The sequence below is a fragment of the Desertivirga arenae genome (assembly GCF_017355785.1).
GTDB lineage: Bacteria > Bacteroidota > Bacteroidia > Sphingobacteriales > Sphingobacteriaceae > Desertivirga > Desertivirga arenae.
This window is the reverse complement of record NZ_JAFEWE010000015.1, coordinates 57672-173014: the sequence shown is the minus strand read 5'-3', so window position 1 is coordinate 173014 and position 115343 is coordinate 57672. Positions and strand designations below refer to the sequence as shown.

The 115343-nt window shown below is 39.7% G+C and carries 92 protein-coding genes and 1 tRNA gene (2 of these 93 cut by a window edge); 50 read left to right on the top strand and 43 right to left on the bottom strand.

Annotated features, from left to right (window positions below):
• Nucleotides 1–1415 carry the 3' portion of a Y-family DNA polymerase gene (locus J4N24_RS21870; protein ID WP_207535881.1) on the top strand. Its footprint begins 88 nt before the window's first position, so 1415 of the gene's 1503 nt are visible here — the last part of the coding sequence; the start codon falls outside the window, past its left edge; the stop codon is at nt 1413–1415.
• A 14-nt stretch (nt 1416–1429) separates the two neighbouring features.
• Complete coding sequence (locus J4N24_RS21865) at nt 1430–4654, top strand: error-prone DNA polymerase (protein WP_207535880.1); 3225 nt, start codon at nt 1430–1432, stop codon at nt 4652–4654.
• 59 nt (nt 4655–4713) lie between these two features.
• Here J4N24_RS21865 and J4N24_RS21860 read toward each other — a convergent pair whose 3' ends face one another.
• The 3 genes from J4N24_RS21860 to J4N24_RS21850 form a co-directional block, all read right to left on the bottom strand.
• Entirely contained in the window at nt 4714–5445 is a 732-nt protein-coding gene (locus J4N24_RS21860) for an acyl-CoA desaturase (RefSeq protein ID WP_207535879.1), read from the bottom strand.
• Nucleotides 5446–5598: 153 nt separating this feature from the next.
• Nucleotides 5599–8415 (bottom strand): carbamoyl-phosphate synthase large subunit, encoded by a 2817-nt coding sequence (gene carB, locus J4N24_RS21855; RefSeq protein ID WP_207535878.1) that lies wholly within the window; start codon nt 8413–8415, stop codon nt 5599–5601.
• 264 nt (nt 8416–8679) lie between these two features.
• On the bottom strand, nt 8680–8880 hold the full coding sequence (locus J4N24_RS21850; protein ID WP_207535877.1) for an energy transducer TonB: 201 nt from the start codon (nt 8878–8880) through the stop codon (nt 8680–8682).
• 36 nt (nt 8881–8916) lie between these two features.
• Between J4N24_RS21850 and J4N24_RS21845 the strand changes: the two genes are divergently transcribed.
• From J4N24_RS21845 to J4N24_RS21810, 8 genes are all read left to right on the top strand, one after another.
• Nucleotides 8917–9432: a lipoprotein gene (locus J4N24_RS21845; protein ID WP_207535876.1), complete on the top strand. Its 516-nt coding sequence runs from the start codon at nt 8917–8919 to the stop codon at nt 9430–9432.
• Nucleotides 9433–9548: 116 nt separating this feature from the next.
• On the top strand, nt 9549–10157 hold the full coding sequence (pnuC, locus tag J4N24_RS21840) for a nicotinamide riboside transporter PnuC (protein WP_207535875.1): 609 nt from the start codon (nt 9549–9551) through the stop codon (nt 10155–10157).
• Nucleotides 10139–10672 carry an AAA family ATPase gene (locus tag J4N24_RS21835; protein WP_207535874.1) on the top strand — a complete coding sequence of 178 codons (534 nt, stop codon included), beginning with the start codon at nt 10139–10141 and terminating at the stop codon, nt 10670–10672. Before pnuC ends, J4N24_RS21835 begins: the two co-directional genes overlap by 19 nt.
• 390 nt (nt 10673–11062) lie before the next feature.
• Entirely contained in the window at nt 11063–11626 is a 564-nt protein-coding gene (locus tag J4N24_RS21830) for an RNA polymerase sigma factor (RefSeq protein WP_207535873.1), read from the top strand.
• A gap of 7 nt (nt 11627–11633) precedes the next feature.
• Complete coding sequence (locus J4N24_RS21825; RefSeq protein WP_207535872.1) at nt 11634–12197, top strand: hypothetical protein; 564 nt, start codon at nt 11634–11636, stop codon at nt 12195–12197.
• The gene (locus tag J4N24_RS21820; protein ID WP_207535871.1) at nt 12178–13416 is read left to right on the top strand and encodes a DUF4097 family beta strand repeat-containing protein; all 1239 of its coding nucleotides are present in this window, start codon (nt 12178–12180) and stop codon (nt 13414–13416) included. Before J4N24_RS21825 ends, J4N24_RS21820 begins: the two co-directional genes overlap by 20 nt.
• A gap of 108 nt (nt 13417–13524) precedes the next feature.
• Nucleotides 13525–14322 (top strand): TerC family protein, encoded by a 798-nt coding sequence (locus J4N24_RS21815; RefSeq protein WP_207535870.1) that lies wholly within the window; start codon nt 13525–13527, stop codon nt 14320–14322.
• Nucleotides 14306–15979 carry an FAD-dependent oxidoreductase gene (locus tag J4N24_RS21810; RefSeq protein WP_207535869.1) on the top strand — a complete coding sequence of 558 codons (1674 nt, stop codon included), beginning with the start codon at nt 14306–14308 and terminating at the stop codon, nt 15977–15979. The genes J4N24_RS21815 and J4N24_RS21810 overlap by 17 nt, the downstream gene beginning before the upstream one ends.
• Nucleotides 15980–15998: 19 nt before the next feature.
• Here the strand turns inward: J4N24_RS21810 and J4N24_RS21805 are convergent, their stop codons facing one another.
• From J4N24_RS21805 to J4N24_RS21785, 5 genes are all read right to left on the bottom strand, one after another.
• Nucleotides 15999–16238, bottom strand: coding sequence for a hypothetical protein (locus tag J4N24_RS21805; protein ID WP_207535868.1), 240 nt, complete (start codon nt 16236–16238; stop codon nt 15999–16001).
• 78 nt (nt 16239–16316) lie between these two features.
• Nucleotides 16317–16919 carry a MiaE family protein gene (locus J4N24_RS21800; protein WP_369806252.1) on the bottom strand — a complete coding sequence of 201 codons (603 nt, stop codon included), beginning with the start codon at nt 16917–16919 and terminating at the stop codon, nt 16317–16319.
• A gap of 71 nt (nt 16920–16990) precedes the next feature.
• Nucleotides 16991–17563, bottom strand: a complete 573-nt coding sequence (gene nadD, locus J4N24_RS21795; protein WP_207535867.1) for a nicotinate (nicotinamide) nucleotide adenylyltransferase — start codon at nt 17561–17563, stop codon at nt 16991–16993.
• Between the two features lie 59 nt (nt 17564–17622).
• On the bottom strand, nt 17623–18198 hold the full coding sequence (gene gmk, locus J4N24_RS21790) for a guanylate kinase (protein WP_207535866.1): 576 nt from the start codon (nt 18196–18198) through the stop codon (nt 17623–17625).
• Nucleotides 18199–18257: 59 nt separating this feature from the next.
• Entirely contained in the window at nt 18258–19133 is an 876-nt protein-coding gene (locus tag J4N24_RS21785; protein ID WP_242691766.1) for a YicC/YloC family endoribonuclease, read from the bottom strand.
• A gap of 67 nt (nt 19134–19200) precedes the next feature.
• On the opposite strand from J4N24_RS21785, the gene J4N24_RS21780 reads away from it, so the two are divergent.
• Both J4N24_RS21780 and J4N24_RS21775 read left to right on the top strand, forming a co-directional pair.
• Nucleotides 19201–19677, top strand: a complete 477-nt coding sequence (locus tag J4N24_RS21780; protein WP_207535865.1) for a nucleoside deaminase — start codon at nt 19201–19203, stop codon at nt 19675–19677.
• 75 nt (nt 19678–19752) lie between these two features.
• Complete coding sequence (locus J4N24_RS21775) at nt 19753–20361, top strand: superoxide dismutase (RefSeq protein WP_207535864.1); 609 nt, start codon at nt 19753–19755, stop codon at nt 20359–20361.
• Nucleotides 20362–20601: 240 nt separating this feature from the next.
• Here the strand turns inward: J4N24_RS21775 and J4N24_RS21770 are convergent, their stop codons facing one another.
• The 3 genes from J4N24_RS21770 to J4N24_RS21760 all read right to left on the bottom strand — a co-directional run bounded on the left by J4N24_RS21770 (nt 20602) and on the right by J4N24_RS21760 (nt 25282).
• Nucleotides 20602–21540 (bottom strand): hydrogen peroxide-inducible genes activator, encoded by a 939-nt coding sequence (locus J4N24_RS21770; RefSeq protein WP_207535863.1) that lies wholly within the window; start codon nt 21538–21540, stop codon nt 20602–20604.
• A 425-nt stretch (nt 21541–21965) separates the two neighbouring features.
• On the bottom strand, nt 21966–23807 hold the full coding sequence (gene glmS, locus J4N24_RS21765; RefSeq protein WP_207535862.1) for a glutamine--fructose-6-phosphate transaminase (isomerizing): 1842 nt from the start codon (nt 23805–23807) through the stop codon (nt 21966–21968).
• Between the two features lie 47 nt (nt 23808–23854).
• The gene (locus J4N24_RS21760) at nt 23855–25282 is read right to left on the bottom strand and encodes a DUF4270 family protein (RefSeq protein ID WP_207535861.1); all 1428 of its coding nucleotides are present in this window, start codon (nt 25280–25282) and stop codon (nt 23855–23857) included.
• Between the two features lie 315 nt (nt 25283–25597).
• On the opposite strand from J4N24_RS21760, the gene J4N24_RS21755 reads away from it, so the two are divergent.
• Both J4N24_RS21755 and J4N24_RS21750 read left to right on the top strand, forming a co-directional pair.
• Nucleotides 25598–26947, top strand: coding sequence for a DUF4270 family protein (locus tag J4N24_RS21755; RefSeq protein WP_207535860.1), 1350 nt, complete (start codon nt 25598–25600; stop codon nt 26945–26947).
• Between the two features lie 11 nt (nt 26948–26958).
• Nucleotides 26959–27993: a Kelch repeat-containing protein gene (locus tag J4N24_RS21750; protein ID WP_207535859.1), complete on the top strand. Its 1035-nt coding sequence runs from the start codon at nt 26959–26961 to the stop codon at nt 27991–27993.
• A 130-nt stretch (nt 27994–28123) separates the two neighbouring features.
• Here J4N24_RS21750 and J4N24_RS21745 read toward each other — a convergent pair whose 3' ends face one another.
• Nucleotides 28124–28948 carry a glycogen/starch synthase gene (locus J4N24_RS21745; protein WP_207535858.1) on the bottom strand — a complete coding sequence of 275 codons (825 nt, stop codon included), beginning with the start codon at nt 28946–28948 and terminating at the stop codon, nt 28124–28126.
• Between the two features lie 142 nt (nt 28949–29090).
• On the opposite strand from J4N24_RS21745, the gene panC reads away from it, so the two are divergent.
• The 4 genes from panC to J4N24_RS21725 all read left to right on the top strand — a co-directional run bounded on the left by panC (nt 29091) and on the right by J4N24_RS21725 (nt 33061).
• Nucleotides 29091–29930 (top strand): pantoate--beta-alanine ligase, encoded by an 840-nt coding sequence (gene panC / locus J4N24_RS21740; protein ID WP_207535857.1) that lies wholly within the window; start codon nt 29091–29093, stop codon nt 29928–29930.
• Between the two features lie 60 nt (nt 29931–29990).
• Nucleotides 29991–30341, top strand: a complete 351-nt coding sequence (gene panD, locus J4N24_RS21735) for an aspartate 1-decarboxylase (protein ID WP_207535856.1) — start codon at nt 29991–29993, stop codon at nt 30339–30341.
• A 13-nt stretch (nt 30342–30354) separates the two neighbouring features.
• Nucleotides 30355–30846 carry a D-glycero-beta-D-manno-heptose 1-phosphate adenylyltransferase gene (gene rfaE2 / locus J4N24_RS21730; RefSeq protein ID WP_207535855.1) on the top strand — a complete coding sequence of 164 codons (492 nt, stop codon included), beginning with the start codon at nt 30355–30357 and terminating at the stop codon, nt 30844–30846.
• 112 nt (nt 30847–30958) lie between these two features.
• Entirely contained in the window at nt 30959–33061 is a 2103-nt protein-coding gene (locus J4N24_RS21725; RefSeq protein ID WP_207535854.1) for a M1 family metallopeptidase, read from the top strand.
• 16 nt (nt 33062–33077) lie between these two features.
• Here J4N24_RS21725 and J4N24_RS21720 read toward each other — a convergent pair whose 3' ends face one another.
• Nucleotides 33078–33410 (bottom strand): phage holin family protein, encoded by a 333-nt coding sequence (locus J4N24_RS21720; RefSeq protein ID WP_207535853.1) that lies wholly within the window; start codon nt 33408–33410, stop codon nt 33078–33080.
• 455 nt (nt 33411–33865) lie between these two features.
• Here J4N24_RS21720 and rimP point away from each other — a divergent pair, with 455 nt between their 5' ends.
• From rimP to J4N24_RS21695, 5 genes are all read left to right on the top strand, one after another.
• Complete coding sequence (rimP, locus tag J4N24_RS21715; RefSeq protein ID WP_207535852.1) at nt 33866–34330, top strand: ribosome assembly cofactor RimP; 465 nt, start codon at nt 33866–33868, stop codon at nt 34328–34330.
• A 1-nt stretch (nt 34331) separates the two neighbouring features.
• On the top strand, nt 34332–35567 hold the full coding sequence (nusA, locus tag J4N24_RS21710) for a transcription termination factor NusA (protein ID WP_207535851.1): 1236 nt from the start codon (nt 34332–34334) through the stop codon (nt 35565–35567).
• A 90-nt stretch (nt 35568–35657) separates the two neighbouring features.
• The gene (gene infB / locus J4N24_RS21705; RefSeq protein ID WP_207535850.1) at nt 35658–38822 is read left to right on the top strand and encodes a translation initiation factor IF-2; all 3165 of its coding nucleotides are present in this window, start codon (nt 35658–35660) and stop codon (nt 38820–38822) included.
• A gap of 115 nt (nt 38823–38937) precedes the next feature.
• On the top strand, nt 38938–40608 hold the full coding sequence (gene pafA, locus J4N24_RS21700) for an alkaline phosphatase PafA (protein WP_207535849.1): 1671 nt from the start codon (nt 38938–38940) through the stop codon (nt 40606–40608).
• A complete protein-coding gene (locus J4N24_RS21695; RefSeq protein WP_207535848.1) occupies nt 40605–41240 on the top strand; it encodes a thiamine phosphate synthase in 636 nt (211 codons plus the stop codon). The genes pafA and J4N24_RS21695 overlap by 4 nt, the downstream gene beginning before the upstream one ends.
• A gap of 184 nt (nt 41241–41424) precedes the next feature.
• Here J4N24_RS21695 and J4N24_RS21690 read toward each other — a convergent pair.
• Nucleotides 41425–41534, bottom strand: a tRNA-Asp gene (locus J4N24_RS21690).
• A gap of 145 nt (nt 41535–41679) precedes the next feature.
• Between J4N24_RS21690 and J4N24_RS21685 the strand changes: the two genes are divergently transcribed.
• Entirely contained in the window at nt 41680–42156 is a 477-nt protein-coding gene (locus tag J4N24_RS21685) for an Lrp/AsnC ligand binding domain-containing protein (protein ID WP_207535847.1), read from the top strand.
• A gap of 70 nt (nt 42157–42226) precedes the next feature.
• Here J4N24_RS21685 and J4N24_RS21680 read toward each other — a convergent pair whose 3' ends face one another.
• Entirely contained in the window at nt 42227–42835 is a 609-nt protein-coding gene (locus tag J4N24_RS21680) for a porin family protein (protein ID WP_207535846.1), read from the bottom strand.
• A gap of 150 nt (nt 42836–42985) precedes the next feature.
• Here J4N24_RS21680 and J4N24_RS21675 point away from each other — a divergent pair, with 150 nt between their 5' ends.
• Entirely contained in the window at nt 42986–44731 is a 1746-nt protein-coding gene (locus J4N24_RS21675; protein ID WP_207535845.1) for a glycoside hydrolase family 3 protein, read from the top strand.
• Nucleotides 44732–44817: 86 nt separating this feature from the next.
• Here J4N24_RS21675 and J4N24_RS21670 read toward each other — a convergent pair whose 3' ends face one another.
• The 4 genes from J4N24_RS21670 to pepT all read right to left on the bottom strand — a co-directional run bounded on the left by J4N24_RS21670 (nt 44818) and on the right by pepT (nt 50958).
• A complete protein-coding gene (locus J4N24_RS21670; RefSeq protein ID WP_207535844.1) occupies nt 44818–47652 on the bottom strand; it encodes an outer membrane beta-barrel protein in 2835 nt (944 codons plus the stop codon).
• A gap of 136 nt (nt 47653–47788) precedes the next feature.
• Entirely contained in the window at nt 47789–48499 is a 711-nt protein-coding gene (locus tag J4N24_RS21665; RefSeq protein ID WP_207535843.1) for a LytR/AlgR family response regulator transcription factor, read from the bottom strand.
• Nucleotides 48496–49593 (bottom strand): sensor histidine kinase, encoded by a 1098-nt coding sequence (locus J4N24_RS21660; RefSeq protein WP_207535842.1) that lies wholly within the window; start codon nt 49591–49593, stop codon nt 48496–48498. The genes J4N24_RS21665 and J4N24_RS21660 overlap by 4 nt, the downstream gene beginning before the upstream one ends.
• A 72-nt stretch (nt 49594–49665) precedes the next feature.
• Entirely contained in the window at nt 49666–50958 is a 1293-nt protein-coding gene (gene pepT / locus J4N24_RS21655; RefSeq protein WP_207535841.1) for a peptidase T, read from the bottom strand.
• 74 nt (nt 50959–51032) lie between these two features.
• Here pepT and J4N24_RS21650 point away from each other — a divergent pair, with 74 nt between their 5' ends.
• The 4 genes from J4N24_RS21650 (at nt 51033) to J4N24_RS21635 (ending at nt 55864) form a co-directional block, all read left to right on the top strand.
• Nucleotides 51033–51722, top strand: coding sequence for a hypothetical protein (locus J4N24_RS21650; protein WP_207535840.1), 690 nt, complete (start codon nt 51033–51035; stop codon nt 51720–51722).
• A gap of 59 nt (nt 51723–51781) precedes the next feature.
• Entirely contained in the window at nt 51782–52390 is a 609-nt protein-coding gene (locus J4N24_RS21645) for a rhomboid family intramembrane serine protease (protein WP_207535839.1), read from the top strand.
• 113 nt (nt 52391–52503) lie between these two features.
• The gene (locus J4N24_RS21640) at nt 52504–54015 is read left to right on the top strand and encodes a PhoX family protein (protein WP_207535838.1); all 1512 of its coding nucleotides are present in this window, start codon (nt 52504–52506) and stop codon (nt 54013–54015) included.
• A 64-nt stretch (nt 54016–54079) separates the two neighbouring features.
• Nucleotides 54080–55864 carry a cytochrome-c peroxidase gene (locus J4N24_RS21635; protein ID WP_207535837.1) on the top strand — a complete coding sequence of 595 codons (1785 nt, stop codon included), beginning with the start codon at nt 54080–54082 and terminating at the stop codon, nt 55862–55864.
• A gap of 112 nt (nt 55865–55976) precedes the next feature.
• Here the strand turns inward: J4N24_RS21635 and J4N24_RS21630 are convergent, their stop codons facing one another.
• Complete coding sequence (locus J4N24_RS21630; protein ID WP_207535836.1) at nt 55977–56951, bottom strand: hypothetical protein; 975 nt, start codon at nt 56949–56951, stop codon at nt 55977–55979.
• Nucleotides 56952–57053: 102 nt separating this feature from the next.
• Between J4N24_RS21630 and J4N24_RS21625 the strand changes: the two genes are divergently transcribed.
• The 4 genes from J4N24_RS21625 (at nt 57054) to J4N24_RS21610 (ending at nt 65444) form a co-directional block, all read left to right on the top strand.
• Nucleotides 57054–58064, top strand: coding sequence for a dipeptide epimerase (locus J4N24_RS21625; protein ID WP_207535835.1), 1011 nt, complete (start codon nt 57054–57056; stop codon nt 58062–58064).
• Nucleotides 58065–58180: 116 nt separating this feature from the next.
• Nucleotides 58181–61438 (top strand): UvrD-helicase domain-containing protein, encoded by a 3258-nt coding sequence (locus J4N24_RS21620; RefSeq protein WP_207535834.1) that lies wholly within the window; start codon nt 58181–58183, stop codon nt 61436–61438.
• Nucleotides 61439–61480: 42 nt separating this feature from the next.
• Nucleotides 61481–64360 carry a PD-(D/E)XK nuclease family protein gene (locus J4N24_RS21615; RefSeq protein ID WP_207535833.1) on the top strand — a complete coding sequence of 960 codons (2880 nt, stop codon included), beginning with the start codon at nt 61481–61483 and terminating at the stop codon, nt 64358–64360.
• Between the two features lie 97 nt (nt 64361–64457).
• Nucleotides 64458–65444 carry a pyruvate dehydrogenase complex E1 component subunit beta gene (locus J4N24_RS21610; protein ID WP_207535832.1) on the top strand — a complete coding sequence of 329 codons (987 nt, stop codon included), beginning with the start codon at nt 64458–64460 and terminating at the stop codon, nt 65442–65444.
• A 55-nt stretch (nt 65445–65499) separates the two neighbouring features.
• Here the strand turns inward: J4N24_RS21610 and J4N24_RS21605 are convergent, their stop codons facing one another.
• Nucleotides 65500–65925 carry a hypothetical protein gene (locus J4N24_RS21605; protein ID WP_207535831.1) on the bottom strand — a complete coding sequence of 142 codons (426 nt, stop codon included), beginning with the start codon at nt 65923–65925 and terminating at the stop codon, nt 65500–65502.
• A 340-nt stretch (nt 65926–66265) separates the two neighbouring features.
• Between J4N24_RS21605 and J4N24_RS21600 the strand changes: the two genes are divergently transcribed.
• Complete coding sequence (locus J4N24_RS21600; RefSeq protein WP_207535830.1) at nt 66266–66763, top strand: hypothetical protein; 498 nt, start codon at nt 66266–66268, stop codon at nt 66761–66763.
• Between the two features lie 331 nt (nt 66764–67094).
• Here the strand turns inward: J4N24_RS21600 and J4N24_RS21595 are convergent, their stop codons facing one another.
• From J4N24_RS21595 to J4N24_RS21580, 4 genes are all read right to left on the bottom strand, one after another.
• Nucleotides 67095–67340, bottom strand: coding sequence for a hypothetical protein (locus J4N24_RS21595; protein ID WP_207535829.1), 246 nt, complete (start codon nt 67338–67340; stop codon nt 67095–67097).
• 81 nt (nt 67341–67421) lie between these two features.
• Nucleotides 67422–68150: a ribonuclease III gene (rnc, locus tag J4N24_RS21590; protein ID WP_207535828.1), complete on the bottom strand. Its 729-nt coding sequence runs from the start codon at nt 68148–68150 to the stop codon at nt 67422–67424.
• A 90-nt stretch (nt 68151–68240) separates the two neighbouring features.
• Nucleotides 68241–69497: a beta-ketoacyl-ACP synthase II gene (gene fabF, locus J4N24_RS21585; RefSeq protein ID WP_207535827.1), complete on the bottom strand. Its 1257-nt coding sequence runs from the start codon at nt 69495–69497 to the stop codon at nt 68241–68243.
• 20 nt (nt 69498–69517) lie between these two features.
• Nucleotides 69518–69754 (bottom strand): acyl carrier protein, encoded by a 237-nt coding sequence (locus J4N24_RS21580; RefSeq protein WP_008508386.1) that lies wholly within the window; start codon nt 69752–69754, stop codon nt 69518–69520.
• A gap of 32 nt (nt 69755–69786) precedes the next feature.
• On the opposite strand from J4N24_RS21580, the gene J4N24_RS21575 reads away from it, so the two are divergent.
• From J4N24_RS21575 to J4N24_RS21565, 3 genes are all read left to right on the top strand, one after another.
• Entirely contained in the window at nt 69787–70323 is a 537-nt protein-coding gene (locus J4N24_RS21575) for an IPExxxVDY family protein (RefSeq protein ID WP_369806251.1), read from the top strand.
• Between the two features lie 60 nt (nt 70324–70383).
• Nucleotides 70384–71814 carry a pyruvate kinase gene (pyk, locus tag J4N24_RS21570; RefSeq protein WP_207535826.1) on the top strand — a complete coding sequence of 477 codons (1431 nt, stop codon included), beginning with the start codon at nt 70384–70386 and terminating at the stop codon, nt 71812–71814.
• 517 nt (nt 71815–72331) lie between these two features.
• Complete coding sequence (locus J4N24_RS21565) at nt 72332–75634, top strand: vitamin B12-dependent ribonucleotide reductase (protein WP_207535825.1); 3303 nt, start codon at nt 72332–72334, stop codon at nt 75632–75634.
• A gap of 146 nt (nt 75635–75780) precedes the next feature.
• On the opposite strand, the gene kduI is transcribed toward J4N24_RS21565, so the two are convergent.
• Together kduI and J4N24_RS21555 are read right to left on the bottom strand one after the other, a co-directional pair.
• Nucleotides 75781–76614, bottom strand: a complete 834-nt coding sequence (gene kduI, locus J4N24_RS21560) for a 5-dehydro-4-deoxy-D-glucuronate isomerase (protein ID WP_207535824.1) — start codon at nt 76612–76614, stop codon at nt 75781–75783.
• Between the two features lie 29 nt (nt 76615–76643).
• On the bottom strand, nt 76644–77414 hold the full coding sequence (locus J4N24_RS21555; RefSeq protein ID WP_207535823.1) for an SDR family oxidoreductase: 771 nt from the start codon (nt 77412–77414) through the stop codon (nt 76644–76646).
• 173 nt (nt 77415–77587) lie between these two features.
• Between J4N24_RS21555 and J4N24_RS21550 the strand changes: the two genes are divergently transcribed.
• From J4N24_RS21550 to J4N24_RS21540, 3 genes are all read left to right on the top strand, one after another.
• Nucleotides 77588–78376, top strand: coding sequence for a gluconate 5-dehydrogenase (locus tag J4N24_RS21550; RefSeq protein ID WP_207535822.1), 789 nt, complete (start codon nt 77588–77590; stop codon nt 78374–78376).
• A 180-nt stretch (nt 78377–78556) separates the two neighbouring features.
• A complete protein-coding gene (locus tag J4N24_RS21545) occupies nt 78557–79570 on the top strand; it encodes a LacI family DNA-binding transcriptional regulator (protein WP_207535821.1) in 1014 nt (337 codons plus the stop codon).
• A 142-nt stretch (nt 79571–79712) separates the two neighbouring features.
• Nucleotides 79713–79895, top strand: a complete 183-nt coding sequence (locus tag J4N24_RS21540) for a hypothetical protein (RefSeq protein ID WP_207535820.1) — start codon at nt 79713–79715, stop codon at nt 79893–79895.
• 75 nt (nt 79896–79970) lie between these two features.
• Here the strand turns inward: J4N24_RS21540 and aspS are convergent, their stop codons facing one another.
• Both aspS and dapF read right to left on the bottom strand, forming a co-directional pair.
• A complete protein-coding gene (aspS, locus tag J4N24_RS21535) occupies nt 79971–81716 on the bottom strand; it encodes an aspartate--tRNA ligase (protein WP_207535819.1) in 1746 nt (581 codons plus the stop codon).
• A 150-nt stretch (nt 81717–81866) separates the two neighbouring features.
• Nucleotides 81867–82652: a diaminopimelate epimerase gene (dapF, locus tag J4N24_RS21530; protein WP_207535818.1), complete on the bottom strand. Its 786-nt coding sequence runs from the start codon at nt 82650–82652 to the stop codon at nt 81867–81869.
• Between the two features lie 227 nt (nt 82653–82879).
• Between dapF and J4N24_RS21525 the strand changes: the two genes are divergently transcribed.
• The 5 genes from J4N24_RS21525 (at nt 82880) to J4N24_RS21505 (ending at nt 88948) form a co-directional block, all read left to right on the top strand.
• Nucleotides 82880–84418: a Do family serine endopeptidase gene (locus J4N24_RS21525; protein WP_207535817.1), complete on the top strand. Its 1539-nt coding sequence runs from the start codon at nt 82880–82882 to the stop codon at nt 84416–84418.
• 68 nt (nt 84419–84486) lie between these two features.
• The gene (pdeM, locus tag J4N24_RS21520; RefSeq protein WP_207535816.1) at nt 84487–85149 is read left to right on the top strand and encodes a ligase-associated DNA damage response endonuclease PdeM; all 663 of its coding nucleotides are present in this window, start codon (nt 84487–84489) and stop codon (nt 85147–85149) included.
• A gap of 204 nt (nt 85150–85353) precedes the next feature.
• A complete protein-coding gene (locus J4N24_RS21515) occupies nt 85354–86139 on the top strand; it encodes a succinate dehydrogenase cytochrome b subunit (RefSeq protein ID WP_207535815.1) in 786 nt (261 codons plus the stop codon).
• 36 nt (nt 86140–86175) lie between these two features.
• Entirely contained in the window at nt 86176–88110 is a 1935-nt protein-coding gene (locus tag J4N24_RS21510; RefSeq protein WP_207535814.1) for a fumarate reductase/succinate dehydrogenase flavoprotein subunit, read from the top strand.
• A 67-nt stretch (nt 88111–88177) separates the two neighbouring features.
• Nucleotides 88178–88948 carry a succinate dehydrogenase/fumarate reductase iron-sulfur subunit gene (locus tag J4N24_RS21505; protein WP_242691765.1) on the top strand — a complete coding sequence of 257 codons (771 nt, stop codon included), beginning with the start codon at nt 88178–88180 and terminating at the stop codon, nt 88946–88948.
• Between the two features lie 82 nt (nt 88949–89030).
• Here the strand turns inward: J4N24_RS21505 and J4N24_RS21500 are convergent, their stop codons facing one another.
• Both J4N24_RS21500 and J4N24_RS21495 read right to left on the bottom strand, forming a co-directional pair.
• Nucleotides 89031–90590: a TonB family protein gene (locus J4N24_RS21500; RefSeq protein ID WP_207535812.1), complete on the bottom strand. Its 1560-nt coding sequence runs from the start codon at nt 90588–90590 to the stop codon at nt 89031–89033.
• A gap of 2 nt (nt 90591–90592) precedes the next feature.
• Entirely contained in the window at nt 90593–90964 is a 372-nt protein-coding gene (locus J4N24_RS21495; RefSeq protein ID WP_207535811.1) for a BlaI/MecI/CopY family transcriptional regulator, read from the bottom strand.
• Between the two features lie 119 nt (nt 90965–91083).
• Here J4N24_RS21495 and J4N24_RS21490 point away from each other — a divergent pair, with 119 nt between their 5' ends.
• Nucleotides 91084–92484: an MBL fold metallo-hydrolase RNA specificity domain-containing protein gene (locus tag J4N24_RS21490; protein WP_207535810.1), complete on the top strand. Its 1401-nt coding sequence runs from the start codon at nt 91084–91086 to the stop codon at nt 92482–92484.
• 71 nt (nt 92485–92555) lie between these two features.
• Here J4N24_RS21490 and J4N24_RS21485 read toward each other — a convergent pair whose 3' ends face one another.
• From J4N24_RS21485 to J4N24_RS21475, 3 genes are all read right to left on the bottom strand, one after another.
• Nucleotides 92556–94178 carry an NADP-dependent glyceraldehyde-3-phosphate dehydrogenase gene (locus J4N24_RS21485; RefSeq protein WP_207535809.1) on the bottom strand — a complete coding sequence of 541 codons (1623 nt, stop codon included), beginning with the start codon at nt 94176–94178 and terminating at the stop codon, nt 92556–92558.
• A 286-nt stretch (nt 94179–94464) separates the two neighbouring features.
• Nucleotides 94465–96003: an MFS transporter gene (locus J4N24_RS21480; RefSeq protein WP_242691764.1), complete on the bottom strand. Its 1539-nt coding sequence runs from the start codon at nt 96001–96003 to the stop codon at nt 94465–94467.
• Between the two features lie 29 nt (nt 96004–96032).
• On the bottom strand, nt 96033–96692 hold the full coding sequence (locus J4N24_RS21475; RefSeq protein WP_207535808.1) for a beta/alpha barrel domain-containing protein: 660 nt from the start codon (nt 96690–96692) through the stop codon (nt 96033–96035).
• Nucleotides 96693–96933: 241 nt separating this feature from the next.
• On the opposite strand from J4N24_RS21475, the gene J4N24_RS21470 reads away from it, so the two are divergent.
• Together J4N24_RS21470 and J4N24_RS21465 are read left to right on the top strand one after the other, a co-directional pair.
• Nucleotides 96934–97959 carry a sugar kinase gene (locus tag J4N24_RS21470; protein WP_207535807.1) on the top strand — a complete coding sequence of 342 codons (1026 nt, stop codon included), beginning with the start codon at nt 96934–96936 and terminating at the stop codon, nt 97957–97959.
• A 106-nt stretch (nt 97960–98065) separates the two neighbouring features.
• Nucleotides 98066–98509: a NanQ anomerase/TabA/YiaL family protein gene (locus J4N24_RS21465; protein ID WP_207535806.1), complete on the top strand. Its 444-nt coding sequence runs from the start codon at nt 98066–98068 to the stop codon at nt 98507–98509.
• Between the two features lie 128 nt (nt 98510–98637).
• On the opposite strand, the gene J4N24_RS21460 is transcribed toward J4N24_RS21465, so the two are convergent.
• The 8 genes from J4N24_RS21460 to J4N24_RS21425 form a co-directional block, all read right to left on the bottom strand.
• A complete protein-coding gene (locus J4N24_RS21460; RefSeq protein WP_207535805.1) occupies nt 98638–100161 on the bottom strand; it encodes a hypothetical protein in 1524 nt (507 codons plus the stop codon).
• Nucleotides 100162–100186: 25 nt separating this feature from the next.
• Nucleotides 100187–101119, bottom strand: a complete 933-nt coding sequence (locus tag J4N24_RS21455; protein ID WP_207535804.1) for a glycosyltransferase family 2 protein — start codon at nt 101117–101119, stop codon at nt 100187–100189.
• A gap of 173 nt (nt 101120–101292) precedes the next feature.
• Nucleotides 101293–102783: a UxaA family hydrolase gene (locus tag J4N24_RS21450; RefSeq protein WP_207535803.1), complete on the bottom strand. Its 1491-nt coding sequence runs from the start codon at nt 102781–102783 to the stop codon at nt 101293–101295.
• A gap of 91 nt (nt 102784–102874) precedes the next feature.
• Nucleotides 102875–104320, bottom strand: coding sequence for a tagaturonate reductase (locus J4N24_RS21445; RefSeq protein ID WP_207535802.1), 1446 nt, complete (start codon nt 104318–104320; stop codon nt 102875–102877).
• Nucleotides 104321–104458: 138 nt separating this feature from the next.
• Nucleotides 104459–105478: a sugar kinase gene (locus tag J4N24_RS21440; RefSeq protein WP_369806250.1), complete on the bottom strand. Its 1020-nt coding sequence runs from the start codon at nt 105476–105478 to the stop codon at nt 104459–104461.
• Nucleotides 105475–106875, bottom strand: a complete 1401-nt coding sequence (gene uxaC / locus J4N24_RS21435) for a glucuronate isomerase (RefSeq protein ID WP_207535801.1) — start codon at nt 106873–106875, stop codon at nt 105475–105477. The genes J4N24_RS21440 and uxaC overlap by 4 nt, the downstream gene beginning before the upstream one ends.
• A gap of 177 nt (nt 106876–107052) precedes the next feature.
• Nucleotides 107053–108969 carry a glycoside hydrolase family 88 protein gene (locus J4N24_RS21430; RefSeq protein ID WP_207535800.1) on the bottom strand — a complete coding sequence of 639 codons (1917 nt, stop codon included), beginning with the start codon at nt 108967–108969 and terminating at the stop codon, nt 107053–107055.
• 14 nt (nt 108970–108983) lie between these two features.
• Nucleotides 108984–110660, bottom strand: a complete 1677-nt coding sequence (locus J4N24_RS21425) for a glycoside hydrolase family 28 protein (protein WP_207535799.1) — start codon at nt 110658–110660, stop codon at nt 108984–108986.
• Between the two features lie 743 nt (nt 110661–111403).
• Here J4N24_RS21425 and J4N24_RS21420 point away from each other — a divergent pair.
• Both J4N24_RS21420 and J4N24_RS21415 read left to right on the top strand, forming a co-directional pair.
• Nucleotides 111404–112339 (top strand): hypothetical protein, encoded by a 936-nt coding sequence (locus J4N24_RS21420; RefSeq protein ID WP_207535798.1) that lies wholly within the window; start codon nt 111404–111406, stop codon nt 112337–112339.
• A 376-nt stretch (nt 112340–112715) separates the two neighbouring features.
• Complete coding sequence (locus tag J4N24_RS21415) at nt 112716–115163, top strand: TonB-dependent receptor (RefSeq protein WP_207535797.1); 2448 nt, start codon at nt 112716–112718, stop codon at nt 115161–115163.
• Between the two features lie 57 nt (nt 115164–115220).
• Here J4N24_RS21415 and J4N24_RS21410 read toward each other — a convergent pair whose 3' ends face one another.
• Nucleotides 115221–115343, bottom strand: the 3' end of a protein-coding gene (locus J4N24_RS21410; protein ID WP_207535796.1) for a DegT/DnrJ/EryC1/StrS family aminotransferase. The gene runs 975 nt beyond the window's last position; 123 of the gene's 1098 nt are visible here — the last part of the coding sequence; the start codon falls outside the window, past its right edge; the stop codon is at nt 115221–115223.

The following is a 115343-nucleotide window of genomic DNA, read 5'->3' as shown; positions in this document are numbered from 1 at the left end:
TTGTTTTTGCAGCTTCTATTCACAATCGCAAGGTGATTACCGCTGTAAACTCTATTGCTGAAGCAGATGGTATACTTACAGGAATGCCGGTAGCCGATGCCAAGGCAATGGTTCCGCAACTGGAAGTATTTGATGAAAAACAAGACAGGAATACTAAGTTATTGAAAGCCATCGGCGAGTGGTGCATCCGTTATAGCCCAACAGTCGCCCTTGATGCTCCTGATGGATTAGTACTTGATGTTACTGGTTGTACGCATTTGTGGGGAGGAGAGCTGCAATATCTGCAGGAATTAATCCATCGTTTTAAAAGCAAAGGATATTATATTCAAATAGCAATGGCTGATACTGTTGGAGCAGCCTGGGCTTTGGCTCGTTATGGTACAAATGGAAGTGTTGTTGAAAGCGGGAAACAGGCAGAAGCTCTATTATCCTTACCTCCTGCTGCTTTACGCTTAGAGATTGAAGTACTTCAGCGACTTCAAAAATTAGGGCTTTATAACATCCGCAGTTTTATCAGTATGCCCCGTTCTGTACTGCGAAGACGATTTGGGGAAGGTATGTTGCAGCGGTTGTCGCAAGCATTAGGTTCAGAGGAAGAACCTTTAGTTTCTATACATCTAGTAGAACCTTATCAGGAACGTCTTCCATGTTTAGAGCCCATCCGAACTGCATCAGGAATTGAAATCGCTATTCAAAAGCTGTTGGAAAGCTTGTGTCAACGCCTATATAAAGAAAGCAAGGGCATAAGAAAGGTTGTTTTGAAATGCTACCGTGTAGATGGCCGAATAGAGCAGGTTGAGATTGGTACTAATAAAGCTTCTCATCACATTCCTCACTTATTTAAGCTATTTGAATTAAAAATATCTTCTATCGAACCTGCATTAGGAATAGAGTTATTTGTGATAGAAGCAACCAAGGTTGAAGAGATATCGCCATCTCAGGAAGCTTTATGGTTAGAAAATGCGGGTAAGAATATGGAGGAGCTTAGTGAACTTCTAGATCGTCTTTCAGCCAGAATTGGTTCGGAAGCTATTCATAGGTATTTCCCGGATGAACACTTTTGGCCTGAAAGATCTATCCAGCTGGCATCGTCTATTATCGATAAACCTGCAGTTATATGGCCTACAGAAAAAAGCCGTCCCACTCTTTTGCTTAGTAGGCCAGATAAAATTGAAGTTACTGCCCCTATACCTGATTATCCTCCTATGACTTTCAGGTACAAGGGCAAGCTGCATTATGTTAAAAAGTCCGACGGGCCAGAGCGTATAGAAAGGGAATGGTGGTTAGAGGCTGGAGAGCATCGGGACTATTTCCAGGTAGAGGATGAGGAAGGAAAAAGGTATTGGCTGTTCAGGTCAGGTCATTATTCTGATACAGATACCTCTGATTGGTTTATTCATGGATTTTTTGCTTAAGAAAGGTAACTGTTATGCCATATGTAGAATTACAGGTAACCTCCAATTTTAGTTTCTTAAGAGGGGCTTCTCATCCAGAGGAGCTTGTTGAGCAGGCGGAATTGATGGGGTACTCAAAAATAGCAATCACTGATAGAAATACTTTCGCTGGGATTGTAAGAGCGCACTCAGCTTGTAAGGATAAGAAGATAAAACTTATTCCTGCTTGCCGGCTTGATTTATTAGATGGGCCCAGTTTGCTTGCTTATCCAACCTGTAAAAACGCCTATAGTAAGCTATCAGAATTATTGAGCAAAGGAAACCTTCGTACTGAAAAGGGGAAATGTGATCTATATAAGGCTGACGTTTTTAATATTGCCGGAGACATTAAATTTATAGCTATTCCTCCCGATGCTCTAAATTCTGATTTTGACTTTGATAACTCTTTTAAGGAAGGAATTATGGAATATAAAACCTTCTTTGGGAAAGACTTTTACCTTGCTGCCAGCAGATCATACCAGAACAATGATCATAAGAGACTTTATCGTTTAGACCAGTTATCCCGGCAGCTTTACATTCCATTAGTAGCAACTAACGACGTTCACTATCATGAACCTAAAAGAAGAGAGCTACAGGATGTATTAACTTGTGTACGCGAAAAATGTACTATTTACACAGCTGGTTTTAGACTTCATCAGAATGCGGAGCGATACTTGAAAGAACAGGAAGAGATGCATCGTTTGTTTAGCCGCTATCCGGATGCCGTTGCCAGGACTATTGAAATTGCTGAAGCTTGCCAGTTTTCTCTTGATGAACTAAAATATGTATACCCCGATGAGATAACTTCTGAAGGAAGGACACCGCAGGAAGAACTAATTCATCTTACCTGGAAAGGAGCACGGGAGCATTTTGGAGATGAGCTCCCTGAAAAGGTTGAGAAAGCAATTAAGCATGAATTAAATTTCATTGAAGAGAAAAATTACGCTAGTTACTTTCTTACAGTCTATGATATTGTTCGCTATGCGCGTGAGCAAAAGATCTTATGTCAGGGAAGAGGCTCTGCTGCTAATTCCACTGTTTGCTATTGTCTGGGAATTACTTCCGTTAATCCAAACAAGTTTGATCTGCTCTTTGAACGCTTTATTTCTTCAGCCAGGAATGAACCTCCGGATATTGATGTTGATTTTGAACACGAACGCCGCGAGGAAGTGATCCAATACATTTATAACAAATATGGCAGGGATAGAACAGCAATTGTAGCTACTGTTACCCAGCAGCATCAGAAAGGAGCAATGCGGGATGTAGGAAAGGTAATGGGATTGTCGCAGGATACCTTGAACCGGTTGGCTGGTGCTATATGGGAATTTACAACAGAATGGTTCGAGCCAGAGCGATTGATCGAACAAGGTTTAAATCCTGAAGATCCTTTGCTTAAAAAGGTTTTAGAGCTTACAGGACAGATGATGGGTTTCCCTCGGCAGTTAGGTCAGCATACAGGAGGCTTTGTGATTACACAGGGCAAAATTACAGAGCTATGTCCTATTCTAAATGCCCGGATGGAGAACCGCACCAATATTGAATGGAACAAGGACGATATTGATGCATTAGGATTTATGAAAGTGGATGTGCTGGCTTTAGGAATGCTGACTTGTATCCGTAAAGGATTCGACCTGGCAAAGAAGCATTACAATCTGGATTATACTTTAGCCAGTATTAACAAGGAGGAAGATCCCAAAGTTTATGATATGATCTGTGATGCCGATACCATAGGTGTTTTTCAGATTGAAAGTCGGGCTCAGCAAACCATGCTTCCAAGGCTAAAACCGCGATGTTTTTATGATCTTGTAATTGAGGTAGCCATTGTTCGGCCGGGCCCAATTCAAGGAGATATGGTGCATCCTTATTTGAGAAGAAGGAATAAAGAAGAAGATCCTGAGATACCTGTAGGATTGGAAGGTATATTAGGAAAGACTCTAGGTGTTCCTCTTTTTCAGGAACAGGCTATGCAAATTGCTATAGTAGCAGCAGGCTTTACTCCTGCTGAAGCTGATGAATTACGTCGAAGTATGGCTACCTTCAAAATGAAGGGCCTTGTAAGTAAGTTTGAGGAGAAGCTTATAAATGGGATGAAAGCCAATGGCTATGATGAGGAGTTTGCCAAGCGGGTTTTTAAGCAGCTGGAAGGCTTCGGAAGCTATGGTTTCCCTGAAAGCCATGCAGCTAGTTTCGCCTTATTGGTATATGTCTCCTGCTACCTTAAATATCATCATCCTGATGTTTTTGCAACGGCACTTCTAAACTCTATGCCGATGGGCTTTTATCAGCCTGCACAGATTGTAATTGATGCACGAAAGCATGGTGTAGAGGTACGAGAGGCGGATATTAATTATTCATCATGGGATAATCTGCTTGAGGAAAAGTCAGGAGATTATTTTGCCATTCGTATGGGTTTCCGCCAGATCAAAGGAATAAGGGAGGATGATATAGAGGCTTTGCTGAGAGGAAGAGGAGCCGGGTATAACAGTATTCCAGCACTACGCGATGCCGGAGTATCTCATACAGCTTTAGAGAAGTTAGCTGATGCTGATGCTTTCCGTTCGTTGGGGCTTGACAGGCGGCAAGCATTATGGGAAGTATCGGCATTGCATGACCGGCCCCTCGCTCTTTTTGAGGGCCAACCCTCTGCAAGTGTTACAGAAGCGCAGACTGAGCTTCCTTTAATGTCCACAGCAGAGCATGTAGTACAAGACTACGCCACTACTTCTTTATCACTTAAGGCTCATCCTGTTAGCTTCGTTCGAGATCAGCTTCGCCTCCTCCATATTCTATCCTCTAAAGAGATTACCGAAGCCAGAGAAGGAGCTTTAGTTAAGGTTGCCGGATTGGTTCTAGTACGGCAGCGGCCGGGAACGGCAGGAGGTGTTTGTTTTATTACTATTGAAGATGAAACTGGCTTTACTAACCTGGTTGTGTTTCAACAATTATTCGAGAAGTACCGCAAGGAGGTATTAGGAGCGAAATTGCTGATGGTTGAAGGAAAGTTGCAGAGAGAAGGTCAGGTAATACATGTGGTGGTTAGGAGATGCTTCGACCTTTCAAAGTTATTGAGAGGATTAACTAAAAAGGAGACAGATAATTTACCTATATTGACACTATCACGGGCGGATGAAAAAAGTCCTTTTCCTACAACTAATAAACGAACTCAAATTCGTGAAAATGCACAGGAAGAAAACTTTCCGAAAGCAAGGAATTTCAGATAGTCATAATAGCATGTAAATAAAAAAGGAGCCTATCCGGCTCCTTCCATATACTTTGAGTTCTAATCCTTCCTAAGCTTTATCACCCTCATCCAATGCAGAACTTTAATTACAGGGTATGAAGGGTCAATTTCCCACCACTTCTGTGCAAAGTTTACATCATTCGGTTTCTTATGGTGATTATTCTGAAATAATTCTCCTAACATTAAAAAATCAATTGGCAAGGTATTTCTGCTATGATCGTGATTATCAAAGTTCGAATAGCCATATTTATGTCCACACCAGTTAACAATAGCTCCATGTAATGGTCCCATTAGAAAGTGTAATGGAAGTAACAGAAAGAATAACCAGTGAGGTGCAAAAAGGATATAGAAAGCTATATATAGACCTATAAAGCAAATGCGAGTAAACCAAAGATCACCTATTCTGTCAATAATAGGCCATGTAGGATAACGATCACGGAATTGTGGTTCTGGCTCAGTCTTATGCTTTAGATAATTAAAGTATATGTTCTTGGTTTGAATCATCAAACCCCAAACATCTTTAATAAAGTGAGGAGAATGAGGATCTTTCTCTGTATCGCTATACGCATGATGCATACGGTGCATAATAGCATATGCTCTCGGGTTTAAGAAAGACGCTCCTTGAGCGAGAAAAGTGCCCATGTAGAAAAATCTTTCCCAGAAAAAGTTCATTTTAAACATTTTATGAGATGCATAGCGATGTAAAAAGAATGTTTGAAAGAACAACGACAGGAACCAGTGAGCCAGGAAGAAAATAAGAATAATGGTCATTAAAATATGGTAATAGTATATATAATCGTTTAGAAACAGCTTTAATTGTGCGGGCTTAATCCAAACAACTGATTTATTTAAAAGTAAACGGTAACATTAAGCAAACAGTTTATACTTTTAAAAAAAAGGCGGTCCGAGAACCGCCTTCTTGTTTTATTTAGATAAGTACATGGACTTCTCTTTGTAAAGCTTAACGAAGTACGGATCGTGCAGGTCTTTAATAAACCTGATGGCTTCTCCCGTCGACTTCATTTCAGGGCCTAACTGCTTATTTACTTCAGGGAACTTATCGAAAGAGAATACAGGTTCTTTAATGGCATAACCTTCTAGTTTTCTAACAATTGTGAAGTCTTTAAGTTTGTTAACACCTAACATGATCTTAGCGGCAATGTTGATATAAGGAACATCATAAGCTTTTGCAATGAACGGAACTGTACGTGATGCACGAGGATTTGCCTCAATTACGTATACTTTTTCATCTTTAATTGCAAACTGAATGTTCAAAAGACCGCTAACATTAAGTGCTTTTGCCAATTTGATGGTGTACTCTTCCATTTGTCTGATTACGTTTTCAGACAAGTTAAATGGAGGAAGAACTGCACTAGAATCTCCAGAGTGGATACCAGCAGGTTCGATATGCTCCATTAAACCTACAATATGTACATCTTCTCCGTCGCAGATTGAATCTGACTCAGCCTCTTCAGCTCTGTCAAGGAAGTGGTCAATTAGTACACGGTTACCTGGAAGATCTCCTAGTAATTTTACCACTGCATTTTCAAGGTCTGCATCGTTGATCACAATGCTCATACCCTGACCGCCTAAAACGTAGCTTGGACGAACAAGAACCGGGTAACCAACGTGGTGAGCTACTTCTAAAGCTTCTTCAGCAGTTTCTGCAACTCCGTAACGTGGATATGGAATATCTAAATCTCTAAGCAGGTCAGAGAAACGACCTCTGTCTTCAGCGATATCCATATTATCGAAAGATGTTCCGATAATCTTAATCCCTTTTTCATGAAGCTTTTCAGCCATTTTAAGAGCTGTTTGCCCTCCTAACTGAACAATAACTCCTTCAGGTTTTTCAAGATCGATGATCTCACGTACATGTTCCCAGAAAACAGGCTCGAAGTATAACTTATCGGCCATGTTGAAGTCTGTAGATACCGTTTCAGGGTTACAGTTGATCATGATAGACTCAAAGCCACATTCTTTAGCAGCTAAAAGGCCGTGAACACAAGAGTAATCAAACTCGATACCTTGTCCGATACGGTTAGGACCTGACCCTAGTACGATAATTTTCTTTCTGTCGCTTACTACAGATTCGTTTTCATCTTCGAATGTAGAGTAGTAGTAAGGGGTTTGTGCAGGGAATTCGGCAGCGCAAGTATCAACCATCTTGTAAACACGACGGATACCCAACTCTTTTCTGCGCTCATAAACTTCATCTTCTGTAACGTTACCTAATAACCAGGAAATCTGTACATCAGAGAACCCTTTCTGCTTAAGGGTGCAGAAAAAGTCTTTAGGGATATTATATAACGAGTAGCGTTTAAGTTCCTGCTCCAGTTGAACAAGCTCTTGAATCTGTACAAGGAACCACTTGTCGATCTTAGTAGCTTTACGTATAGATTCTAAAGGAACTCCTAAACTGAACGCATCTTTTAATAAGAAGATACGATTCCAGCTTGGATGCTCTAAACCGTACATTATTTCTTCAAGGTTACGGTTTTGTCTGCCGTCGGCACCTAAGCCAGCGCGGCCAATTTCCAATGATTGACAAGCTTTTTGAAGCGCTTCAATGAATGTACGGCCGATACCCATTACCTCTCCTACGGCTTTCATTTGAAGGCCTAGTTCCATATTGGCACCCTTAAATTTGTCGAAGTTCCAACGAGGGATCTTTACAATGACATAATCAAGAGTTGGTTCGAAGTATGCTGAAGTTGTTTTTGTAATTTGATTTTCAATCTCATCAAGGTTGTAACCAATTGCAAGCTTAGCAGCAATTTTAGCGATTGGGTAACCAGTAGCTTTTGATGCAAGAGCTGATGAGCGGGAAACCCGAGGGTTAATCTCGATAGCAATGATAGCTTCAGTAGCTGGATCAACTGAGAACTGAACGTTACAGCCTCCAGCAAAGTTACCAATAGCGCGCATCATCTTGATCGCCTGGTTCCGCATGTCTTGATAACAACGGTCGCTTAAGGTCATAGCAGGAGCAACTGTAATTGAGTCTCCGGTATGGATACCCATCGGGTCAAAGTTCTCAATAGAACAGATGATAATTACATTGTCTTTGCTGTCGCGCAGAAGCTCCAACTCGTATTCTTTCCAACCTAGAACTGCTTTTTCTACAAGTACTTCGTGCGTTGGAGATGCTTGAAGACCGCGACTTAAAGCTGCATCAAAATCTTCTTTCTTATGTACGAAACCGCCTCCGGTTCCTCCAAGTGTATATGAAGGACGAATTACCAGCGGAAAACCAATTTCCTGCGCAGCTTCTTTTCCTTCAAGGAAAGAGTTTGCAATTTTTGAAGGAGCAACCCCTACACCAATGTCTACCATTAACTGGCGGAATTCTTCGCGGTTCTCTGTTTTCTCAATTGCGGCAACGTCAACACCAATAATGCGGACGCCATATTTTTCCCATATGCCGCGTTCTTCTGCTTCTTTACAAAGGTTAAGCGCAGTTTGGCCACCCATTGTAGGAAGAACAGCGTCAATGTGGCGCTCTTGTAAAATCTTCTCGATACTATCGCAGGTTAGCGGCCATAAATAAACATGATCGCCGATGACATTGTCTGTCATGATAGTTGCCGGGTTGGAATTGATAATGGATACTTCAATTCCTTCGTCTTTTAACGATAAAGCAGCTTGCGAACCTGAATAATCGAACTCAACGGCCTGACCGATGATAATTGGTCCTGAACCGATAATCAGGACTGATTTAATAGAGGTGTCTCTTGGCATTAGGGCTAAATTATTTTTATTTCTAAAAGTCGGATGACTTGAGAATCAAGAGGAAATCTTGTCTGTGAAGAAAAAATCCCGACTTGATTGTCGGGATGCAAAGGTATAAAAAAATAGATTTTTACAGAACTGTAAAATGAATCTTATCATTTATTTTATTGAAATTATTCTTTATAAGTAACTTTATAGAGCGGTATGACTTTTAATAGTGATTTTCAAGGTCTCTAAAGCCAAATTCAGAAGGTTCTCAAATAAGTAACAACGTTAATTGAAGTTCATTATAATCGGCAACGTGTAAGACACTCTTACAGGTATTTCCTGTTGTTTCCCGGGTTGCCAACCTTTTAATCGCTTAAGTACCCGCACTGCTTCTTCAGCAGTACCATAACCCGGATTTGATAAAATTTTTATAGCCGTGACAGGTCCATCACTTTCACCAAAAACTAAAACTATTCTTAATAGCAATTGTTAAACATAGATATTTTTCACACGCACACACTCATGAAAAAGATAATAATAGGATTCATTGCTATTGCCGCGCTCGCTGGTTGTAGTACCCTGCAATCCATTGTACGATCTACGTTGCCCTACACTGCCACTTTGATTATTCCTGCATCTACCAGCACCGGAACCGCACGTTCTGCCGTTAGTCAGGCTAGCAGTGTTGATCAACTGTTTGGGACTAAAACTAACTCTCAAATTAAAGAGGTTAGAATTGCTTCGGCTCGTATTGAAGCAAGCAACCCTTCAAGCCAAAACCTTGGAGTTTTCAGTTCTGTAAAATTATATCTTTCCAGAAGTGATGGCTCCGGGGAGGTTCTGGTTGCTCAAAGGTCAGATGTAAGCGCCTCTTCAGGTTCAAGCCTTGTATTAGATATTGATAATTCACGTTTCCTGGATGATATTATTAAAAGTTCATCTGCACGTTTAAGAATGGAATATGTGTTAAGGAATCAGCTAAATACAGATGTTAGCGTAAGAGCAAGTCTTGGCTTCTCTTCCGCCCCTGCCCAGTAGGTACTATTTCTTCATAATAATTGTTTGGTTAATGATGCCTCCCCAAAAGGGAGGCTTTTTTGTGGGCCGTAATTGATTCTAAAATTCCACGGCCCTATTATGTACCTTTACAGCTGATGGAAATAACTGAACTATTCTCACTTGTAGTAAAGCAGTTTGAAGCAACTACTTCCCTGGAGTGGCTTGGTATTGTTACTACCCTGGCCTGTATCTACCTTGCTGCTAAAGAGCATATTTTAAACTGGCCAGTTTCCATTATAGCTTGCGGTGCTTATGCAGCTCTCTATTATCAATATAAGCTCTATGGCGACTCTTACCTTCAGATATACTTTCTTTTAACCGCCATATATGGTTGGATTTATTGGATTAAAAATAAGGAACAGCACGATAAACCAGTGGTCAGCCTTAATTCAAGAGAAGGGCTTTACACCGTATTAGCAATTGCAATTTTCACATTAGCTTTAAGTAAATATCTTGACGAGTTTACCGATACCGACGTTCCTTACGCAGATGGTTTCTGCACCGCAATGAGTTTCGTAGCCCAATTTCTGATGACAAGGAAGGTGCTTCAAAATTGGTTACTTTGGATTATTGTAGATATATGCTATGTGCCATTGCTGTTATATAAGAATCTTGCATTTACTGCCTTATTATATTTGATCCTGGTAGGCCTAGCTACTAAAGGGTATTTTGATTGGAAGAAAACATGGAAGTTAAGCCAGTAAAGAAAATAGCAGTTGTCGGACCTGAATCAACAGGAAAATCTACGCTTTCTGAACAATTAGCTAAGCATTATAATACTGTTTGGGTACCTGAATATGCGCGTGCGTATTGTGAAGCTTTAACGGCACCATGTACCTGGCAGGATGAAATTAATATGTTTCATGGGCAACTTAAACTTGAAAAGGAACTTCTGCCCAAGGCTAAGCAGCTTCTGATTTGTGATACTACGTTTATTACAGTAAAGATTTGGAGCGATTATACTTTTGGTAAAGCCCCACAAGAAGTCTTAGACGAATTACCTAAACATACTTATGACCTTTACCTCTTAATGGACATTGACCTGCCTTGGCAAGAGGATCCACTGCGCGATTTTCCACACCTCCGGGAACATTTTATGCAGGTTTGGTATAAAGAGCTACAGGATTTAAATGCCTCCTTTGTTACCATATCTGGAACTGATCAGGAAAGGCTTTCTAATGCGATTAATGCTATAGATCAATATCTTAACAAATATTAACATTAAAATTCAAGAAGGAATGTTACTTTTGTAGTGTTGGTGAAACATATTTCCTTAAAAGATACCCGTCTTTAAGGATTCCATAAAAGAAATTTTCAACAGGTTCAGTTTAAGGTGAATAGAGGGAAATAGTAATTGTATTAGATTTAACTGTAGCTTGGTAATTTAATTTGGCTTACCTCAATAAGCATACATACGTTCTTTTTAAATTAATGATCGAAAGAAAGCCCTCCACCAGGAGGGTTTTTTGTTTTTATAGCCTCCAACATAATCCATTTTAGTTTGACCCTTCCCTTAAATCACGCTAGTCTGATAATTTTTTGTAAAAAAACCTTCCTTTTATGCAACACTCAAAAATTACCTGCGTCTATTAACCTGAAGCTAAATAATTTGGAAGCTGTATACATTGACCCGCATTTCAGCCTGGTGGTTGAGTGTAAAGAAGGAAATCGGAAAGCGCAATTTGAATTGTACAAGCTTTATTCTAAAGCCATGTATAATGTAGCAATGCGGATTCTTAATAATGCCGATGAAGCAAGTGACATGCTGCAGGAGTCATTCATCGATGCATTCTTAAGGATCAAGGAGTTTCGTCAGGAATCCAGCTTTGGAATGTGGGTCAAGCAGATAGTTGTCAATAAGTGTATATCACAGCTACGTAAAAGGAAATTCGAATTTCTATCGGTAGAAGATGTTGATCTTTCTGAAATTGCCGATGAGGATGAGTTTGATGAAGAAGAACTTCAATTTCAGGTAGAGGAAGTGAAAAAGGCAATCCAGTTGCTGCCCGAAGGTTACCGAATCGTATTGTCGCTCTATCTGCTGGAGGGTTATGATCATGAAGAAATTGCTTTCATTCTCAAGATCACCGAGAATACCTCCAGAACGCAGCTGTTAAGGGCGAAAAGGAAGCTGATGGATTTATTAACAAGAATTAAAGCGAAGGATATCTAAGATATTTATGGAAAAGAGAGAAAGATTAGAACAGTTTATTAGAGATAACCGCAGAGAGTTTGATGAGTTTGAACCTTCTCCAGAACTATGGAAAAGGATTGAAAATGGTTTGGATGAAGCTGAGAAAAAACAGCCAAAGAAGGACAAGGTGGTAAAACTGAAGATAGTATTACGAATAGCCGCTATGTTTTTATTGTTTAGCACTTTTGGTATCCTTTATATCAGGCATCAAATGAAGGCTCCTATTGATATCGCCAGCATTGATCCTGAATTAGCAAAACAGCAATCCCATTATGTCTCAGTAATTGAATTTAAAAGAGAGGAACTTATTCAGATAAGAAACCAGGAGCCCGAATTATATCAGGAGTTTTCTTCAGAGCTCGAGAAACTTCAGACTAATTATAAAAAGCTTCAGAAAGACTTGAAGACGAGTCCGAATCAGGAAGTAACACTAAAAGCAATGATTAAAAACTTGCAGGTGCAGGCACAGGTACTTAATCAGCAGTTGTCGGTCATAGAACAATTAAAGCAGTTGAGAGGAACTCAAAATAATGAAAACAAAGGTATTTAATATAGTGCTTCTTTGTGTTTTGTTTACAAGCCTTGTGCATGGACAAAACCAGATTTTAGGGCCAAAGGAGCTTAGTGAACTAAAGCGCCTTGAGTCGCTTGACCAGGAGATAAATTCAAAAGTAGTAGAAAAGCTGTCGCAGTGTTTGGCCCAATTGAATGGGGAGAAATTAGCGGTGCTCCGTTTAGAGCGACCTAAATTGAATGTACCAGAGGTTCCCCAGGCCCCTGGCGCTCCAGATATTCCGGAGCCACCTGATTTTAATCAATTTGATTTTCAGGATTCCAGGTTCTCTGAAAAAAGTAAAAGCATCGTCAGAGAGTATAAGGTTGATGGTAATGACAAGCTTGCAATTGATAATCAGTTTGGAAATGTGCAGGTAAATAGTTGGAGTAATAATTCGATAAAAGTAGAGATATCTATAAAGGCTTTTGAAAGAGATGATGAAAAAGCCGAAGAGCTATTAAATAATGTATCTATTTCAGAATCGAAAGAGCATAATGTTATTGGATTTGTTACCCATATTGCCAGAGCAAACAGAGGAGGCGATTTCTGGGGCATCAGACGTTTGAACGGAGTAACCGAAAGAAGAGGGGTTGAAGTAAATTATACGATATATATGCCTTCTAAAAATCCTCTTGATGTAACTAATAAGTATGGTAATGTTACTCTTCCTGTTTTAAGCGGAATTGTAAATGCTAATTGTTCTTATGGTAATCTCCGCGCCGATAAGCTTTTAAATTCAGCTAACAGGATTAAAGTTGCCTATGGAAAAGCTAATATTGATGAGTTGAAGGCAGCCAATCTTGATATTGCTTACGGAGGTCTAACTTTAGAGTCGGCAGATAATCTTAATGCAACAGTAAGCTATTCTTCTGCCAAAATTGGGAAACTATCAGGTGATGGGTCTGTGAACGTACGATACTGTGGAGGCTTTAAGATTGCTGAAGTGGATAGGAAAATAAAAACGTTAAATGTAGATGCTGCTTATTCGAATGTTTCTTTAAGCTTTGAACCAGCTGCTAGCTTTGATTTCGATGTCACTGTAAGTTATGGTGGTTTTAACTATGGTGATGATAAAGTGGTGGTTGTAAACAGGTCGCCTGAAACTAATTCGAGAGGACCACATTTTACCAAAAATTACAAGGGGCAAATTGGGAAAGGCTCTGATGCTAAGGTAGTTGTAAATTCCAAATATGGGTCGGTACATTTTAATTAGGCTTAATTAAGCACTATCATAAGTTCTTTTTAAATTAATGATTAAAACCTTCCCCCCATGGGAGGGTTTTTTTGTTTTAAACGCTTACATTCTCTATTGTTTATACTTATGGAAATTTTATCGAATCCTGAAATCTGGATCTCTCTTATCACATTAACGGTATTGGAAATTGTATTAGGTATCGACAACATTATTTTTATTTCGATCTTAGCGGGGAAGCTTCCTGGTCACGAGCAGAAAAAGGCCAGGCAAACAGGCCTTGCTCTGGCAATGTTCACACGCATTTTGCTATTGCTTTCTTTAAGCTGGATTATGAAGTTAACTACCCCTTTGTTTAATATCGGCGAATGGATAGGTGTAAGCAATACTTCTCTGATTGAAAAGATGGCTATTTCAGGGCGGGATCTCATCCTGCTGGTTGGAGGCTTGTTCCTTATTTATAAAAGTACCAGCGAAATTCATGAGAAATTGGAGGGAGCAGAGCATACACAAGAAGGGGGAAAAGTACATTCTTTCACCGGTGTAATTATTCAGATCCTGATTCTTGATATCGTATTTTCCCTCGATTCTGTAATCACTGCAGTTGGAATGGCAGATGAAGTAGCAGTTATGATTGCTGCGGTAATTATAGCAGTTATTATAATGATGTTTGCGGCAGGTAGTATAAGTACATTTGTGAATAATCACCCAACGGTGAAAATGCTTGCCTTGTCGTTTTTACTGCTAATAGGAGTGTCTTTATTGGCAGAGTCATTTGAACAGCACATCCCTAAAGGTTATATTTATTTTGCAATGGCATTCTCTGTATTAGTGGAGATGTTAAATTTGAAGATGAAAGCAAAAGCAGAAAAGCCTTTGCATTTAAGGAATACTCCCGAAGGGAACTCTGATGAGAAGGCATTATAATCTTACCATAACTTCGCTGAATAATTGCACTGTAAGCAAGGATAACTTGCTGCTGGAATATATGACAAAGCTGCCATCTGATATATCTGTGTTAATAGTAGGTGCTGGTCCCTCCGGACTAATGATGGCAGCTCAATTATTGCGAAACGGCATTCACCCGGTAATTATAGATTCTAAAATCAAGGCTACCTCAGAGTCAAGGGCAATTGTAGTTCAAGCACGATCATTAGAGATTTTCAGGCAGTTGGGTTTGGATACATCACTGATCAGGCAAGGTAACATTGTTAAGGAGATTGCGATTCATTCAGATATTGACGAAGTAACAACAATAGATTTTTCTTTACTGGCTGATGATAGTACCGCTTTCCCTTATGTATTGATCCTGGAGCAAAGCAAAACTGAGCGGATATTAATTGATTATCTCACTTCGAATGCTTGTCCCATTTATTGGAATACCGAGTTGCTGAATTTGGATCAAACAGATGATGGAGTATTGGTAAACATATGCCGGAATGGTGAGCAGCAAGTTTTAAGTGCTCGTTGGTTGGTGGGAGCAGATGGAGCTTCAAGTAATGTTCGTACTAAACTTGGAATAGGCTTTAAAGGTGGTGTATACAAAAATCGCTTTTACCTTGCTGATTTGAAGCTTCCACAAGAGATAGGGCAGGAATCCATACGTATACTTCTTAAAAATGAAGGGTTTGTAAGTTATTTTCCTATGGGGGAAGGTAACGTTCGATTTATAGGAGTTCTGCCACAAACACTAGAGCAGAGAACTATGGTAACCTTCCAGGATATAAAGCCTTATTTAACATACACGCTTGGTTTTTCAACACAACAGGAGTACCTCACATGGTTCTCTGTTTACAAGGCCCATCGTCAGATTGCTGAGGTGTTCAGATCCCGGAACTGTTTTCTGATAGGAGATGCCGCCCATGTTCATTCTCCTATCGGGGGACAAGGGATGAACGCAGGTTTACAAGATGCGTATAATTTAGCCTGGAAACTTGCAGGAGTTGTTAGGGGAGATTTTGATCCGAAAATACTCAGAACTTACGAGGAAGAAAGAATGCCTGTTGCAAAGCAATTATTAAGAACTACCGATAGAGTGACTAGTTGGGTAATGTTTCAAAATGGGTTAATTAAGACTTTTAGAAATTGGGTGCTTCCCAAATTAGTTCCATTGTTTTGGTCTACTGAAAGAATGAGAAAGCAGGTTTTTACATTGCTATCTCAAACGGGTATCACTTATAGAGGAAAAAGGTTATCGGTTGATCATAGTAGTAGTAAGAAAGTTAAGGCAGGAGATCGGCTGCCCTACCTTACTATATTTGATGAGAAAACTGGAAAAGAAACAGATCTGCATAGTTGGAGTTTGAAGACAGGTTTTACTCTTCTTGTGGTAGGGAAACTAAATGACCGGGATCTATTCCTTTTAGCTAAATGGATAACTGACACGTACCCTAGGGGACTAAACTTTTATTATTTGCCTCCCTCAGAAAAGAATAAGCATTTCTTCGAGTATTTTGAGGTTAGTGAGAAAAGTAAAAAAGCCTTAATCATAAGGCCTGATATGCACATTGGTTATCTCAATGATGCTGTTGTTATCGAAATGCTTGACATTTATCTGAAGGAAGCCATGGGCTGGAGAAAATAAATAAGCAACTCTCTAAAGCTCAAAATATTCCCAGTTCTTCCTTTTTCTTATCACCGTAAGCCCATTCTTCATTCTCATTCAACTCGCGGCCCTTATACTCTCCGTAACGAATAATAACATAAGCCAGGTAGACAATAATAAGAGGTGAGAAGAAAAACATTATCCATACTGTCCGCTCAAACCCTGTATGGAGAAGAATCAAAAATATCAATAGGTACAGGCTTGCAAAGCTTATAGCAAAATTTGTGTTCTTTAACATAGGTGTTTTTTTATAACAACCTGATCTTAAATGATTTGTTTGCTTGTAAAAGTGTTTGCCGAGCCTTGGTTGGTCTAATTATCCGTGAATGGTTTCTTTTTTTCCGTAGTTCTGAATCACCTCTGCCTCAAAGCTCAGGAATTCTTCCCAACGTTTATCAACATCAATACCTTCTCCATACTTTTTTGCCAGTTTGATAAAAGTAGTGTAGTGGGTAGCTTCGCTTATCATAAGCTCGTGGTAGAAAGCAGAAAGCTTTTCATCATCGATGTTTTCTGAAAGCACTTTGAAACGTTCACAGCTGCGAGCTTCTATCATCGCCGAAAATAACAGACGGTCAATAAGTTGATGTTGTCTTCCGCCGCCCTTAATTATAAACTTAGCTAACTCGTTCACATAATCATCTTTACGTTCACGACCAAGAATATAACCGCGCTCCAGTATTATATCGTGTACCCTTTTGAAGTGATCCATTTCTTCCTGAACCAGCAAGGCCATCTCCTGAACCAAATCAGACAAATTGGGATTCTGTACGATAAGGGTAATGGCATTACTAGCTGCTTTTTGCTCACAAAAGGCATGATCTGTTAGTATCTCTTCAATATTGCTTTCTACAACATTTTTCACCCAGCGAGGGTCTGTAGGAAGCTTTAGTTTAAGGATTGTTTTCTCGGTGCTCACACTGCAAAGTTAAGACTTATTGCTTTGAATGAAGAAAGGTTGATTTTAACCTTATAATAAAAGCTAGTTGTTTATCCGTACAAATTTTTGCTATCGATGAACTTAAATACATTATTAGGAACCATGTATTGTACGCTTTTCCCTTCTTTTATAGCTCTACGAATAAAGGTAGATGAAATTTCCATAACAGGGGTATCTGTTATGCTGATTGAGGGATGAGATGCAAGTTCCTGATTGTCATATCCCGGACGCGGGTAAACCAGAATTTTATAATCCCTTAGTATAATTTCATAATTTTTCCACTTCTTAAGCGAAGTTAGGTTATCTGCCCCCATAATTAGTGTGAACTGATGCTCCGGATACCGCTCCTGTAAATGGATCAGCGTGTCGATGGTATAAGAAGGTTGTGGAAGTTTAAATTCAATATCACTTATTTTGATCCTGTCATTATCTTCTGTTGCAAGCCTTGCCATTTCTAGTCTATCATACATATTAGCCAGGCTGCTTTTAACCTTTAAAGGGTTATGTGGAGAGACAATAAGCCAGACGCTTTGCAAGTCTGAATAATTAGCCATGTAATTAGCTATAATTAAATGACCTACATGTATTGGATTAAAGGAACCAAAAAATAAACCTACTTTCATGCTTTTTTATCCCCTGTGAGGATTCTACAAACAATCAAAGAGCCTAAAGGTTAAAAGTTTTATTTTTCGCCAAAGAGAAATGCTCTTACAATCTTTTCTGCTTCTTCACATGCGGTTTGAAGATCATTGTTAGGAAGAATGATATCAAAGCGCTCCGCATATTGAAGTTCCTTGCCTGCTTTATCGATCCTTTCTTTTAGCTTCTCAGGACTGTCGGTGCCTCTTCCTCCCAATCTTTGTATAAGAACTTCCAGGGATGGCGGTTGAACAAAAATAGCAAGAGCATTGTCTTCGTATTTTTTCTTCAGGCGTAAGCCTCCTTCAACATCTATGTCGAACACTACATGTTTGTCTGCATCCCAGATACGCTGGATCTCCGATTTTAATGTTCCGTAAAAAGTTCCTGAATAAACTTCTTCGAATTCAACAAACTCGTGCTTGGCTACCTTATGAAGGAACTCCTCTTTGGTGATAAAATAATAATCTTTTAAGTTTTCTTCCGTTCCGCGAGACTCGCGGGTAGTTGCAGAAATAGAAAACTCCAATTGAGGGATCTTTGATAAAAGGTAATGAACAATAGTGGTTTTACCTGCACCAGAAGGAGCTGAAAATATTACGAGTTTGCCCTGAGTCATCTTAATTTATTAAAGTTTTAAGTCAGAGTTTCATTGTTATCTTGACTTTATACTTTCTTTTATAGTACGTTTAATAGTTGTTCCTTAATTTTTTCCAGCTCTTCTTTCATGCCAACAACTACTTGCTGAATACCAGCATCATTAGCTTTTGAGCCCATAGTATTGATCTCGCGACCGATCTCCTGAGAAATGAAGCCTAATTTTTTTCCATTTGCATCAGGCGATTTTAAAGCTTTCAGGAAATAATCGCAGTGGCTTTTCAATCGAACTTTTTCCTCGGTTATATCAAGCTTATCAATGTAGAATATCAGCTCCTGCTCAAAGCGGTTATCGTCGATATTCTCCTTACCTACGTATTCGTTAAGAAGCTGGTTAATACGTTCGCGAATTACCGGAATACGTCTTGGTTCAAGTTCTTCTACTTGTTTGAGTGCCGTTAATATATTATTTATGCGAAGGACAAGATCCTTTTCAAGAATTCCTCCCTCATCTTTTCTGAATCTTTGGAAACTTTCAAGGGCATCCGAAAAGGTGCCTTGCAGCTGCAGCCACTCTTCTTCAGATACCAAGTCTTCGTTGAATTGAATAACTTCCGGAAAACCTAATGCAAGTTGTAATAGATTTGATGCATTATCTCCTAGTTCGCTTGCAGTATCCTTCAGTTGATTATAATATATTTTAAGCAGATCAGAATCGATGTGAGCTGCTTTTTTTTCACTTTCAGGATATTCGATAGTAAAGGTGATAGTCACTTTTCCCCGTTCGATATGCTTACTGCATTCATTACGAAGAATAAGTTCTTTGTCTGAAAAGGATTTAGGTAGCTTAAGAGCAAGTTCGAGAAACTTACTGTTAAGTGACTTAATCTCTACGGTGTATTTAGCATTGGCAAAATCCTTAGCAGCAATACCGTAACCTGTCATGGATTTAATCATAAGTCAAAGATAGAATTTATTTCCCTATACTTGTCGTTATAACTAGCATCTATAACCCCATATATACATGAAGTACGTTAGTTTTTCAGATGAACCCTTGGTAACCCCCGATGACTTTTTTATGAATGAGGCATTGAAGGAAGCTAAAAAGGCACTTGCTGAGGACGAGGTGCCAATTGGAGCAGTTATAGTTTCGAATGGCAGGATTATAGGAAGGGGATATAACCTGACAGAAAGGCTCAACGATGTAACCGCTCATGCAGAAATGCAGGCATTTACTGCTGCTGCGAATTTTTTAGGTGGAAAGTATCTGAAAGATTGTACGCTTTATGTTACAGTAGAACCTTGTGTAATGTGTGCAGGTGCTTCTTACTGGACACAGATCAGTAGAATTGTTTATGGAGCACATGATCTTAAATTAGGCTTTCGTCGTATCAATCAGCGCCTTACACACCCTAAAACAGAAGTCATAGGCGGAATCAGGGAGAATGACTGTGCGAGTCTTATGAAAGATTTCTTTTTGAGCAAAAGAAACAAAACCTGACATCTGTCTGAACAATTTTTTTAAGCATAAGTTATCTTTGTGCTGAAATATGTTTAACCCTAATAAAATATAAATATGGCTTTTGAATTACCAGCGTTACCATACGCTTCTGATGCCCTTGAACCGCATATCGACAAGGCTACAATGGAAATACACCACGGCAAACACCACAATGCTTATGTTACTAATTTAAACAATGCAGTTGCTGGTTCTGATGCTGAAAGCAAAAGTTTAGAAGAACTGCAAGCAAACATCTCTTCTTACGCTCCGGCTGTTCGTAACAATGGCGGTGGTCACTTTAATCACTCTTTGTTCTGGACTGTAATTGGCCCTAATGCAGGTGGTGAGCCTACAGGCGAATTAGCTCAGGCTATCAACGAAGCTTTCGGTTCATTCGAAGACTTCAAAAAGAAATTCAGTGAAGCTGCTGCAACTCGCTTTGGTTCTGGATGGGCTTGGTTAAGCGTCGCTGCTGATGGTAAATTACAGGTATCTTCTACTCCTAACCAGGACAACCCGTTAATGGATGTTGCTGATGTTAAGGGAACTCCAATCTTAGGCTTGGATGTATGGGAGCATGCTTATTATTTAAACTATCAAAACCGTCGTCCAGATTATATCGCTGCATTTTGGAATGTAGTTAACTGGAGCGCTGTAGCAGAGCGTTACGCACAAGCAAAATAGTTCATTAGTAGGAAAAAAACATTTTGTCATGAAGTAGTGTATTTAATAGTACACTACTTTTTTATTTTAATTCTATGACAAAAAACATATTTTTCTCTATAGCAATGATGGTAACCATGTTACTGTCTAGTTGCGAATTAGTAGGCGATATATTTAAGACAGGTGTTTATACTGGTGTCATTATCGTTGTTGTTGTAATCGCCTTGATTATCTGGCTGATTCGAAAAGTTTTCAGATAATTTAAAAGGTTTCCATCAGCGCTTTATTGCTGCTATTTAACATATCCTGGGGTATAATTTCCAGGATTTCTTTTTTAAGCGAATTAATAAGGCCTCTTTTAAGGAAGTTTCGATGGGTAACAATACTTATCTCTCTTGCAGGTACTGGTTCTCCAAACCTTCGCACTTTTTTCATCTGCTCAGACGAGAAATCTGAAAGACTTAGTTCGGGAAGAATAGTGATCCCGGCATTCAGATCTACCATTCTTTTCAATGTTTCTACGCTACCTGTATTGTATTCGAAAGATCTGATACCATTAGTTGCTGTCTTCTTTTTACAGATGTTCAATACCTGATTTCGCATACAATGTCCTTCATTTAACAGCCAGGTTTCCTCGATATTAATATCATCTACACAAATGTTCTCTTTGTTGACAATACTGCTGTTGCTGGACGAATACACCACGAAGTCTTCATAAAACAAGGGGATTTCCTGAAGACTTTTATCTTCTAACGGCGTGGATAGAATACCACAATCCAACAAACCTATTTTTAGGTTCTGAATAATCTGCTCGGTAGTATATTCCCATATAGATAATTGAACTTTAGGATACTTAGCAGTAAAGCTCATAATTACTTTAGGCAATAGATACGGCGCAATAGTGGGAATAACACCGACTTTTAATTCGCCCGCCAACTCATTTTTATGAGCAGCAATTAATTCCTGCAATTTCGTGCTTTCTGCAAGAATAAGTCTTGCTTGTTCTATAACTTGTTGACCAATGTCGGTCGGAATTACAGGTTGTTTACTTCGATCGAATAACTTTACTCCCAAGTTCTCCTCCAGTTTTTGTATCTGCATACTTAAGGTAGGTTGGGTAACAAAGCATTTTTCTGCAGCTGTAACGAAACTTCTGTAAGTATCAACTGCTACAATATATTCTAACTGAACAAGTGTCATATAGTGTACATCTATTCAAAGATAAATAATATCAATTTCTTTTATTTCATCTTTTTGTAGAAGTTTGAACTGCTGAAGTAAAAATAGGCTTTGGTTTAAACAAATTCGAAGGAGGATAGAATGAAAATACAAGTAATTATTTTGCCGGTGCTTGGCAAGCTAAGGGCGCTTATGCTGATGTGGTAGTTAGCAAGAAAAAAATAATAAACACGAATTACACGAATTACACGAATTACACGAATTACACGAATTACGTTAATATCTATATAAAAAAAGGAGGCTGTTGTAAAACGCCTCCTTTGATTCTTACATCTACTTATGTAGAAACACTCCCTTAATTCGCCACAATTCGTGTAATTCGTGCTGTTAAATTCGTGCTATTAAATTCGTGAAAATTAGAGCAATTCGTGAAAATTAGTGATCGCTTATTCAACAGTTACCGATTTTGCTAAATTCCTTGGTTGATCCACATTACATCCTCTTAGTACTGCAATATGGTAAGATAATAATTGCAGAGGTATTGTAGCTATCAATGGAAGGAAAGCTTCATTGGCATCAGGAATCTCAATAGTATAATCAGCCATCTTCTTAACCTCCTTATCACCTTCAGTAACAATTGCAATCACCACTCCTTTTCTTGCTTTTACTTCCTGAATATTGCTTATTACCTTTTCGTAGGAAGAGTTCTTTGCAGCAATAACTACTACTGGCATTTCCTCATCGATCAAGGCTATGGGGCCATGTTTCATTTCAGCAGCAGGGTAGCCTTCAGCGTGAATATAAGAGATCTCTTTTAGTTTAAGAGCTCCTTCAAGCGCAACCGGGAATCCACTGCCACGACCTAAGAATAAACAGTTTCTGGAATCAGTAAACTTCTTAGCGATTTGTATGATATGATCGTTTGCTTCCAGGCACTTTTCTACCAGGTCAGGAATGTCTTCTAGTTCAGTAAGCATTTGCACTGTTTGACTTTGTTTGATTGTTCCACGCTTTTCTGCAATGAAGAGAGCAATCAGAGTCAAAACTGTTACCTGTGCTGTAAATGCTTTCGTAGAGGCAACCCCGATCTCTGGTCCTGCGTGAGTATATACACCTGCATGTGTGATGCGGGGAATTGAAGATCCAACCACATTGCAAATACCGAATATCGTTGCACCTTTTTCTTTAGCCAGCTCAATTGCTGCCATTGTATCCGCTGTTTCGCCAGATTGAGAGATCGCGATTACAAGATCCTTTTCGGTAATAATAGGGTTTCTGTAACGGAACTCCGACGCATATTCTACTTCTACAGGTACACGTGCATACTCTTCGATAAGATATTCCCCTACCAGTCCAGCGTGCCATGAAGTACCGCAAGCAATAATAATAATGCGGTCTACATTCTTGAGTTTCTCCGTATATTCACTTAAGCCACCCAATTGAATCTTCCCTTCATTCGGGTAAATACGACCCCTCATGCAATCTTTAATGGAGCGGGGTTGTTCGTAAATTTCCTTAAGCATGAAATGATCAAAACCACCTTTTTCAAGCATTTCGAGTTTTAACTCGAGCTCCTGTATATAAGGTGTCTGAACACGATTATCAATACTTTTAATAACCAGCTCATCTGTTTTTACATAAGCGATCTGGCTATCCTTTAAATAGATAACGTTCTTAGTATATTCTACAATTGGAGAAGCATCAGATGCGATAAAATATTCGTCCTGCCCTACCCCAATCACCATTGGACTTCCTTTTCTGGCTGCCACCAAAACATCCGGTTCATCCACGCTCATTACTACAATAGCGTAAGCTCCCACAACTTCGTTTAGTGCAACCCGTACTGCCTCAAACAGATCAAGACCGTCTGATTTTTGAATTTCTTCAATCAGATGAATAAGTACTTCCGTATCGGTATCACTACGAAACTCGTGTCCTTTAGCCTGAAGTGCCTCCTTGAGGATCGCATAGTTTTCTATTATGCCATTATGAATGATAGAAAGTCTTCTGTCTCCAGAACTGTGTGGATGTGAGTTCCGGTCAGAAGGAGCGCCATGGGTTGCCCAACGTGTATGGCCCATTCCTATACTTCCTGAACGGTCTACCCCCTTAGCAAATGCTTCAAGGTCTGAAACTTTGCCAGCTTTTTTATAAGTTCTGATTCCGTTTTCCTTATTGATCAGGGCTATCCCCGAACTATCGTAACCTCTGTATTCTAATCTTTTAAGCCCTTTTATAATGACATCCCAGGCATCACGATGTCCAATATAGCCTACTATTCCACACATAGATTATTTTTTTGCTAAACTACAATATGTATTTTAATGTAAGATGATTAGTCAGGTTTTGTATAAACAATGCTCAGTCTAACCTTAGAATTTGTGTTAGTCTTACCAGCCAAAACAGCCCTTCTTGCCGTATTTCCAGCTCCGGTAATATTCGCTACTCCGGTGAAATTTGCTCTTATTGGAGCTATGAATGTGTCAAATTCTTTAAGTCTTCCGGTAAGCAGATCCTGAACATATGATGTTACTACAAACCTGTATTCTCTGGTTTTGCTGTTATAAAAGCCGCCGAAAAGTGGCTCTGAAAGATAACGTGGATCCATTTGAACGGCATTGTCTGGCAAGGGTTGACGAACTCCTGCGATGTCGGTACGATAAAGAGTAAGTCGCGGCGCGGGCACTAGATAAGTATTTGCCAGAGGGTTAGATTCGCCCACTTCAGGAACAACCAACTCTGCCCTGTTAATAGTGATGGTTTTATTTTCACCAGCAGTTTTTGATACTAACGCTTTTAAAGCTTCAAGTTCAGTAAACTTGATCTTCGCCCTATAGCCTCCCAATGGCTGTACATATACTTCAGAAACGTTAACATTTCCTTCGTTAGCTTTAACAGCCGTAGGGTGTTTATGAATAACATTAGATGCAGCTAGGCTTGCGTTTGTAGCGAAAAGGGCCATATTGGTGTCTAAAGCGCCTGCGGTTGTTTTGTTCTTATAGTAAACCTCTAAGCCACTAAAATTGCTTGCGGAGGCAAGATCAAAAAAGGTTAATGCTCCTTTGTTTGTGATAGCAGCTTGATCTAAAGTTAGGTACAAGCCTTTGAAATTCTTTTGAAAGCCAAAGTTTGTAACGGAGTCAACTGCCAATGCGCTTTTTAGCTTAGTAAATATAGATGAAGCACTAAGCTGTATTCTCACATGAGGCGCAAACTTCTTCGTTGTATCAGTAGCACCGTCTACTATTTGTTGAACTCTAACAGTATCACCGTAGCTAAATGCCTTAAGTTGTTTAGTAGTTCCTAATACTGCGCTCTGCCAGGTTTTGGTAGAATAATAGGTAGTGGAAGAGCTTGCACTTTTTGGAAAAACCTCAGCTAATTCGGCAACACGAATGTTGTAATTTGAAATAGAGTCACCGTAAAGTTCGTTGCCATACTTAAGTACCAAAACAACTGAATCGATAGTTGCGTCGTTGCCAAATGAAAAAGCGGAAGATGGCAGGTTAAACGCTAGTGCAAGGTTCGCTTCGGTTTCTCCCAAAACCGGATCCTTCAAAAATCCAAAAGGATGTTGGGCTACTCCTGTTGTAACAACACTATCTTCAGGCACGGTAGCAATATCCACAGCAGAAGTGATCGTTTCTGATTTGCCATTTGCGCTTCCATTGTCTAATCCAATCAGATCTGATTTTTGGCAACTAGCAAAAATGATGGTGAAAGTGGCTAGGATCGAGTATATATAATATTTTGTTTGAGGCATTTTACTTGATGTCTTTTCTTAAAAAATAATTGCGCTAAGATAGAGAAAATAAGTTTTCTATAAGTCCTGAGTTTTGAATGTTCGGTTTGTCTATTCAACGATACAGATTCTCTTCTATTGTTACATCTGGAATCGCTTCAGAAAGTAATTTGTAAAAAAATGTAAAATGGAGGGGCGGGTAGGAACAGCATTTTTGTTAATAGTTGTTAAGGAAAACGTTCCCGGAGCCATTGTTTTGTTAAACAAAGTTAAGACTGATTTCCAAAGGCATTCAGCGGTACATATTTGTGCAAACAACACACATATTTTATAGCTATGTTCTTTAGATTTACTCTTCCAGGCTTCAAGTCATTGATCTTTCTATGCTTTTTTTCAGCTTTTTTCTCCTGCAAAAAGGACGGAACAATAAGTATTGGGAATGATACCGGATCCCTGGGTGTGATTGTCTCAGATACATTTACTGTCTCTTCCTCTACGTTGCTCTTAGATTCCCTTCCTACAGCCGGAAATGGGCTATTACTTGTTGGAAATATTCGGGATCCTGAACTAGGACTTGTAAAAGCTTCAACCTTCTTTAAACTTTCAATTCCTGGAAGCGTAAGTATTCCTGATGATGCTCATTTAGACTCTGTTCGAATAGCACTGAATTATTCCGGATATTATTATGGTGATACTTTAGTAAGGCAAGAGCTATCAGTGCATCAACTAAGTGAAAAAATAGCTTATAAAGCTGTTCCGGGTTATATCGATCCGGAAGAGGAAAATGTTTTTTCTTCAGGATCTACCTATTATAATCGAAGTTACTTTAACAGCAATGCAACTCCATTGCTTACTTTTCAAATAAGTCCTAAACCAAGATCTAAGGATACCCTGTTCCTTAAGATACCAGAATCATTGGGTAATACTTTGTTTTCCTTTGTTAGAAATAGCGCCACCCAGGTGTCAACCGAAGAGGAGTTTGAGAATTATTTTAAGGGCCTAACTATAAATTCTGGCGATGCGGGAAATGCAGTTATTGGTTTTAAAGACACTGTATCTCTTAACCTATATTACAGTTATGCAGGCAGTAATGGTTTGAAAGAGAAAGCTGTTGTTTCCTTTCCTCTTTCTGATAAAACCTCTCAATTCAACCGTATTGTTTCAGATCGAAGTAACCTGAAGCTTTCTGCTTTATCCGATAAGAGTAATATAATTAGTTCAGTAGTAAGCGGAAACAAAACGTATGTCCAGGGCGGGGTTGGCCTGGTAACTAAACTTGAATTTCCAGGATTAAATTATCTTACTGCAGATCCTTCTGTAGCTATAAATAAGGCTGAGCTGATTATTCAAAGTCCTTACGGTGCTGACAAACCATTTAAGCTGCCACAACAGTTGATATTGCTCCTGGCCAACAAGAATAATAATCCTCAACAAGTTTATACGGATTCATATAGTAATACTTCCTCAACCACTCTTTCGCAAGCCGCAGACATTGACCAGGTGTCTAGTTATACCTTCCCGGTAACCGAGTACGTCAGTAACTACGCAAAAAAGTACCAAACAACTTCTTTTCTATTGAGCCTTCCTGTTGCTAGTATCCACCAAACCCTCGAGAGAGCAGTGATAGGTTCGATGGATAATTCAAAAGCTAATATCAAACTAAAAATAACATACACTAAAAATTAAAAATTGAGAAGATGAATAGACTATTAACAAGACTAGTTTTTTTATTAACGCTTACCATGGCGGTTGGATGCCAGAAGGATGAAGAGGATGATGTTTTACTCGGCGACTGGACCCGGGAGGCTGATTTCGAGGGTGTGTCACGAAGCGATGCTGCTGCTTTTGTTATCAATGATACTGCTTACGTAGGCACAGGATTCACAAGTAGTACTTCAACCGAAAGTCGATTAAGTGATTTTTGGAAATATAATGCCGATCAGGATAACTGGTATACTATTGCATCATTTCCTGGCAAGGCAAGAAGTAAGGCTGTCGCATTTTCTGTTGGAAATAAAGGTTATGTAGGACTGGGAACTGATGGAACAAATTTATTGACAGATTTTTGGGAATACAGTCCTGCAACAAATTCATGGCGACAGATAGCAAATTTCCCGGTCTCAAAAGGACGTTACGGAGCTGTTGCTTTCGGAATTGGCAATTACGGATATGTTGGTTGCGGAAACGACGGTGATAATGACCAGCAAGACTTCTATCAGTATAATCCTTCTACCAATAGCTGGACACAGGTTGCTAGTATAAAATCTAAACGTGTCTACCCTTTCGTATTTGTAATTGATAACGTTGCCTATGTTGGAGGTGGGTCTAACAATGGTTCTTATGTAGCTTCCTTCTTTGCTTACAATCCGTCCTCAAATAGCTGGACTCAAAAGCACTCCCTGTATCCTGATGGTGATGACGAGGAAACGGATGCCATCAAGGATAATGACGATTATAATTATAATTTGCAAAGGACTTCTCCAGCAGCATTTGCAATTGGAGGTAAGGGTTATCTAACAACTGGAACTTATAGCTCTGTATTAAACAATTCCTGGCAATACAATCCTCTTAGTGATATCTGGGAACAGGTCGACTCGTTTGAAGGAAGTGCCAGAGAGGCTACTGTAGGCTTTACTATCAAGAATCTTGGCTATGTGGTAACCGGACGCTCAGGAACTTCCCGTTTTGACGATCTATGGAAGTTTGATCCTAATGCTTCAGATGATGATTAATTGGGTATTGTTGTTTTAATTTCCAAGAGCTGGCCTAGCCGCCAGCTTTTTTCCTTGCTGATTTTAAATAAAAAAGGGGAAGATTCTTAAAATCTTCCCCTTTTTCAGGATGTCGTTCCTTAATTAAAAATTACGCCAGGGATACCAGATCTTCACTGGAAATCTCTTCGTAAAAATTGTAATAATTTTCGTAGTCAGAAGTATCTTCATAAGCTAATGAAGGCTTTTGGCTTTCTTTAACAAATTTTACAACTTCATCGTTCGCTTCCGCGTCGCCGAACACTACTGCATCAGAGTAAGTGATCGCACCTTTGTGTAAAGCATTGCTGTCAGCATCTTTAAATACTTCCGTGTGCTCTGCCGTCATTCCACCCATAATAGCTTTACGGGAAAAATCTGCATTAAGTGTTTCAGAAAACTCATCGTTGTAAACTGAATAAACCACTTTAGCATTCTTGAAAGTTGGGTCGTCTTTATAGGTAGTTTTAAGATATACAGGGACCAGAGAAGTCATTCTTCCATGGCAATGTACTACTTCAGGAGACCATCCTAATTTCTTAACCGTTTCCAACGCTCCCTTACAGAAGAAAATCGCTCGCTCGTCGTTGTCTGCAAAGAACTTGTTATTACCGTCTCTGAAAACATGCTTCCGCTGAAAGTATTCTTCATTGTCTAAGAAATATACCTGCATTCTAGCTGAAGGTATAGATGCGACTTTGATGATCAGCGGGTTATCATTATCGTCAATGATAATGTTCATTCCTGAAAGTCGGATCACCTCATGAAGGCGATTTCGGCGCTCGTTAATATTTCCAAAACGAGGCATGAGGATTCGGATTTCAAATCCTTTATCTTGCATCGCTTGGGGTAGCTGCCGTGTGATTTCAGAAATTTTACTTAACTCGAGGAAAGGCGACATCTCGTGGGTAATAAACAGTAACTTCGTTTTTGCCATCTCCAATTATAAAGTTTGAAAAATAGAATTTGGGACTGCAAATATAAGCATTATCTTATGATATATCAACGATTTATGCAAATCCCTTTGATATTTTTTCATTAATGCACACCTTTGCCCCAAATACAGAATCAGCGAGGCGTTGAAAATTTTTACATCCAAGCATGAGTTATCAGGGTATCTGGAAACTCTAAAAGAAAAGGGAAGAACCATTGGATTTGTTCCAACAATGGGGGCGCTACACCAGGGACATTTATCTCTTATTGAAATTGCAGCCCGAAATACTGATCATGTAGTCTGCAGTATTTTCGTTAATCCCACTCAATTTAACGATCCCAAAGATCTGGAAAAATACCCTCGTCCTATTGATGCTGATATCGCCAAACTGGAGCAGGTTGATTGCGATATTCTCTTTCTTCCCACTGTTCAAGAAATGTATTCGGGTGATGAAAAGTGGAGCATTGATCTCGGCTACCTTGAACGTATTCTTGAGGGGCGGTTCAGGCCAGGGCACTATCAGGGGGTTACGCAGATCGTTAAGAAATTATTCGATGTCGTACAACCAAATAAAGCATTTTTCGGTCAAAAGGACTATCAGCAAGTAAAAGTGATCATGAAGCTGGTGGAGCTCTATTCGCTACCAGTCGAAATTGTAATGTGTCCAATACTGAGAGAAGAAGATGGCTTAGCAATGAGTTCCAGAAATATTCATTTGTCGCCATCAGAAAGAAATGAGGCTTTAGCGTTGTCGGAATCACTAAGGAGGACCAGAGAAAACTATTCTATGAAACAAATTGCTGAACTCCAAATAGAGGCAGTGAATTTCTTACACAGTTCGGAAGGGGTTGAATTAGAGTATTTTGAAATATGCAATGCAGAAACGTTGCTGCCTGCCGAATCAAAAGAAGAACCTGGGCTGGTTGCATTAGTTGCGGCAAAAGTAGGTCATACAAGGCTGATAGACAATATCATAATTAAGTAATCTCTCTTTAGGGGTCATTGCATCTTAGGTAAGCAGATAAAGTTTTTATAATTTTGTACTATGATCATTCAGGTTTTGAAGTCTAAGATACACCGGGTGAAGGTTACACAGGCGGAGTTGAATTATGTAGGGAGTATCACAATAGATGAAGACTTAATCGAGGCAGCGAATATTATTCCCAATGAAAAAGTGCAGATTGTGAATAATAACAATGGTGCCCGCTTCGAAACATACGTTATAAAAGGGGAAAGAGGCTCTGGGGTTGTTTGTTTAAACGGTTCTTGTGCCCGCCTTGCCGCTGTGGGAGATATTATTATCATAATGTCTTACGGTTCTCTCCCTATGGATGAAGCAAGAAAATACGAACCTATACTTGTTTTTCCCGACGATAATAATCTACTTATAAAATAATCCTATTTAAAACATGACTAAATTACAGACCATCGAGCATAAGGTGGTAGGCCCTGATCAGTTACAGAAGTATTTAAATATGTGGCGATTGAAGGGGCAGAAAATTGTGTTCACTAATGGCTGTTTTGATCTTTTGCATCTCGGGCATGTTGATTACCTATCTAAGGCTGCCGACTTAGGAGACAGGTTAGTGATCGGTCTTAATTCTGATCTTTCAACTTCAAATTTGAAAGGACCGAACAGGCCTATTACAGATGAAAAGTCAAGAGCAAGCCTGCTAGCTGCATTATTTTTCGTTGACGCTGTTGTATTATTTGATGAATCTACTCCTTTCGATCTTATCTCTGCTGTTAAGCCAGATGTATTAGTAAAAGGAGCAGATTATACGCTAGACAAAATTGTTGGTGCTGACGTTGTGTTAGCGAATGGAGGGGAAGTCAAAACAATAGCATTCATTGATGGATACTCTACAACAGCCATCGAAAAGAAAATTAAGAACTCCTAGTTCTTAATGCTATTCTTGGAAATCTTTTTTTCAATCCTGTAGTTATTATAATCTTATTATGTAACATTTGCGGCGACAATCAACTGTGTCTGCAAAAGGATTGAATTATACGATGAGATTATATAAACTCTGCTCTTTTAGCATTTTTCTATTGTTCTTAACAGCCTGTTCCTCCAAAAGAGTAGTTCTTGATCCGATAACGGTTAAAGGAAATGCTCCAGGTGCTAATATTTATAGGGGTAGTTATTCCAAAATTACAGATATTGTTCACACCAAGCTTGATCTGAAGTTTGATTTCGACAGTTGTTTTGTGATAGGTAAAGCCTGGATAAACGCGAAGCCTTATTTTTATCCTATAAATCAGGTTGTCCTTGATGCCCGTGGCTTTCAGATCCATCAAGTCTCTTTAGTTAATAAGGACGATTTGTTACCGCTCAAATATGTATACGACGGAAAGTCGCTCAAAATAGATTTAAATAAAACCTATAGCCCGGAGCAAAAATTTACTCTTTATATTGATTATACTGCGATGCCTTCTAAGGCAAAGGGGGCTGCAGCTGCAGGAGAGCGAGGATTTTATTTTATAAACCCCACTGGTAAGGAAGATGATAAGCCACAGCAGTTCTGGACACAGGGAGAGACGGAATCGAATTCAGCCTGGTTTCCAACTATTAATGGGCCCCAGGAAAAGATGACTCAGGAGATAAATCTTACTGTCCCTAAAAAAATGGTGACCCTCTCTAATGGGGAGCTCGATTTTTCAACCGATAATGGTGATGGTACCCGAACAGATTCCTGGCGCCAGGAACAGCCCCATTCAACATATTTAACAATGGTTGCAGGAGGAAACTTTTCTGTGATCAAAGATAAATGGCAAGATAAAGAGGTCAATTACTACGTAGATCCGCCTTTTGCTAAATATGCTAAACTGGTTTTTGGGAAAACTCCTGAAATGATGACTTTCTTTTCAAAAAAGTTAGGAGTAGAGTATCCATGGGAGAAGTATTCACAGATCGTAGTTCACGATTTTACCGACGGGGCGATGGAGAATACGTCGGCAACTGTCTTTTTTGAGGGAATGAATATGACAGACGCACAATACCAGGATGAGAACTATGAGAGCATAATCTCTCATGAGCTTTTTCATCATTGGTTTGGCGATCTTGTTACCGCCGAATCATGGGCAAACCTTCCATTAAATGAGTCTTTCGCTACTTATGGCGAATATTTATGGAATGAGTTCAAGTACGGCCGCGACTATGCGGATCTGTACGGGTGGAAAGATTTGCAGACCTATCTAACCAGTGATCACAAGGACCGGACTCTTATCCGCTTTGATTATGCAGATAAAGAGCAGATGTTCGACGAAGTTAGCTATCAGAAAGGGGGGCGCGTTTTGCACATGTTGAGAAAAGTAGTAGGCGATGAGGCATTTTTTAAAGCGCTGAACGTTTATCTTAAACGATACTCTTACAAAACAGCTGAAGTGCATGATCTTAGATTGATTTTTGAAGAGGTTACTGGTCAGGATCTAAACTGGTTCTTCAATCAATGGTTCCTTTCTCCCGGACATCCTGTTTTGGCAATAGAGAACTCTTATGATGCAAATACGAAGCAGGTTACCGTAACTATTCGTCAGCAACAGGATTTGAATAAGTATCCGCTTTATCGTTTACCTTTTTCAGTTGATATATATGTAGACGGGAAAGCTGAAAGGAAAGCTATTTTGCTGGAAAGGCAGAATCAAAGCTTCGTTTTTGATGTTGAATCGCAGCCTTCATTGGTTAATGTTGATGCTGAGAAGATTTTGTTGGGAGAGAAGATGGAGAAGAAGAGTCTGTTACAATACGTTTTCCAGTATGAAAACGCGCCCTTATTCCTTGACCGCTTGGAAGCATTTCAGGCTCTGTCGCAAAAATTGCTACAAGAAAAGCAAGCAAGGGAAGTTTTGATTAAAGCATTATCCGATAAAAACTGGCAGATACGTTTAGCTGCTGTAAATGCCATAGATCAGCTGAAAGATGAAGAGAAAGCCCAGGTTTATGAAAGTATAAAGAGCATGGCTGTTTCGGATACGCGTTCTTATGTACGTGCTGCGGCTATTTCTGTATTATCAAAAACTTTCACGAACCGGGATAATCAGGAGACCTTTCAGAAAGCCTTTTCTGATAAAGCTCCCAGCGTACAAAAAGCTCTTGCTGCCGCTGTAAAGTAGTAGCAAGAGCCAGGGATTATTTAAAAATTCCAATAATCATCTTAACTACAGATAGCACCAGCGCAAAAATAAGAGCGGCTATAAAGCCTGAAGTATTAAAGCCAGTCATATAGTGATCTACCAGTAGTACCATCAATACTGTGATGATAAATGACATTAAGCCCAATGTCATCAGGTTGATCGGGAAGGTGAGAAGTCGTAATATGCTGCCAATGGTAGCATTGGCTACGCCTATTAGTATTCCCGCGATGATAGCTGAAAAGAATCCGCTAACCTGCACGCCCGGAATTAAAAATGCTGCTATGGATACAGCAACGCCAATCAATAATATTTCAATTATAAACTTCATGATGTAAAAATAAGAAATACAATTCGCCACAATATTAGTTCTAAAATCTATATAGTAAAACTAAAAGGGCTTGAGCGAAGGTCGAAAGATTTACTTTGAAAAGCTAGTCAGCTTGGCTATCAGATACTCGCATGGCAATCTACTGCATTTAACTTCTGGTATTTATTCCGCGTTCAAAGGGTTACCAAGGCTTTCTTTAGCGCAAGGTGATTGTATATTGAGTCTATGGTGAGTCCATAGAATTTTAATATTACATAGACTCATTATGGACTTATTATAGACTGAGTATGGACTGAAGGAGGCATTGGTGTATCTTAACTTGGTATGATGAACTGTCCCTTTCCATGTTAAAATAACACAATAATTCCATTTCCATCTTTCCAAAAAATATTTATCTTTGCATTTATTCTGAAAAGAGGGGGCAATTTGTCCCCTCTTTTATTTTGCAACAGATTATGACTATTGAGCAAAAGGTAAGTGAATTAGTTGAGCAAAAGATAGCCGATAGGGCAGATCTTTTCCTTGTGGATGTAAAGATGCATGGAACTGGAACGCTGATGATTCTGGTTGATGGAGATAATGGGTTGGATATTTCTGATTGTGTTGCTATAAGTAGACACGTCGGTTTTCAACTGGAAGAAGAAAATACCATAGAACATGCATATAACCTTGAAGTTTCTTCGCCAGGTATCGATACTCCTTTAAAATTGAAAAGGCAGTACGATAAGAATGTCGGTAGAAATTTAGGGATAAAACTTTCAGAAGGTGTAAAACGCGAAGGGAAACTGTTGAGCGTTTCTGATGAAGGAATAACAATTGAAGAAAAAGTTAAAGAAAAAGGAAAGAAAGCTGAGCTGGTAGAAAGCTTTATTTCTTTTGATCAGATAGCAGAAACAAAGGTGTTAATTTCATTTAAATAAAATGAGCAGTATTAATTTGATTGATTCCTTTCAGGAATTCAAAGATTTTAAAAACATCGACCGTCCTACGGTAATTAGTGTGTTGGAAGAGGTGTTTCGCAGTATGATTCGTAAAAAGTACGGTACTGATGAAAATTGTGACGTTATTGTTAACCCGGACAATGGAGACTTAGAGATCTGGAGAACCAGAAGGGTTATGGAAGACGGATTCTCTGAAGATGATGATTTAGAAATCGAACTTGCTGAAGCGCGTCAAATTGATCCTGATCTAGAAGTTGGAGACGATTTTATCGAGCAAATAACCCTGGAAAGCTTTGGTCGCCGTGCTATTCTCGCTGCACGTCAGACCTTGGTTTCTAAGATTTTAGAGCTTGAGAAAGACGAGATCTTCAAAAAATATAAAGACAGGGTTGGTGAAATTGTTACCGGTGAAGTTTATCAGGTGTGGAAAAAGGAAACACTTGTACTGGACGACGAAGGTAATGAGCTGATCCTTCCTAAAACAGAGCAAATTCCTGCAGATTATTTCAAGAAAGGCGATTCTGTAAGAGCGGTTGTGTTAAAAGTAGATATGATGAATGCTAATCCTAAGATCATCATTTCCCGTACAGCTCCTGAATTCTTGCAACGCTTGTTCGAACTGGAAGTTCCGGAAATTTTCGACGGATTGATCACCATCAAGAAAATCGTTCGTGAACCTGGAGAGCGTGCTAAAGTAGCCGTGGAATCATACGATGACCGTATTGATCCTGTTGGAGCTTGTGTTGGTATGAAAGGTTCTCGTATTCATGGTATTGTGCGTGAATTGAAAAATGAGAATATTGACGTAATAAACTACACAAATAACAGTTCTCTGTATATACAACGTGCCTTAAGTCCTGCTAAAATCACTACAATTAAGCTGGATGATGTTGAAAAACGTGCTGCAGTTTATCTAAAACCTGATCAGGTATCATTAGCAATCGGTCGTGGTGGTCACAATATTAAACTTGCTGGTAAACTTACTGGTTATGAGATAGATGTGTATCGTGAAACCGAGGAAGACGATGAGGATGTGGATCTGGAAGAATTCTCAGATGAAATTGATGGCTGGATTATTGATGAGTTTAAACGTATTGGTTTAGATACAGCGAAATCTGTCTTAGAACTTTCTACTGATGAGCTTGTTAGACGTACGGATTTAGAAGAGAGCACAGTTAAAGAGGTTCTGGATATATTAAGAGCAGAATTTGAATAGGTTATTGAAGACTGTTCAGGTTTCGCTATTAATAAACGATATAAAAAACGTACTTTTGTTTAAATATTAGCGAGAGGTAATAAATTTTAAATGTCAGAAGGTAAAAATATAAATTTACTAAAAGCTGCAAAAGAGCTGAATATCGGTATTGGCACCGCGGTAGAATCATTAAACAAGAAAGGCTTCAAAGTTGAAGCTAAACCTACTACGAAGCTTACTGAAGAAATGTATAATGCTCTTTTAAAAGAGTATCAGGGGGATAAGATAGTCCGTGAGGAAGCACGGCAAATTGTAATTGGTAAAATACGTCGTGATGATGCACCTGCCCCAGCTCCTGCACCTGAAAGGCAAGAACCTCGTCGCTCTGATTTTGAACAAAAAGAGATTTTAATAAAGAACGCAAGTACTTTCACCCCTCCTCCTGTTGAAAAGCCAAAAGCTGCACAAGAGGAAGAGTCAGAAGCTCCAAAACAAGCTGTTCAGGAGGAACCGAGTGTTCCTGGAGTTAAAGTAGTTGGAAAAATAGATCTTGATTCTCTTAACAGGAGAGGCCGTAATGAAGCTCCGAAAGAAGTAGAGGCGCCTAAGGTAGAAGCGGCTCAACCAGAGCCGGTTGAACAACCAAAAGTTGAAACACCGAAGGTTGAACCTGTTACTCCTGAACCTGTAAAAGAACCAGAAATAAAAATTGAACCACCTGTTGAACCAACTCCAACTCCGGAGAAGGCTCCTGAGGTTGTTGAAAAATCAATAGAGGTTCCAGAGCCACCCAAAGCTGTAGAGCCGGTGGTTGAAGTTCCGAAGCCGGTTGAAGTTCCAGAGCCGGTTAAAACTGAACCAGTTTCTGCACCAGTTGTAGAAGAGCCGGTGGCTGAGGTGAAAGCTGAAGCTCCTGCCGCACCTGTTGCTCCAGCCGCACCTGAAGCTCCTGCCGCAGTTGCTGCTCCTGCTGATGAATCTGCAGATGATGAAGTGATCAGAGCTAAAGCGCAACGTCTTACTGGTCCAAACGTGATTGGGAAAATCGATTTGTCGAGTCAGTTTCCACGCAAGAAAGATCAGCCTGTAGCATCATCATCAAATGTTGCTGGTCAGGACCATAAGCGTAAACGCAAACGTAAAGATAGCAATGAGGGTGTGAGACCCGCAGGTCAACAGCAGCAAGGTCAAGGTCAGCAGGGCCAGGGACAAGGTCAGGCAGGTCAGAACCGTCCACCACAAGGGCCAGGTCAGAACCGTCCTAATTTCGTTGGAGGCGGAGCTCAAAATCAGCCAGCTAAAGGAAATCACCCGGGTAGGCCTGACTTTAAAAACAGACCTGCGTCTGCTCAAAGAGAGGAACCTTCAGATAAAGAAATACAAGATCAGATTAAGGCAACACTTGCGCGTTTAAGCGGTGCTGGAAAATCTGGTAAATTCGCTCAGAGAGCCAAACTTCGCCGTCAGAAACGTGATGATATAGCCCAATCGGCAGAAGAGGCTGCATTAGAGCAAGAAATGCAGGCCAAAGTTCTGAAAGTAACAGAGTTTGTTACTGCAAATGAACTGGCTAGTATGATGGACGTTCCTGTTACTCAGGTTATTTCAACTTGTATGAGTCTGGGAATGTTCGTATCTATCAATCAGCGTTTAGATGCTGAGACTTTAACAATCGTAGCGGACGAATTTGGTTACGCTGTTGATTTTGTTAAACCAGAGGATGAGGAAACTATCCTTGACGAAGAAGATAACGAGGACGATCTATTGCCACGTGCTCCAATTGTGACTGTAATGGGACACGTTGACCACGGTAAAACTTCCTTGCTTGACTTTGTCCGTAAGACTAACGTAATTGGTGGTGAAGCCGGTGGTATCACCCAGCATATCGGGGCTTATGAAGTGAAGTTGGAGAACGGTAAGAGAATTACTTTCTTGGATACTCCCGGTCACGAAGCCTTTACGGCTATGCGTGCTCGTGGTGCCAAGGTAACAGATATTGCAATTATCGTTATTGCAGCAGACGACAGTGTAATGCCTCAAACACGTGAAGCTATCAACCACGCACAGGCTGCTGGTGTACCGTTAGTCTTCGCATTTACTAAGATTGATAAACCTGGAGCTAACACTGATAAGATTCGTGAGCAATTAGCTGGTATGAATATCCTGGTGGAAGACTGGGGTGGTAAATATCAATCCCAGGAGATCTCTGCCAAATCTGGCTTAAATGTAGACCTTCTTCTAGAAAAGGTATTACTTGAAGCTGAGTTATTAGATCTAAAAGCTAATCCTGATAAACGAGCTGTAGGAACGGTTCTTGAAGCTGCATTAGACAAAGGACGTGGTATTGTAACTACCGTTCTAATCCAGGCAGGAACGCTTAGGGTGGGTGATCCTATCCTTGCGGGAAGCTACAGTGGTCGTGTTAAAGCATTAACAAATGAGCGTGGTCAAAAAGTAGATAAGGCAGGCCCATCTACTCCAGTTCAGGTTTTGGGTATGTCTGGAGCGCCAACTGCTGGTGACAAGTTTAATGCTATGGAAAGCGAACCAGAAGCACGTGAAATTGCAAACAAGCGTCTGCAATTACAACGTGAGCAAGGATTGCGTACTCAGAAACATATTACTCTTGATGAGATCGGCCGTCGTTTGGCTATTGGAAACTTCAAAGAACTTAACATCATCGTTAAAGGTGACGTGGATGGCTCTATCGAAGCTCTATCCGATTCATTATTGAAGTTGTCAACTGAAGAAATTCAGGTTAACATCATACACAAATCTGTGGGTCAGATCTCCGAGTCTGACGTATTGTTAGCAAGTGCTTCTGATGCGATTATAATCGGTTTCCAGGTTCGTCCTTCAGGTGGTGCGCGTAAGCTCGCTGAGCAGGAAGAAATTGACATACGCTTGTATTCAATCATCTACGATGCTATCAATGAGGTTAAAGCCGCGATGGAAGGTATGCTTGCCCCTGAATTTGAAGAGAAGATCATCGCTAACGTTGAGATCCGCGAAACCTTCAAGATCAGTAAGGTCGGAACAATTGCCGGATGTATGGTCCTTGATGGTAAGATTAACCGTAACAGCAAGATTCGTATTGTAAGAGATGGAGTTGTAGTTTACACTGGCGAGCTTGCTTCTTTAAAACGCTTTAAAGACGATGTTAAAGAAGTTGCAACTGGTTACGAATGTGGTCTGAATATCAACAACTTTAATGATATCCGAGTTGGAGACATTGTTGAGGCTTACGAAAATGTAGAAGTGAAGCGTAAATTATAGTATAATTTTTAGTGATATTTAAAGGCGGTTCTTTTGGATCGCCTTTTTTATTTTCAGTCAGTTCTTAACGTTCATTTAATCTAGAATACTCACATTTGTTTATTATTCCTATAAAATGAAAATTAGAAATCTTCTGCTTTTATTTCTTTCAAGTGTTTTCTTTCTTCAGGCTAAGGCACAACGAACCAAAGAGGTCGGAACCTTACCTCGGCCTAAGCTTGTAGTCGGTTTGGTTGTCGATCAAATGCGCTGGGACTTCCTTTATCGTTATTTTGAAAGGTATAACAATAACGGTTTTAAGCGACTGCTTAGAGAAGGTTTCTCCTGTGAAAATACGTATATCCCATATGTTCCTTCTGTTACTGCTATCGGCCATTCAACTATCTATACAGGTTCAGTGCCCTCCATCCATGGTATTGCCGGGAACGATTGGTATAATCAATTGACGGGTAAGCAAACTTATTGTACGGAAGACTCGTCAGTCAAGTCGGTAGGAACCAGTTCCAGAGCTGGGGAGATGTCTCCAAGAAATTTGTTAGTTACAACAGTTACCGATGAACTGAAGTTGGCAACTAATTTCCGTTCTAAAGTGATTGGGGTGGCATTGAAGGACCGCGGCGGAATTTTACCTGCTGGTCATTCGGCAAATGCTGCTTATTGGTTTGATGATCTTACTGGTAATTGGATTTCCAGTACCTATTACATGAATGATTTACCAGCTTGGGTTAAGGGTTTTAATAATCAACGGGCCGTAGATAGATACTTGACGCAAAAATGGAATACCCTTTATCCTATAGAAACATATAAACAAAGCTCTCCTGATAACTCTCCTGCATATGAAGGGAAATATAAAAAGGAGGATTCACCTGCATTTCCTCATGATATTCCGGCCAATAAAACTTCTGATTGGGCTGCCATCAGAAGTACGCCATTTGCAAATACACTTACTTTAGATTTTGCGAAAGCAATTATCAAAAATGAAGAGATGGGAAAAGGTGCGGAAACAGACTTCCTTGCGGTAAGTATTTCGTCTACTGATTACCTGGGTCACCAGTTTGGACCAAATTCTGTAGAGGTAGAGGATGCATACCTTCGACTGGATCAGGATATTGCAGGTTTCTTAACTTACCTCGATCAAACTATTGGTAAAGGACAATACACTATATTTTTATCCGCAGATCATGGTGCTGCCCATAATCCTATGTTCCTTCGTGATCATAACATTCCAGCAGGTTTATGGCCTGGCATGAGTGGGGTAAAAACTGACCTTACTGAGGTTAACAATATACTAGAGAAAAAATATAAGGCCGGTAAAATTGTTAGAAGTATATATAACTATCAGATCAATTTGAATTATGATGTGATCGATAAGAATAATCTTGACATCGATAATATTAAGAAAGATCTTATTTCTCACTATAGGAAGCAGGAAGGAATTGCTTATGTAGTAGACCTTAAGAATATCGGTAATGCTCCTGTTCCCGAAGCAATAAAGACCAGGATCATTAATGGTTATAATGAAAAAAGAAGTGGAGAGATCCAATTAATTTTGAGTCCGGGATGGTACCAGGGGGCTGGAACAAGTGTTACTGGAACTACCCACGGTAGCTGGAACCCTTACGATACTCATATACCTCTGGTTTTCATGGGTTGGGGAATAAAGCAGGGAAGATCCTCGCAGCAGTACTTTATGACTGATATTGCGCCTACTCTTGCTGCCTTACTTAGAATACAGGAGCCTAATGGTAATATCGGAAAATCAATACAAGAAGTGATGTTGCCATGAGAAAGTACATATCTAAATTCCATTATTTGACACAAGATCTGCCCGGGAAGAGCCACGTAGAGCAAGTACAGTTGGCTTGTGAAGCTGGTGCAAACTGGATACAATTCAGATGTTTAGGTAAAAATGAAACAGACCTGCTTATTGACCTGGAAACTATTTCGACTATTTGCGACGATTGGGGTGCAACTTTAATCGTTACAGATCACGTTCATCTTTTAGACATGGCGGATGTTCAGGGTGTTCATATTGAAGATATGAATGCAGACTTTATTTCGATTCGAACCCAGATAGGAGAAGATAAGACCTTAGGAGCATCAGCCAATACGATAGAAGACATCAGGAGAATTATGGCTTCAGGAGTGGTTGATTACGTAGGATGTGGCCCATTAAGGGTTACTTATACTAAACCTAATAATTACCCTTTACTGGGCTTAGAGGGATATAAGGCAATTGTCTCTCAGATGAGGAATGAAGGAATAGATATTCCTTTATTAGCAGTTGGGGGAGTTTCTGTTTCGGATATAGAATTATTGCTTGAAGTTGGAGTTTATGGTGTGGCTGTTTCGGCAGCAGTTAATTTAAGCGATGATCCTGCTCGTGCTCTAAAAGATATGTACAAGAAGCTTTACTAAGCTGGACCGAGACATGTGAATTAATATAGAGCTTGTACTTAAAATTTATGCCAACCGGGTAGGTTTATGACCAGCCCGGTTTTATTTTTAAGCTACGCTAGCTTAAAAACCATTCAATAAAAAAAGCAGGTGATGGGCACCTGCTCAAACTAACCAATTATAAACCTAAATTAAACGAAAGGAGCTGTAGGGGAAGGAGTCGAACCTTCAAGGAGTGGTTACGCCGTTGCCGGTTTTCCCAAGATCTCCGCCACCGAGACAAGGAGGTGTGTCTGCCAATTTCACCACCCTACAGTGTTAAAGCAAAGGCTATTGCTTATTTGCTTGATACAAATTTAAAACAAAAAGCAGATTTCTTGCAAATATTTTAAGGATTTATTTTAATTTTTGTGAACTTTTTATTTACTTCGTTTAATATTTAATGTTCTTCAAAAATCATATGGAAAAAAAAGGCGCAAATTTAGAAATTGATAATCTGGATATGCAGATCCTTTCTCTACTGATGGAGGATGCAACAATCCCATATACAGAAATCGCCAAAAGACTGATTGTATCAGGAGGTACCATCCACGTTCGGATGAAGAAAATGCAGGACCTTGGTATCATCAAGGGCTCGAACTTACTAATTGATCCTCAGAAGATTGGTTATGATATCTGCGCCTATTTGGGAATCTACCTAGAGAAAGGTTCAACGTATAAAGACGCTGTTGAGAAGCTAAAAAAAATTAAAGAGATTGTAGAACTGCATTATACTACAGGAGCCTGGAGTATGTTCGCAAAGATCATTTGCAGAGATACGAACCACCTAAGGATCGTATTGAATGATCATATTCAATCTGTAGAAGGTATCTCGAGGACTGAAACATTTATATCCTTAGAGGAAAGCATTAAGCGCCAGATTAGTTTGGATACCTAAGGTAGAAACTATAAAGCCTTTCCATAAAAAAAAGCCGGCTTTGGCCGGCTTTTAATTTTTTAAATTTTCTTTATAAACGAACTCCTAAACCTACCTGGATCACCTGGTTCTTATATTCCGGGGTTTCTGAAGTCCCATTTTCATTGTTTTTTTGGAAGTCAAGAGCGTATCGGCCGATGAATGATACTTTCGGAGTTACATCTATACCTATTCCTACCACTCCACTAAGGATACTTTTTTTGAGATTGGAGTTATCCTCCTTAACCGTTTCCCGGTACTGCTGGCTACCACTGTCCCAACTTTCCGTAGTAGAGGTTAAGAAAGATATCTGTGGGCCTAAATGGAGGTTAAAACCACCAGACTTGAATTTTGCCAATATAGGTACGTCAATAAAATTTGTCGTTACCGAATATTTGGTTTCACCTCCGATCACGCTTGAATAGTCCGCCTTATATCCCTTTTGTGAATACAGGATCTCTGGAGCAAATGAAAATGCAGGGACGATCGGAATATCAATACCTAGCCCTGCATGGAAGCCAGGTTTGAAATCAGTAGAAAAATTACCGTCGCCGGTTTTGATAATGTTAGAGAAGTTCGCTCCTGCTCTTAATGACACTGACTGTGCCTTAGCTCCTACAGCCAACAGGGCCGCAACAGCAATGGTAAATAGATATTTCATAATTCTAAGTGTTTTGTGTTATCTTATTCTAGAAATAATAATGCCAAATTATTTCATCATCCTAAAAAACAAGGCGCTGACAATTTTTGTAATTATTTGATTGCTTTTTTTTTAACCTTGTATGTTTTTTTATACAGAATAATTCAATATATGCTTTTAAGAATTTTTGTAGTTGCCTTCTCTATTTGTTCGTCAACCGGGCTTTTTGCCCAATCATTAAAGCCCTTTATGGAGCCCGACGTACAACAGCAGCATTGGGTAGACTCCGTTTTTAAGAAAATTAAGCGGAAGGAGCGGATTGGACAGATGTTTTTTTTAAGAGCACACACAAATCTTGGGAAAGCCTATGAGGATTCAGTGGCTAAACTGATTAAGACCAATAAGGTTGGTGGACTTGTTTTCTTTCAGGGAGGGCCAGGTAGGCAGGCTAATCTAACTAAAACATATCAATCAATCTCTGAGGTTCCTTTGCTGATTGCAATGGATGCAGAATGGGGCTTGGGCATGCGTTTAGATAGTACGATTTCTTATCCTTACCAAATGACATTGGGAGCTATCCAAGACAATAGTCTTATTTATGCAATGGGACGTGAAATAGCCAGGGACTTTAAGCGATTAGGTATGCATTTGAACTTTGCGCCTGTTTCTGATATAAATAATAACCCTCGTAATCCTGTAATTAACTATCGTTCATTCGGGGATAATAAATATAATGTTGCCCTTAAAGCTGCAGCTTATATGAAGGGCTTGCAGGACGAAGGCGTCCTTGTAAGTATTAAACACTTTCCCGGGCACGGTGACACAGACGTGGATTCGCATGGAGATCTTCCGAAGTTGAATTTTACCAGGGAGAGGCTTGATTCTCTTGAGTTATACCCTTTTAAGGAGTTGATTGCTAAAGGAGCTTCAGGAGTAATGGTTGCTCATATGAATATCCCAGCTTTAGACAGTACTGAAAATCTCCCTTCTACTCTCTCAAGGCCTATTATTACTGGGTTGTTGAAAGAAGATTTAGGTTTCAAAGGCCTGGCAATATCCGATGCAATGGAGATGAAAGGGGTTACTAAATACTTCTCTAATGGTGAGGCAGATGTACGAGCTATCATGGCAGGAAACGATATTATTGAGCTTTCCGAAAATACAGAACGGGCTATAAAACTTGCACGGGAGGCTATCAAAGCAAAACGACTTGAAAGGTCTCAAGTAATTGCGAGTGTTAAGAAGATTTTGGCAGCGAAGTACTGGGCAAAAGTAGGACAACAACCAGGAACAGATAGCTCATCTATCTCTGCGTTTTTAAATCGTCCTGAAGCGCAGGCGTTAAATCAGAAATTGGCTGACGCTGCCGTTACTGTGTTAAAAGGCGACAGTTTGTTGAAGATCTTCACTCCCTCCGAAAATACGGCTATAATTAGCGTTGGGGTAACTGACTTAACGGTGTTTCAAAGAGAGGTTAGTATAAGTTTTCCTAATTCAACAAATTATATCCTTTCAAAAATTGCTTCGCAAGTGGATGTGGACAGGGTGAAGAAGGAATTGAGGAACTACAAGCAGATCGTTCTTGCGATACATGACTATCGCAAAAGGCCATTAAGTTCCTTAGATTATAATAACACATTAAAAAAGTTTATAGGTGATGTGGTGGCAATGAATCCAATGGTTTGCCTGTTTGCAAATCCCTATACAATAGGTGGTCTTCCTGCTTTGGAGCAGGCCGGAACCCTGATTGTGAACTATCAGAATAATGACGAAATGCAGAGAGCGGTAGCTAAAGTGGTGGCGGGTAAAATTCCTGCCTCTGGAAGGTTGCCAGTGACCGTGAGCCCGGGGCTAAAAACAGGGGACGGTCTTCAATACTTCCCGATCCCACCTATAGTCTCAGGACAAGTGGAATAAAATAGCAAAAGCTTGCCTGGTTATTAAAAATAAACGCCCCAATAAACTCTGATTTATTGGGGCGTTTATTTTAGGTGTTCAAACTATTAATTTCCTCCACGTGGAAATCCACCTCCGCCGGGGAAGCCACCTCCACCAGGATTAAATTGACCTCCATCTCTATTTCTCTGGAAGTTATCGCCTTGTTGACCTCCACTTCCAGGGAATTTTGATAATCTATATGAGAACGTGGCCATCACATATCTGGTTAAACGATTGTTAAGGCTGTTGCTAATATAATTCTCAGATTGTGTTCTTGATACGTTGGTAGCTTCCTTCATTACATCAAATCCTTGGATCCGGAACGCTCCACGTCTGTTAAAAAATTGCTTTTCTAAATACGTGTTTATAATTAATGGGTTAGAAGCTATGCTGCCGTAGCCACTGTTAAGCGTCTGAGTTAGATCAAAGCCAATAATAAAGGTTTTAAGAAAGTAAACTCTTCCGTTCAAGTCAAGATTCCAGCTATCTGCTGAAGATTTGCGTTCTGGAGTTAAACTATAATTTACCCAGCTAGTGCTATAACGTGCTGCAGGATATATTTCAATATTTTTATTAGGATTGATCTGCAATCTTGCACCCTGTGTAATTCCCCAGTTCCTCGCAATGTTTTTATTGCTATTCTGGAAAGTTATATCGTTACTATAATTTACATTACCGAATACTGATAAACGAAGTTTTCTTTCGAGAAAAGGTTTACCCAGACTATAGTTAGCATTCGTTGAGAAGTAACCATCGGTATTCAAGTAGTAAGTTTCCTGAACATTACTATTTTCCCTGGTAACAACATTCCTGGTTATCCGGTTATTAATTATGTTCGCATCTAAGCCAAGGTTTAAGAACACTCCTGAAACCGGATCGTTATTATTGTAGTTGACATTAAGACTCTGCGTGAAGGCTGATTTTAGCTCTGGATTACCAATAACAGGTCGTTGCACATCTGAAATGTCTTTGCCTGGTTGGATTTGACTAAAGCTTGGTTCTGTACTTCGACCTGAATAGTTGATGTTTAAGGATCTCGATCTTGCAAAGAAGTAAGCGAAGCGAGCGGTGGGGAAAACATTAAACCCAGTTCTATGAGGATTTGCATTAATGCCTGCTGTTTTCGATTGTCCTTCCAATAATGTTGGCTGAGCAGTAAGCCCTACTGTAAAGTTATAAAGCTTTTGCCTGTCAAACCGGTAATTCAAACTGTATCGTTGGGTAGTGAAAGAATATTCAAAAAGGTTACTCAAATTTGGCGAATAGTCGTAATCCCCCGATGCATTATTTAGTGTATCTGTATTTCTGGTATTATCATAAGACGCTCTGCTAAAATTATAACCGAAGTCTAATCGGGCATACTTTCCTACTGGCTCACTATATGTAATATTAATATTTGAGGTGATACTTTGATTGTCCAGGTCCACTCTCCGTGTGGAAAGGCTGTCCTGACGGTCCAGGTAGTCAAATGCATCCCTTGCCTCCTGATAGCTGGTGTTGTCAGAACGACCCAGAGATCCTGCAAAAGAGAGGTTTCTACCAGCTTTCTTAAATCTGTGATTATAGATAACATTACCGCCAAAGAAAGGAGATGTTGCGTCTGTAGACGATGTATTGTCACGGTCAACAGTAGTGAAACCAGTACCGAATTGATTTTCTAAGTAATTGCTGGCTACATCGTTTGAGGAGATGCTGAAGGATGGTGATAGCAATAGGTAGTTTAGCGTATCTATCTTGTACTCTAAATTGAAGTTGAAGTTATTGAAAATTGTCTTAGTCTCTGTGTTGGAATTTCTGAACGCGTTAAGAACACGCTGCTCATTTGTCCTTTGGTCGATCCCAAAGTTATTCCAGGTATCCGTTTGGCTAATAACATCATTATTTCTATAGGTGAACCTGTAGCTACCATATACACTAATTTTTTTACTCCATTCATCACGGTAGTTCAAACCGCCTCCCATGGTATTGGTAATACCGTTCTGGTTAAAACCTCCGAAGCCCCCTCCTCCTCCAAAGTTTCCACCACGGCGTCCGCCACCTCCAAATCCCCGTGTACCACCACCCAGGAATTGAAAGACATTAGCGTTTGTATTGTTAAAGTTCAGAATAGTTGCTATCTGGCGGTCATTGTTCAAAAATTGACCATTTCCAAGAAACTGATATCTTCCTTTATTTCCAACACCTGCGTTGGCGTTTAAGATCATCCCTTTATTTTTATCGGGACGAATCTGAATATTAATGATCTTATCAGCTTCTCCTTCCCTTATCCCGGTAATTTTTGACTGATCTCCATAGTCGTCTACAATTTGTATTTTCTCGATTATTTCTGCAGGTAAATTTTGCGTTGCTGTTTTCAAGTCGCCCTCGAAATAATCCCGTCCGTTCACCCGAACGCGCGTTACACTTTTTCCCTGAGTAGTAACATTTCCATCCTTATCAACTTCTACCCCAGGAAGTTTTTTAATGATGTCTTCGGCTACTGAATTTTCCCTGACAGGGTAATCACTGGCGCGGTACTCTACTGTATCTTGCTTTACTACCACACCTTTGGTACCTGAAACTACTACAGCATTAAGTAGCTTACTTTCAGAACGAAGAGTAATAGCCTCAAGCTTTAATGGGGCGGCTTCATCTTTATAAAGGAACCTTTTATTCAATGTTTGATATCCTAAGGCTGCTACAGTAATAAGAAATTGAGATGACTTAACATTTCGAAAGGTGAAGTTGCCATTTACATCAGTTACAGTAGACAGGGTATCTTTCGCAGATACCAGCTTTACGGATCCCGCAATGACACTAATTCCCGTAGAATCTTTTACGACTCCACTAATTTGTCGTCCCGTTTGAGCAAACAGGTGAGTTGAAATCAGTAGGAATAGCATTAGTACTATTTTTTTCATGTGTGGTTTTATTTCAGATTTTGATTGAATTTTTAAAGTTTATAACGCTGCAAATAAAGTACCTTGAGAAGTAACTCTAAACTAAATGATACTTAGGCTAAGAATAAAGAGACGAAAGCGTTAATCTCGTCTATAACTATTGTTGTCCCATGTATTGCAGCAGTGCTTCTTTGTAGTTATCACTAACCGGTACTTCGGTATCTTGAATAACTACTCTGTTCTTTTTGAAAGCAGACAATTTATTAAGCGAGATGATGAATGATTTATGAACTCTCATAAATCTCTCTGAAGGTAATTTTTCTTCCATGAACCTCATACTAAGGCGGGTTATAACAGGCTTATCCGTATCAGTGAGATAAATTTTAATATAATCTTTCAACCCTTCAATATATAGGATGTCCTGTAAGTTAATTCGTACCAGAGAGTAATCCGCATTCACAAAAAGACTTTCGGTTGCAGGGCTTGCGGGGTTTATTTGCTGAGGATTCTTTAAGTTGAACAACTCCAGGGCCTTGTTAGCGGCTTTCATGAATCGCTCAAAAGGAAATGGCTTCACCAGGTAATCCAATACATCAAGATTAAATCCATCAAGGGCATATTTCTCATAAGCTGTAACCAGGATCACCATAGGAGGATTATTAAGGCTTTTTAATAATTGAAGACCGGTTAGTCCAGGCATTTGAACGTCAAGAAAGATAAGATCTATTGTTTTCTCACTTAGTACTTTCATTGCATCCATAGCATTCCTGCATGTTGCCTCAAGCTGTAGAAATGGCACTTGAGATATATTATCTTCCATTAGTTCTGCAGCAAACTTTTCGTCGTCAACTACCAGGCAGCGGATCATTTCAGTTGGATGTTTAGTTTTGAAACAAAAGTACTCCCGTTCAAAACTGTTTCCAGCTTGTAACGGTCTTTATACAGAAGCTCCAAGCGTCTGCGCATATTGTTCAGGCCGATTCCGGAGGCCTTGTCTTTGGCGCTATCCCTTGGTGAAACAGAATTTTCAACTTTAAACTCCAGCCAGTTTGTATTACGGTTCACTTCGAGCTTTATCTTTATAAAGGGATCATCCACCATTCCTATTCCATGTTTAAATGCATTTTCGATGAAAGATATAAGAAGCATAGGTTCTATCTCATATCCCTCATAAGCATCAGCTATGTCAAGCTCCAGAAGAAGGTCGTCTCCAAATCTCAAAAGTTGCAGGTCAATGTAATTCCTTAAATACTCAACCTCTTTGTCCAGGGATATTTTCTCATCGTTACTCTCGTAAAGCATGTAACGCATCATATGAGATAATTTTATTAGCGAGGGTTCCATCATATCAGACTTTTTTCTCGCCATTGCCACAAGGGTGTTCAGTACATTAAACATAAAGTGCGGACTTACCTGCGACCGTAAAAAGGAAAGTTCTGTTTTTAAATTCTCATTTTCTTTCTCTTTACGACTTTTCTCTTCTCTGGAAGAATCCCGGATTATCCTATAACTTACGCTAACTCCTATTATAAATATATATGGGAATATCAGGAAATAAAGGTTTCCTTCTCTGTACCGCTTTTTCCTTGCTTTATCGTCGTTAGGTGACGCTGGTTTGTTATTTGGTACACTTTCTACCTGGGGCGGTTTCATCCTAAAGTAGGTTCGTTCAATAGTAAAGGACGTTTTTACAAAAAGAAATACAGTTACTGCCACAACAATAACATAGAGCAGCATTCCCTTTCTTTTATAAATAAGGGGGTAAAATATATAGGCATTGATATAGAAGAAGGCTATCAGGAAGAGGTTGCCTACAATTAGTCTGTTTTGTACGGAGTCGGAAAATCGTACGCCTGTGCTGGAAATCCTTACCATATGGGGCAGGAACAGCAAGAGCATCCAAAAAAGGATATGTCCTACAGGCGTAAGATATTTGTTAATCTGCTGGTTTTTAATAGCCATTTTACAAAAATAACAGCTTCAATAACTCTTATTTTAAATTGAGCTAAAGAAGCTGAAATTGAAGACGAATGACTAATAATTTGCGACTTCCTGATTGAATTTTTCTTCCCAAACCACGGCAAGATGTATTATTGTATCTACAGCCTTTTGCATGTCTTGAATGGAAACCCACTCGTGTTTACTATGAAAAGCATGTTCGCCTGCGAAAATATTAGGACATGGAAGTCCCATAAAAGAAAGCCTTGAACCGTCTGTTCCTCCGCGGATACTTTGAAGCTTTGGTTCCATTCCGGCCCTTTCAACAGCTTCTTTAGCAAATTCTATTACCTGAGGAAATTTATCAAGTACAGCTTTCATATTTCTATACTGTTCCTTCACTTCAAGCTCGAAAGAAGAATTTGGATATCCTTCGATCACTTCGTTGGCAATAGCTTCAAGAATCCTTGCATGGCTTGCTAGTTCTTCATCAGCAAAGTCTCTTAAAATAAATTCAATCGTTGCCTCCTCAACCGTTCCACTCATCGAAACGGGGTGAATAAAACCCTCCTTATCTGAAGTGCTTTCCGGCGAGTAGCGGTCTTTTGGCAAGGCTGCTACAATTTCTGATGCTATTTTAATGGCACTTTCCATGGATCCTTTTGCAAATCCAGGGTGTGCACTTACCCCCTTTATCCTGATGGCAGCATAGTCTGCAGAGAAAGTTTCATTTTCAATTGTCCCTCTGGCTTCGCCATCCACTGTATAGCCGAAGTTTGCATTTAACTTCTTAAGGTCTACGCGTTCTACTCCCCGGCCAACCTCTTCGTCGGGAGTGAAAAGTATCTTTATTTCACCATGCTTTATTTCCGGGTGACTGATAAAGAAGTTTGCTGCATCAACTATTTCTGCCACACCCGCTTTATTATCAGCACCAAGAAGCGTAGTACCGCTTGCCGTTATAATATCATTTCCTATTTGAGATTTTAACTTCGGATGGTCCTTAAGGCGAATAACCTGATTTTGGTCGTCAGGAAGTACCAGATCCTCTCCGTTATAATTTTTATGAATGATAGGTTTAACATTTTCTCCACTTGCATCCGGAGAGGTGTCCATATGAGAGCAAAAACAGATTACCGGTACAGATTTCTCAGAATTTGAAGGAATTGTAGCGTATACGTAGCCATGCTCGTCCAGGTGTACGTCCTTAACACCTATTTCAAGAAGATCCTCCACTAATATCTTCCCCAGGTTTTTCTGTTTCTCTGTAGAAGGAAAGCTCTTGGAATGTGGATCTGATTGAGTGTCAATAGTGACATATTTAAGAAATTTACTCAGGCTGATATATTGATAACTTTTTAAACTTTCTATTAAATGCGTTTGTTTCATAGTGATTTAATAATTAAGTATTTGAAATTTTATATTTTTTAGCTTATTTTACCTCGACTTTTAAATGTATTGCTTTGAGAAATTATCTACTCGTTCTAATTTCGTGTTTCTTTTTTGTTAAAAGCTTCGGCCAATATAACTACTATCGTCTTTCTGCGGGTGTAAATGTTGGCTCAAATGTTGCATTTGCTGACCTTAACAAGAAGCGTCCGGCACAAACTTTGGCAGCAAATCTTAATTACCATCTAACTCCCTTCACTACGTTAGGATTGGAGTATCAAAATGGAAGCTTAACCGGAGGTGATAAGTTGAATGACCCACATTTAAGATATTTTAAAAATAGTTATTCCTCTCTTACGTTAGGTGGGCAGGTTCAACTAGGTCAGGTTGTGGATTTTGAAAGCAACAATTTTTTGTATGCTATCCGTGGCCTTTATATGGGCTTGGGAGTAGGAATGATAAAAAATAATGTAAAGGATGTTGTGCGTTTTAAACCTACTGACGGTTATGAATTCCCTGGTAAGGACAAAAGTACAGGGATTGTAGTTCCTGTAAGTGCAGGGATGAATTTTAATATTCTTGACAGATGGGGTTATACGCGTTATATCTTTAATGTTGGTTATCAATTTAACGTAACAACAGGGGAAGGTCTGGACGGATATAATGATGCATCGAAAGGTGGTGCCTTTAGTAACATTCCGGATATGTACGGTGTATTGTCTGTTGGTCTTAAGTTCTGTTTTGGACCAGAAGGTTTATACTAATATTTAAATCAAACATCAGCAAAAAGAATATATTTGGTTCTTTAACTGCTGAAAAATAAATGGAGTCATTTTTTTACGATACACCTGTTGCCGGAATTATCTTCCTGCTGACCATTGTAACTAGCTTATACGCTTTTTCTAACCCGCAGGTGTACGGAAAATTTATGCTTCACCCTTATAGCGTAAGCAGGGGAGAACGAGTTTATTCAATTTTTACCAGTGGCCTGATCCATAAGGATTGGAGCCATTTGTTTTTTAATATGTTCTCCTATTATATGTTTGCCTTCACCCTTGAGAGGCAAATAGGGTCTGTAAAGTTTGCTATCCTTTATATTGCAAGTCTGGCCTTAAGCGATATGAGCACTATTATTAAGCATAAAGACCATTTTTGGTATAATAGTTTAGGAGCTTCCGGAGCTATTTCTGCAATAGTATTCAGCTATATCCTGTTTTTTCCTGATGCGTCTTTTTATCTGATGTTTATTCCAATCCCCATCAACTCAGTAGTTTTTGGTATCCTTTACTTGGTGTATAGTGCCTATGCATCCAAACAATCCAGCAATATTAACCATGATGCTCACTTCTTTGGAGCCCTTGCCGGAATTATCATTACCATTATATTTAATCCCGGTGTGCTGAATCACTTTTTTACCCAATTATTAAATTGACAGGTTTCTTAACAAAGCTTTAATATTCCTGCAAGTTTCTTTATATAAACTTAAAATAGGAATAATTCCCCGCTTACATACTCCCGGTAGCTTTGGCTCATCTAATACGGGATATGAAAAATTTTGTACAAAAAAGATTATCAGTAGCCTTTGCTGTTACTGCAATTTCGGCAGCAACAGCCTTCGTTGCTTGTAAGAAGAATGATGATAACAATGGCAACGGTCAACAGCCGGTAGCTGAATTAAAGGCATACTCTGTTACTCCTTCCTTGGTTAAAACGCTATCTGGTTTTGACGCTTTAAAATTGTATCCATTAATAAGTAGTGATGATAAACTTCCTGAATCACCAGGTTTTATTTATGGTGCTCAGCCTGATGGTGCAGGGATTATCAAAGACCCAAACAGCGATGGTTTTATCATGATTACGAATCATGAAATCTTGCGTTCTGTTTCGAGGGTTTACCTTGATAAGAATTTTAAGCCTGTCAAGGGTGAGTATTTGGTGAACGGAACTGGTGGACAATGGCGTTTATGTTCTGCAACGATGGCCACTCCGGAAGAACACGGTTTTGGGCCTGTCTTTTTAACTGCAGGGGAAACAAGCGTTGAATCCATGATCCATGCTATCGATCCATTGGGTTCTACTGCAGATAAAAGTCGTACAGACCGAACTCTAACAGCTTTAGGTCGTTGCAGCGCAGAGAACGCTGTTCCGCTTCCTAAAAATGCCTATCCCGGAAAAACTGCTATTTTTATTGGTGAGGATGAGAGCGGTGCTGCTAATAGCTATGGCCAGGTAAATATGTACCTTTCTAATACAGTGGGTGACTTGAAAGGTGGCAAGCTTTATATGCTTCGTCGCACCAATCTAAATGTTGTAGAAACAGATATGGCTGTAGGAACAAGTTATGATGTTGAATTTGTAGAGTATGATAATGTAACTGCTGCCACTACAGGAGTTCAAATGACCGCGCAAACGATCGCGAAGAGTGCTATTCAATTTGCAAGAGTTGAAGATCTTGATTATGGAAAAGGAAGCGCCGAAGCAAACCGAGTAGTTTATTTTACTGCCACAGGTGTTAGTCAGGCAGATAAAGTTACTCCAGTAAGCGGACTAACAATGTGGGGACGGGTTTATAAGCTAGAATTGAATTCTAATGATCCCCTAAAAGGAAAACTTACTCCACTTATTGACGGTGTTGAGAATCCAGGTAACAGCATTGTTAATCCTGATAATTTATGCGTAACAAAGAATTACGTTTACATTCAGGAAGATGGCGATTCTTATTATGCTAATAATAAGCATGACGGACGCATCTGGCAATTTAACCTTGCTACTAAAGCATTAAAGCCCGTATTGGAAATGGACCACAGACGTACGGACCCAACGTTTAATAGCAAATATAATCCAGGTAATGATACTCGTTTGAGTTCTTGGGAGTATGGCGCAATGATGGATGTTTCAGACCTTGTAGGTATTCCAAATACCTTTACTGTTAATATTCACCCTCATACCTGGACAAGTAACAGCTTTTTAATTGATGGTAAGGGAGCGGATGGAAGTGGCGCAGTCGTCAATTCGGAAGGTGGTCAAACCATCATACTTACAGGTTTAGATCGTTAATTATTTTCACATCTATATATAAAGGTAAGCCTTCTCTTCGGAGAGGGCTTTTGTATTAAAGTTTATGTTCAGACTCCTAATAGTCGTCTTTGTAATTGTCTCTTTTGTATTTCTTCTTTCCTTCTGCTCTCAAAGTAACAGGCCTGCAGGGAGGAATGTTGAGATTAAACAGATGTTAGAACTTCAGCTTGATTCACTTGATAAGAAGATTGGATTAAAGCTGTTGAAATCCATTCATGAAGGTAATAAAGATTCAATTAGAGTAGCCTTTGTAGAGTCAAGACAAGCCTATAAAAAAACGGAATGGTTTGTAGAGTACTATGCTCCTCTTGGTGCTAAAGAACTAAATGGTGCCGCCTTGCCAGAGATTGAAATTGAAGAGAATAAAGTACTTCCACCAAAAGGCTTTCAGGTAATTGAAGAATATATCTACCCGAATGTAGACCTAAGTGATAAAGAGGAACTAATTGGAGAAGTTAAGGCTATGCAATCCATATTAGGCCGCGCAAAAACCATTCTTGAGAGTACTGAGTTGTCTGATGCTCACATTTTTAATGCCTGTAAACAAGAGGTCTTTCGTATAATCGCTTTAGGTATCACTGGATTTGATACCCCTATCGCACAAACCGGGATCCAGGAATCGGTTATTTCATTGGGCTCTGTTATCGAAGTGCTGAACCACTTCGGAGAGAATAAAAACCTTTCGAGACTAGCTGCCGGAGCAATTAAAGAATTAAAGTTTAATAATGACTTTAACACGTTCGATCGAATGGGCTTTATTGTTAATTACGCGAATCCTATTACAACTGAGATCACTCAATGGCAGAAGAATCTAAGATTAGAGCTTATTGAAGGATCGGGCGGACTGAACAGTACAGCCTCTACATTATTTGAACCTGCAGCATTTAACATTAATTATTTCAGCACAAACAAGGAAGGCTGGATGACGAAAGAGAAAGCTGATTTAGGTAAAAGGCTTTTTTCCGAGCCCACACTTACTGGTTCTAACAGAACTTGTAAAAGCTGTCACAATCCTGCTTTAGCATTTACTGATGGTTTAACTAAAAGTGCTGCCTTGATTCCGGGGACTTTCGTTAAGCGAAATGCTCCAACCCTAATGTATGCAGGCTTTCAACATGCACAATTTTATGACATGAGATCTCCTACATTGGAGAACCAGGCAATGGACGTCATCGCCAACAAAGACGAGATGCACGGATCTGTGGAAGAGGCAGCAAAGAAGTTGAGTAAGTCGGAAAACTACATGAAGCAATTCAAAGCAGCATTTTCTACTATGGAGAATAATGAGCTAAAACCTCGTTTTGTCATGATTGCCCTTGCAAGCTATATCAGATCTTTAAGTCCTTTTAATTCCCGATTTGATCAATACATGAGGGGAGACAAGGGACAACTTTCACAAGAGGAAAAGAAGGGTTTCAATCTATTTATGGGAAAAGCTAAATGTGGAACCTGCCATTTTATGCCTTTATTTAATGGTACCGCTCCTCCGGTTTTTTCTTCGACTGAAGGCGAAGTTCTCGGTGTTCCTGTATCACCAGGAGTTGGTAAAATAGACCCTGATTCTGGCAGATATCTCAGAACGAAGATTGAACAGTTAAAATATGCCTTCAAAACCCCTACTCTAAGAAACGTTTCTAAAACTGCTCCCTACATGCATAACGGCGCCTTTAAAACCCTGGAGCAGGTGATCGACTTTTATGACCAGGGAGGGGGGGCAGGTTTGGGTATCAAGTTGGAATTCCAGACGCTTCCTTCAAACCCTTTGAATCTTTCTCCAATAGAAAAAAAGGAAATTGTAGCATTTTTAAAGACTTTAACGGACAAGTAAGCCATAGTTCGAAAAGTATCGAGGCTAATAACTCTTTGTTGTTTAAAAACAACAGGTGTTCCACGTGAAGCTTTTACCGGTTCGTCAATAATATGAAAAGCGTTTACACGTACTAAAGTGGTAATTCAATAGCTTCAGCGCTGATAAAAGCTCCATCTTCATTCTCAATAAAACTCATGGGCTGTTCCGGATTTTTGATGATCTCAAATAGGGAATAGCCCCATGCTTTCCAAAAGGCTTCCAAAACCTGTCCGTATGTTTTCACTTGCCAGTTGTCATAAACAGGTTTACTGCTTATCCTAAGCGGCATAGACTCGATGTATATAGCTTCCTCAGTAGGAAGGATAGTATATTCGGGTAAGCGATTGAAGAGGTAAGCTGAATAGAAAAAACGCGCGCTCAATTCCTCGAATTGTATGGGGTGAAGCTGCTTACCTTCGACCTTCTCAAGTACCTCTCTGTGATAGTTTAAACTTTCATTGTTGTCCTGTAAGCAAGCTATTACTCCAAAGTCTTTCATCCGAAGCGAGAACACGAGCGTGTTCATCTCATCACGATATCCAAAAGTTTCAGGGGTATTATTAACCGGGAGTACTTTTATGCTCCATGGAAGCACTCCTTCGAATTCAACTTCCCTTGTCAGTGATTGCAGCATGATATGCAGGTTGCCAAACTTATGAGCAATGGACTGTGAAAAATTGAAATCCTCCCCTACAGCCTTTTGCTGACGGATTCCGGCCCTTACCTCCCAGTGGATAATTCCGTAAACCTGTTTGGTTATCCATTGAAATAACTTTAGTTCAGGTAATAATTTTACTGCTTCATATCCTGAGTTAAATGCTTGTTCAATTTCCTGATCCAAAGCATGGATTGCTGTTATGGCTACCGCAGAAACGGGAACTTTTATATCACCATAAGTTGCTATCCGCTCATCCATCATTTTGAAAGGCTTATCTTCCAGATCAAACTGTTGCAATACCCATTGAGGAAAAACAGTTTGCTGAAGCACAGCAGGTTCACCAGTTAGAAAACAGATATCTTCACCAAAAGTATAGCGATCAAAAGGGCGGAATATAGCTTTGCTCATCGCGACAAAGGTACAAAGCAGCAGTTCATTTAGCTTAAGCAACAAAAACAATTAACACTTGTATGATATGAGTATATTTAAAATCTGAACGAGATCTTTTTCATGAAACTTACCTTTAAAGCATTCGAGCTGAAACTGAAATACCCTTTCGGTATTTCAGGCTACTCCAGATTATCAACACCTCTTATTCTTGTAACTATAGAATACGATGGGAAGGTAGGATATGGGGAGGCCTCGATGGTGCCTTATATGGGAGAAAGTGTAGAAACAGCCACCTCGTTCCTGAACAAACTAGAGCTTCAACGGTTTAAACCACCCTTCGATTTTGAGGAAGTAGTAGACTATCTGGATGCGCTGGAACAAGGCAGTCCTGCAATTAAAGCTGCGATTGACATTGCTCTTCATGATTTAGAGGGAAAGTTAAAAGGAATCCCTTGTTATACCATGTTCAACTCTGTGCCAGAAAATATGCCTGTTACCGCTATTACCATTGGTATAGATTCGCCGGAAATGATAGTGAGGAAGGTAATGGATGCAGAGCGAGCGCAGGTGTTGAAGGTGAAGTTGGGATCAGACCACGATCAGAACCTGGTTAAAACTATTCGCAGCATTACAGACAAGCCATTGTACGCAGACGCCAATCAGGGTTGGGATGACAAGTTCAAAGCATTGGATATGTTATACTGGTTAGAAGAGCAGGGCGTTGAGATAGTCGAGCAACCTATGTTTAAGACTGATCTGGAGGGGAATGCCTGGTTAACGGAGCGAAGTCCTATTCCCATCCTTGCAGATGAAGCTATTCAACGCCTGAAGGATATCGAAATCATTAAGGATGCTTATCATGGAATCAATGTTAAGCTGATGAAGAGTGCCGGAATGCATGAAGCGTTTAAGATCATATCCCGTGCAAGAGAGCTGAATATGAAAGTTCTGATCGGGTGTATGAGTGAGACGAGTATAGCTACCCTTGCTGGAGCGGCCTTAGCTCCCTTATGTGATTGGGCCGACCTTGACGGGCCTTTCCTTACTTCAAATAATCCCTTTAATATGCCCGCATTTCAAAATGGTAGTTGGATACTACCACCGTCTCCTGGCCTTGGTCTTACAATTTAAATTTTTTGTAGGATTCAAGCTTATCTGAATGTGGAGAATTAAAAAGTATCTTGCTATTTTTATTAGTAAATTTGTTTTGATCCGCGGTTAAAGAAGGCGCGATTGCCGATACTTCAATGCAAATTAAACCTCTAAAAATACTTCAGGCTTCTGCCGGTTCTGGAAAAACCTTTAGTCTTACTGCCCACTACCTTACTTTACTCTTCTCTTCAGAGACAAAGTACAGGGAAATCCTTGCTGTAACCTTCACCAATAAGGCAACGGAGGAGATGAAGAGCAGAATTCTTGAAACGTTGAGAGGGATTGCTGTAGGTGATCAGGGAGTTGAGACTTATCGGAATATTATTCTCAATGCTTATCCCGGGCTCGCAGCAGAAGAACTTAAATTAAAAGCCCATGCCATTTACCGTCGAATCTTGCACGACTATAGTCGTTTTTCAGTCAATACAATTGATGGTTTTGTTCAAAAGGTTATTCGCAGTTTTTCATTCGAATTAGGTTTGGATGCGGGTTACCGCCTCGAGATGAACCTGGACAAGGTGAAGCGGGAACTTGCAGTGAAACTGAATGAACAGCTGGAACGAAAGCCAGAACTCTTACAATGGATCATCAATCTGGCTCTGGAGAGGATCAGAGATAATAAAAGCTGGAATTATCGTGAAACCTTGCTTAGTCTTGCCGACGAGATCTTTAAGGAAAGGTATCAACCATTTGAAAATGCTATCCGGGATTTAGAACCAGATGTTCTCTTTAAAGATCTTCAGGAATTAACGAAGAGCCTTATTAATTTTTTTGAGGGGGCTGTTACGGATATCGCGAAAGAAGCTGTTCAAGTATTTAGAACTTCCGGAGTATTAATGGATCAGTTAAAGGGGAAGTCGAGATCACCTCTGAACAACCTAACAAAAATAGTTGATGGTGATTATGCTAAAATAGCAGGTCTTGAAAAGGTGCTGAATGAGCCTGAGGAATGGCAAAAAGGAGGAATGGATGGAAATATCAGTCTTTTATACTCAAGCCTGAACCCTTTGCTTAATAAGCTATACGAGTTTTATCATGAGGAGTTACCCAGGTATCAGATGGCTAAAGCCCTGGACGCTAATTTATACTACCTGCGCTTAATGCAGGAGATGGCAGGCCTGATGAAAGAGTACCGGGAGGAAAACTCCTCCTTGTTGATAAGCGACGCCCAGAATTTATTAAAAGGTATTACAGCCGAGCAAGTGGATAACCCTTCTTTCATTTGGGAGAAAGTAGGTAACCGTTTTCGCCATTTCCTTTTTGACGAGTTTCAGGATACTTCTTCTTTTCAATGGACAAACTTTCTTCCCCTGCTGAAAAATGCTATTGCAGAAGCTAACGGTAAACTCACCGATCATTTGATCGTTGGAGATGTTAAGCAGTCTATTTACCGTTGGCGTAATGGCGACTGGAGAATACTGCATAGCCATGCAAAAAGACATATTGGAGAGTTACGAGTGATTGATGATAATTTAAAGGAGAATTATAGAAGTGCTGGCAACATCATAAACTTCAATAATTTTCTCTTTAAGCATGCACCACAACTTCTTCAATCTCATATCAACAATAAGGTAATAGAAGACGGTGGAATTAGCTTGTTTGATAATTGGTGGAGAGCCGAAGGGTATGATTCGATCATTCAAAGTGCTTATGAACAAAGCTACCAGCAGAAAGCTCCTTCAACCTTAGAAGGAGGTTCCATTCAAATCGATTTTCTAGAAGTAAAAGACAATAGGACCCGTGCTTCAGAAAGCAAGGAAGCTGCCTTAGCTCGTCTTTCGGCTACTTTGGCAGATTGGTTGTTAACCGACACGCCCCGTTATAAGGCTGGTGAAATTTGCGTGCTGGTTCGAAGCAATACCGAAGCCAGAAGTGTTGTTGAGCATTTGATGGCCTTGAATATCCCTGTTATCTCAGGAGAAGCATTATTGATAGCTAACAACACGGCTGTTAAGCTTATCATCAATACTTTTTATGCTATGATAGCCAAGAAGGATGATAGGGCTTTATATAAAGCAAATTGTATTCACCTGTATAATCTAGAGATGAATAAGCCGGTGCCTACAGAGGTATGGCTAAAAATTAATAAAACAGATGTAGAGAATTTAAAGGGCTTCCTTCCGGCAGTCCTCTGCGATAATTGGCTCTCATGGCAACAATTACCCTTGTTTGAGCTGGTTGAGAAACTAATTGAAGCATATAGCCTGAATTTCTCTCAGGTTCATTTGCCTTATCTTTTGGCATTCCGGGATATGGTTAGCAGTTTTGCCAGGCAGGGTGAGAAAGGCATATCATCGTTCTTAACCTGGTGGGAGGAAGAAGGTGAGCGTAAGGCATTGCCTTCCTCTGAGCAGAGCGATGCGGTTCAGGTAATGACTATACACAAGTCTAAGGGATTAGCATTTGACGTAGTGATGTTGCCTTTCTGTTGCTGGAATTTAGATGGAATGACTAATGGTATTTTTTGGGTAGACGCCGGTCATACACCCTATTCGATGTTAAGCAGCGTTCCTGTTCATTATAAGAAAAGCTTAGGACAGTCGGCCTTCGGTAAAGCCTATTTTGAGGAGTTGCTTTTCAATTATATGGATGCTATAAATATGCTTTATGTTGCTACTACCCGTACACGTAAGCATTTATATATTACAGCCCCTGGCCAAGTTTCAGGGAAGGACGATCAGTTTAATCTGATTGGCGACCTTATTTTTCATCCCCTAAAATTATATGCAGCTGAACTGAATGCGGAATTTGATGAACAGACTTTGTTGATTGATGTCCCTGTAGAATCCAAAGGGAAAAAAACAGCAGATGGAGCATCAAGTGATCGTACTAATTGGTATTTCGTATCTTATCCTACATCAGATAGGTTGGAGGAAGCCTTATCAAATGACAAAGTTTTTGAACAGCTTGATCTGCTAAGTGGAAATTCAGCAAGAAGAAGGGGATTGATCCTTCACGAAATCTTATCACGGGTAACCGCAGTAGAAGATTTGCCTGGTGTTATAAGGGATATGCAGAAGGAGGGCGTGTTTCGCCGGGCCGACGAACCGGAAATCAAATCATTGGCAGAAAGTGTGCTACTCCAGCCTAACTTAAAAGCTTTATTAGAGAAGCCTTATAAGAATCTTAATGAGCAGACGATTATTAGTGGTAAGGGGGAGAGTTATAGGCCGGACAAAGTTCTTGTAGGACCGAATGAGGTGGTTCTTATAGATTTTAAGTTTACGGAAGAGCCAAAGCCTCAACATTACAAACAGGTAGAGGCCTATAAAGAATTGTTATCCGAAATGGGATATGGTAATATAAAGGCATACCTGTATTATGGGTATTTAAAAGAATTAAAGGAAGTTTAGACAAGAGAAGCATTTGTGCTTTTTGGGAAGCGGGTTATTCAAATGAAATCATTTTTACAGGAAGTAGCTGCAGATCTCCTGGCTCGTTTTAACGACGATCTTCAGGATGTTGCTATCGTTTTTAATAATAAGCGTCCGGGATTGTTCCTGAAGAAGCATCTGGGTGAGTTGGCGGGAAAATCCTTATGGAGCCCAGCTTTTTTTACTGTGGGTGAGTTCTTTGCTAAATCATCAAACCTGGTAGTAGCAGATCAGTTTACTCAATTTTTTGTGCTGCATAAAGAGTATAACCGGATTCTGAAAGAAGAAGGAAAAGAGGAAATAAGTCCCGACAAGTTTTATTCTATGGCAGAAATCATTTTAGGTGATTTTTCTCAGATAGATTATGATCTTGTAAATGCAGAGGACCTTTTTTGCCAGCTTGAGGATATTGCCGTTATTCAACAACAGTTCCCGCATTTTAATCCTGAGCAGTATCAGTTTTTGGAGCAGTTTTGGTCATCGTTTTCAAAAGAGAAGCAGCAGAGCTTCCAGCAGAAGTTCATTGATCTTTGGAAAAGGATGCCGGATTTGTATAAGGCTTTTCATGAGGAATTGAAGAAGGCCGGTTATGCTACCATCCCTGCATTATACAGGAATCTGGCAGAAAGCGAAAGTTCTGAGTTTGTTAATCAATTTAAGAAAGTTGTTTTTGTAGGTTTCAATGCTTTAAATCGTGCAGAGGTAAAGTTGTTCAAGCACTGGCAGGAGATAGAAAAAGCGCTCTTTTATTTCGATACCGATTCGTATTATCTTGACGATGTACTGCAGGAGGCAGGTCTTTTTATCAGAAGGAACCTTTCAGAAAGCGGTTTAATTAATGCCCTGGGAGAATCTCCCAATTTGATTAAGAGTGAGGGAAGGAAGATACAGGTAATTCAAACCCATGGTCACGCTTCCCAGGCAAAAGCTATAAGTCAATTCGAGAATATTAAGACTTCGTTGGCAGCAGCGAACGACCCTGAGAAGACAGCAATTATCATAGCCGACGAGAGCTTGTTGCTGCCGGTACTGCAAACTATTCCCTCTGATACCGCTAAGGTTAACGTAACAATGGGATTTCCTTTAGCCCAGTCAACTGTTTTTGGACTGATTGACCTTTGGTTAAGCATTCAGGAGCAAGTGCATAAAGAGCGTAAGGATTCCATTTATTATAAAGATGTGCTTGCTTTCCTGTCGCACCCATTGACAGGAGTTCAGGATAGGGAGAAAGATATACTGCAGAAACGAATGCTGGAGAATCAGTGGGTGGAGGTCCCACTAACGGAATTGCATTTTTCTTCACTGTTAGCACCAAACTTCTTTACAGTAAAACATGCAGGCCTCCAGACTATAGATGCACTATACGTTTTGCTTACTGCGGTGCTCGAGCAAAGGCAGAAACAAGGTTTATTGCAGCAATTAGAGGCAAATTTGTTGATGGCAGTAAGTAAGGAGCTAAATCTGCTATTTGATGGACTAAGTACTTATCAGGACAATTTACCCTTGACCTTTGCATTGTCTTTAATTAGGAAGGCTTTGCAAGGACTGTCAGTACCCTTAGAGGGGGAGCCATTAAGGGGAATTCAGGTGATGGGGCTATTGGAAAGCCGCTGCCTCGATTTTGAGAATGTTATTATCCTGGGTGTAAACGAAGGCACTCTGCCAAAATTAAGTACCTCTCCTTCTTTCATTCCAGACAGTATACGGAGGGTTCACGGGCTTCCTGTTCTCGAAAATCAGGATGCTATTGCAGCTTACTTGTTCTATCGTTTATTGCAGAGGTCAACAAATATTAGTTTCATCTATAATAGTCTCATCGATGAAAGTAACAGTGGTGAACCAAGCAGGTTCCTGAGGCAGCTGGAATTCGAAAGCGGTTTTACCTTTAAATATTATCTGCAGAATCAGCCTGTTCAGATCGAATCCGCTAAAGATCTGGTGGTAGAGAAAAAAGGTAAAGTGTGGAGCTCTCTTCAAAAGTTCCTTCAGTCTAAGGGAAATTGGGATGATGAGAAGATATCAGCGACAGCTTTAACTACCTATTTGAATTGTTCCCTTCAGTTCTTCTTCAAATACGTGGCTAAGATTAAGGAGCCCGAAGAAATAACGGAAAATCTGGAAGCGAACCAGGTTGGGTCTGTTCTTCACCAGGTGATGGAATGGTATTATGAAGACTTATCAAAAGGGCAGAAAGCGATTACTGCAGAAGACATAAAGAAGAAGAGATCAGAGGTCCCTCAGTTATGTAAGCAGGCACTTTCCATGGTCCTCTTTGGAAATAAAACTAAACTCCGCTCAGCAAATAGTATGCAGCAAATAATACTTCGCATTGTAGAGGAGTATGTGGATGCTATACTTAGTCATGATGAAAACGTTGCTCCTTTTGCAATAATTGAATTGGAGAATAAAAAGGACTATAAGCTTCGTTTTCCAATTTCTATCAAAGACAGAGAACATCAGGTTCTTCTTTACGGAATAATTGACCGTGTAGATAGACGTGATGGGACTATTCGTATAGTTGACTATAAGACAGGTAGTGACGAGGTTAAGTATAGCGACCTGGATGCACTATTTGAACGGGATGGAGACAGGCAAAATAAGGCCATGATACAGACTTTGTTCTACACCTATATCTACGAGCAGGTGAAGCAGGTAGAAAAAGTTGAGCCAAACCTTTATATCATCCGCAAGATGAAAAATGATGGAACCTTGTTTTTTTCGGGAGGGCGAAATGGTAAGGCTTTTCTCCAGGCAGAGCATTTGGAAGATATTAAATCAGGCTTCTATACTAAACTGAGGGAGCTGCTGGAGGAGTTGTTTAATCCCGAAATTCCTTTTGCACAAACGTCCAGAGCAGCTAACTGTGGTTATTGTGCTTATAAGGAGATGTGCGGACGGTAATTATAATAAGAAATATTACAAATCCTATCTTTCTACTCGTTGGATTTGCAGTTATACTCCCTTATATTTGCGTTCCAAAATATTGATTTAACATAAAATGAGAGAAATACAGTTCAGAGAAGCGCTTCGTGAAGCAATGAACGAAGAGATGCGCAAAGACGATAAGATCTTTATCATGGGTGAAGAAGTTGCCGAGTATAACGGAGCTTATAAAGTAACCCAGGGAATGCTTGATGAATTTGGAGCGAAGCGCGTAATTGATACTCCAATTGCTGAACTTGGTTTTGCTGGTATCGCAACCGGCGCTGCAATGAACGGTTTAAAACCGATAGTTGAGTTCATGACGTTCAACTTCTCGCTTGTAGCAATTGACCAGGTGATCAATGGTGCCGCTAAGGTATATTCTATGAGCGGTGGCCAGTTCACAGTGCCAATTGTTTTTCGTGGGCCAACTGGAAATGCTGGTCAGCTTGGAGCGCAGCACTCTCAAAACTTCGAAAACTGGTATGCTAACTGTCCAGGTTTAAAGGTAGTTGTTCCGTCGACTCCTTACGAAGCTAAAGGTTTGTTAAAATCATCTATAATAGATCCAGATCCGGTGATCTTCATGGAATCTGAAGTGATGTACGGAGACAAGGGTGAAGTTCCTGAAGAGGAATATTACATCGAGATAGGCAAGGCTAACATTGTAAAAGAAGGTACTGATGTAACGATCGTAACTTTTGGTAAAATGCTTAGCAGAGTGGTGAACCCTGCTGTGGAAGAACTAACTAAAGAGGGAATCAATGCAGAAGTGATCGATCTACGTTCTGTTCGTCCGATCGATTATGACACTATCATTAATTCTGTTAAGAAAACTAATCGCCTGGTAGTAGTTGAGGAGGCATGGCCTCTAGGATCAATCGCTACCGAGATTGCGTTCAAAGTTCAAAAGGATGCTTTTGATTATCTTGATGCTCCTGTAGTTCGTGTTGTTTCAGCCGATACCCCGCTTCCATATGCTCCTACTCTTATTAAGGAAGCATTGCCTAATGCAGAGCGTGTAGTTAAAGCAGTGAAAAACGTTCTATACGTTCAGAAATAAGATCTTATATATTTATGAAAAAAGCCCGGCTAGAAAAAATAGTCGGGCTTTTTTTTTATGGACGAGGTGTGGTTGTTCCGCCTCCTGAACCACTAGTTCCAGTTCCTGAACCTGTACCTGTACCTGTTCCTGTACCACCAGTTCCTGTTCCTGAACCAGTTCCAGTTCCAGTACCAGTACCAGTTCCAGTACCAGTACCAGTTCCAGTACCGCCATTTCCGGTACCTGTACCAGTACCACCAGTTCCGGTACCGTCAGTGCCAGTGCCAGTGCCAGTACCCGTACCTGTTCCAGTACCCGTTCCAGTACCAGTTGAGTCAGTAGTACCCATTCCTGTACCAGTAGTTGTTGTGTCTACAGTTGTTCCACCCATTGAATCAGCCGTTGCAGAATCAGATCCGGTGTTTCCTTGTTTGCTTGAAGAGCAAGAGGCAAGGCCTAGTCCCGTGGCAAGCAACACTGTTAACATTTTAGTTTTCATAGTTTCTGTTTTTGTGAGATTTTATGTCTTAACAGTGAAGGTTAACAATAGATTTAAAAAAAATAAAAACGGGTACTCAGCTTGTAATCACCGTGTTATTATGTACTCTACCATAAATTATCTTTAAACCCTACCTCTTTGCTTAAATCTTCCCGATGTTATATAATTCTGTGTATTTCCTTTTTTAAGAGATTCTCAAATTTTTAACCTCTGGAGCTTTATTTTTTAAAAGTTCTATTAATTGCGCCTTTTTATTATGAAATATTTATAAAAAGTGAAAAAAGTTTTAGAATATCATATTAGCTGTGCATCTTTGTTATGAAAAATAAAATTTAACAAAATGAAAAATTTATTTTTATCAGCCTTTTTTGTTCTGGCGTTGCTTGTAAACGGATTTGCGGTCGACAAAAACAAAACTGTTAAAAAGGAAACAGGAGCTTCTTATTTCGCTAAAAATAATTTCACCTCAAAATTCCAGGGCGCAAAAGACGTAGAATGGTCTGAGGTGGATAATTATTACAAGGCGTCTTTTACGTTAAACGGTGAAAAGAAGTCAGCGTTTTTTGATGCTCAGGGAGAGTACGTTGCAACTACCCAATACATTAAAGCGGATAAAATTCCTGCTGCCAGCGTAGCGAAATTGCAAAAGTTATACAAGGGCTATATTATCGGAGAAGTACTTCATTTCGAAGTTGACAGTCAAGTAAGCACCTTACCGTACAGCTTTTCAAGTGATAGTGGAAATTCTTACTATTTCGTAAGCTTACGCAAGTCAGATACCCAGATTGTGGTTAAGATTAGTTCAAGTAACGATATCTCTTATTTCAAAAGCTTGTAGTCTGATATTCTATAAGAAACTATTCTGGATTAACTCTCTTATAAATAAAAGCCGGATCTTCCGGCTTTTTATTTTTTATGCAGGTTTGTTAAAAAGCTGTAACTGCTACGATGTACAGATAATGCTATTTCTACGAAGTCCTTTGTCGATTTTATTTGTAAACAAAATACTGAGATTTATGGTTGTCTTCATGCTACCTTCATCTTCTGCTGGTAACTTACATCTAAAATTCCTTCAAATGAAACAGCTTTCCAAAGTAAATTATTATATCATTAAAACGCTTACTGCTATTTTGGGCCTGAATAACGACGTTCAAAAGAGATAGACTAACTTAGTGATCATGAGGTTGCTTTCCAACGGTATCCTGTCCTACATTGGTTTTAGTTCCTCCAGATTGTACTCCAGCAGTATCTCCCATTCCTCTATCAATAACAGTATCGCCTTCCCGACGTCCTGTATCTGTGGAATTGCCATAAATAGTAGTTGTATCAGTGGCTTCCTGATTGGCATTTTTGGGTTGACATGAAGCAAAGGCAAATGCTGCCGACGCAAATAGTAGTGCAGATTTTAATCTCATAACTTTATTGTTCTAATTATTTAAGCAAGAACAATCAGAGAGATCAATATGATTTGGTTTTTTTAAAGAAGTATATTAATCTTAGAGACTTAAAGCTTCACACGCTTTTTCTGCGGCAAGCTTTTCCGCATTTTTCTTATTGTAATCTCTACCTAACCCATACGTTTCTCCATCTATACTCACCTGGATGGTAAACAGTTTGCTACTATCACCCTCGTTATTAGCTACTAGCTCAAACGTAATATCTTTTCCATGGCGTTGGCACCACTCAATTAATTTGCTCTTAAAATTGGTTTCCGTATTCTCGAGGGTGTGGATATCAACATGAGGTTTTATTATCCTGTTTAAAATGAAGGAGTGGGTAAAATCATATCCCTTATCGAGATAAACTGCACCTATAAGAGCTTCAAAAGCATCTCCTAATAAGGATCCCTGTTTGTTAGGGTAATTTACAATCTTGTTATCGTACTCTATCAATTCGTTGAGGCCAAGTTTCCTTGACAACTGATTAAGATTGGCCCGGCTTACAATTTTGGAGCGCATCTCTGTTAAAAAGCCTTCGCTCTTATATGGATAACGTTTGAAGAGCTCTTCTGCTATGACGGATCCTAGAACTGCGTCCCCAAGGAACTCAAGTCTTTCGTTGCTGTTCTTTGTGCCGTTTTTAAGCATAACAGCTGCTGAGCGATGGCGGAACGCCATTCTGTATAAACTAAGGTTGCCGGGCACGAAGCCCAGCAAGTTCCTTAATGTCTTAACGTATTTTCTTTGCGGAGAAAAGTAGAGTTTATATATCTTGCTTAATGGCATGCGTATATTTTACATAAAAGCGTAAGATACTGTTACATAAAAATAGCCATTTTCGACAATCTATATGCTCGCTTTGAGCAAAAGTTCCTGCTAACCCTCATACTTTCTGAAGATCACAGACGCATTATGACCACCGAAACCGAAAGTGTTGCTCTGAGCAGCCCTTACCACACGCTTCTGAGCTTTATTGAAAGTCAGATTTAACTTTGGATCTATTTCTGGATCGTCAGTAAAGTGGTTAATTGTTGGAGGAATAATATCGTTCTGTACAGCAAGTATGGAAGCTATAGATTCAATAGCTCCTGCGGCCCCTAACAAGTGCCCTGTCATTGATTTTGTAGAGCTGATGTTTAGCTTATAAGCATTCTCTCCAAATAGATCAATGATTGCTCTTGATTCGCTAATGTCGCCAAGCGGAGTTGAAGTACCGTGGACATTGATGTAATCTATGTCTGAAGTAGTTAATTTCGCATCTCTTAGAGCGTTGGTCATTACCAGCTTTGCACCCAGTCCTTCTGGATGAGGTGCTGTAATATGATTAGCATCAGCACTCATTCCACCTCCGATAATCTCGGCGTAGATTTTAGCACCGCGAGCTTTGGCATGCTCCAGTTCTTCGAGAATAATAGTTCCGGATCCTTCTCCTGCAACAAACCCATCACGGTCTTTATCAAAAGGCCTGGATGCGGTTTGAGGATCATCGTTCCGGGTAGAAAGCGCATGCATTGCGTTGAACCCGCCCATGCCCGCTTCGTTGATAATCGCTTCAGATCCTCCTGAAATAATCACGTCAGCCATTCCCAGTCTGATATAATTGAAGGAGTCTATAAGTGCATTTGTGGAAGATGCACACGCAGATACGGTCGAGAAGTTAGGGCCTCTTAAACCATACTTAATTGAAATATGACCTGGGGCAATATCCAGAATCATTTTAGGAATGAAAAAAGGATTAAAACGAGGAGTACCATCACCTTTGGCAAAATTTGATACTTCATCCAAGAAGGTTTTTAACCCACCAATTCCAGAACCCCAGATCACACCAATTCGGTTAGTATCAAATTTACTGAAATCAGTAAAACCTGCATCCTTAACTGCTTCGTCTGTTGAGGCGATAGCATAATGTACGAAAGGGTCTACTTTACGTGCTTCTTTTTTGTCAAGAAAGTTTTCGGGATTGAAGTTTTTGACTTCGCAGGCAAACTTGGTTTTGAAGTTTGTAGCATCAAATCTTGTAATCGGAGCGGCACCGCTTACTCCATTAATCAAACCGTTCCAGTACTCTGCAACGGTGTTCCCCAGTGGAGTAAGCGCACCTAATCCTGTTACTACAACTCTTTTAAGCTCCATTTATATTGTGGATGCGTGGATTATTTTACGTTTTTTTCTAAGTAAGCGATTGCTTGGCCTACTGTGCCGATTGTTTCAGCCTGGTCATCAGGAATAGCAACATTAAACTCTTTTTCGAACTCCATAATTAACTCTACGGTGTCCAGAGAGTCTGCGCCAAGATCATTAGTGAAAGATGCCTCAGGTGTTACTTCACTTTCATCTACACCTAATTTTTCTACGATAATTGCTTTTACTCTTGAAGCGATATCAGACATAGTTTTATTTTTTAAATGGGTTAAATAATTCAGTGCAAAGAAAAATAAATTCTAATAAATATCAAACCTTTTTGTTTTTGCACAAAAATGACCTGAGTCATAATAGGAAACCCCTTTCTTTGTTACCTTTGTTTGGATCGAAAAAAGGAGTTTTGAACAGGCTTATATTAAAATACGAACTGGATCTCGATTTTGTTTTAATCGCAGTGACCTCATCACTGAAAGATTACACGTTATGTTTTAAAATAAATAAACAGTTGAATACTAATTTCCATAAGATAGAAGAACTAAGTCTTTCCTCAAGAAGCAGCAGTTCTTCTTTTTTTTCGCGTTATTTTTATCAAATCCCTAATTCCGATACCGAATTTTACCTTCTTGCCAATAAAGGCACAGAATCTTATCTGATTCCTGAAATGAAAAGGGTAGATTATTTTATTTTAATTAAAAATTTTATAGACCAAGAAGACTTAAATTATATTATCGACGGCTTAAATAAACTTCAGGAAGTGGTAGTAGCAGCAGAAGTTGATCCTGAAAAGTTGAAATCTAAAGAAAATCTGATATTTTAGCCGATAATTTCATAGTGTATTTTGTACACCCAGTCAACCATATATTAAAAGGTTAAAAAAATGAGACAAGTTCATAAAAGGACAAAAATTGTTGCAACGTTAGGCCCGGCATCTTCTCCAAAGGAAACCTTGCTGAGCATGATTAAGGCCGGAGTAGATGTGTGCCGGTTAAATTTTTCTCACGGAAGTCAGGAAGATCACCAGAAAGTAATCGACACTATCCGGGAAATTAACAGGCAATACAAAACTAATGTTGGCATTTTAGCTGACCTTCAAGGTCCGAAGATCCGCATTGGAAAAGTGAAAGAAGGCGGAATTCAGCTAGTAAACGGAAGCCGTATTGAGATTACAACCAACGAGCTGATCGGCGACGAAAAGCAAATATATATTACTTACCAAAACTTCCCTAAAGACGTAAGAGCTGGTGAAATCATCCTTTTGGACGATGGAAAACTGCAAATGCGCGTTATAGATAGTAATAACAAAGATACAGTGGTATGTGAAGTTGTTCATGGTGGAGTTTTAACGTCGCGTAAAGGTGTTAACCTTCCAAATACAAAGATTTCTATCCCATCCCTTACTGAAGACGACTTAAATAATTTGGAGTTCGTTCTTGAAAATGATGTGGAGTGGATTGGTTTATCCTTTGTTCGTACAGCAGAAGATATCGTTGAGTTAAAACGAATCATTAACAGAAGCGGAAAATCAGCAAGAGTTATTGCGAAGATCGAAAAGCCTGAAGCTATTGACAACATAGATGCAATTATCGCTGCTACAGATGGTGTGATGGTTGCTCGTGGAGACCTGGGAGTTGAGATGCCAATGGAACAAGTTCCAGTACTTCAAAAAATGATTGCACGTAAATGTCGCGAGGCATCTAAGCCTGTTATCGTAGCTACTCAGATGCTGGAGAGTATGATTACAACTCCTCGTCCAACCCGTGCTGAGGTGAACGATGTTGCTAACTCTGTACTTGATGGTGCCGATGCGGTAATGTTGAGTGGAGAAACATCTGTTGGCGAGTTCCCACTTATCGTTATTGAAACAATGGCTAAGATTATCACCAATATCGAGGAGACTGCTTATCCATATCAAACGCCTAAGAAGCTTAACCAAAGTTCTCCACGCTATATGTCTGATGCTGTTTGTGGCTCAGCTGTATATTTATCTGAGAAAACTAACGCTGTTGGTATCGTTGCAATGACTTCTTCCGGTTATACTGCATTTGAAGTATCCAGTCACCGTCCAAAAGCAAGCACCTTTATCTTCACTAATAATAAAAAGCTTCTTAATACTTTAAGTTTGCTTTGGGGGGTAAGAGGATTTTTCTACGATAAAGCAGAAAGTACAGACCAGTCAATAAGTGATGTAAACCGTATTCTTCGCGATGAGCGCCTCATCATGCCAGGTGAGATCGTAATCAATACAGCAGCAATGCCTATTGAGAAGAAAGGTAAAACAAACATGATACGCGTTACAATAGTGGATTAAGAGCTGCTAATAGTAACCTCATTTTTTTAGGAAAAGCCCTGTTGATCAACGGGGCTTTTTCTTTTCCTACTACTTCTTTTAATTGCAGGAATTCCGGTCTATTCCAATGGGCCTTTTGCTTTCCTTGTAAAACCTTTAACGAAAGCTGAAGGAAGATAAAGTTATTGTAATGTTATCCCGATAAGTTCAGCCAAAACTATCGTAAATATCATTCACACTTTACCTACAAAATAGCTGCGGCTTTTCCAACAGGATAGAGTAGAAATAGTGTAATAATTATCAGGCAGTTATGACATAAAAAGGACATAACTTCTTGATGTTTTTTGAAGTTTTCCACATTGTAAAAAGCTGTTTTTAAGCGTATTAAGAAATGTGGATAACTTCTACAAGCGTTTTGAGTTAAAGGGTGTGGAAAACCGAAATTGTGGTATCTGATTATGGAGAGTAAATTTGGTAAAAAACCCCTTTAGTTTTTTTATACATAGAAACGCATTAGAAACATTAATTTTTATAGGACATGGGCAAAAATACTGCAGCAAAAACAGGAAAAGGTGGCGGTTTGAGCATTCCGCGTTACTTCACGAAAGAAGGACTGAGTGTTTATGATTTATTCACATATGAGAAAAGATCTTCTGTCATCAGAAACCCAGCCGGGGATGCAGTATTTGAGATGAACGACGTAGAAGTTCCTGCTTCTTGGAGTCAGGTAGCTACAGATATTCTAGCTCAGAAATATTTTCGTAAGGCGGGAGTTCCACAGCCAGATGGAACTACCTCATCGGAAAAAAGCATAAAACAGGTAGCTCACCGTATGGCTGATTGCTGGAGACAGTGGGGTGTACGTTATGGATACTTTGCATCAAAAGCTGATGCTGATATATTTTACGATGAGCTAGTATACACAATTGTCGGTCAGCTTGCTGCTCCAAATTCGCCTCAGTGGTTTAATACTGGTTTGCATTCATCTTATGGAATCACAGGTAAACCACAGGGACACTATTACGTAGATCCGGAAACTGAAGAACTAAAAAAATCTACTTCAGCTTACGAGCGTCCTCAACCTCATGCCTGTTTCATTCTTTCAGTAGAAGATGATCTAGTTAACGAAGGTGGCATTATGGACCTTTGGGTTCGTGAGGCTCGTATCTTTAAATACGGTTCGGGTGTAGGTACTAACTTCTCCGCCATTCGTGGAGAAAATGAAAAATTATCAGGAGGCGGTTATTCTTCTGGTTTAATGTCATTCCTGAAAATAGGTGACCGTGCAGCTGGTGCTATCAAGTCAGGAGGTACCACTCGTCGTGCAGCCAAAATGGTTTGTTTAGACCTTGATCATCCTGAGATAGAAGGCTTTGTTAACTGGAAGGTAGAAGAGGAACGTAAGGTTGCTGCTTTAATAGCAGCAGGTTATTCTTCAGACTACGAAGGTGAAGCATACCGCACTGTTGCTGGCCAGAACTCAAATAATTCCGTTCGTATTCCAAATGCTTTCTTCAGAGCTTTAGAAACCGGAGCGAGCTGGGATTTGGTAGCGCGTACTACCGGAAAAACAATGAAGTCGATCTCTGCAGAGAAATTATGGCAGGATATTGCCTTTGCTGCATGGGCCTGCGCTGATCCGGGTGTGCAATACGATACTACGATCAATGAATGGCATACTTGTCCAGAGGGCGGTCGCATCAATGCATCTAACCCATGTTCTGAGTACATGTTCCTGGACAATACAGCGTGTAACCTGGCCTCCATTAACCTTGCACACTTCTTCAATCCTGATACATTAACTTTCGATGTGAAAGGTTTCGAGCATGCTTGCCGCGTTTGGACTATGGTTCTTGAGATTTCGGTTCTTATGGCTCAGTTCCCTTCTAAAGAGGTTGCTCAACTATCATACGATTACAGAACTTTAGGTTTAGGATATGCTAACTTAGGTTCTATGCTAATGGTTGCAGGTATCCCTTATGATAGTGACAAGGCTCGGGCAATAGGTGGAGCTATCACGGCAATCATGACAGGTACAGCTTATGCTACTTCCGCTGAAATGGCTAGAGAGCTGGGTACTTTCAGACGCTACGAGGACAATAAACAACATATGCTTCGCGTGATGCGTAACCATCGCTATGCAGCTTATAATGCTACGGATGCTTATGAAGGCCTGGAAATTGCGCCTCCGGGAATTGATCAAAAACATTGTCCTGATTACTTATTATCGGCTGCATGTAATGCATGGGATAAGGCTTTAGAATTAGGAGAAAAATATGGTTACCGTAACGCACAAACAACAGTTATTGCTCCTACCGGAACAATCGGTCTCGTAATGGACTGCGATACAACAGGCATTGAACCAGATTTTGCTTTGGTTAAATTCAAGAAGCTATCAGGTGGTGGTTACTTCAAGATCATTAATCAGGGTGTTCCTGCTGCCTTGAAGAATCAGGGATATAAAGAGCATGAGATTGAAGCTATTGTAAATTACGCAAAAGGACATGCAACTTTAAAAGGTGCTCCTCATATCAATTTTGACTCTCTTGCGGCTAAAGGATTTACTCAGGATGAATTAGAGAAGATCGACAAATCTTTACTTGCAGCATTTGAGATCGGTTTCGTATTTAACCAGTGGACTCTAGGTGAAGATTGTTTGAAACGCCTGGGCTTTAAATCAGAACAATATAATGCACCTGATTTTAACCTTCTTCGCTCCATAGGATTTAGCCGTCAGCAAATAAATGAGGCTAACGAATACATTTGCGGTACAATGACTATTGAGGGTGCTCCGTACCTGAAGGAAGAGCACTATCCGATTTTTGATTGTGCTAACAAGTGCGGTGCAAAAGGAGTTCGGTATATCCACGCTCACGGCCACATTAAAATGATGGCTGCTGCCCAGCCTTTCCTTTCTGGTGCAATTTCTAAAACCATCAACCTTCCAAATGAAGCAACGGTGGAAGAGATTAAGGATTGCTATGAGTTATCCTGGAAATTGGCATTAAAGGCAAACGCTCTTTATCGTGACGGTTGCAAACTGTCTCAACCGTTATCCACCAAGTCGGATACTAAAGAAGATAAACTTGACAGCGTAGAAGAAGTACTTGGAGAAGCAGCTAATGTGAGACTAAGTGATCTTACACCTGAGCAAGTATTAGAAGCCGCTCGCGCAATCCTTGAGAAGTCGACCGACACGACGTTCAAACGTCAGCTTTCATCTGTGGTGGAGAAGAAGAGCATGCCTTCAAAACGACGTGGATTCACTCAGAAAGCATCAGTAGGTGGTCAAACTGTATACGTTAGAACTGGGGAATACGAAGACGGAACCTTAGGTGAGATCTTTGTAGATATGCATAAAGAGGGTGCAACCTTCCGTTCGTTAATGAACTGTTTTGCTATCGCTATCTCTGTAGGCCTTCAGTATGGTGTGCCATTAGAGGAGTTTGTTGACAAGTTCACCTTCACTCGTTTCGAGCCATCTGGTATGGTTAGTGGACATGATAACATCAAGAGCTCTACTTCGATAATTGATTATATCTTCCGTATCCTTGGTTATGAGTACCTAAATCGTACAGACCTGGTTCACGTGATTACAGAACAAAAGGCCATCTTAGGAAACCCTCAAATGGCAGATGAAGACGTTAATCATGATCCTCAGGCTCCACAAGCTATAGAAGTAACAAAGACGGTATCAGATAAAGTATTGAAACCTGTTCTTGATATTTCAGGTGGAGGTCAAAGTGATGCTCCTGCTTGTACTAACTGTGGTCATATCATGGTTCGTTCAGGAACTTGCTACAAATGTTTGAATTGCGGTACTCAAGGCGGTTGTTCTTAGAGTAAGCTAGGAATAAAGTTCAAAGGCTCAGTTTTCACAACTGGGCCTTTTTTTGTATACTTCTTGTAAGTTCCAGGAAAATATGGCGCAAAAAGAAAGCCTCCCCGGTTTACAGAAAGGCTTTCTTTTTATTAGATTTCTAGAACTTATCTTAATTCATTTACAGGGAAAGTGTCCATGTCTGTATATACCAGGTTCTCGCCTGCCATAGCCCAAATGAAGCCGTAAGCAGTAGTTCCTGATCCAGAGTGAATAGACCAAGGTGGAGATATGATGGCCTGGTGATTCTGAACTACAAGGTGTCGGGTTTCTTGAGGTTGTCCCATCAAATGCAATACAATTTGTCCTTGTGGAACGTCAAAGTAGAAATAAGATTCCATACGACGATCGTGAACGTGAGAAGGCATAGTGTTCCAAACGCTACCTGGTTTAAGAACTGTAAGTCCCATTACCATTTGGCAGCTTTGAATTCCCTCCAGGTGGATATACTTATAAACTGTACGCTCATTCGCCGTTTCTTTGCTTCCAATGTCTAAGGGCGACGCTTCTTCCTTTTTCATCAGACGGGTAGGATATGAGTGATGAGCAGGAACAGAGTAAATAAAGATCTTAGCAGGGTTTTCTGCAGAAACACTTTTGAATGTCACCGACTTAACTCCTTTTCCAGCATAAACTGCATCTAGTTTAGATACAGAATAAGTTGTTCCATCTACAGTTACTTCTGCATCTCCGCCAACGTTGATCATCCCCATTTCGCGTCTTTCCAAAAAATAGTCAGAGCGAAGGTTTTCGTAATCGTTTGGAAGTTCAAGTGTTTGACTTACCGGTGAAACACTACCTACGATTGCTCTGTCATAGTGTGAGTAAGTGAAATTGAACTGGTCTGCTTGCATCAGGTCTTCAACAAGGAAGTTTTCCCTAAGTTCAGCTGTACTTAAAGCAGCTACTTCTTTTGGGCCCTGTGCATAACGTTGATTCATTATCATGTTTGTATTTTTATACTAGTTTATTATCTTCCCATCCAGCCACCATCAACTGTAAGTATGGTGCCATTTACGTAATCCGCAGCTTTAGATGCAAGGAACACCACTGGTCCTTTAAAGTCTTCCGGCTCACCCCATCTTCCCGCAGGGATCCGGTCTAATATGGACTTGCTTCTAACCGGATCATTTCTTAGTGCTTCTGTATTATCAGTTGATATATAGCCTGGAGCAATTGCATTAACGTTTATGCCTTTAGATGCCCACTCGTTTGAAAATGCTTTAACTAAACTTCCGATTGCTCCTTTACTTGCTGCATATCCTGGTACGTTAACACCACCTTGAAACGTAAGAAGAGAGGCTGTAAAAATAATTTTTCCAGAACCTTGTTCCAACATTCTGGCTCCAATTTCTCTCGTAATAACAAATTGACTATTCAGGTTAATGTCTATCACCTTATACCAGAACTCATCAGAGTGTTCTGCTGCAGGCTGCCGTAAAATTGTACCGGCGTTGTTCACAAGAATATCAATCTGTTGATTTTCTGCTAATACTTTTTTTAGGAAATTAGTTACCGAATCCTTATCACCGAAATCACATTGATATGCTTTAAACTTTCTGCCAATTTCATTGATAGATTTTTCGACATCACTTCCGCTTAAAGCGATGGAAGACGAAACCCCTATTATATCTGCTCCTGCCTCTGCAAGTGCTTCTGCCATAGCTCTACCTATCCCACGATTACATCCCGTCACAAGCGCTATTTTGCCTTCAAGGCTAAAAAAATCTTGGTTACTCATTGGTCTATTGATGAATATGCGGCGCAAATTACTGTTTATGCCTAAGAATAGGAAGTAGTAAAATAACATATTTTATTATTTCGACTGATTCCCATCATTTTTTACCCAAGGCTTGTGGCTTAACATTGTATCGTTTAGAAAAGCTCAATATAAACCATTTAAAATATTAAACTATGTCGGTATCTCTATTTGATTTAACAGGAAAAAGAGCTCTGATTACCGGAGCAACCCACGGGTTAGGAATGTCTATGGCCACAGGTCTTGCAAAGGCGGGTGCCCAGATCATCATAAATGATATCTCTCAGGAGAAGTTAGATAATGCTATTGCTGAATATAAGTCAAATGGAATTGATGCATTAGGTTATCAGTTTGATGTAACAGACGAGAATGCTGCAATTGATGCAGTCAGCAAAATTGAGCGGGAAGTAGGGCCTATTGACATTCTGGTAAATAATGCTGGAATTATTAAACGGATACCAGTGCTTGAAATGGAGGTTGCAGATTGGGAACAGGTAATAAAAATAGATCTTACAGGTCCATTTATTATGTCGAAAACTGTAGGGAAATATATGGTGAAGAGACGTGCTGGTAAAATTATTAATATCTGTTCTATGATGAGCGAGGTGGGAAGAGCTACTGTAAGTGCCTATGCTGCAGCAAAGGGTGGCTTAAAGATGCTTACGAAGAATCTTGCGACAGAATGGGCTCAGTTCAACATACAAGTGAATGGAATTGGTCCCGGATATTTTGCAACCACTCAAACAGCTCCCATTCGTGTTGATGGTCATCCATTCAACGATTTCATTATAAGTCGTACACCTGCGGCAAGGTGGGGAGAACCTGAAGATTTACAAGGAGCAGCTATCTTCCTGGCAGCAAAAGCTTCGGATTTTGTTAGTGGTCACATTCTATATGTAGACGGGGGAATCTTAGCAACGCTTGGCAAGGCATCAAATGAGTAATCTTCTAAATATACTTCCGCATTAGACCACCAGGCAGTTTAATTGCCTAAAACAATTGCTTCGATCATTAATTTCATATTTATTAGCCGGCAGTGTATTAAAACCGCTACCGGCTATTGTATTTACAGAGGTATTGTACCTTGTGTTTTTTTTATTACTTTCGACAGTACACACTAGCTAATGAAGTTTGAAACAATAACTATAAAGGATATTGCCAAGGCACTGGGACTTTCGACTTCGACTGTTTCGCGAGCACTTAGGGGAGGATATGAGATTAGTGAAGAAACAAAAAAGATAGTTTTAGACTATGCTGCGAAAATAAATTATAAGCCTAATCCTATTGCACTTAGTTTGAAGGAACGCCGCAGCCATTCTATCGGTATTGTTGTTTGCGAGATCGCTAATAATTTCTTTTCTCAAGCAATTAATGGAATTGAGTCTATTGCCTATAGTGCCGGATATAATGTTATTATTACTCAGAGTAATGAGTCGTATGAGAGAGAGATTGTGAATGTGCAACATCTGGCGTCACGTTCTGTAGATGGGCTGCTGATCTCCCTTTCTTCTGAAACCTCTGATGTTTCATTGCTGAAGGATCTTTATGGAAAAGGACTTCCAATAGTCTTTTTCGATAGGGTTTCAGAGGAAATAAAAACGCATAAGGTAATAGCTAATAATTTTAAAGGTGGCTTTGATGCTACAGAGTATTTGATCGGACTGGGTAAGAAGAGGATTGCTCATATTACTAATGCAGCTCATTTGTCGATAACCAAAGAGAGGTTTGAAGGATATAGATCAGCACTTGAAAAGCATGGACTGCAATTTGATGATAGTTATGTAAAGTACTGTGAGTATGCAGGGGTGCTACAAAATGAGGTGGAGCATGCTGTATCTGATCTTTTGTCTCTACCAGAGCGTCCGGATGCTATCTTTATTGCTCAGGATAAGCTAAGTACCGGATGTCTGCTTGCTTTAAGAAAACTGGCTCCCTACTATGCAAGCACGGTGAAAATAGCGGGATTTACCAATTCAAATGTAGTAGATCTATTTAGTCCATCGCTTACTGCTGTTCGCCAGCCGGCTTTTGAAATTGGCCAGGCGGCTACAGAGTTACTTATAAAGCTGATTGAAAGTAAATATCCGGTGACAGAATTTGAGACGAGGATGCTGGATACAGAGTTAATTGTTCGATGAACTGGCTTGAAGGATCGACGAACTCCTTTTTATGCTATGAATTCCTCTGCTAATTGTTTATCTACAAATTTAAACTGTTAGTCTAAAGCTTTTTCTCTTCATGATAATATGTTGTTGCTTTGAAGTATTAAAGCTTAACGACATGAAAAATTCAATCAACAACATATCTCCATTTATCATTTTATTGATTCCCGTGTTATTAGTTGTTGCCCTGCTTGCTTTTAATCCAATTAATAATGAGGAGGCTGAGCAGATGCAAGCTGTTACATCATGTAATTTGCCTCAGTTAAAGAGTGTAGTTCAGGTAGTTTTCTCTATAAAATAGTTTAGTTTTTTCCTTAAAGCAAAAAGCCTTCTGAACTTCAGAAGGCTTTTTGCTTATATACTGGTATAACTTATCTTATACCGTCGTCTTAATATTTAACTCCTTCAACTGGTCATCCGAGATGGTTGCAGGAGAGTCTATCATCACATCTCTACCCGAATTATTTTTAGGGAAAGCCATTACGTCACGGATTGAATCCAGACCAGCAAAGATTGATACGAGACGGTCAAAACCAAATGCGATACCTCCGTGAGGTGGAGCGCCGTACTCAAAAGCGTCAAGAAGGAATCCAAACTGTTTTTGAGCCTCTTCAGGGCTGAATCCCAGGTGCTTAAACATCAGTGATTGCAAGCTTTTTTCGAAGATACGGATTGATCCGCCACCTATTTCCGTTCCATTGATTACCAGGTCATATGCATTTGCGCGAACTTCTCCCGGTTTTGAATCCAATAACTCAATATCTTCTGGCTTTGGTGAAGTAAAGGGATGGTGCATTGCATGGTAACGTGCATGTTCTTCATCCCACTCCAATAGAGGAAAATCTATTACCCAAAGTGGCGCGAATTTATTCTTATCCCTTAAGCCAAGGCGGGTTCCCATTTCTAAACGAAGTTCGTTCAGTTGCTTTCTAACCTTATCTGTAGGACCTGCCATTAATAGAATTAAATCGCCCGGCTCAGCTTCGAAAACAGCTGCCCATGCTTTTAATTGATCTTCGTTGAAGAACTTATCAACTGATGATTTTAAAGATCCATCCTGGTTGTATCTAAGGTATACTAACCCAGTAGCGCCTATCTGAGGTCGTTTAACAAAGTCAGTTAACTCGTCAACTTGCTTACGAGTATATGGAGCACAGCCTTTTGCATTGATACCAACGACGAGCTCGGCATTATCGAACACAGGGAAACCTGCGCCTTTTACCAGGTTGTTCAACTCAACGAACCTCATGCCAAAACGGGTATCAGGTTTATCAGAACCGTAATACTTCATTGCATCAGCATAAACCATGCGAGGAACCTCCCCTAGATCAATACCTTTTACAGTAGAGAATAAGTGACGTATCATCCCTTCAAACAGGTTAAGAATATCTTCCTGTTCAATGAAAGCCATCTCGCAATCTATTTGTGTAAATTCCGGTTGTCTGTCTGCACGTAAGTCCTCATCGCGGAAACACTTTACAATTTGAAAGTAACGGTCAAAGCCTGAAACCATCAGCAATTGCTTGAATGTTTGTGGTGATTGCGGTAAGGCGTAAAACTCTCCGGGATTCATGCGACTTGGAACAACAAAGTCGCGTGCACCTTCTGGAGTAGACTTAATGAGAACCGGAGTCTCAACTTCTAAGAAATCTTGATTGTCTAAATATTTCCTGATCTCCTGGGCCATTTTATGGCGAAGGATCAGATTATTTCTAACCGGGTTACGACGAAGATCAAGATAACGATATCTCATTCTTAATTCATCTCCACCATCTGTTTCGTCTTCAATAAGGAAGGGTGGCAATTTAGCGGGATTTAAAACCTCCAATGCGGAAACTTTAATTTCAATATCGCCAGTAGGTATTTTAGGATTTTTATTCGTCCTTTCTACCACTTTGCCACTTACTTTAATAACAAACTCACGTGACAATTTACGAGCACCTTCACATAGCGAAGGATCTTCGTCCATATTGAATAAAAGCTGTGTAATGCCATAACGGTCGCGAACATCGATGAAAGTCATTCCACCTAAATCGCGCGACTTTTGTACCCATCCTGCCAGGGTAACTTCTTTGCCTAAATCATTGATATTTAATTCGCCGCAGGTATGTGTCCTATGCATAAAATTACGGTTAGAGGTGCAAAAGTATATTTTTTGAGGGATATACTATTTGAAACTGAAAAATAAGTACGGATTGTAAATCTCATTGGGGGGCTTATTAATAAGTCCCTTTCGTACTTCTAAGGTATAAATTTCTTTTGTTGACTTGTATTAAATTTCGATGTCTCCCTCAAATACAAACTTTGCAGGCCCTTCAAGAAATATATTTGAGAAGTGATTTCCGTCATGATCAAAACGAATATTCAGATCGCCTCCTAATACTTTTATCGGAGTACTTAAACTTCCTGTCTGATTTTTTCTTTTAGCCATGGCCAGTGCAACCGCTGTTACTCCAGTACCACAAGCGAAGGTTTCGTCTTCCACCCCTCGTTCATAAGTCCTTACAAAGTAATGATCTCCAAGATCTTCAACAAAGTTTATATTGATACCCTGCTTTTTATAGGTATCGTTGTAACGAATTGCCCTTCCTTCCTCAAAAACATCTTTCTCTTTAAGATTTGCAGCCGGTAATACGTAGTGAGGTGATCCTGTATTTAAGACAGATGCTTCTCCATCCATCTTGATTTCTTCTACATCTATCATTTGAAGACTTACCCAGTTTTCCTCTGCTGAAATTGTGGCATAATGAGGACCATCTACTGCCAAAAAGTTAGTGTTTTTCTCAATCACTCCCAGATCATGCGCAAATGCTACAATACACCGGCCTCCATTTCCGCACATACTGCTAGGTTGGCCATCTGAGTTATAGTAGATCATTTCAAAATCAAAGCCCTCTTTCTTCTGCAGAAACATCATTCCATCACCACCTATACCAAATCTTCTATCACATAAGGAGGATATGAGAGCTGGATCATTGTGATTGATGTCAGAATTTCGGTTATCAACAAGGATAAAATCATTCCCTGCACCCTGATATTTGTAAAAATGGAGTTTCATAAATTAAAAGAAATGAACTAAAATGCTTTGGAAAAACACAAGCAAGAATACGAATTGTGGAAGGAAATTTGTGGATATAATTGAGATATTGCGCTCTAATTATAATCCCACTCTGCTATATAAACGGTTTTAACAATTTTTAACAGGATTTGAAATATGCAGGAATTGCAAAAACCGTTTAACTGGTATTAAATTTGAAAACAGAAAATACACGAGGAAAATAAGGTATGAAAAAAATAGGAGTAACACTTTTAACTGCATTTATTGGAGGTGCAGTAGCAATAGGCGGATATAAGCTTGTTGAAACCAAGTACGCCGAAAAAATGAGTATCGATGAGAAACAGAAGGTTTATTTTACTAATAACCCTTTAAATGTTTCCTCAGCCGGACAAGTTGATTTTGTACAAGCTGCCGCAGCGGTAACACCGGCAGTGGTTCATATACAAACAACTTATGGAAATACGAATGCCTCTAACAGAGGTAGAAGCGGTGGCGGTGGCGATCCGTTTGATGATATGTTCAGAGATTTCTTTGGATCTCCACGGAACATGCAGCGTATGCCACAAATGGCCTCAGGCTCAGGGGTTATCGTGAGCGACGATGGCTACATTGTTACTAATAATCACGTAGTTGAAAACGCCAGCAAAATTGAAGTTATTCTTCCGGATAATCGCTCTTTCGAAGGCAAGGTTATTGGACGGGATCCTAATACCGACCTGGCATTAGTTAAAGTAACAGCATCAAACTTGCCTGTAGTTAAAATTGGTAATTCGGATAATGTGCAAATTGGTGAATGGGTTTTAGCGGTAGGCTATCCGTTAACATTAAATTCTACAGTTACTGCTGGGATTGTAAGTGCTAAAGGAAGGAGTATAGGTATTCTTGGTGAACAGAATGATCGTGATAGCTGGTCACAACAGGATGAGCAGCCTCAACAAAGAGTAAATTCCGCAATTGAGTCATTTATTCAAACTGATGCGGCTATCAATCCAGGAAATAGTGGAGGTGCTTTAGTAAACGCTCAAGGGGAACTTGTAGGAATTAACTCTGCCATTGCATCCAAATCTGGTACTTATGAGGGATACGGTTTCGCTATTCCAATTAATCTGGCCAAAAAGATTATGGATGATTTTATCAAATTCGGCAGTGTTAAACGTGGATTTGTGGGGGTTACTTTCCGTGAGTTAAATGCAAGTGTGGCTAAAGAGCTTGGGGTTAAACGTATCAATGGTTTGTATGTGAATAGCGTAGTGCCGAACGGCGGAGCTGCTGCTGCAGGAATCAAAGAGGGTGATATCATTACTAAAGTTGATGGATCAAATATCATGTCGTCTGCTGATCTTCAAGAGAGGGTTGGAAGATTACGTCCGGGAGATAAGGTTCAACTAACCTACGAAAGAAGTGGTGATGATAAAACAGTGAACGTTACACTTAAAGGTGAAGAAACAGTTAAGACAGCTAATTCATTATCTTCAAAAGCTGTAGTTGATAAATTAGGTGCAAGTTTCAGTCCGGTGACCGGAGCTCAAAAGCAACGTTTTGGAATCAATTCAGGCCTTGTAGCTTCGAATATTAAGCCGGGAGGTTTACTATCAGACTATGAGATTCCTGCCGGTACTATAATTACCAGCATGAATGGAAAGCCTGTTAATAAGGTAGATGATATCAATGCTGCTTTAGGTGCTTCGAAAAATAATATGTTAAGACTTGACGGTATAACTCCGGAAGGTGGAAAGATAATGCTAACTGTGCCTTTAACTAATTAAGCAAAAGGTATAATTAAGGAAGAGCCTTCTGTGGAAAAACAGAAGGCTTTTTTTATTTTTGCGATTGTATGATAAGTGCGCGCAGCCTGGAGTGGAAATTTCTTGAACAAACCCTTTATCTTCTTCCTCAGAAAGCCCTTTTCTGGAAGGAAGAAAACTCCCTTATTGTTTCTGATTTGCATATAGGTAAGGTGGGACATTTTAGAAAAGCAGGTATCGCTATCCCCCGGAACCTTGAACAGGAAGATTTAAGCAAGTTGTCTGATCTGATCCATGAATGGAAGCCCTATAGAGTAATTTTCCTTGGAGACCTTTTTCATAGTGATATGAACAGCGACTGGCACTGGTTGCAATTGTGGCGTGATCTATTCCCTCATATTGAAATGATCCTTGTAAAGGGAAACCATGATATCCTTAATCCTGAGTTCTATGAAGAGGCTGGGTTTATAGTGACAGACCGTCTTGTGACTTCAACGTTTGCATTTATTCACGAACCCCTAAGTGCAGGACAGTTGAATTTGGAAGAGAAGTACGTTTTGTCAGGGCATTTGCACCCAGGTGTGAAGCTTGTAGGCTCTGCCAGGCAGAATTTGACTATTTCTTGCTTTTATTTTGGAGTTAAACAAGCTGTTTTGCCAGCTTTTGGAAGATTTACTGGAAATTTTTGTGTAGAAGTTGAAGATTCTTCTTTGGTTTTTGGTATAGTTAACGAAAAGGTGATTGAATTGTAGTAATTTTTCTATGCTTTCTTTATAATATCTCCTTTCTTCTTTTAAACTCCTTTAATATTATGATGTAGATCATATGGAATTTTAATTTTAGAATGTTTCTAAATAATGTAAATCTTTTGACAGTCGCGTTACATAGTGTATATATTCGACCTAATTAAATACTTTTGTATCCCGAAAAATTAATTAAATCAATCAAGAAAAGTAATGAGCAATTTCAGTAAAGCTTTCTCGTCTACGTTGGGGAAGAAATTGATCATGGGCTTAACAGGGCTGTTTTTATCCTTGTTTTTAGTAGTCCATCTCATAGGTAACCTTCAATTATTTAAAGATGATGGTGGAAAGGCGTTCAATGAGTATTCATTCTTCATGACGCATTTTACGCCCATCAAAATCGTTTCTTATTTGCTGTACGCATCGATCATTTTGCATGCTGTGTACGCTTTAATTTTAACAACTGCTAACAAGAAGGCTCGTCCTGTTGGATATGCGGTAACAAAAGGTGAAGCAAACAGCACCTGGAGCTCAAGAAACATGGGTATACTGGGTACTATTTTATTAATCTTCATCGTTGTTCACATGAGTAACTTCTGGGCTCAGTATCATTGGGGTAAATTGCCTTATGCCAGATACGAGATGAACCTGAATGACGCTACAGATGTACAGGTTACAGAGTTACCTTTTGATGGTAAACATTTGGTTCATTCTCAGTATGTAGATACTCAAAAAGGAACAGAGGTAGTAGTTGCTAAAGATCTTTATAAGATCGTGAGCGAATCATTTAAACAATGGTGGTACGTTGTGCTTTACGTTGTTTCCATGATTGCCATGGGCTTTCACTTGTATCATGGTTTTCAAAGCGGCTTTCAAACTCTTGGGTTTGATCACAGCAAGTATAAGCCTCTGATTGATTTCCTTGGTCTTTGGGTATTTAGCATAATTATTCCTGCAATTTTTGCAGCCATGCCATTGTACTTTTTCTTCCTGAAATAATTCGTTAGTAAGTTAAGAGGAGTAAAAAAAATTAAAATGATTTTAGATTCGAAAATACCAGAAGGGCCATTGGCCGAAAAATGGTCTAAACATAAATTTAACTTAAAGCTAGTTAACCCTGCTAATAAGCGTAAATATACTGTAATCGTAATTGGAACAGGTTTAGCAGGAGCATCTGCTGCGGCATCTTTAGCAGAATTAGGATATAACGTTAAAGCATTTTGCTTTCAGGATAGTCCTCGCCGTGCTCACTCCATTGCTGCTCAGGGTGGTGTAAACGCTGCTAAGAATTATCGTAATGACGGTGACTCTGTTTACCGTTTGTTCTACGATACCATCAAAGGTGGTGACTACCGTGCACGTGAAGCTAACGTTTATCGTTTAGCTGAAGTGTCTGTAGATATCATTGACCAATGTGTGGCTCAGGGCGTTCCTTTCGCACGGGAATACGGAGGTTTACTTGACAACCGTTCTTTCGGTGGTGCTCAGGTATCCCGTACTTTCTATGCTAGAGGCCAAACCGGACAACAATTACTTTTAGGAGCTTATTCAGCTTTAAACCGTCAGATCAATGAAGGTAAAGTAAAAATGTACAACCGCCATGAGATGCTTGACATTGTTAAAGTTGACGGAAAAGCTCAGGGTGTTATCACTCGTAACCTAATTACCGGCGAGATTGAATCTCACGCAGGTCATGCAGTATTGCTTTGTACAGGTGGATATGGAAACGTATTCTACTTATCTACAAATGCGATGGGTAGTAACACTACTGCCATCTGGCGTGCACATAAAAAAGGAGCCTTCTTCGGAAATCCTTGTTATACTCAGATCCACCCTACTTGTATCCCTGTAAGTGGTGATCACCAGTCTAAGTTAACGCTGATGTCTGAGTCCTTACGTAACGACGGACGTGTTTGGGTTCCTAAGACTCGTGAAATGGCCGAGAAGGTTCGTAAAGGACAATTAAAAGCTGCAGACATTAAAGAAGAAGACAGAGATTACTTCTTAGAACGTAAGTACCCTTCCTTCGGTAACCTTGTACCTCGTGACGTTGCTTCACGTAATGCTAAAGAAGCATTTGATGATGGTCGGGGTGTGGGTTCGTCTGGTAAAGCAGTTTATCTTGACTTTGCTGATGCAATTAAACGTTTGGGTAAACACGCTGTAGAAGCTAAGTATGGTAACTTGTTTGATATGTACTATCAGATCACCGACGAGAATCCGTATGAAATGCCAATGCGTATCTATCCTGCTGTTCACTATACAATGGGTGGCCTTTGGGTAGATTATAACCTGCAAACTACCGTACCTGGATTATATGCTTTGGGAGAATGTAACTTCTCAGATCACGGGGCTAACCGTTTAGGAGCTTCTGCTTTAATGCAGGGACTTGCTGACGGCTACTTTGTAATCCCTTACACTTTGGGCGATTATCTTGCTACCATTGGTCCAAAACCAGTTGATGATAAACATCCTGCTTTTGCGGAAGCTAAAAAAGGTGTAGAGGAGACGGTTAATAAGCTTCTTGCTCTTAATGGAACTAAGACTGTTGATGAGTACCATCGTGAGCTTGGAAACATTATGTGGGAATACTGTGGAATGGCCCGTAATGAAGCTGGCTTAACTAAAGCGATCGGTTTGATACAGGAGTTAAAGGCTGATTTCTGGAAAAATGCTAAGGTTCTTGGTGTGAATGAAGAGTTCAATATGTCACTTGAAAAGGCACACCGCGTTATAGACTTTATTGAACTTGGTGAACTGATGGTTCGTGATGCTTTGAACCGCGCAGAGTCTTGTGGTGGTCACTTCCGTGAAGAAAGCCAGACTGAAGAGGGAGAAGCTAAACGTAATGATGACGAATTCGCATATGTGGCAGCCTGGGAATACAAAGGAGACAATGTACCTCAGGAACTTCACAAGGAACACTTAGTGTACGAGAACGTAAAATTAACACAACGTAGTTATAAGTAAAAAGATTGAGGCCTGAGGCTTGAGGTATTAAAAACCTCAGACCTCAGACTTCCAAACTCAAAATAAGATGAGCGGAAACATGAATTTAACCCTGAAAGTTTGGAGACAAAAAAATGCCAACGACAAGGGGGGATTTGTTACTTACAAAGCTGATAGTATATCTCAGGACATGTCTTTCCTGGAGATGTTGGATGTAGTGAATGAGGGATTAACGAAAAAAGGCGAGGATCCAATTCATTTTGATCATGACTGCCGGGAAGGTATTTGCGGAATGTGTTCATTGTATATCAATGGCAGACCTCACGGGCCGAAAAGGGCAATTACAACATGTCAGTTACACATGCGTAGCTTTAAGGATGGTGAGACTATTACGATCGAGCCATGGAGAGCAACTGCATTCCCTGTAATTAAGGATTTAGCTGTAGATCGTTCTGCCTTTGATAGAATTCAGCAGGCCGGAGGATATGTATCAGTAAATACTGGCGGTATTCCGGATGCCAACGAAATTCCAATTCCTAAAACAATTGCGGATGAGGCTTTCAACTCAGCCACTTGTATTCAGTGCGGTGCTTGTGTAGCTGCTTGTAAAAATGCTTCTGCATCTTTATTCGTTTCAGCGAAGATCTCTCAGTTGGCATTATTGCCACAAGGTCAACCTGAACGTTATCGTCGGGTACAAGCGATGGTTGCTCAGATGGATGCGGAAGGCTTCGGAAGCTGTACCAATACAGGAGCCTGCGAAATCGAATGTCCAAAAGAGATTTCTCTTACAAATATCAATAGAATGCGCAGAGATTATTTCAACGCTAAGTTTTTTAAAGAGGAAGAAATTGATTAGCTTTGCATTACGAGGCAAGGAGGAAAAAAAGAGCCCGGAAACAGCAATGTTTCCGGGCTCTTGTGTTTCATAAGGTTTAGATTTATTTAAGTTTTATAATAATTACAGCAGTTGCATCCTCGGGTGCTCCGTATTCTTTAAATTTCTCCTTATCATCTTTAATTACGTTTATTGATTCTATCGTTTTCATATCTAGTTTCCTGGATTCTTCTTGAGATATTTTTTTTCCGTTTACTATATAAACGTTTTTCGACCCATCAGAGGGAGTAATATTAATTTCTTTAAGGGGGGAGTTGCCAGAGTTTACTACAATAGGAATGGTATAACTTACTCTAACGGGCTTCCCTGCTTTTATTCCAGCATTCCATTTTGGAGAAGATTGCAACACCCTTACAGCCTCTTCTCCTGTGCCGTAGCCAAGATCCCTAAGTACTTTTATATCATTTAATGAACCATCAGTTCCTATTACAAAATTAAGTATAAGACGGCCTTGGATTCCTTTTTCCTTAGCAGCTTGCGGATACTTGTAAGTCTGTCCTATATAGGAATAGAACTTATCAAGCCCTCCCGGATATTCAGGTAGCGCATCCAATGTTCTTATATCAAATATTGAGTCTGCTAGAGATGCTTCTTCGAGGTCACTTAGATCGGAAGTCGTTGTTTCAACAAGGGGTTTTGGAGTTTCCTGTGTTGTTCTTCCTGGACGTATTGTCTCTGTTGTGAATTGCCTGGCAAGCGTCAATGTTTCCTCTGGTGTTGTTTCTACTTTGATTAGGGAAGGCCCCTCTAACTTTTCTAAGGTCTTTTCCAACCGACTTGTTGTTCCTGCTTTTAAAGCTGCAGAGGAAAAAATTAGCATTCCTGCAAAAAGAGGAAGGGAGAAGCCATATTTCAAAATGGCTGTCTTGCTTGATTTGGGTTTGTGTAACATAAGTATTCTTTGTTTTAAGAGTGATCTATTGAAAAAACTATTACTTAAATTATGCGAAGAATTTAAGGCTTGACTTAAAAGTAAGCTTGCGTATTTTGCTTTGTCCTCTGTTTCGGTAGTGAGTTGATCAGCTATGAATTCATGAATTAGTTTAATCGCGTTCTTATACTGATATAGCACTGGGTTAAACCAATTGGCAATAGCTAATAGTTCCAAGAATATGACGTCAGCTGAATGAAATTGCCTTGCGTGAACTAGCTCATGCTTCATAATAACATCACGATTTTCAAACGCCTGGGATACTCTTATTTTCCCGAAGAATGAATAGGCCTGGTTAGCTTCTGACTTACGATAGATAGTGCTAGCTAAATTAATTATAAAACGAGCACTAAAGATGGTTACTCCAGATAGGTAGAAGTATTTTAAATAATCAATAAGGGCTAAGTCGTTTCGACTAGAGTGGTCATTGTATACTATAGGAACTGCTTTGAGAGTAATGCTATACGCCATCTCACCAGCTTTCTGCGTTGGAAGTAGATCTTGAACCCATTCCAGCTGCAATGAGGGAATCATCAATGATAGAAATGCTGTTGTAATTAAGTAAAGCCTGTTTAATGTGAAAAATGTTTCGTTCTTCAAAAGCAGTACATAAAACAGATAAAATAGCGTCAGGTAGATATTAACCTGGATAAGGAAATTTAGGAAAGTCATGGTCATTTATTTTTAAGTTTCTCGATTAGTTTCATTATTTCATCAGCTTCTTTGAGGTCAATTTTCTCTTTCTTAACGAAAAAGGAAAACATGTTCTCCACAGAGTTGCCGAAATAGGAGCTTAAAAGCTTCTCGGTCGCATAGCTTTTGTATTCTTCTCTTCCGATTAGAGGGAAGTATCTGTGGCTTTTACCAAATGCTTCATGGTCAACAAATCCTTTCGTTTCCAGGATTCGAATTATGGTAGAGATAGTATTATACGCAGGCTTAGGCTCTGGGATCTCGTCTATGATCTCTTTCACAAATGCTTTTTCCAAAGTCCATAAAACTTGCATTACCTGTTCTTCAGCTTTAGTTAACTCTTTAATTTCCATTAGTATAAATATCAATTCAAATACATAACTAAAACATTAGTTTTAAAACTAAAGTTTTAGTTAGTTTAAAATAAATCTCTTTTCCCCCTCTTTTGTTGTGTTATTCCAAATAGGATAGAATGAGAATTACGTTTCACGGAGCTGCACGAAATGTAACAGGCAGCAAACACTTAATAAAACTCGATAGCGGCCTTCAGATATTGTTAGACTGCGGTTTGTTTCAGGGTCTTGGGGACGAGACGGAGGGCCTGAATGACCATTTTGGTTTCAGGCCAGATAATATTGATTACTTAATACTGTCACATGCTCATATAGATCATTGTGGATTGATTCCTAAAATGGTAGCCGAAGGCTTTAACGGAACTATTTTTTCTACCGCTCCAACCATGGACCTGGCAAAGATCCTCCTGGCCGACTCTGCAAATATTCAAATGCAGGATGCAGAGTATGAAAATACCATTAGGAAGAAGAAAGGACTTGAACCTATTCAACCCATATACACAGAAGACGATGTAGTTAAGGCAATAGGCTTGTTTAAGATAGTGGAGTACAATGAAGATTTTGAAATTGATCCGAGGGTAACACTGAGATTTACCGATGCAGGGCATATTCTTGGAAGTGCTGCTGTCCACCTGACAATTCTGGAGGATGGTCAATTCAAACAATTAACCTTTAGCGGAGACGTGGGGCGCTTTGGTGATATGCTTCTTAGAAGTCCTTCAACCTTTCCTCAGGCGGATTATATAGTGCTGGAGTCTACTTATGGGGATTCATTGCATAAAGATCTCGACCCTATAGAAGGGCAGCTAAGGGAAATTATACATCAGACGTGCATAGTAAAAGGAGGGAAAGTTATAATTCCCGCATTTAGTGTCGGTCGAACACAAGAATTATTGTACGCGTTGAATGCCCTTGAATTAAAAGGTTTGCTCCCAGACGTACCTTATTATGTAGACAGCCCACTTTCTAAGAAGGCTACGGAAGTTTTGAAGGAACATCCCGATGAATATAACCGCGATGTTCAGCAGGTAATGAAGACCGACGACGATATCTTTCATTTTAAAGGCCTGAAGTTTATAGAGGTGGTGCAGGAATCAATAGCTCTTAATACAGATCCACGTCCTTGTGTAATTATCTCATCTTCCGGCATGGCAGAGGCAGGCAGGATCAGACACCATATCAAGAATAATATCGGTAATGAGAAGAATACTATACTTATGGTCGGCTACGCCGAGCCTACCTCTTTGGGCGGAAGATTAATTAATGGATCTAAGGTGGTCAGGATATTTGGAGATGAATATGATGTTCGGGCAGAGGTGCAGGTGATCAAATCGATGAGTGCGCATGGGGACTATGAAGACCTTTTGAAGTTCGTTTCCTGTCAGGATCCAAAGCTTGTAAAAAAGTTATTTCTTGTGCATGGGGAATATGATGTTCAAAAGATTTTCAAGCACAAGCTAGAGGATGCAGGTTTCGAAAACGTGATCATACCGGGCCACCATCAGATGGAAGAGCTTTAGTGGTTCTAGGCATCCGGCAAAAACGTAAAAAAGCTCCCGATCAATGGGAGCTTTTTTAATAAAATAAGCAATTAGAAAATAAACTTAGTGCTTAAAAAGTTCGAATTATTATCTGCTACGATCTCGTTCAGCAATTGCTTGTTGTTATCATTCAGCTTAGTAGCTACTAAAGACCTGATTGAGAAAGACCGAAGAGCATCAACTACTGACAAAGTTCCTTCAGCACTGTCTTTTCTTCCTGTAAAAGGAAATACGTCTGGTCCGCGCTGGCATTGACAGTTGATATTTACACGACTCACCTGATTAACTAAAGGATCAATAAGTGAAGCAAGCTCGTCCGCGTCGTTACTGAAAACGCTTACTTGTTGACCATGAGTGGATTCAATCAGGTATTCAATCGGCTCCTCTACGTCAGAAAAAGGAACCACTGGAATAACCGGACCAAATTGCTCTTCAAGGTAAAGCTTCATGTTTTTCTTTACTGGATAAACAATTGCAGGGTACACAAAAGATTCAAAGCTCTCTCCTCCATGTTCATTTACTACCCTCGCGCCGTTAGCAATTGCATCATCAATACACTCTTTCAAATAAGCAGGCTTGTGTGGCTCTGGAAGTGGGGTTAACGCAACTCCTTTTTCCCATGGCATACCAAACTTCAATTTTGAAACTTCTTCCGCAAGCATGCTCAGGAACTGATCAACTACAGCTTCGTGCACAAAGATGATCTTTAAGGCTGTACAACGCTGCCCATTAAAAGAGAGGGAACCTAGTACTGTCTCGCTAACTGCTAATTTTAAATCTGCTTTTTCTGATATGATAGCTGCGTTCTTAGCATCCAGACCAAGAATTGCACGAAGACGGTTTACTTTAGGGTGCAGCTTTTTCAACTGGTCGGCAACCTTAGAAGACCCGATTAAAGTAAGAACGTTGATTTTTCCTGATTGCATAAGGGCAGGTACAATCGTTGCTCCTCTTCCATATATAGTATTTACTACCCCTTTAGGGAACGAATCCTTAAATGCATTCAATAAAGGGTAGTGTAATAACGTTCCGTGCTTAGGTGGTTTGAATAGGAGAGTGTTCCCCATGATTAATGCAGGAATTAAGGTAGTAAAGGTTTCATTTAGCGGATAGTTAAATGGTCCCATACACAATACCACCCCTAGAGGAGAGCGGCGTATCTGCGCCACAATTCCCTGTTCTATTTCAAACCGGGAAGATTGCCTGTCAATGTCTTTTAAAGCATCGATAGTAGCGTAGATATACTCAACGGTCCGATCGAATTCTTTGACAGAATCAGAATAGGACTTACCAATTTCCCACATGATCAATTTCACCACGATGTCTTTCTGTTCGATCATCTTTTTCGTGAAATCTTCAACACATTTGATGCGGTCTTGAACACTCATTGTAGGCCATTGCCCTCTACCATTGTCATAGGCTGCTTCAGCTGCCGCTAAAGCTTCCATAGCTTCTTTCTCTGTACAAACAGGGTAGCTTCCAATAAGCTTTCGCTTAAGGCCTTCTGGTGTTTTTACGCATACGGGAGAATAAACTGAGCTTGTGTCTCCTTCCCAGCGTTTCATCTCTCCATTGCTCAGATACTCTTTCTGATGAACTTCTTCAATCAGAAACTCTGATGGAATCTGATTTTCCTCTAAGAAAATCGATTCCAGGTTTAATGTTGCTTCCAAATTACTTGTTTTAGTAAAATTTCATTCTATTGGCTATTTTGCTCCAAAAGAATTTTAATAACGGTTAAGGCAAACTTACGGTTTTGAGCAAGACTTGGAAGTGGAATAGATCAATTGAAAGTAAATAATTAATGCAAGCCAGTACCAATTGTCATTGAGTGACTTGGTATTAGAATAATAGAGTAATAAAATATGAAGCACAGATAACTATAGCAGGTACGAAAGCGGCAAAAAAAAGAGGCTGAAACCTATCGGGTTTCAGCCTCTTTTTTTGCTAGTTCAGCAATTACAGTTGTATAGGCTTGTATTTTGGAACAAGCGTCTTCATCACAAACCAACCTATCAGGTAGGCAACAGCACAAATAGAGAAAATGATCAGATAACCTGTATTCACTCCGTTTGCAACTTCCACTCCTTCCTTAGCAAGGTCTTTCAGCATGGTATCGCTTAACTTAAAGTCAGCAGTAACCCATTCTGGTTTTACAGAAGCCAGAGGCTCTCCATTTACTGTTGTCCAGCTTTTTCTTGCAAAATCAAATAAGATACCTGATCCTTTATTGATGAAAAACGATCCTAATCCCCCAGCCATTCCCCCGATACCGGTAACGGTTGCAATGGCAGATCTTGGAAACATATCTCCCACTGTTGAGAAGATATTTGCAGACCATGCCTGGTGAGCAGCGCCCGCTATACCAATTATGATAACCGGAAACCAAGCCGAATAGCTACCAAGTGGCTGAGCTAATAAAGCTAAAAGAGGAAAGAACGCGAAAATAAGCATCGACCTCATTCTACCCTCATAAGGATTCATTTTCTTCTTATCAACAAAGTAAGTCGGAAGCCAACCTCCAATTATGGATAGGAGAGTGATCGCATATAACACAAACATCATTGTTTGGGCTAAAGGATTATCTGATTTTAATCCATAAACGGAGCTTAAGTAAGCCGGGAACCAAAACAGATAGAACCACCAAACTCCGTCAGTCATAAACTTTCCAAAGGCGAAAGCCCAAGTCTGTTTATAATTGAAGCATGAGGCAAAGCTCATCTTTTTTTCAGTTCCTATAACAGGCTCAATAACTTGGTTTTCTGAGACAATATCTTGTTGAATATATTCCAACTCCGCCTTGTTCACACGAGGATGAGCATGTGGTTTCTTGTAAACAAAAACCCAGAATCCCATCCAAACGAAGCCCAATGCTCCAATGAGGATAAATGACATTTCCCAACCGAAATTCTTAGCTATTAAGGGAATAGTAACAGGTGCAGCTAAGGCTCCTACTGTTGCTCCAGCGTTGAAGATACTTGTAGCAAGAGCTCTATCCTTTTTAGGAAAAAATTCAGCAGTAGCTTTAATAGCTGCTGGGAAGTTCCCGGCCTCGCCAAATGCTAAAACTACGCGTGCTACGATAAATAAAGTTACGCTGGTAGATAGCACCAGTGCTGTGTCGCCAACTTTTGAAATAGCTTCTTTCGCTCCTTCAAAGCCTACCATCCAATCGCCGGTAACCAAACCTGAAGTTGCGATACCACAGAAAGCATGAAGACAAGCGCCCAGAGACCAAATAAATATTGCCCATAAAAAGCCTTTTTTCGTGTCCATATAGTCTACGAAACGTCCAGCGAATAGCATAGAAGCTGCGTAAAAGATAGAGAACAATGCAGTTATGGTACCATAGTCACTATCAGTCCAGTGAAACTCCGGAGCAATGAAATCTTTCCAGGTTAAAGAAAGTACCTGCCTGTCGAGGTAATTGATAGTTGTAGCAAAGAACAGGAGGCTGCAAATGGTCCACCTGTAATTACTTGCTTTTTGATTTTCCATTTTCGTTTAATGTAGGTTTATAACCCTGGTTATTTGCAGGACTTGATCACCTCAAGAACTTTCAAAGTATTTTCGGTTAACAAGTCATATTGCTTGTTGTCCATAATGTCTTTAGTAACCAGGTTACTACCCATACCTACTGCACAAACTCCTGCTTTAAACCATCCTGAAATGTTTTCTTTTGTTGTATCAACACCACCTGTAGGCATGAAAAGAAGGTTTGGAAATAATGCTTTGATTCCTGAAAGGAAGCTTGGACCTAAGATATTACCAGGGAACAATTTAACGAATTTAGCACCTAGTTTCTCAGCTTTGATGATTTCCGAAGGGGTCATACAGCCAGGAACCCAAAGAATACCTTTAGACTCTGCCCATTCAGCTACATCTTCCACTAATCCGGGACTAATAACGTAATCTGCACCTGCATTAACAAAAGCTTCAGCAGCAGCAGCATCTTTAATTGTACCTACACCAAGAAGCATTCCCCTAAGTTCAGCGTCGATAACTTTTTTCATTTCAGCAAAGTTTGTCAATGCTGCTTCGCCGCGGTTTGTATATTCAACAGTTCTGATGCCAGCCTTATATAATGCTCTTAATAAGTCAACACTAGTTTGAGCATCCTTATTAAAATACAACGGTAATATTCCCTGGTCAGTAATTACTTTTAGAACTTCTTCTTTCTTGCTCATATTAAATTATTGGAATTTTTTTAGATGATTTATAATCGAGGGCTAAAGTAGAAATTTTATATAAAAGTATGTAGCTTTTTACCCCAAAGGTGATGAGAATCACGCCTCTGGTAACAAAAAAATTATGCAATCGTTCCCGATGATTTTTTCCGCTCAAATACACTAAGTGTTTAACTTTAATGTACTTTTGCCAAGTTTTTAACTTGATTTTTAAACCTCTAATAATTAAATAGACTTAAAGATGTCAAAAAAAGTAGTGACCCTTGGAGAGATCATGCTACGTTTATCTACTCCAGGATTCGAGCGTTTTGTACAAAGCGATAGCTTTGATGTAACTTATGGTGGTGGTGAAGCTAACGTTGCTGTAGCAGTAACTAACTACGGTTTAAACGGTGTGTTCGTTTCTAAAGTTCCTGATAATGCTATCGGACAAGCTGCTATCAACCATTTACGTCGTTATGGTGTAGATACTCAGTATGTTGCAAGAGGTGGAAAAAGATTAGGTATCTATTTCCTTGAAACAGGTGCTTCTATGCGTGCTTCACAGGTTATTTATGACCGTGCTGATGCTGCTATCGCTGAAGTAAAAGCTTCTGATTTTGACTGGGATGCTATTTTCGAAGGAGCTGACTGGTTCCACACTACTGGTATCACTCCAGCGTTGAGCGATGCTGCTGCTGCTCTTACTTTAGAGGCTTTAAAGGCTGCTAAAGCTAAAGGTATCACTACAAGTATCGACCTTAACTACCGTAAGAAACTTTGGAGCAAAGAAAAAGCTCGTCAGGTAATGACTGAACTTTGTCAGTATGTTGACGTTTGTATTGGTAACGAAGAAGATGCTGAAACTAGTTTAGGTTTCAAAGCTGAAGGTACTGACATCACTAAAGGTGAATTGAACCTTGACGGATACAAATCAGTATGTAAGCAAATGAAAGAGAAATTCGGATTCAAATACATCGCTTCTACATTACGTGAAAGCCACAGTGCTTCCGATAATGGATGGTCTGCATTAGTATACGATGGAAACGAATTCTACCACACTAAACAATACGAAGTTCGTATCGTTGACCGTGTAGGTTCTGGTGACTCTTTCGCTTCTGGTTTTATCACTGGTTTAGTAACTGGAAAATCAATGGGCGAAGCTGCTGAATTTGGTGTTGCTGCATCTGCATTAAAACACACAATTCCTGGCGACTTAAATCACGCTACTTTATCTGAAGTTGAAACGTTAATGAACGGTGACGCTTCAGGTCGTGTACAACGCTAATTACACCTTGTCCCCTAAGGGGGAGAATGGGTAAAACTCATATATCCGCCTTGCACAAGTAAGGCGGATTTTTTTATTTTTAACAACCATATAAATAGAAAATTAAATGATAATCGATTCATTACAGAACGCGGAAAAATATTACGGTGTTCACCCGCTTTTCAAACAAGCTTTCGAGTGGATTAAAAGCCAGGATCTATCTTCCCTTGAAGTGGGTAAATGGGAGATCGCCGAAGGATTAAAAGCCGGTACATCAGACAAAGAAGCTTATACAACAGAAACTGCAAAATTTGAATGCCACAACAATTGGATGGATATCCAGGTAGCTTTATCCCCAAGAGAGACTTTCGGATATTCTGAACGAAGCACTGTTTCAGATCCTGCAGGCGAATACAATTCTGAAAAAGATGTGATTTTTTGGAAGGATAAGCCAGGCACTTATTTCGACCTTCAATTTGGTCAGTTTGCAGTTTTCTTTCCTGAAGACGTACACGCTCCTCAGATTGGAGAGGGCAATGTCAAGAAATTAGTTGTTAAAATTAAAATATAATTTGTCGGAGCAGTAAAAGCAATTGAGCAAAGAATACATTTGCTCAATTGCTTTAACGAAAAGTTGTTCAGGTATTTTTTTGACTACTAAAGCTAGTACTAGATTTTAAACTATTCAAAACGCAGACTTTATTGTTTTTTAACAAAAAAAGAATATCTTGAATTTGTGGGAATGGTATTAGTATAGTCTAGACTGTCTATTTTAGAGTCTGTAAAGAAACGGTTTGACAAATCTTTCTTTAGGAAAATAATCATATCTGGCCTCCCTTTCATATCCTTATATAAAGACTTGGAAAACCATCCTCTCCAAGCATCGGTCAATCTTTTTGCAAAAACACTATCATTTCCCCAAGAAGTTTTGTCCTCTATTTCGTAAGCATATAGTTTAACTTGTTGATTGAAATTTAAGTATGTGAAGATAGAGCTGGAAGCTTCATGAGCACCAACTGGATCTGCCGCAAGTACTGTATTTTTTCCATCATGGTAAAATTTAAGTACCTCGGCAAGCAGTTCATTATTTTCATGGCCCTCTTTCGCAAAGTTCCGTGCTTCCTCCACGGATTTTCTAATGGGCTTTTTCAGAATAAAAAGAGATATTAAGATAAGCAGCCAATAGCTTCCAGAACTGAGAGGCTTAAACGCTCTGAGTAAAAAAATAATAATAAAAGCAAAACCTATTGTAGCAGGTAAGAAATAGCGACCAGACATTCCGCTTTTTGTATACAGTAGAATATTAGGTATTGCTATCAGAAGAAAAATAAAAATTGGAATCCAGATGTCCTTCATTGTTCCTTTTTTTAAAGTAATTCTTGCAACTAGTAAACCAAGGAAAGATATACCTAGTATCAAAAGGTATTTAGAAAGACTTCCCAGAACTTGGTTGATCTCTTTCAACTTGTAAAGGACATCCTGATCTACGCCCGCATATCCAATCTTATTTGTTCCAACATATAGTACAATAACAAGCAGATTAAATAGGAGAACTAGAAATGATAATAATTGAAGTCTATTTTTTCTTATTGCCTTTTCCCAGGATGAATTATACACTTCTTTTTCATTCGAAACTTTAAGAAGGATCATTGCTGGAATAATAAGAGTAAAGCTTTCCTTGCTTAAGGAACTTAAGGCCAAAAAAAGAGTAAATAGCATAGAATTTTTGGTATAGTACTTTTCACCATTACACTTTGAGAGGAAATAAAAACTAATGGAGAGAAAAAAACATCCAATCGTTTCATTTGGCCCGAGCATCCACCAAACCGCAATCTGGGTCCCCCAAAACGCGATAATATTAAAAAGCAACGACTCTAATATAGAGAATCTGAGATTTCTCATTCCTTTATAAAATAAAAAGAATGTGCAGACGCATAAGATATAGTTATAAATAGACCAGAGCAACAGATCATCTTGAAATATAGCTGTCTGTAAAACACGGTGGACAAAGTACATTGGACGATATCTAATATTAAGGTCGTTTTCTATCCATTTGTAAATAACGTCCTGTATCGGTAACTTTTTAACGTCCTTCAATATGTCTAAGATCTCGTGGTCGTCGGTATTGTGATAGCCTGAGGTAATAGTCCCGGTAAGGTAAAGGAACAAAAAGATCACAAGGGCTAAACCTATTAATACGAAGGAATCATTGCGTTTATTCATAAAATGGAATTCTACTAAAGAAATATTAAAGTTTTTTTTCTGCGATGATATACTGTGGGCGTTGTTTCGATGCAATAAATAATTTACCCAAATATTCTCCTATAATACCCATCATCAGTAATTGCACTCCCCCTATAAACGCAATCAAAGCCAGGATTGATGTCCATCCAGAGACCGTGGCGTTAGAGAAGAAATATGCGGCAATGGCGTACAGGCCGTAACAGAAGGAGAAAAACGACAGAAACGACCCAATCAATGTTGATAGGTGGAGAGGTTTAATACTGAATCCCGTAACGCCTATAATTGCAAATTTGAACATCTTGCTTAAGGAATACTTTGATTTTCCCCACAGACGTTCCTCCGGCATATATTCTATACCAATCTGCTTGAAACCGAGCCATTTGATCATGCCTCGAAAAAAAATAGGATTTTCTGGCAGAGTTCGGATCACTTCGTTGACTGCTTTACTGATTAGACGAAAATCGGCACTTCCCTTTTCTATTGAAATATCTGATAAGGAGTTTATTGTCTTATAAAACAAATTAGCAGACCACCTTTTGAAAAAGCCAAGTCTGGGATCTTCTTTCCTTAAAGTATAAACAACATCATAACCCTCCAGCCATTTTTCAATTAAGCTTGGAATAAGATGTGGCGGATGTTGAAGATCTCCATCCATCGAAATGATACAGTCACCTTCGGCATTATCCAAGCCGGCTTTTAATGCATTTTGGTGTCCGAAGTTTCGTGAAAAGGACAAATACTTTATCTGATTTTTTTCCGATGAGATCGCTCTTAGTACTTGTAATGTTCCGTCTGTGCTGCCGTCGTTGACAAATAAAATTTCAAAGTCACTGTATCTGTTAAGTATTTCATAAAGAGCATCCACAATTTTCGCTACATTTCCTTCTTCATTAAAAATTGGAATTACAACGGATACTCTAAATTTCGAATTATTCATAATAAAAGCTCTTGGCCTAGGCACATCAAATTAAGCAGACTCTTTGTGAGGGCAAAAATAAAAATATTATCAGGACGGTGTTGAAGAATTGACTGAAGCACCACATTTAATAGATACGAAAAAGGGGCCTCATTTCTGATGCCCCTTTTCTATTTAAAACTCGACTATATGCACTATAATGTTACACCAGTTTTAAAGATTGCGATCTCGCGGAATCCGTTCTTTTCGTGGTGTGCTTTCTCTCCACTTGCAACTCTGATGATTTTATCCGCAAATTCCTTTAAAGCTTCATCAAAAGTCTTGTCTTCAGCTAAAGGACCTGCATTATAATCAATCCAGTGAGGCTTTTTAGTAGCTAGTTCATTATTAGTAGAGATCTTCAATGTTGGGATAAAACTACCGAATGGAGTACCACGACCAGTAGTGAATAAAACGATGTGACAACCAGATGCTCCCAAAGCAGTGGTAGCAACCAGGTCATTACCAGGAGCAGAAAGAAGGTTTAAACCTTTAGTCTTCACTCGCTCACCGTATTTCAATACGTCAACAACATTTGCAATACCGCCCTTTTGAGTACAACCTAAAGACTTATCCTCTAAAGTACTGATACCACCAGCTTTATTACCCGGGGAAGGGTTCTCATAAATAGGCTGTTTCTGATCGATGAAGTATTGTTTGAAATCATTGATCAAATGAACAGTTTTATCAAAAACTTCTTCATTCACGCAACGGCTCATCAAGATCGTTTCAGCACCAAACATCTCAGGTACTTCAGTTAAGATGGTAGTTCCACCCTGACTGATCAACCAGTCTGAGAAGTAACCTAGTAACGGGTTAGCTGTAATACCTGATAGCCCATCTGAACCACCGCATTTCAAACCAACTTTAAGTTCTGAAACCGGGATAGGTTCACGTTTATCCTGACGAACCACTTCATAAATTTCTTTCAATAGAGCTTTCGCATCTTCAACTTCGTCAGAAGTGCTCTGACTGGAAAGGAATTTAATGCGGCTCTTATCGTAGTTTCCTAACGAAGCTTCAAATTCGTCGATCTTGTTGTTCTCACAACCAAGTCCCAGGATCAATACCCCACCTGCATTTGGATGCAAAGTAATATCACCAAGGATTTGGCGAGTGTTCTCATGGTCATCACCTAACTGGGAACAGCCATAGCTATGCTTAAACACTTCGATACCCTCTAAATCTGTCGGGTTTTCTTCAGCCTTAAACTCACGGATGATCTGCTCAGCAATTCCGTTAACACAACCTACAGTAGGAACAATCCAGATTTCGTTACGTATACCTACATCTCCATTTGCGCGACGGTAACCATTAAAAGTACGACCTTCAAACGCATGAGGTAGGTTTTCAAGCAAAGCAGGTTCGTAAGAGTAATCAAAAACATCTTTCAAATTAGTCTTAACGTTCTGTACGTGCACATGCTCACCAGTTTTAATATCAGAAATTGCGTGACCAATTGGGTAACCGTATTTGATGATATCAGAACCGCTAGCTATATCTTCAGTAGCAATTTTATGTCCGCGTTCAACGTCGCTAATTACAATAATGCGTTTTCCTTCAACCTCAATTACATCACCAACACTGAAACTCTTCAGTGCAATCACCACATTATCCTTCGAATGTATTTTAATAAACTCTTTCATGTATCAATCCTTTCTAAACAGATGGGAACCAAAGCCTTATACTACAAATTTACTAAAAGGGTTCGGTTCCCGCTGTCTTATTAATGTTATTTTAAACAGTCTCAATTGCTTTCTGCATACCCAACGTCTCAATGTTAGTTAAGTGTTTGGTTACAGCAGCAGTTAATCCTTCTACCTGATTCAAATTCATTTTCCAGTTTCTTTCAAAACCTAAAACTGAAGTAACTACGTCTTCAAACGACTCATCAGTTCCATCATATTTAGCCCAAGACGTTTTCAAAAGCTCGATTAATGGTGCATCATCATTCAAGTTGATCGCCTCTTCGCCACGTTTTCCTTTATAGAAAGCAATAGTTGCAGCTAAAGAGAAAGCTAATTTTTGAGGGATCTCGCCTTTTCTCTTAATATACTCCAACACTGAAGGCAATACACGAGTTTCGAACTTTGACCATGAGTTCAAAGAGATACTCATCAATAAATGCTTGATGTATGGGTTACGGAAACGATCAATTACATCAGCAGCAAATTGCTCCAGCTCTTCTTTTGGTAGATCTAAAGTCGGGATGATTTCTTCGTAGATGGCATCTTTCAGGAATTTACCCACTACTTCATGCTCAACTGACTCACGCACTGTATCTAATCCAAACAAATAGGCTACAGGAACTAAAGTAGTATGCGCACCATTCAGGATCCTTACTTTACGGGTACGATAAGGGCTCATATCTGGAACATATTTAACATCCAGACCTAGAGAAGGGAATTGCAGCTCTTGTTGTAATGACTCAGGTGCTTCAATTACCCAAAGGTGGAAAGGCTCTGCTTCAACAACTTGTTTATCTTCGTAACCTAATTCTTCAGTGATCTCAGCTATACGCTCACGTGGGTAACCTGGTACTATACGGTCAACCAATGTATTGCTAAAAGTACATGCAGTGTTTAACCAGTTAACAAACCCTTCTTCAAGGCTCCATTTAGAGGCTAATTGAAGGATGATACGCTTAAGGTTATCCGCATTTTTGTCAATAAGCTCACAAGGGATGATATGAATACCTTTTGAGGCATCGCCATTGAAAGTTTTATAACGGTGATTTAACCAAACTGCCAGCTTTGCAGGGAAAGAGTTCGGAGGAGTCATTGTAGGCTCATCGTTCTCATCATATGCAATACCAGCCTCGGTAGTGTTAGAAATCACATAACGCATTTCAGGATTCTCAGCTGTTTTTAAATAAGCACCAAAATCAGCATATGGATTAATCGCACGGCTGATAACATCCATAGTTACATGCTTACTTTCAGGCTTTCCATCCTTTAAACCACGCAGGTAAAGGGTGTATAAACCGTCCTGCTCGTTCAGCATATCAGCCATACCATGTGCAATAGGTTGTACAGCTACAACCGAACCGCTAAACTTTCCACTATTGTTAAGTTCCTGGAAGAACCAGTCAACAAAAGCACGAAGGAAGTTACCTTCACCAAACTGAAGAATCTTCTCCGGATATTCGCGATATCCTGTATACGTTTTTTTACTTAATTGCATGATTTCTAAATCAATATTTAATCTTAAATCTTTTAATTCAATTTTTCTTAACCGCCCGGGTAATGCTTGTCAATCGATTTCCATTTTCAAGTCCGGGAAGCCATATTTCTGGTTCCCGTCTCACTGCAAGACTACTAACTAAGCATCGTTATCAGTGCGCAGTTTACTTACTGTAAACACATCCTGATCTGTAGCGTCACCTTGTTCCTGCAATTTCCCGAAGGCGGCTGCAGTAGCATAGTTAACAATATCCTGTGGCTGATGGTGATTATAAAAACCATAGATTAAACCAGCCATAAAACAATCCCCACTGCCAGAGCGGTCAATTACACCTTTGGTTCTGAATTCCGGAGAGTTGAATTGCTTACCATCGGTATATAAACTGGTATAATAAAGCAGGTTGTCTTTATCACTATCAAATCGGAACGTATTTGCTACTGATTTACATCTTGGAAATCTTTCCATGATTTCCAATGAAGTAGCTTTAGCATGTTCGAGGTAATCTTCTTTTCTGCCCTTTTCATGGATCTGCTCATCAATCGAGGTACCTAAAAGGCTGTTTGCTGCCCAGATATTTCCCATTACTAAATCACAGTGCTCCACAAGAGCCGGAATTACTTCTATAGGCTGTTTACCGTACTTCCATAATCTCGAACGATAGTTCAGATCAATAGAAGTAGTAATTTTCTTTCTTGAGGCCGCCTCTAGGGCTTCCAAACAAACATCAGCCACATTAGCATTTAAAGCGGGACTGATAGCTGTCAGATTAAGCCAGGAAACATCGCGAAGGACTTTATCCCAATCGATCATTCCCCGTTTCAATTCAGAAAAAGAAGAACGTTCCCGGTCATACACAACGCTGCTTTTCAAGTCGGCTCCCCTGTCGAGGTAATATACCCCGACACGGTTACCAGAAAAGAGGATAGAGGAAGTATAAATTCCCCTATACTCTAAATAATCTAATATGTAACGCGACATAAAGTTATCGGGAAGCACAGTACAATATTTCACAGGTACATTCCATCCCGCCAAAGCCGTAGCAGTATTTGCCTCCGCCCCACCCATGTATAAATGGAAAGGCTGTTTTTCTTCTACGTCATTTGGAGCCGGCGACACTCGCAAAAGTAGTTCGCCAAAGCATAAAACCTTAGTTATCACAGTTCAAAATAATTCTTTGCGTTAAAGTAACAGATATCCTGAACCACTTTTCCAACCCACTCAATATCGTTAGGGATCTCTCCATTCTCGATATCATCTCCGAATAGATTACAAAGGATTCTTCTGAAGTATTCGTGGCGAGGATAGGATAAGAAGCTTCTTGAGTCGGTTAACATACCAACTAAGCGACTTAATAATCCCATGTTAGAAAGAGCGTTCATTTGTTTGATCATGCCGTCTTTCTGATCCAAGAACCACCATCCTGACCCAAATTGAACTTTACCAGCTACAGATCCGTCGTTGAAGTTACCGATCATAGTAGCCATCAATTCGTTATCTGCAGGGTTAAGGTTATAAAGGATGGTCTTAGCTAACTTATCTTCAGTATCCAGTTTATTTAAGAATTTAGAAAGCTGACGAGCCTGACTAAAGTCGCCAATGGAATCCCATCCAGTGTCAGGGCCTAATTGAGTAAGCATACGCGTATTATTGTTACGCAACGCTCCTAAGTGGAACTGTTGAACCCAGCCTTTTTCATGATCCCAAACCGCGAAGTAGATCAGCATTGCTGATTTGAACTTCAATACTTCCTGGTTAGTTAAAACCTGATTCGCGCGAATCTTATCAAAAATCGCTTTGATCTCAGCATCAGTATAGTCTTCGGCGTAGATCTGCTCCAAACCGTGGTCAGAGATCCTTGCTCCATTTTCATGGAAGAAGTCATGACGCTGTTTTAAAGCTTTTAAATAGGTGTCAAAATCAGAGATGCTTAAGTTAGTAACGCCTTCTAATTTGTCAATATAAGCATTCAGGCCTGCAACATCTTCAGCAGCCATCGCTTTATCAGGACGGAAAGTTGGACGAGCTGTTAAACCAAAGTTATCGCCATTGATAACCTTGTGCCACTCTAAAGAATCAGTAGGATCATCAGTTGTTCCCACTAGCTCTACTTTCTGCATTTTTAAAAGGTTCCTCACAGAGTACTCTTTCGATTGAAGCTTCTCCGTACAGATATCATAGATCTTTCTTGCCGATTTACCGTCAAGGATATCCTTAACTCCAAAATATCTCTGAAGTTCAAGGTGTGTCCAGTGATAAAGTGGATTTCTTAAAGTATATGGAACTGTTTCAGCCCATTTCTCGAACTTCTCGTAATCGCTCTTGTTTCCCGTGATGTACGACTCGTCAACACCATTAGTACGCATCGCGCGCCATTTGTAATGGTCGCCGTACAACCAAACCTGTGTAATGTTCTCAAAGGTCACATCCTTAGCAATCTGCTCAGGGATCAGGTGATTGTGATAATCCAGGATCGGCATATCTTTAGCATAGTCATGGTAAAGCGTTTGTGCCGTCTTCGTGTTTAATAAGAAGTTCTCGTCTAAAAACTGTTTCATTATCTATTAGTACTTTCTTTTACTTTGTTATCTTTCTGTATCTGTCTGTGATGAAAGAGTCACTCGTATTGTCTGATTTATTTACTGATCCCCGTTGGTTATAGAAGCACGCAAACTTAGATAAACCCCCATTAAAACCCGCCTGTTTACTATCATGGGGTGTACTGCCTGTATTATTTATTTTTTTGCCTGGTTTAATAACCATTCTACTAAATCATTAGCAGCTTTAAAGTTTTGAAAATCAGCAGGAAGTTTTCTTCCGTCCGTATATTCATTATATAACCACGGATCGCCCACCGCGAAAACAGTTCCCTTACCAACCTTGGCTGTTGCAATAATTACGTCGCCATTATGAGTTACAGAAGGCTTTGCAGGAGACGTTAAAGTCAAAGTGGAAATCTCCTTCAGGTAAGCTTTTTTAGTGGTTTTGAAGATAGGGTGATTAGCAGGCATCATTACCGCGCCTTGCTCAAATTGACTACCCTGCACTCTGTTTTTACTTACCTCATTAAAGTTTATTCCGAAAGCATTTGCCAGAGTGTTGAAGTTTTTAAACTCAGCATTGCCAGCGTCATTGTGGAAGAATACCAACACACCACCAGCCTTAACCCAATCAGAAACAGCTTTAACATGCGCTGGCTGTACATAATTTGGTTTCTCAGTTTCCTTTTCCGTGTCAGGGTCTACAATAATATAAACGCTAGAGTTCTTTAGGTTAGCTGCAGTTGGAGCATCCTCAAGAGTGGAAAGTTTAGCTCCCCTTGCGTTAAAGATATGGCCAAGTAAGGAGTACCCATTATTGTCTTTTTCAGTCCAGATGTAATGGAAAGGCTCCATTTTGCCTGTCGCAGGTTCTTTATGGAATTCATTATTGAAATAGGAATCAACGGTTACTGTTTTTCCTTTACCCATTTTAGGAAGCGCAGCAATCTCCATTTCTGAAGCCGCCATCATAAAGGCACCTACACCTTTAGGATCGTTAGTGATCACCTTCTCACGCATGTAATACTCAAAACTACCATCACGATAAGGTTTTCCACCTAAGCCAGAAACATTAACTGTTCCTTTATAATTTACTTTATCAGCATTCACCTCTTCTACAAATTCTTTCTTCATGCCAGCATAAGCTCTTTCAGCTACAGCCATATAGGATTGCGGTAAGTAACCCAGTCGCACTCCCTTAGCAATAGTAGTTACGAACATCGCTGCTGCAGAAGACTCGAAATAATTTCCCTTTCCGTTAGGCACATCAATCACGTCATACCATAATCCGTTCGGTTGCTGAACTTTCTTAACGGCATCAGCAAAGCGATTTAATATGGCAATAAGCTCTTTGCGCTTTGGATGATTTTCAGGGAAATATTCTAATGCATCAACCAGACCAACTCCGTACCAACCCATTGCGCGACCCCAAACGTGAGGGGAGCGGCCAGTGTTCTTATCTGCCCATTGCTGCTCTTTCGACTCATCCCAGCCGTGATACATCAAACCTGTCTTAGGATCACGCGAATGTTGTTCCATCCAGATAAATTGATTGGCAACATCATTAAACCCCGAAGCATCATTTGTTAAAGCAGAATATTCAGCATAGAAAGGCTCTCCCATATATAGGCCATCAAGCCACATCTGGTTTGGGTAAACCTGTTTGTGCCAGAAACCTCCCTCTTTGGTGCGGGGGTGCTTGCTTAACTGATCTCTGAAGCTTTGGGCTGCTTTCAAGTATTTTTCCTGACCTGTCACTTTGTAAAGAAGCAACACAGACCGGCCATTTTTTACATGGTCAATATTGAACTCATCTGGTTTATATGTTCTTACAGTTCCATCAGCCTGAACAAAGTGGTCCATGCTTTTTTTGATGTAATTGAAATACTTTGTATCTCCGGTTTTATACCAGACATCAGCTATACCTTCAAGAATTACGCCCTGATCATAAGTCCATTTGAAAGGTCTTCCAGTCCATAGCGAATCTGCCCAAATGTCCATTACCTGAGCTGCCATTCTTTCTGACAGAGGTTTGGTCTGAGCAGAAGACGTTGCAACCTGAAAAGAAAACAGACAAGTTACTGCAGCGGATAAAATTGAAATCCTCTTCATGTGTGTAAATAAGTTTATTTTACTTTTAGCGCCTTTTTAGTAGCCTCCTGATTGTAGGAAGCAACTACTTTAGCATTGGTAGTTTTAGTATTGGTTACATTAATATTGGCAGTACGTTTACCATTCACGTTAAACAATAGTTCTGCGCCTTTATTGAAAGCTAAGTTATCAAAATATACCTGAGTACTGTTATTTACATTAACAACAGGCTTAGTTTCTGAAGTTACAACATTTACATTCTTAAGGTATAAGCCTTTTGCCTCTTCGATCTCTATTCCTTTTTTTGCCTGGATGATAATATTCTCAAGGAAAATATTACTGATGTTCATCTCAGGTAAGCCCCGAACAAAAATTGCTTTTTCTGCACCCTGAGCTACTACATTACTAATATAAAAATTCTTGAAGACTGGTGTGGCGTCTGTAACAGGGAGTAATTCAACTTTAGGAGCTTCTCGTTTTTCACCCGCGGCAGGAACCGGATCCACAGCTGCATAGTACATGTCAAAAAGAATAGCTTCACCTGGGATATCCTTCATGTTGATATTTTTAACGAAGATATTTTCAACAACCCCACCTCTGCCTCGAGTAGTTTTAAAGCGTAAACCGATATCTGTTCCAATAAAGGTATTATCATAGATATAAAGGTTTTTAGCACCACCAGACATTTCTGATCCAATTACAAAACCTCCGTGAGCGTGGTATACTACGTTGTTTCTGGCTATCAGATTTTCTGTTGGCTTTGCTCTAAGTCGTCCTTGTTCATCTCTGCCAGATTTTATACAAATACCGTCATCACCTACATCGAAGGTGCTGTTTTCTATCAAAACATTTTTACAGCTTTCCACGTCAATCCCATCCCCATTCTGTGCATACCAGGGGTTCTTAGCATAAACGTTTCTTACTGTAAGATCCTCGCACATTAAAGGGTGAAGGTTCCAGGCTGGAGAGTTCTGAAAGGTTACTCCTTCAAGCAGTACTTTTTTGCAATTAGTTAATACCAGTAAATTGGGACGAAGGAAGTCTTTGATTTCCTCGAAATCTTTAATGGTTTTCCCCGCACCAATAACTCCTGCAGTTTTAACTTTAGAACCTTTCAATGAACTTTCAGATGGGTACCATGATTTTTTATCTTCGCTAACTACCCCCCCTGAAGCAACTAATTTCTTCCATTGAGACTCCGTAAGCTTTTCCTTTTTAGTCATTCTCCAGGCATCGCCGTTTCCGTCTACAATACCATAACCAGTAATAGCCACGTTTTCAAGATTTGTTCCTGAAATTGGTGATTGATTACGAACAGCTCCAAGGCCTTCCCAGTTTGTTTCCACAAGTTTGTATTGCGAGAAGTCCTCAGTAAAACTTAACAGAGCGTCTTTGGCCAAATGTAAATTGACATTGCTTTTAAGCTCTATCGGACCGGTTACCCATATTCCACGGGGAACAAGAACTACTCCTCCTCCATTTTTGCTTACTTCATCAATAGTTTGATTTATACTTTTTGTATTTAATGTGATGCCATCGCTGATAGCTCCATTTTTAACGATGCTAATAGTGTCTTTTTTAAACTGGGGAAGTTGTACAGTTGGCAAAACGGAGGGCCACTGCTGCGGCTTAGCCGATTGAGCATTTGCATTTGTTGCCCCAATCGCCGTCACCAGTCCCAGAAATGCAAGTACTTTAAATGTATGTGTCATTTATATTTTGGTTTTCGTTAAAACGGTTAATTCGCAATAATAATATCCTATCCCGCAGGGGACCAGGAATAAAGTTTGTTACAAAAGAGAAGCTTTAGCCTGCCACAGTTGGTGAACATCTTAAGCTTGTTTTTGCGGCTTGGTTTCCTAACAAGCACTATTATAAATCTTTATGTAGCTGGCCTTCCGTTAGTAAAGGGACTAGTTTTCAACAATTTTAAAGAGTTTATATTACATAAAAGACGAATCACTCTACAATTTTTACGCAATCGTTTCCGGGAACGATGACGTGATTTTTATCAGTTGCACCTGGTACTGATTTTACTATTTTTGTGATAAAAAATCAGATTCCTTTCAGTATCCGTTAGGACTCCTTATATTTCTCTGAGTCCATCGACGCTAGTTATTCCCACATAATTACTGCTACTATTTGTTGCCTATCCAGATTAATCCTAACTTCTTCCCAGCTTATTTATGAATCTTTATTTATTCCATAAAAAAGCCATGTTCAGTCCACCTTTTATCACTAGACGTGGACTAAAAGAGGAGTTAAATACGATTTAAAAAAGATTCACCATAAGTCAGAATAGTCGTTGCTAAGGCTCTTGTAGGGCGTGGGTTAGCGCAATAGAAGTGGAAGGATAGAGAAGAGAAAATTTTTTCTTTCCCCTTGACTAAGAGGAATCTGGTAGTTAAATTTACAAGTAAAATTAATAAAATATTTAACTGAAACAACCTTCCTTATGGCAGTAATTGATAAAAAAGGGGTACTTCACGGTTCTGTATCTAATATCGTTTATCGTAGTTGGCGAGATCTTAATGTGGTTCAGATGAAACCGCATAAGGTTAAGCAAACCTTAAGTTCTAAAGAGGCAAGCCTTGAGTTTGGGCTTTGCAGCAGCACAGCAAGGATAATCAGGAAAGCTTTTAAGTGGGCTTACAAGGGATACGACGGAGCCATGATCAATCGCTGTACCTCGGCGGTGCGCAAAGCGGTCTCTGCCAGTGCCAAGGAAAGAGGCGAAAGGGATATCCATGATGGTGATATGAGCTTCCTGAAAGGTTTTCAGTTCAATAACAATTCTCCACTTGATAAGGTACTTAGAGTAAGAGCTTCTGCCCAGTTAAGCCAGGATAAAAAGGTAAGTATACATCTTCCTGCTGTTACAATAAACGATATTAAGGGTTGTAATGCGGCTTATTATATTCTACGGTTTACTGTAGTCGCATTTGACTTTAGAAGCAGGGTGTTTAGTTATGTTTCGACGAAGGACATTAAAATAGGTAGCCGAGACAGCTATGCTGGTGGTAATATTGAGTTGGATGAAGTCGTACCCGAAGGAAGATTAGTGGCGGTAAGTATGTCTATACACGCTTATGATCAGGTGTTTATAGGGGAGATGGAAACTACAAATTCTTCACAACGGAGCCCTGCTGAGCTTTTGAATGTATGGCAGCTTCCCCTTCCTGAAACCAGTGATGCGATGCAAACACCTAAGTCAGATGCAGTTAAAACAAGTGAACGGGATTGGATATTTGATTATGAAGGTCCTCAAATGTTAATGAAGATCGCGGAGCTTAGGGATAAAGCTGTAAAATTAACTAAGCCTTCTGCAAAGCTTACTGTCTCGCTAAATAAATCAGGTCCCGGTCTTCCGAAAGGAGATATTAAGTTTTAATAAATCATTTTACTGATACTTAACCAACCTTTGTCTCGGAACTGAGTGCATTAATAGTTTCGGGCGGCGGAATCGAATGCCTTCTTTGCTCTTCGTAATCATTTACTCTACTGCTTTTCGTGTCGGGGTGTGATGAATATTAGAAAAAACGCTGTCCTTACTTTATTTTTCATACTTTTGCAGAAATTTAGGGGTGCTTGTAAATATAACCAAATCATATTTGCAGGCTGAGATTACACCCATAGTCAAACAAATAGGCTTTTAGTCCGATTAACAGGCTTTAAGATGTTGGACAGGAACCTGATCCAGGTAATGCTGGCGTAGGAAGTATTTATTGACGATGCATGCCCCTTGCATTCGTTTAAATTCAAAAAGTATGAAGAAGATGAATGTGATAGCCTTCATGGCTATGTTTCTACCATTGTGGGCTGCCGCACAATTTACAATTTCCGGAAAAGTAGTGGATGGATCGGTCCAACGTCCTCTGGCTGGAGCTAACGTTACCGTAAATCAATATAGTTCTCAAACAGATGCGAACGGAGATTTTTCTTTCCTTAATTTGAAGGCGGGAAATTATGTAGTTAAAGTTAGCTTCATTGGATTCAATACCTTTTCAAAGGTTTTAAACCTTTCAGCAAATCAGAACCTGAATATTAGTATGCAAGCTTCAAGCTTTGTTACCGATGCGGTGATTGTGAAAGCTACAAGAGCTTCAGAAAGTTCTCCAACCACATTTAAGAACATCGATAATGAAGAGCTGGCAAAGAATAATCTGGGCCAGGACTTGCCCTACCTTTTAAATCAAACCCCTTCTGTAGTGGTCAGCTCTGATGCCGGCAATGGAATTGGTTATACTGGTATCCGTATTCGCGGAAGCGATCCAACCCGTGTTAACGTTACTATAAATGGTATCCCTTATAATGATCCTGAAAGTCAGGGCACATTTTGGGTAAACCTCCCCGATTTTGCCTCTTCGGTAGATAATATACAAATTCAGAGAGGGGTTGGAACCTCTACCAATGGGGCGGTAGCTTTTGGTGGCAGCCTGAATATTCAAACAACAACCAGGCACGATACTGCTTATGCTGAATTAAACAGTGCCGGAGGTTCCTTTGGGACTTTGAAGAATACTATAAATGCGGGCTCAGGATTGATTGCAAATAAGTTTACTGTGGATGGACGTTTGTCAGCAATAACATCTGATGGTTTCATAGACAGAGGTTCCTCAAACCTTAAATCCTTTTTTTCCAGCGCGGCTTATTATGGAAAAAAAGACTTGCTGCGAGTAAACATCTTCGGTGGGAAGGAAAAAACATACCAGGTTTGGAACGGGGTGCCTGAAGCTAAACTTAGAGGTAATAGTGATGCCCTATTGACACATTATTACAATAATCAGGGTTCTTTGTATTTCACCCCGGAAGATTCATTGAATCTGTGGAATTCTGACAAGCGAACCTACAGTCAGTTCCTGTATAATAACCAAACAGATAATTACAATCAGACTCATTACCAAGGCCTTTATACCCATACATTTAATCCAGCATTGTCTTTAAATACGGCTTTGCATTATACTTTTGGCAAAGGCTATTTCGAGGAGTTCAAGAATAACACAACGCTGGAGAAATACGGCTTAAATTCAACTTTATTTGGCGGAGCTCCAAAACAGAAAACTGACTTAGTAAGAAGAAGGTGGTTAAAGAATGACTTTTACGGATTAACGTATTCTTTAAACTATGCTCCTTCCACTGAATATTCTGTTATTATTGGTGGTGCCTATAACGAGTATGATGGTGACCATTTTGGGGAGGTAATTTCAGCTACCTTACCTGTTTCTTCAATAAATCAACAGTACTATTTAGGTCATGGTTTAAAGAAAGATTTTAATATTTATGGTCGGATAGACTTTCAGGTGGGAAAAGCTCGAATATTCTACGATCTGCAGTACCGCTATGTGGATTATAGCATTACGGGTACTGACAAGACCTTAGCTGAACAAGATCTGCAGTATTATCATAAGTTTTTCAATCCCAAGGCAGGTATCACTTATTCCATAGACAACCATTCTAATGCTTACGCTTCGTTTGCCATCGGGAACAAAGAACCTAACAGAGACGACTATCGTTACGCCTTGCCAGGAGTAGTTCCACAAGCAGAAACCCTTAAGAATGTTGAGGCAGGATACAGAAATGCCGAGAAAGCTTATAATTTCGGTATTAACTATTATGGAATGTTTTATAGGAACCAGCTGGTGCTAACCGGCAAGGTTAATGATGTAGGAGAATACATTCGGCAGAACGTCCCTATCAGCTATCGCATGGGTTTTGAATTAGACGGACGTGTTTTGTTATCAAAAGATCTTAGCTGGGGTGCTAATGTTACCTTAAGCAGAAACAAGGTCAAGAACTATACTGAATTCATGGATGACTATGATAACGGCGGTCAGGCGTCGAATACCTATGGAAAAGCAGACATAGCCTTCTCGCCCTCTGTTATTGCAGGGAGTGATTTGTCTTATAAAATTTTTAAAGGATTTGAAACAGCCTTGTTATCTAAGTATGTAGGTAAACAATATTTGGATAACACTTCTAATGAGGATAGGAAGCTAAACCCATTTTTCGTTAATGACATAAGCTTGAGGTATAATATCCAGGCTCGAAGACTGAAAAATATTGGTCTCACCCTGCTAGTTAATAACGTTTTTAATGAGAAGTATGAATCCAATGGCTATACCTACACTTATATCTATGGTGGTCCGGTCACCGAGAATTTCTACTTTCCTCAAGCGGGGACTAACGTTCTTTTGGGCTTAAATATTAAGATATAAAATATCTCAACCAATAAAAAAACCACTTCAAATTTTCTGAAGTGGCTTTTTTATTGGTTATAATTTTTCGAAAAATTTATTTATTGTCCGGGCTATCTGCTCAATCTGGTCCTCTGTATGAATCAAAGAAATCGGCAGGCTAAGTGTAGTTCGATGTATCTCTTCAGAAATAGGATAAGA

Bases quoted from the DNA above. Each gene is read 5' to 3' on its own strand.
- pafA (WP_207535849.1), top strand. From the start codon at position 38,938: ATGAAAATTAGAAATCTTCTGCTTTTATTTCTTTCAAGTGTTTTCTTT.
- carB (WP_207535878.1), bottom strand. From the start codon at position 8,415: ATGCCAAGAGACACCTCTATTAAATCAGTCCTGATTATCGGTTCAGGA.
- J4N24_RS21610 (WP_207535832.1), top strand. From the start codon at position 64,458: ATGAGAGAAATACAGTTCAGAGAAGCGCTTCGTGAAGCAATGAACGAA.
- J4N24_RS21805 (WP_207535868.1), bottom strand. From the start codon at position 16,238: ATGTTAAAGAACACAAATTTTGCTATAAGCTTTGCAAGCCTGTACCTA.
- J4N24_RS21550 (WP_207535822.1), top strand. From the start codon at position 77,588: ATGTCGGTATCTCTATTTGATTTAACAGGAAAAAGAGCTCTGATTACC.
- J4N24_RS21465 (WP_207535806.1), top strand. From the start codon at position 98,066: ATGATAATCGATTCATTACAGAACGCGGAAAAATATTACGGTGTTCAC.
- rfaE2 (WP_207535855.1), top strand. From the start codon at position 30,355: ATGACTAAATTACAGACCATCGAGCATAAGGTGGTAGGCCCTGATCAG.
- J4N24_RS21515 (WP_207535815.1), top strand. From the start codon at position 85,354: ATGAGCAATTTCAGTAAAGCTTTCTCGTCTACGTTGGGGAAGAAATTG.
- J4N24_RS21480 (WP_242691764.1), bottom strand. From the start codon at position 96,003: ATGGAAAATCAAAAAGCAAGTAATTACAGGTGGACCATTTGCAGCCTC.
- glmS (WP_207535862.1), bottom strand. From the start codon at position 23,807: ATGTGTGGAATAGTAGGCTATATTGGACATCGTGATGCCTGGGATGTC.
- J4N24_RS21565 (WP_207535825.1), top strand. From the start codon at position 72,332: ATGGGCAAAAATACTGCAGCAAAAACAGGAAAAGGTGGCGGTTTGAGC.
- J4N24_RS21625 (WP_207535835.1), top strand. From the start codon at position 57,054: ATGAAACTTACCTTTAAAGCATTCGAGCTGAAACTGAAATACCCTTTC.
- J4N24_RS21425 (WP_207535799.1), bottom strand. From the start codon at position 110,660: ATGACACATACATTTAAAGTACTTGCATTTCTGGGACTGGTGACGGCG.
- J4N24_RS21810 (WP_207535869.1), top strand. From the start codon at position 14,306: ATGAGAAGGCATTATAATCTTACCATAACTTCGCTGAATAATTGCACT.
- J4N24_RS21630 (WP_207535836.1), bottom strand. From the start codon at position 56,951: ATGAGCAAAGCTATATTCCGCCCTTTTGATCGCTATACTTTTGGTGAA.
- aspS (WP_207535819.1), bottom strand. From the start codon at position 81,716: ATGCATAGGACACATACCTGCGGCGAATTAAATATCAATGATTTAGGC.
- J4N24_RS21470 (WP_207535807.1), top strand. From the start codon at position 96,934: ATGTCAAAAAAAGTAGTGACCCTTGGAGAGATCATGCTACGTTTATCT.
- J4N24_RS21620 (WP_207535834.1), top strand. From the start codon at position 58,181: ATGCAAATTAAACCTCTAAAAATACTTCAGGCTTCTGCCGGTTCTGGA.
- J4N24_RS21605 (WP_207535831.1), bottom strand. From the start codon at position 65,925: ATGAAAACTAAAATGTTAACAGTGTTGCTTGCCACGGGACTAGGCCTT.
- J4N24_RS21580 (WP_008508386.1), bottom strand. From the start codon at position 69,754: ATGTCTGATATCGCTTCAAGAGTAAAAGCAATTATCGTAGAAAAATTA.
- J4N24_RS21595 (WP_207535829.1), bottom strand. From the start codon at position 67,340: ATGAGATTAAAATCTGCACTACTATTTGCGTCGGCAGCATTTGCCTTT.
- J4N24_RS21835 (WP_207535874.1), top strand. From the start codon at position 10,139: ATGGAAGTTAAGCCAGTAAAGAAAATAGCAGTTGTCGGACCTGAATCA.
- J4N24_RS21635 (WP_207535837.1), top strand. From the start codon at position 54,080: ATGTTCAGACTCCTAATAGTCGTCTTTGTAATTGTCTCTTTTGTATTT.
- J4N24_RS21505 (WP_242691765.1), top strand. From the start codon at position 88,178: ATGAGCGGAAACATGAATTTAACCCTGAAAGTTTGGAGACAAAAAAAT.
- J4N24_RS21660 (WP_207535842.1), bottom strand. From the start codon at position 49,593: ATGGCTATTAAAAACCAGCAGATTAACAAATATCTTACGCCTGTAGGA.
- nadD (WP_207535867.1), bottom strand. From the start codon at position 17,563: ATGAAAGTAGGTTTATTTTTTGGTTCCTTTAATCCAATACATGTAGGT.
- kduI (WP_207535824.1), bottom strand. From the start codon at position 76,614: ATGAATCAACGTTATGCACAGGGCCCAAAAGAAGTAGCTGCTTTAAGT.
- J4N24_RS21775 (WP_207535864.1), top strand. From the start codon at position 19,753: ATGGCTTTTGAATTACCAGCGTTACCATACGCTTCTGATGCCCTTGAA.
- J4N24_RS21490 (WP_207535810.1), top strand. From the start codon at position 91,084: ATGAGAATTACGTTTCACGGAGCTGCACGAAATGTAACAGGCAGCAAA.
- J4N24_RS21640 (WP_207535838.1), top strand. From the start codon at position 52,504: ATGAAAAATTTTGTACAAAAAAGATTATCAGTAGCCTTTGCTGTTACT.
- J4N24_RS21455 (WP_207535804.1), bottom strand. From the start codon at position 101,119: ATGAATAATTCGAAATTTAGAGTATCCGTTGTAATTCCAATTTTTAAT.
- J4N24_RS21600 (WP_207535830.1), top strand. From the start codon at position 66,266: ATGAAAAATTTATTTTTATCAGCCTTTTTTGTTCTGGCGTTGCTTGTA.
- J4N24_RS21420 (WP_207535798.1), top strand. From the start codon at position 111,404: ATGGCAGTAATTGATAAAAAAGGGGTACTTCACGGTTCTGTATCTAAT.
- uxaC (WP_207535801.1), bottom strand. From the start codon at position 106,875: ATGAAACAGTTTTTAGACGAGAACTTCTTATTAAACACGAAGACGGCA.
- J4N24_RS21445 (WP_207535802.1), bottom strand. From the start codon at position 104,320: ATGCAATTAAGTAAAAAAACGTATACAGGATATCGCGAATATCCGGAG.
- J4N24_RS21780 (WP_207535865.1), top strand. From the start codon at position 19,201: ATGAAGTACGTTAGTTTTTCAGATGAACCCTTGGTAACCCCCGATGAC.
- J4N24_RS21510 (WP_207535814.1), top strand. From the start codon at position 86,176: ATGATTTTAGATTCGAAAATACCAGAAGGGCCATTGGCCGAAAAATGG.
- J4N24_RS21670 (WP_207535844.1), bottom strand. From the start codon at position 47,652: ATGAAAAAAATAGTACTAATGCTATTCCTACTGATTTCAACTCACCTG.
- J4N24_RS21720 (WP_207535853.1), bottom strand. From the start codon at position 33,410: ATGAAGTTTATAATTGAAATATTATTGATTGGCGTTGCTGTATCCATA.
- J4N24_RS21745 (WP_207535858.1), bottom strand. From the start codon at position 28,948: ATGGCAAAAACGAAGTTACTGTTTATTACCCACGAGATGTCGCCTTTC.
- J4N24_RS21540 (WP_207535820.1), top strand. From the start codon at position 79,713: ATGAAAAATTCAATCAACAACATATCTCCATTTATCATTTTATTGATT.
- pyk (WP_207535826.1), top strand. From the start codon at position 70,384: ATGAGACAAGTTCATAAAAGGACAAAAATTGTTGCAACGTTAGGCCCG.
- J4N24_RS21750 (WP_207535859.1), top strand. From the start codon at position 26,959: ATGAATAGACTATTAACAAGACTAGTTTTTTTATTAACGCTTACCATG.
- J4N24_RS21760 (WP_207535861.1), bottom strand. From the start codon at position 25,282: ATGCCTCAAACAAAATATTATATATACTCGATCCTAGCCACTTTCACC.
- J4N24_RS21865 (WP_207535880.1), top strand. From the start codon at position 1,430: ATGCCATATGTAGAATTACAGGTAACCTCCAATTTTAGTTTCTTAAGA.
- J4N24_RS21825 (WP_207535872.1), top strand. From the start codon at position 11,634: ATGGAAAAGAGAGAAAGATTAGAACAGTTTATTAGAGATAACCGCAGA.
- J4N24_RS21415 (WP_207535797.1), top strand. From the start codon at position 112,716: ATGAAGAAGATGAATGTGATAGCCTTCATGGCTATGTTTCTACCATTG.
- J4N24_RS21820 (WP_207535871.1), top strand. From the start codon at position 12,178: ATGAAAACAAAGGTATTTAATATAGTGCTTCTTTGTGTTTTGTTTACA.
- J4N24_RS21675 (WP_207535845.1), top strand. From the start codon at position 42,986: ATGCTTTTAAGAATTTTTGTAGTTGCCTTCTCTATTTGTTCGTCAACC.
- J4N24_RS21665 (WP_207535843.1), bottom strand. From the start codon at position 48,499: ATGATCCGCTGCCTGGTAGTTGACGACGAAAAGTTTGCTGCAGAACTA.
- J4N24_RS21525 (WP_207535817.1), top strand. From the start codon at position 82,880: ATGAAAAAAATAGGAGTAACACTTTTAACTGCATTTATTGGAGGTGCA.
- pdeM (WP_207535816.1), top strand. From the start codon at position 84,487: ATGATAAGTGCGCGCAGCCTGGAGTGGAAATTTCTTGAACAAACCCTT.
- J4N24_RS21615 (WP_207535833.1), top strand. From the start codon at position 61,481: ATGAAATCATTTTTACAGGAAGTAGCTGCAGATCTCCTGGCTCGTTTT.
- J4N24_RS21430 (WP_207535800.1), bottom strand. From the start codon at position 108,969: ATGAAGAGGATTTCAATTTTATCCGCTGCAGTAACTTGTCTGTTTTCT.
- J4N24_RS21785 (WP_242691766.1), bottom strand. From the start codon at position 19,133: ATGATTAAATCCATGACAGGTTACGGTATTGCTGCTAAGGATTTTGCC.
- J4N24_RS21460 (WP_207535805.1), bottom strand. From the start codon at position 100,161: ATGAATAAACGCAATGATTCCTTCGTATTAATAGGTTTAGCCCTTGTG.
- infB (WP_207535850.1), top strand. From the start codon at position 35,658: ATGTCAGAAGGTAAAAATATAAATTTACTAAAAGCTGCAAAAGAGCTG.
- J4N24_RS21500 (WP_207535812.1), bottom strand. From the start codon at position 90,590: ATGACTTTCCTAAATTTCCTTATCCAGGTTAATATCTACCTGACGCTA.
- pnuC (WP_207535875.1), top strand. From the start codon at position 9,549: ATGGAAATAACTGAACTATTCTCACTTGTAGTAAAGCAGTTTGAAGCA.
- J4N24_RS21860 (WP_207535879.1), bottom strand. From the start codon at position 5,445: ATGACCATTATTCTTATTTTCTTCCTGGCTCACTGGTTCCTGTCGTTG.
- J4N24_RS21680 (WP_207535846.1), bottom strand. From the start codon at position 42,835: ATGAAATATCTATTTACCATTGCTGTTGCGGCCCTGTTGGCTGTAGGA.
- rnc (WP_207535828.1), bottom strand. From the start codon at position 68,150: ATGCCATTAAGCAAGATATATAAACTCTACTTTTCTCCGCAAAGAAAA.
- J4N24_RS21545 (WP_207535821.1), top strand. From the start codon at position 78,557: ATGAAGTTTGAAACAATAACTATAAAGGATATTGCCAAGGCACTGGGA.
- J4N24_RS21755 (WP_207535860.1), top strand. From the start codon at position 25,598: ATGTTCTTTAGATTTACTCTTCCAGGCTTCAAGTCATTGATCTTTCTA.
- J4N24_RS21770 (WP_207535863.1), bottom strand. From the start codon at position 21,540: ATGACACTTGTTCAGTTAGAATATATTGTAGCAGTTGATACTTACAGA.
- nusA (WP_207535851.1), top strand. From the start codon at position 34,332: ATGAGCAGTATTAATTTGATTGATTCCTTTCAGGAATTCAAAGATTTT.
- J4N24_RS21845 (WP_207535876.1), top strand. From the start codon at position 8,917: ATGAAAAAGATAATAATAGGATTCATTGCTATTGCCGCGCTCGCTGGT.
- pepT (WP_207535841.1), bottom strand. From the start codon at position 50,958: ATGAAACAAACGCATTTAATAGAAAGTTTAAAAAGTTATCAATATATC.
- dapF (WP_207535818.1), bottom strand. From the start codon at position 82,652: ATGAAACTCCATTTTTACAAATATCAGGGTGCAGGGAATGATTTTATC.
- gmk (WP_207535866.1), bottom strand. From the start codon at position 18,198: ATGACTCAGGGCAAACTCGTAATATTTTCAGCTCCTTCTGGTGCAGGT.
- J4N24_RS21685 (WP_207535847.1), top strand. From the start codon at position 41,680: ATGGAAAAAAAAGGCGCAAATTTAGAAATTGATAATCTGGATATGCAG.
- J4N24_RS21475 (WP_207535808.1), bottom strand. From the start codon at position 96,692: ATGAGCAAGAAAGAAGAAGTTCTAAAAGTAATTACTGACCAGGGAATA.
- rimP (WP_207535852.1), top strand. From the start codon at position 33,866: ATGACTATTGAGCAAAAGGTAAGTGAATTAGTTGAGCAAAAGATAGCC.
- J4N24_RS21815 (WP_207535870.1), top strand. From the start codon at position 13,525: ATGGAAATTTTATCGAATCCTGAAATCTGGATCTCTCTTATCACATTA.
- J4N24_RS21695 (WP_207535848.1), top strand. From the start codon at position 40,605: ATGAGAAAGTACATATCTAAATTCCATTATTTGACACAAGATCTGCCC.
- panD (WP_207535856.1), top strand. From the start codon at position 29,991: ATGATCATTCAGGTTTTGAAGTCTAAGATACACCGGGTGAAGGTTACA.
- J4N24_RS21450 (WP_207535803.1), bottom strand. From the start codon at position 102,783: ATGAAAGAGTTTATTAAAATACATTCGAAGGATAATGTGGTGATTGCA.
- J4N24_RS21645 (WP_207535839.1), top strand. From the start codon at position 51,782: ATGGAGTCATTTTTTTACGATACACCTGTTGCCGGAATTATCTTCCTG.
- J4N24_RS21555 (WP_207535823.1), bottom strand. From the start codon at position 77,414: ATGAGTAACCAAGATTTTTTTAGCCTTGAAGGCAAAATAGCGCTTGTG.
- fabF (WP_207535827.1), bottom strand. From the start codon at position 69,497: ATGGAGCTTAAAAGAGTTGTAGTAACAGGATTAGGTGCGCTTACTCCA.
- J4N24_RS21725 (WP_207535854.1), top strand. From the start codon at position 30,959: ATGAGATTATATAAACTCTGCTCTTTTAGCATTTTTCTATTGTTCTTA.
- J4N24_RS21495 (WP_207535811.1), bottom strand. From the start codon at position 90,964: ATGGAAATTAAAGAGTTAACTAAAGCTGAAGAACAGGTAATGCAAGTT.